Genomic DNA, 115343 nt, shown 5'->3' on the forward strand with positions numbered 1-115343 from the left:
CAAACAAAGAAGACAAAGAAAAACACGAAGGTAAAGCAAACAAAGAAGACAAAGAAAAACACGAAGGTAAAGCAAACAAAGAAGACAAAGAAAAACACGAAGGTAAAGCAAACAAAGAAGACAAAGAAAAACATGAAGAAAAAGCAAACAAGGAAGAGAAAGCAAAACACGAAGATAAGCACCAAAAAGGTGAAAAGCCTAAGCACGAAGTGGAAATAAATGAAGCAAATATCAATCATGAAGTAAAAAATGAAAATGAATAGATGACCATGCGTTCGTCGTTTCTGTAATTCAGAGTCGACGAATGTTTTAAAAGGAGGCGCTACCAATGCAGTCTAAAAAAATTGAAGAAGCTTTAAGCGCCCTAAAACGTAACAAAGTTGGTTTGTTTCTTAAGGGCGATCAATTTATTGAGGGAATCTTGTTGAATGTCAAAAACGATTACCTGATCTGTGAAATAACTAATAACGTCTACTATATCTCCCTACATCATATTCTTGCTTTTTCAAAAAATGCTAAGGATAATTTTATTTCCTCTGAAGCGGTACCCTATCTTAACAGTAACTATTTCACGAATACATTAATAGGAATGAAATACAACTGGGTTAAGATTAATAGTTTCAGTAATCAGGAACTAATAGGAGTCTTAAGCAAAATCTATAAAGATTATATCGTATTAGTAAATGATGAAAATCTAATTTATGTGCCACACTCGAGCATATCAAGTGTCTTTAGCAAGATTACTGAAAAACAGATTAGTTTATTTAATAGTAAGGAACATCTTTATGTTGAGCAATCATATATACCTCTTGTTAATAATAGTAGGGCACAGGAAGTGATTAAGATTGATAAACATAATAATAAGCGGGTTACAGAAAAACAAAATCTGCAAGAGGGAACATCTGTGAGGCCTATTTTAGGGATAGGCAATTTGGAAGAGAACTTAGAAGAAGCTGTGAACAATACGTTGATGAAACAACTAACAAAAATTGAAATTCTAAATAGTACCGACCAAGAGGAAAGTCCGACTGATTTTGTTCTGGAAGAGAACTTAGAAGAAGTTGTGAACAATACGTTGATGGAACAACTAACAAAAATTGAAATTCTAAATAGTACCGACCAAGAGGAAAGTCCGACTGATTTTGTTCTGGAAGAGAACTTAGAAGAAGCTGTGAACAATACGTTGATGGAACAGCTAACAGAAATTGAGATTCTAAATAGTATCCACCAAGAGGAAGGTCCGACTGATTTTGTTTTGGAAGAGAACTTAGAAGAAACTGTGACGCTAACGGAACAACTAACAAAAATTGAAATTTTGGAGAGAGCCGACCAAGAGGAAGATCCAAATGACTTTAATATAGAAGAAAAACAAGAAGAAGCAACTGATATTGCAAATATAGATCATAAAATTGTAAATGAAAATACAGTTAGAGCTAATGAAGAGGAAGATTCATTTGTTTATAAAAAAGTTAGGATGCCAAAGTTTAATGACTCGTTACAGCCTAATAGACAAGGTGTACAGCCTATAAGAGAACGATTTTTACGCGCAGCAAATCCCGATAATATTATAAACGAAAGTAAAACTCTTAATAGCGTAGAGCCTATAATGGAAACTAATTTAGAAGAAAATATAACCTCCAAAAAATCCCTGCCTTTTAGATTTATAAAAGCTGAGTCCCAAACTATACATTCCCCAGAAACTGCTGAAGAAAATGATGTATTAATACCAGAAGTAAAAGAAAACGAAAGAGAACAGGACCTGAACGACTTTAATAACTTATTTTATTTAAGGCGTAAAAGGAAAAAAAAAATAAAATTAAAAATGAAAAAAACTAATTTCTCCAATGAAAATCTTGAGCACGAAATAATAACTGTACCTGAAACCTCAATTATAAAGTTAAACCCAAAAGAAGAAAGAGCAATATTAGAAAAACAGTATTATTCTTTAATGAATCATGCAACCAATATGTATGAGCGTCTTCAAAATATAGAATCTGATGCTTTTGAAAAGTATGGGCAAGAAGAAAGCAACCAAAAAGTAATCTACGGAAAACAAACGGAAGACTTCATGTTGGAAAGACAGTATTATGCTTTAATGGAATTTTCGAAAAAGAGATACCAGCAAATAATCGAAGAAAGACTAGGAAATAGAGCCTGACAGGCAACGACAGGAATAAGTAGCGTTTAATAAACGAGGCTCTCCAAATGACTAATGGTGATGAAATATATGAGTTTATGTAACTTACCCTTAAATTTCTCTAAGCTTAAATGTATGATTTTGCTATTTAGATAATAACTAGAAAGGAGGGTTAACCTTGAATAATATTATTCAAAATCTTATAACAGAAGTTGTCGAAATAGAGGTTTCAGGGAAAAAAATGATGAATGGTACGCTCGTAGATTCAGGAAGTGATCTGGTTGTCCTTTTTAATGGGATAGATTTTGTATACATTTCTTTAGAACATATACAGCGTTTTGAAGTAAATAGTAATGAAGATGATATTATGGCTCCTACACACGCTCCCACTATCTCTACAGTTGAAGACGAAAAAGATCTTTCTTTTAGAGAGATTCTTACTCAAGCTAAAGGAAATTACGTTGAGCTGTATGTAACAGATGGACCGCCTATTCATGGATATATTTTAAGTTTGATGGACGATTATATTGAATTCTATTCCCCTGTTTATAAAATAGTATATGTTTCCCTCCGTCACTTAAAGGTGCTTATACCCTACGCTGAAAACGAAAGTCCCTACGGTAAAAACTTTCATAATAGCCTAGTGCAATCGAGTAGGCAGATATTAGCAAGCACATTTAAACAACAAATTGAAAAGTTCAAAGATAAAATTGTCGTGCTTAATGCTGGGGGGAATAAAAGTCATATAGGAAAATTAAACGAAATAGAGGAAAATTTAGTTGAAATTCATGGAGCAAAATTGCATTCGTATTATTTAAATCTAGATCATATTAAAACTTTACACCAAGTTTAAACATAATTAATGTACTTCTACTTAGAATTAAAATTTCACTTGCGAGCCTGCATAACTTCACAAATAGTTATAAATTGTAAGAATAAAACCGTCCTTTATGGCTGACGAGAAAGTATCGACAGCCTATTTTCTATTCTTGTGTATGGGGTAAAAGATAACAGACACTTTTGTGCTTTCTTTTAAATGCTGTATATGTCTTAATCAGCCCACGAGTTGCAACCTGCTCCTGCATGAACAAATTGACAAAAGTTCGTTTTTGAATAGTAAGTTGTCATTTATAAAAATGCTCAAATGTCTATTTTTTTAATAGGCGTTTTTTGTTAAAAAATATATAATTCCAAGCTATAGACAGACATCTTGCTCTTTCTAGAGTAAAGCGAATATACATATATGGAAACGGACAAACATTTATTTTTATTTCGAGAGGAAATGGTATATGCATGAGCTTTCAGATTGGAATCGCCAGTTTGGTGTTCCTAGCAACTATGATTGTCATATTTTGGAGACCAAAAGAGTTAAATGAGGCATGGCCAGCTTCAGTAGGTGCAGCAATTATTATACTTACAGGAATAGTGTCTCAGGCTGACGTTATAGATATTATTACTAAAATTGGAAGTGCCTCTTTAACCATTATCGCAACAATTGTCATGGCTATAATATTAGAAAGCTTTGGATTTTTTAATTGGGTAGCGGCTAGGCTGACAAGCTTGGCAAGGGGGTCTGGACTTCGGTTATATTGGTATATTCAATTATTATGTTTTTTGATGACATTATTATTTAATAATGATGGAAGTATATTAATTACAACTCCAATATTAATCCTACTCTTAAAAAATCTTCGTTTAAAACCTCGTCAGCAGCTTCCTTATTTGTTAAGTGGAGCTTTAATAGCAACTGCTTCCAGTGCGCCGATTGGAGTAAGTAATATTGTAAACTTAATTGCATTAAAGATAGTTGATATGTCACTTTGGGCACATACGGCAATGATGTTCGTTCCTTCAACATTGGGTTTGTTATTCATGTCTTTCTTAATGTATATTGTCTTAAGAAAAAAACTACCGAAAACTTTACCAAATTCCTCAATGGACATAGAAGAATTCTTTTTCACTAAAAATTTTCATCCGTTCAAAGCAAAGACTTCATTTGAAACAAAACAAAAACGTTCCAAATTTATGTTGAAAATATTAGTATTTGTATTTATTATTCGATGTCTACTTTTTGTTGCATCATATTTAACCATACCTATTGAGATTGTCGCAGTACTTGGATCTGCTGTACTATTGTTGTGGAGATGGTATCATTTAAGGACTAGTCCAGTTGATATACTTAAGAAGACTCCTTGGCATATACTTGTTTTTGCATTTTCAATGTATGTCATAATATACGGGTTGAATAATGTAGGATTGACATCACTATTAGTTCAATTATGTGAACCAATTGTAAATCAGGGATTGTTTCAAGCAAGTATTATCATGGGAGGATTAGTATCCGTTCTTTCTAATATATTCAATAATCATCCGGCGCTAATGATTGGAACCATTACTTTAACAGAAATGGAATTAGATCCAATTACTTTAAAGACTATTTATCTTTCGAATATTATTGGTAGCGATATGGGGGCATTATTATTACCTATCGGTACACTTGCCTCACTAATTTGGATGCATATTCTAAAAAGTAATAAGATAAAGGTCTCTTGGAAAGATTATTTAAGCGTAACATTGATAGTCGTTCCAATAACTACAATTGTAACTTTGATATTGTTATTTTTTTGGGTGCAAATAGTTTTTTCTTCTTGAGGTTGAGAAGAGTGTACGCTAAATAATAATGGGTAAGATGAGAATATACTTCTCTAACTTTACTTGAAGGGGTATGTGTCAAAGTGAAAGAATATAGCTTTTTATTCACTTTTAGTTTTCAAAATTATTATATCAATCATGCATTAAGTAAATTTATACTAAGGTAGCGGGAAAATACACAGCTAGTTTCCTGCTATACTATACATAAAAATGGAAGAGAACAATCCGAGTAAGCTGGGTTGATTACATAAATGAATAGAATCCATATCTAAAAATGTCTTGTAATCCCATCCAGGAGAATATGGAAATTAGGATAGCTAAAGATGTCATTAATATGGATTCCTTTATATGTTTGATAAGTCGGATGTTTTTTTAAAATTCAACTTATATTGTCAACATTTCTGCATTCATTTCTATAAGAATAGATAAATAGGATTTCGCTTAATGTCCAATTGATAGGGGAAGTTATTGTATGTATATGTTACTTTTGGGGTAAATGATACTGCATAACTACTATTAAATATGAACTCTAATGGAAGCAGAATATCAATTTTACTTAAAATAAAAGGCATATATGGGATTCCACACATGCCTATAAACTATTTTCTCCTAAACTGGTATTAACCAGTAACCTCTATTTAGTACTTCGGTCATTGATTCTCAAATCATATAAATTGAAGTAATAATATAATAACTCCTAATATAATTGACAGCCAGCCCAAGATTATTTGCTTATAATGATATAGTGCTACGAAACCTAATACAACGGCAGCAATTCCAAGCCAAATCGGATAGAAAAAGTAGCCGACTACCGCTAAGATAATACCTAAAAGACCAAGCCAAAATCCAAAATTATATTCCATTTATAATTCCCCCCTTCATTTCTATAAGAAATATGGTGCTTCTATTCTTATTAATTAGTATATGAAGGGAGGAGTTCAAAATTATAAGCAATATGCTGGGTTAAAATAATTATATGTTTAAAAAAGACGTTCAGAATTCAAAAAGACAAGCATGCTGTAAAAACAACATTCTTGCCTTTGGGTACATATTCAAGCTTTCTTGTAATTTATGGACATCTATTTTCGTTATTTACCGCCTAAAAGATCAAACAAGCCTCCAGTAATACTACCTTCTCCCTTAGAACCACCACCAGGAGTTTGTGGAGCAGCAGCAAATACTCGGCTAGCTAGACGGCTAAACGGAAGGGATTGAATCCAAACTGTTCCAGGGCCACGTAAAGTTGCGAAGAATAATCCTTCTCCTCCAAATAGAGCAGTTTTAACGCCTTTTACCATTTCTATGTTGTAATCGACTTCTGAAGTCATAGCAACTAGACATCCAGTGTCTACTCGTAATACCTCACCCGGTTGTAAAACTTTCTGGTGAATTGTACCACCTGCATGGACAAATGCTAGACCATCTCCTTCAAGCTTTTGCATGATGAATCCCTCTCCACCAAAGAAACCGGTACCTAATTTACGTTGAAACTCTACTCCTACAGATACTCCCTTAGCAGCAGCCAAAAAAGCATCCTTTTGACAAATGATTTTTCCACGATGCTCGCTTAAATCCATTGGAATAATCTTCCCTGGATATGGAGAGGCGAAGGAAACATGTTTTTTCCCATTACCTACATTTGTAAAGGTAGTCATGAATAAACTTTCGCCGGTTAACATACGTTTACCTGCACCCATTAATTTCCCCATCAGGCCACTTCCACTGTTGCCAGAGCCGTCGCCAAAGATGGTTTCCATAGAGATTCCGTCCTCCATCATCATTAAGCTTCCTGCTTCTGCAACGACTGTTTCCTGTGGATCTAGTTCAATTTCAACAAACTGCATATCGTCACCATACAATTTGTAATCTATTTCATGATTATTCATTATATATTTCCCTCCTCATAGTAATTAAATATGTATACGAACAATAAAATAAAAGGTTTCAGCTTTTCAATTTTTCAAATTTTTTAGTTTTTTTAAAGGGTTTTAATAGAAGTTAGAGAATGTAATATTTATGAAACCGTTTTCAATTTATAAGGAAAGAGGTAGGAAAATGAAATTATCAAACTTTATTAATGGGGAATGGCAAGAGGGAGAAGCAACATATACAGCTGTATTGAACCCTGCAAATGGTGAGCAGCTAGCGGAGGTAAGGATGTCTACAAAAGAAGATGTGGACAGAGCAGTCAAGGCAGCCGTCAATGCGCAAAAAAAGTGGGCACTAGTTCCGGCTCCAAAGCGAGCAGACTATCTATATGAAATTGGCAGACTAATGAAAGAAAGAAAGGAACATCTTGCCCAAGTGTTGACAAAAGAAATGGGGAAAATCATTGAGGAAGGTCGGGGAGAAGTTCAGGAAGGCATAGACATGGCCTTTTATATGGCGGGTGAGGGAAGAAGGTTATTCGGTGAAACAACACCTTCTGAGCTAGCAGATAAATTTGCAATGAGTGTTCGAGCACCGATTGGAGTAGTGGGGCTAATAACTCCATGGAATTTTCCGGTTGCGATTGCTACGTGGAAGTCATTTCCGGCAATAGTGGCAGGAAATGCATTTATTTGGAAACCAGCTACTGAAACCCCAATGATGGCCTATGAAATGGCTAAGATATTCCAAGAAGTTGGTTTGCCGCCTGGAGTGGCAAACGTCGTTTTTGGGTCTGGATCAGAAGTAGGGACAGCAATGATTGAACATGAGGATGTCAAGGTTATTTCCTTTACTGGATCTACAGACACTGGAAGTAAGGTGGCAGAACTCGGAGGGAAACACTTGAAAAAAGTGTCCTTAGAAATGGGCGGCAAAAACGCAGTAATTGTTATGGAGGACGCAGATTTAAATCTTGCAGTAGAAGGCATTTTGTGGAGCGCGTTCGGGACAGCAGGACAACGTTGTACAGCATGCAGTAGGGTGATTGTACACAAAGATGTGAAGAAGGAATTGGAGACAATGCTTCTTGAAAGAATGGAGAAGTTGACCATAGGAGACGGCATGGATGAATCCGTTAAAGTAGGCCCAGTTATTAACAAAAATGCCCTAGAGAAAATACACTCTTATGTCCAGATAGGAAAAGAGGAGGGTGCTAATTTAGTAGTAGGTGGAGAAATTTTAGACAATGGTGATTTAGCAAAAGGGAACTATTATGCACCAACTCTATTCTCTAATGTTAAGCCCGATATGAGAATTGCTCAGGAAGAAATTTTTGGTCCGGTTGTTTCTTTAATCGAGGTTGATTCCTTAGAGGAAGCGATCGAAGTAAACAATGGTGTGAAATTTGGTTTATCTAGTTCTATTTTTTCTCGAGATGTTAATAAAATATTTAGAGCGCAGCGTGACCTTGATACGGGTATTGTCTATGTCAATGCAGGAACAACAGGGGCAGAAATTCATCTGCCGTTTGGAGGGACAAAAGGAACTGGAAATGGACACCGAGATTCCGGAGTAGCAGCGTTAGATGTTTATACAGAGTGGAAAAGTATCTATATAGATTACAGCGGAAAGTTACAGAGAGCGCAAATAGACACAGAATAAGGAGGATAATGATATGAAGGTTGCTGTATTAGGTGCAGGTTTAATGGGTAAAGAGGCTGCAAGGGATTTAATTTTGAGTCCAAATGTAGATAAAATTTATTTATGTGATTTAGATGTGGGACAGGCAAATATGTTTAAAGAGAAGATGCAAAATTCTAAGATAGAAGTATTAAGGCTAGATGCAAACGACGATGTCAATTTGATGGAGGTTATGAAAAAGGCAGATGTCGTGATTAACGCATTATTTTATTCGTTCAATGAAAAAGTGGCACGAATCGCAGTAGAGGTTGGCGTTCACTCCATCGACCTCGGTGGTCATATTGGTGGAGCGACAGATGTGGTGCTTTCGTTGGATGAAAAGGCTCGTGAAAAAGGAATAACTTTAATACCGGATCTTGGAGTTGCTCCTGGAATGATTAATATACTTACTGGCTACGGTGCAAGTAAATTAGATGAGGTGACGGATATTTACCTATACGTGGGTGGAATTCCAGTTGAGCCTGAAGGGATATTTAAATACAATATTGTTTTCTCCCTAGAAGGAGTATTCGATCATTACACAGACCCATCGCATGTAATTAGAAATGGCCAACTAGAGGAAATTGCCTCTTTAACAGAAGTTGAGCCAATTCAGTTTGAAGGTTATGAGGAGCTAGAAGCATTCCATACAGCAGGGGGTACATCCACTCTGACTAAATCATTTCCAAATGTCCAAACACTGGAGTATAAGACAATCCGATACAAGGGACACGCTGAAAAGTTTAAGTTATTAGTAGATTTAGGTCTTACTGATAAGAACAAGACGGTAAACGCTGGTGGCAATATTATCAACGTTCGAGAAGTGCTAAAAGAAGTACTTACACCTTCTCTTCTCCTTGGAGACAAAGAGGATGCAGTACTACTAAGAGTTGTTGTAAAAGGGGAAAAAGACGGTGATGAGACAATCTATACGTATGAGATGGCAACCAAAAAGGACCCTCTATCCGGTGAAACTGCTATGGCTCGCGCAACAGCAAACACTATTTCGGTCGTAGCACAAATGATTGGGAATGGTGTTATTAAAAAACCAGGAGTCTCTACACCAGAGCTGATTGTACCAGGGGAGTTATATATTAGAGAAATGGCGGCAAGAGGAGTAGAAATAAAAGAATATGTGGCAAGAGGTGAGAAGATTGAACTTTGAATTCTCAGATGAGCAGGAGCTTCTTCGTAAGACCGTTCGACAATTTGTAGATAACGAAATCATCCCTCATATCGCAAAGTGGGAGGAGCAGGGTGCGTTTGATCCTAAAATATGGAGCCGTCTTTCTGAATTGGGATTGATGGGAGTTTGTATCCCTGAGAAATACGGCGGAAGTGGTATGGACTATAATTCTCTTGCTATTGTGTGTGAAGAATTAGAAAGAGGAGACACTGCTTTTAGAACAGCTGTATCCGTTCATACGGGCTTAAACTCGATGACCTTACTGCAATGGGGAACAGAGGAACAAAAGCAGAAGTATTTGGAGCCACAAGCTAAGGGAGAAAAAATAGGTGCTTTCGGTCTTACAGAGCCTGGAGCTGGCTCCGATGTAGCTGCAATGTCTACCGTAGCTGTTCGAGATGGTGATAATTATATTTTAAATGGGCAAAAAACTTGGATCTCCTTATGTGATGCGGCAGACCATTTTATCGTGTTTGCTTATACCGATAAATCTAAAAAGCATCATGGGATTAGTGCGTTCATCGTGGAACGTACAATGGAGGGTTTTTCTTCCAAGGCCATCAAAGGAAAATATGGCATTAAGTCAGGGAATACCGGGGAAATCTTCTTCGAAAACATGAAAGTGCCTAAAGAGAATCTTCTAGGAGAAGAAGGAGAAGGTTTTAAAATTGCAATGGCTTCTTTAGACAATGGTAGATTTACAGTTGCCGCTGGGGCTGCAGGTCTATCGCTCGCGTGTCTAGAAGCCTGTGTTAAATATGCTAAGGAACGAGAAACCTTTGGGAAAGAGATTGGCAAGCATCAGCTTGTGCAACAAATGATTGCCAAAATGGAAGCCGGTCTTCAAATGAGCCGTCTGCTTGTTTATCGGGTTGGAGAACTTAAGAACAAAGGGGTACGCAATACTAGAGAGACCTCCTTGGCAAAATGGCAGGCATGTGACTTTGCTAATAAGGCTGCTGACGATGCAGTTCAAATTCATGGAGCTTATGGATATTCCGATGAGTATCCGGTCGCTCGATACCTAAGAAACTCGAAGGCGCCTGTCATTTATGAAGGAACAAGAGAAATCCATACAATCATGCAGGCAGAATATGTGCTTGGCTATCGTGAAGATAAAAAGTTAAACAGAATGCTACCGAAATGGCCGTTTGAAGAATAAGAAAAGAGGATCCCGTTAAAAGGGATCCTCTTTAGCATATAAGGGGAATGTATAAATAATATTTTTAGAAAAAGAACAGACCTATGCTAATAATGACACCGCTTAATAATAATACAAATACACAATAACCCATGATATCTTTTGCCTTTAACCCGGCAATTGCCAAAGCTGGTAGAGCCCAGAATGGCTGAATCATGTTCGTCCAGGCATCACCCCAGGCAATAGCCATGGCAGTTTTTGCGTAGTCTAGGTCAAGTGCTGATGCAGCCTCCAACATAATTGGTGCTTGAACAGTCCATTGTCCTCCACCAGAAGGAATGAAGAAGTTAACTATTCCAGCAGCATAAAAAGTGAAGAGGTAAAATGTATGCTCGTTAGAAATGCTTATAAATGCTTCCGAAACAACTCCAGCTAGACCAGAAGCAACCATCATGCCCATGATGCCAGCGTAAAAAGGAAATTGAATAACGATATCTCCAACTGTACTTGCAGCATTTTTAACGGCTAATAAAAAGTTTTTTGGTGTGCCGTGACAGATGATGCCAAGCACAACGAAAATAAGATTAACAATATTTAAGTTTAAGTCAAAGCCTTTAGTAATAAAATGGTTTATCAAATAGACTAGTCCCAGTAGACCGATTAATCCGGTCAACAAATAGCTTCGTTCTAGTCTTGCGGCAGGAGTAGGTTTTTCAGTAGATTTTTCTATTACTACCTCTTCCTCTAGCAAAGAAGGGTCAATAGACAATGTATCTTCCTTGCTTGGCATCATCCATCTGTTTAAAAGAGGTACAGAAATAAATAATGCAATTACAATGATTAAATTATACCGTGTAAATAATGTCTCTGTAGTTGGTATTACGCCCATGATATCGGCAAATGGATGACCCTCGGTTGCAATAGAAAGTGGTATAGAACCAGCTAGACCACCATGCCAAATGATAAATCCTGAATATGCACTTGCAATTAATAGGCGATAGTCTACATTTTTAACCTGCTTGGCAATTTCCTTGGCAAAAAGTGCCCCAATTACTAAACCAAACCCCCAGTTAATCCAACAGCCAATTAAAGAAACTACTGAAACTAACAAAATTGCTGAGCCTGGTGACTTAGCAATTCTAGCTAAAGAGCTCAATATTTTCTTGAAAAGCGGACTACTTGCCAGTACATGACCAGCTAACAAAACAACAACCATTTGCATAGTGAAAGATAGTAATCCCCAAAAACCATCTCCCCAATATGTTGCCATTTCCAGTGGCGTAGAATCGGTTAAGATTATCCCTAACAAAAATACTAATAGAGTTAGCATTGCAACAAATATGTATGGATCAGGTAGATATCTGACCATTAAAGTGTTTGAAAATCGAGTAAGTGCCTTCAAAATTTTTCCCCCTTTGTTTTTTTACATCCCCCTCTTAATCTATGTTATATGAAAGTAAGAAAATTCTCTATAATTCTAATAACAATATTCGACAAAAAAACAATAAATTTGTATTGTAACTATTTATAAAAAATTCAGTCTAATAGTTAAAATAAATGTAAAAGAAAGGAAGCGCGAAATGAAAAAGTGGCTAATATCCTTCATAGCAATAGGGCTTTGTTTAACGGTTAGTACTGTCTGGATTTACTTTTCCAATCAAAAGGTATCAGCGCAAAGTTATGTATTATCCAACCAAATTTTTAAGGCGGACTTTTCGAAGGCTGTCAGTAAAGACGCCTTGGAAAAAGAGGCGGTGTACTTAACGGATAAGTCGGGAAATAAGGTTAAGGCAGCTTATAAGCTGACGAATAAAGGGAAGTCCATTGAAATAACTGGACTCCAAAAAGGTAAATACACTCTTTATGTGGATGAAAAGTATAGGCTAGGAAAAAGTGAATATACATTTGAGGTCCATGAAGCATTTCCTACAGTAAAGTCTCGAGAAGAGTTAGAGGCATATTTTAAGTTAGTGATGGGATCAAGAGAAAACGTAAAACAAGAAACAGCCGAAGACATGGCGATGGAAGCAGAAACGAAATCTACTGGAAGCGGGGGTTACTCCACGACGAACAATCAAGTTGAAGGAGTAGAAGAAGCAGATATCGTCCAGACGAATGGTTCTCATGTATTTGCTATAAGTGAAAATAACGTTGTTGTTAATAGTATTGATGATGGAAAGAATATGAAAATGGAAAATAAGATACGATTTACAGATTCATTCTATCCTAGTCAACTTTTATTGAAGGGGAAAACACTTCTAGTGATTGGGCAAAAGAATGTGTATCATACTTTGGACGCTAGAGATTCTCAATCACGAATAGATCCTGCTTGGGAAAGTATGACTAGTGTTTTTCTATACGATATCTCCAACCCTAAATCTCCAAAGCTAATGAGAGAAATAGCTTCGGAGGGTTATATGAATGGGGTACGTTTAAATGGAGATATTCTTTACCTTGTTTCAACAGTAATGCCAAGATATTGGATGATGAAGGAAAACAAAGACACGGAGTTAAGGCCATTCACGTATGACTCAAAGAATAGTCAAGAAGCTGTACCTTTAGATTATCAACAAATCTCAATCTTACCTGATTCTTTAGATGGGAATTATACCGTTATTACAGCATTAGATATTTCGAATCCTTTAGTGAATGAGGCTCAGACGAAGAGTTTTCTAGGAGGAAGTCAGCAATTATATATGTCCACAGAAAATCTTTATTTAACCTCAGTCATTTATAAGAATAGAGAGGCCGGAACAAGTAAAAAAATGATATGGAACCCTGGTGAAATGGATACCGAGGTATATAAATTTTCTCTACAGGACACCTCCGTTGAATTTGTTGATTCAGCTAAGCTCACAGGAACAATCCTTAACCAATTTTCCATGGATGAGCATAACGGTTATTTTAGAACAGTCACCACAACAGGTAATCCTTGGGACCAAAGTAATACTTCAGAAAATAATTTATTTATATTAGATAAATCCATGGGAATTGCAGGGTCTATTACAGGCTTAGCAAAAGAGGAAAGAATTTATTCGGCAAGATTTATGGGAGACAAAGCGTATATGGTAACATTCAGAGAAACAGATCCGTTGTTTGTGATTGATGTCGCTGATCCTAATAAGCCCAAAGTGCTAGGTGAATTAAAAATTCCTGGTTTCAGTAATTACCTACATCCATTAGGGGAAAACCATCTAATCGGCTTTGGCTACGAAACAACTTCTTTTGTACCAAATGGTAGCAAGGAGCCTATAATACAGACGGAAGGAATGAAGGTATCCCTTTTTGATGTTAGCGACTTTGCAAATCCAAAGGAAGTGGACACGGAGATAATTGGTGGCCAAGGGACATATTCACCTATTCAATATGATCATCATGCATTGTTCCAACATGTTGAGAAAAATCTCTATGGTTTCCCCGTGGCTATTTATGACAAACTAGAGGGGCAGGAATATAGTAGCTATAAGCAAGATGGTGCAATGATTTACGAAATAACACCGGAAGCAGGAATCATTTTAAAGGCAGAGCTGCTTACCAAAGAAAACCCAGCACAGTTATATGAAGATTGGGAATCCATGATTCAAAGAATTATTTATGCAAATGATTTCTTATATACGATTGCTTTGAAGGAAATGAAAAGCTATAACCTGAACACCTTTAAAGAAATTGGTTTACTTTCCTATTAAGCAGCAATTATAGTTAAAAGGCTGTGATACATCATCCACCATAGAAATTCAAAAGTCCCAAAAATGTAATAAATTTTTGGGGCTTTATTTTTTTCTATTACATTGAACGTCATAAACCAAGTATGTAAGGAACTACTTCCTCACTTCTTTCTATTATCTTGTAGGAACAAATATAGGCGCTCAGCTTTATAGATAAAAGCTCTTTTTCGAAATCTTCTCATTCACCTTTTTTTTGTTAGTAAATGTTATATTAGATTAAACGTTTCTAAAAAGGGAAATTGTAATGTTAGTAGAAGGAGGGTGAGGAGTGTTGAAAACCGATTATGAACTAGCGGTAGAGTGCTGTTTACTTGCTGGAAAATTGATGATGGAAAGTGGGGCAGAGACGTATCGAGCAGAGGATACAATGGATCGAATGGCATTGTCCCAACAATTGACTCAGTCCCAAAGCTTTGTGACCCCAACCGGAATTCTCTTCAGTGGCAAAAATAATCTTCCAACACGATTAGTAAGAGTAAATAATAGAACAACGGACTTAGAAAAAATTGCTCTTGTGAATGCAGTATCCCGCAAGCTAGCCTCCAATGAAATGAGTTTGGAAGAAGCATATATTGAATTAAAAAGAATTGACGAAGACCATAAGATGTATGCTTTTTGGATTCGGATTGCAGCAGCTGCAGTTGCTTCAGGTGCCTTTCTGTGGTTATTTGGCGCTCCTTTAATAGATGTACCTCATGCTATGTTTGCTGGTGGAATTGGCTATGCAGTAGCTAACTTGCTGGAAGAAAAAACGAGAGTGAAATTCTTCGCCGAATTTTTTGCAGCACTTATTATCAGTATGATTGCTATGCTTTCTATTCGTTATGGGTATGGTGTAGAAATAGACAAAATTATTATTGGCTCGGTAATGCCTCTTGTTCCAGGTTTGCTAATTACTAATGCTGTTCGTGACTTAATGGCAGGGCACTTTATGTCTGGTCTTTCAAAGGGAGCGGAAGCTTTTCTAACTGCCTTTGCAATTGGAGCGGGCGTAGCATTTATATTATCTTTATAAGGAGGAATGGATATGTCTTTTGCAGCACAGGGTATCATAAGCTTTATAGCTGCTGCGGCATTTGGAGTTATCTTTAATGCTCCAAGGAAGTCCCTCGTCTACTGTGGCTTAGTAGGAATGGTTGGTTGGCTAGTATTTTCTCTTGTGAGGTATCTCAATGATGATCCGATTATTGCTTCTTTCGCTGGAGCGTTCTCTATCGCATTCGTAGCTCACATAATGGCTAAGAAGTTTAAAATGCCTATGATTATATTTAGTGTAGCTGGTATTATTCCGCTTGTTCCAGGAGGGTCTGCTTATAATGCTATGAGAAATGTAGTGGAGGAAGATTACGGAGTAGCAGTAGAATATGCTGCACTTGCACTAATGATTTCCGGAGCGGTAGCAATGGGGTTAGTGTTCGCAGAAATTATAACGCAGATATGGTTAAAAAGCCTAAAAAGCATGAAAGTGAAAATCTAGTAAGCCGTGAGTATGGTATTCCTTACTCACGGTTTTTTCGATAGCAATATTAAATAATCTTTAAAAATTATATTTCGATAACTAGTGACCTTTTATTTGAGTTATAAAAAAGCCATTTTTCCAATGTTTATTCTCTAAAGAACATTTAACTTGTAACTGATTGGAGCGGCAGGCGACTCCAGTGGGATGATTGAGACAGATAAGCAATAACAAACGACGCGTTAGCGACGGTGTGTTTTTCGTTCACCCCACGGAAAGCGGAAATTTGAATTTTTATTTGCTATTCGTGGCAGTTATAGGCGCATGCGCATTTCTATCGGATTAGAAGGTGTTTTAGGAATGTAAATTGAATAGAGAAGGTAAGGTTATTAAGTGAAGGAGGAAGTTTATGAAGTGTAGAGTTATAGGAATGTGGGGTGGTTTTCCTAAAGAGAACGGACCTTGTTCGGGTTATTTAATTCAACAGGATGAATTTAATGTACTAATAGACTGTGGAAGTGGGGTATTAACTAATGTTCAAAAATATGTGGATTTAAATAATATAAATCACGTGCTTTTATCCCATTACCATTATGATCATTTTAGTGATATTGGTGCTTATTTGTTTTCGAGATTAGTTAATACAAAAATTGGTAAAACAGATGAGGCATTACATGTATATGGACCAGATGATGAGGAAATGAAACATAGAGTAGAGGAAATAGAGTACTGTGAGTTCTCCTCTATCGATAAAAATAGCGAGTTGCATATTGGTCCCTTTAGGTTTACTTTTATGAGAAATAGCCACCCAATTGAAACGTACAGTATTAAAATTGAAAGTGGACATAAAAAGATTGTATATACTTCGGACACTAGCTACACTAGCAAACTAATAGAGTTTGCAGCTGATGCTGACCTCTTAATCACAGAAAGTAGCTTATACGATGGCATGGACGGGAGTGCTTCAGGACATATGACATCGAGCGAAACGGGTAGGTTGGCTTATCAGTCAAAAGCTAAAAAGGTGATTTTAACCCATCTTCCACATTATGGAGAGTTAGAGGAGCTATTAGCTAGCGCTTTGAATGAAGGAAACCATGCGATTGAATTAGCACACCCAGGAATGCTTATTGAGCTATAGTGAAAAAAGGTACTTATGGTTAGGGAACTAAAAATATTCTAGGAAAAGAAAGAGGCCGTGATCAAGTCACGACCTCTTCTGTAAATTTAATAGCAGTATTAAACCTCGTTTAACATAATTAGCCTTTCAACTTCCTCTGCAGTAATAGGCTCGCTAATAAAATAGCCTTGCACCGCATCACAGCCCATTTCACTAAGCAGGTTAAACTGATCCTTGGTTTCAACACCTTCAGCGACAACTATAACATCTAGAGATTGTCCGAAGTGTATTAATCCTTGAATAAGCTGTTGTAACTTTTTTTGTTGCATAATTGAGCTCACGAAGGATTTATCAATTTTTAGTTTACCAATTGGCAGTAACTGCAAGTATCTTAAAGAGGCGTAACCAGTTCCAAAATCATCTAATGCAAAAGTAATTCCTTCTTGATTGAGTGTTTGCATCTGTTGGATAATTTTTTTCTCTGCCTCTGCTTCCAATGCAAACTTCTCAGTAAACTCTATTTGAATCAAGTCGGATGGACAATTATATTTTTTCAATACAGAGCGAACGGTTTTCACCATATTTTTATCTCTGAATTCTCTTATAGAGGAGTTGTAGCTAACTTTTATCCCTAACCCCTTTTGTTGCCATATTGCGGCCTGTTGGCATGCTTTTTCGAGCATAAAAGTGCCAATGTCATTAATAAGGCCCGTTTCTTCAGCGATTGGAATTAGCTCATCTGGATGAATAACTCCTAGAACCTCGTCCTTCCAACGAACTAAAGCTTCTACAGAAGTGACTTTTCCGGTAGCAACATTACGTTGAGGTAGGTACATAACATGAAAATCATTATGATTCAGTGCTTCTATTAATCTCTTTTCAATTTGGAGAGTTCTTGTAAGCTTATGATGGTCTGATTGAGAAAGAGAAGATATAATGCCCCCGCCTTCTAGTTTTACCTTTTGAAGAGTTGTATTAGTAGCCTTCAAGAGATGTAAATAGGTTTGTTGATCTTCAGGAAATTTAGTGATAGCTCCACTTACTGTAATTGGGATTGCCTTGTTTTCTAAATAAATAGGATTTTGTTTTAAGAAATGTATAAATCCTTCAATATACCAATCGCTTAGAGGAGTGATAATAGCAAAATCGTCTCTTCCCGCTCTGGCAATAATAGAATCTTCAAAGTAAATTTTAAGCCTTTTCGTTAGTTCAACCATTAACAATGACTCTGTTTCTACATCCAAAATCTCTTTTAGCGTATAGAAATGGTTGATACTAATAAAAACAAAGGAAAAGTTTTTCCGTTCCTCAATATGCTCGTTTACAACTTCTTCTAAACGATGTCTGCTCATTAGCCCTGTTTCAGCATCTACGTAAGCAATTTCCTCAAGTCGTGATTGTAATAATTTTTTTTCCGTAACTTCTTCTTCCAAAAGTAGATAGTACAGCGTATTATTTTCAATATCAGTTATAGGAATTGCTAGTAATTCAACCCAATAGTTAGTTCCGTCTTTTGTCATTTTTTCTACGGTGCCTTGGTAGGTATTTCCTCTTTGAATGCAATTCATTACTTCATCTGCCACTGCTATATGCTCTGGTGTATTAGGGAAAAGCTGCCAAAAGGATTTTCCTATGATTCTTTTTGGGGTCCAATTACTTTTCTTCAGGAACAGGTCATTGGCGTGCATGATCAGTCCTTCTTTATCCAAATATAGGACCATAAAACTTTGAGAAAGTGCTTTTTTCAGTAAGTCTAATTCAAATGATGCTGTTTGATCTGTATCGTTTATTCGATCGGAATCTAATTGGAATAAAGCATACGTAGCATTGTTAATAGAAAGGGATTTTGCTATAAGCGTTGTTTTTAATAACTGTTGGTCTTTTGTGTACAGGGTTACTGGATTAATACGAATTGGTTCTTCCTTCGTCATAATCTTTTCCCACTTAGCTGATAGATGACCGAGAGTATAATCGTTAAAAAAAGGTAATCTTACACCCTTTACTTCTTCGGAAGTATAACCAAAGTGCTTTTCAGCTTCATCGCTCCACCAAACGATTAGACCATCCTGGTCTGTTAAAAAGGTCGGATATGGTATATGATTCAACACAGCTTCACTTAAATCTAGTTCTTTTGCTTGCAGATACATCGTCAGGCCCCCATAAAAATTATCTATAAGTAATTATACAGAATTTAGAGAATATAGTCATTAGCCTAGAACAATATATTCATAAAAAAAAATAATATAGGTTATATTACCTGTGAAAATATTAAAACTTTAATGGTGGGTGATTACAATGGAACGAGGAAAAGGAATTTTTCTAATTATTTTAGGTTCTATTCTCTGGGGTGCAACAGGACCAATGATGGAATGGGTTCTACATAATAGTGAACTAACCGTGTCGTTCTTCCTAACAGTCCGATTGATTGTGGCTGGAATGAGTATATTAATCTTTTTAATGCTACAAAGAAAAAAAGTGTTTGCAATATGGAAAGAGCCTGTCTGGTTAAAGCAATTATTTATTTTTGCGATACTAGGGATGCTAGGAATTCAATACACTTTTATTGCAGCAATTGAGGCTAGTAATGCATCTATAGCCACCCTTCTACAATTCCTTGGTCCTATTTATATTATTATGTACGTTTCCTGGAAGGGGAAGGTCTTTCCTCCTAAGTATCAGGTGATAGGAATAATAGGAACGCTGGTTGGATTGTTTTTATTGCTAACTAACGCACAAATAGGTGGACTATTAATCAGCAACAAGGCACTGTTTTGGGGGTTATTGCTTGGTATTACCTTTTCAATATATACCGTCTATCCAGCTAGGCTGATGAAAGAATGGGGTGTTCTCGTTGTTGTTGGCTGGGGAATGCTAATTGGTGGGTTTGTCCTATCAACTGTCTCTCAAATTTGGAACACTAGTCAATGGAATGAATTGTTGGAATATCCGATTATTATATTCGTGGTACTGATTATTTTTATGGGGACTATTGCATTTGTTATGTTCCTCTCAAGCATGAAATACATAACAGCGGTGGAGACAAGTATTTTATCTAGTATAGAGCCTTTAACAGCGATGATTATATCAGTATTTTGGTTTAATCAAATCCTAGGCGGTTGGCAATACACAGGTGTAGTAGTAATGCTTTTATTTGTGACATGGCTTTCGGTAGCGGGTGATGTCAATTTGGATTTATTAAAAAAACTTAAAAAAAGAAGATGATAGAATGCTTTTATATCTCTTTATCGTCAAATAAACAGATTATTATTTTTTTTCTATTTATTAGTTATGGGATATGGCATAATAGATTTTACAGTAAATTAATTCGAGTGACGAAGAATTTAGGAGTGTTTTAGATGAAGACCATTTTTTCTTATTTAAAGCCATATAAGTGGCTTGTCGTTGCTGCGCTATTTTTTATGCTAGTTGAGCTTTCGGTAGAGCTCATTCAGCCGCTACTAATTGCAGTTATTATAGATGATGGTATCGTCGCGGGGGACCAATCATCTATCATATTTTGGGGAAGTATTATGTTGGTTCTCTCTATCGTGGCATTTTTTGCTGGTATTATTAATACTTTCATAGCTTCTCATGCAGTGCAGAGCTATGGCTACGATATACGTCAGGCCTTGTTCCGACAAGTACAGTCCTTTACGATGACAACTTTTCTAAAATTTCCAACGTCTAGTTTAATCACTAGACTCACAAGTGATGTTACGATTACTCAAAACCTTATATTTATGGGTCTCCGAATTATGCTTAGAGCTCCATTACTAGTAGTAGGAAGTATTATAATGTCCTTTTTCGTCCATCCAAAGCTAGCGCTATATTTAGTTATTGGTGCACCATTTCTATTGGTCTTTCTCTATTTAATGAGTCGAAAAGGATTAACATTGTTTTCCAAAGTACAAAAAAGCCTGGACAGTGTTACACGTAAGATTCAAGAAAACCTGCAGGCAGTTCGTTTGATAAAGGCCTATTTAAGAGGTGATTTCGAATCTAGTAGATTTGGAAAAGTCGCAGACATTCTAAAAGCAGACAATGTAAAAGCATTTCGAATTATGGAGTTAATACTTCCAGTTCTTTTGTTTGTTATGAATGTAAGCTTAATGGCAGTACTATGGTTTGGAGCAAAGGAAATTCAAACTGGTGGCGCGCAAATTGGTGAGCTGGTTGCAATCGTCAATTATGCAATGCGAATGACGGGTGCTTTTTCTATGTTTTCTTTCATTATAATATTCTTTTCACGTGCAAAAGCTTCATCTGAACGAATGGAAGAAGTGCTGTTAGTTGAAGATGGCATTGAAAATATTGATAGCCAAATAGTAGAAAAGCCTTCTAGTATTGGTAAATTAGAATTTCAAAATGTTTCCTTTACATACCCAGAAACGTTGAACCCTGTGTTACAAGATGTTTCCTTTATAGTAAAGCCTGGTTCTAAGCTTGCCATCATGGGTGCAACAGGTTCAGGTAAATCTACCTTGCTCAATTTAATCCCACGATTTTTTGATGCGACAGAAGGCAGGATATTGGTTAACGAAAAAGAAGTGCAGCAATGGTCTTTAAAAGAGCTTAGACAAGTGATTGGACTAGTACCTCAGCAATCGATTCTCTTTACAGGTAGTATTGAAGAAAATCTAGGCTGGGGAGACTCGATGGCTACAGAGGAGTTATTGAAAGAAGCGGCGAAGCAGGCGCAAATACATAATTCCATTGAGCAGTTTCCTGAACAATACGATACTAGGGTAGGCCAAAAAGGAGTTAATTTGTCTGGAGGACAAAAGCAAAGGCTTTCTATTGCTAGAGCATTAGTGCGTAAGCCAGAGATTTTACTATTTGATGATAGTACAAGTGCGTTAGATGTAGCTACGGAGAATGCCTTATGGGAAGCCTTAGAAGGAGAAAATGCTACAATGCTGGTAATAACACAAAAAATTAGAACTGCTAAGGGTGCAGATCAAATACTTCTTCTAGAGGAAGGGAAAGTATCGGCATATGGCACGCACGATGAGCTAATGAAAAATTCTCCTCTGTATAGAGAGATTGCAGAATCGCAACAGGAGGTGGACGAACAAGATGAACTTCATTCGTAAACCTTTTGGCTATGAGCCGGTTATAACAAAGGAAGATTTGAAAAAGAAGAACAAAAAGAAAATTGATAAGGCGTCGGATTGGAAGGGTGTGCTTAGTCGCATTTGGAAGCTAGTGGATGAACAGCGCTTTTTACTCATTGTTGTATTGATGTTAGTAGTAGTTAGTTCAGCACTATCCTTATTAGGACCATATTTAATAGGGGTAATTATTGATGAATATATTTCGGTAAATGTGTTTGAAGGTCTAGCAAGCTTAATTGGCATTTTAATAATTGTTTATGTATTTCTTTCTATCTCAATGTATTTACAAAGCTATTGGATGATTGGAATTTCCCAGCAAACAATCTATAGACTTCGTACAGTTTTGTTTAATAAGCTTCAAAAACTCCCGGTGTCTTTTTTCGATAAGCGTCAGCATGGGGAGCTTATGAGTAGAATGACTAACGATATTGAAAACGTTAGTCAGACGTTAAACTCCTCCTTTATACAAGTCTTCTCTAGCGTTTTAACTTTAGTTGGAACTACGGTCGTTATGCTAATGTTAAGTCCTCTACTAACGCTAGTGACATTAGTCATTGTTCCAGTAATGTTCTTTGCGATGAAATGGATTACCAAAAGAACATCGAAACTTTTCAAAGAACAGCAACAGGCAGTGGGGGAATTGAATGGGATGATTGAGGAAACCATTTCCGGACAGCGAATTGTCAAAGCATTCTCTCAGGAGCAGCGTATGCTAGAGGAATTTGCGGTTAAAAGTGAACGTCTAAAACGAACTGGATTTTGGGCGCTTACATATTCTGGATTTATACCTAAGGTTATGAACCTCTTGAACAATACAAGCTTTACATTGGTTGCAGCTGCGGGAGGAGTACTAGCTTACCATGGTTATGTGTCTATTGGAGAAATTGTTATTTTTACAGAATATGCGCGTCAATTTACTAGACCTCTAAACGATTTAGCTAACCAGTTTAATACTGTGCTCTCAGCTATTGCAGGAGCTGAACGTGTTTTTGCAATTATTGATGAACCAGAAGAAAAGGATACAGCAGTAGATAATAAGGATTATAAGCTCAAAGGTAATGTGGTTTTTGAAAACGTAACCTTTAAATACAATAAAGATGATGAAAAACCAACTATTGATAATGTGTCCTTCAAGGTAGAGGCAGGTCAGACTGCTGCTTTAGTAGGAGCTACGGGTGCTGGTAAAACAACTATTATGCAATTATTAGCTCGTTTTTATGAAGCGAATGATGGTAAGGTTTTAATTGATAATATTGCTATTGACGAAATGCCTAGACATACTTTGAGAAGCCAAACTGCTTTTGTTTTACAGGATCCATTCCTTTTTGAAATGAGTGTAAAAGAAAATATACAATACGGAAAGCTAAATGCGACAGATGAAGAAATTGTTCAGGCAGCTAAGGAAGCGAATGCTCATGAATTTATCACGAAGCTATCTAATGGATATGATACTATTTTATCGGCAGATGGCGGTGAGATAAGTCAGGGGCAAAAGCAGCTACTTTCTATTGCAAGAGCCTTAGTTGCAGATCCAGCAATCTTGTTGTTAGATGAAGCTACCTCGAGCATTGATACTGTAACAGAACTTAAAATACAAGAAGCACTGGAAAGATTGATGGAAGGTAGAACGAGTTTTGTAATAGCCCATCGTTTAAATACGGTAAGAAAAGCGGATTTAATATTTGTCATGGAAAATGGAAAGCTTATAGAATCAGGATCACAAGAGGAACTTATTAATACGCAAGGTCGTTTTTATAGTATGCTGATGAATTCAAAGATTTAGAAGGGAAGTATGTACTTGGACATATCAGTTATGACTGTGTCAATTCCAGTTGACGGTGAAACGTTAGAGGAAATCAAGATATTAGTGGATGAAGCTACTCATGTAGATTTAATCAATTATAGTCATTTGTTAAACGTCACAGAGTTAACGGACTATTTTTTGAAAGGTTTTTGCATTTTAGCTTATAATGACGATTCAGACCAACTAGTCGGTATTTTAACTGCCATAGATCGATTAGGGACAATAGATTATGAATGGAGTGCCGTGGTACTCCCGAGTGCAAGAAAAGCAGGAATAGCAAGCAAAATGTTCCGGGAGCTCAATAGAAACTTAGAGCTAAGGGGAGCTACAGCCGATATCGCCCTAGTTCCTAGTACTGCGACGATTGGTCAACATATGCTGACAAGTAATGGATACTCTCATGAGATTTCAGAAATTACCATGGTCGCGAATACTTCTCCTGAACAAACGAAAAGTGAATTTGAAATAACTCCTTTTGTAAATGAAGGAGATGAGCTTATAAATGTTCTGAAGAGTGCATTTGGTGACACTCAAGAAGAAGCAAAAGAAATGATATCCTTTAATTTGCAAACCCCAAATAGAAAGCTGATGCTTGCAAAGCAAGCTAATAAAGTATTAGGTACTGCTACAACGGTAGATAACCAAGAACAGCTATGGATTACAGGTTTAGCGGTGCATAATGATGCAAGAGGTAAGGGAGTAGCAAAGGCTCTGTTAAATTGGTGCAAGCATGAGGCATACATTTTAGGGAAACAACAAGTTTATTTGGACGTAGAAACCGATAATGATATAGCACTATCAGTTTATCAAAAACAAGGCTTTCAAACAGCAGCGCATACTCTTTTTTATAGAAGAAAAAATTAAAGGAAAGGGTGGTCCAAGGAACTGGATCACCCTTTTTGTACAATGAATTAATAACACTAATCGAGTTGAACACGGAAGATTAAGATAACATTTACAAAGTCTAAACATAACCACTATATTCTTTTCATACTATCACTATAAGATGAATGTATAAACATTCAATCGTAAAGGAGAGATCTTATTGGGGTTAAACGAACATCATGTAACAATGAAAAATTCAGACAAAAGGTTACATTCAATGCGGATTACCCACGTAAAACAAAAAATTCAAATCACTCTACAATGGATGATATTAAAAAAAACTCGTCCACCTAAGCGTAAATACATAAAGGTTCCACCGAGAATATAGAACCTGCCTCTTTATATAAGAGGTTTTTTTGAAGAGAAATTACATTTATCTCTCTTTAGCAAGTCGCATTTTTTAAACAAAGGTTAGGTTAGTCAGGACACGATAATAAAATCCATTTACATATTGTTCCATCAAAAGATATACTAACTATAACAAATATGAGGGAGGTATATTATGAAAATTTACGCACATAGAGGCTCATCTGGAACGCATCCTGAAAACACTATTGCGGCCTTTAAAGCAGCAGCAGCTTTACCTGTACATGGAGTAGAATTTGATGTTCATATGACAAAAGATGGAGAACTTGTAGTTATCCACGATGAGAAAATTAATCGAACTTCCAATGGACAAGGTTATGTGAAGGATATGACGCTAGCGCAATTAGAATCCTACGATTTTGGTGCATGGTTCTCATCAAAATTTAAAGGTGAAAAGATCCCCACTCTAAGAGAAGTTTTATATGTGTTTAAGGATACTCATCATCATATTAATATTGAATTGAAGTCTGACGTTTTTCCATACGAAGGAATGGAAGAGAAAGTAATCAATATGTTAAGAGATTATAGATTAGTAAATCGTGTCGTTGTTTCCTCCTTTAATCATGAAATGATACAAAGTTTTAAAGAGAAGGCTCCAGAGGTGGAGACAGCTATCTTATTCATGGAAGTGATGGTGGCCCCACATTTATATGCGGAGGCTGTAGGAGCGGATGCCTTGCACACTTTCTTTCCGACGGTATTTAGAAGAATGGGACAAGAAGCAGTAGCAAGTGGAAAAAAAGTACGTGTCTTCACTGTAAATGAAGAGGCTTATGTGGATATGTTAATGTCAGTAGGAATAGATGCCATTTTTACTGACTATCCAAAGAAAATGCTAGACTACTTAAATAATCGAAAATAATAAAAAAGATAGTGTGAAATCACACTATCTTTTTTATATAGACATTCTAAATAGATCAAGACCTAATGCTCATGACGTTTTTATTGAGCGGAGAAATTTATAAATAATATATTACCATTACGGACAAATCTGGTGTTGAAAGTTACAAAACAACCTTTGAGGTTACATTTACAATTTGATAGCCATAACCAAAGCGCAATTACTATTCTTAAAGCTCGAAGATATTCTAGTTTAGTGAACTAGAACAAAAATGAAATAATTATGTAGTAGCTTGTTTTGTTGCAAGCAATTTATTTCTTGTTGATTGGAGCGACAGGCGGCGACTCCAACGGGATGAGTGAGACAGATAAGACATCCCAAACGACGCGTAAGCATCGGGGATGGCTTATCGCTCACCCCGCGGAAAGCGTCCGACTAAAGCGGAAATCACTCACTTTGATTTAATATACATATGCTTTTTCTAAAAAAATCATTTATTTCCTTAATAACAAATACATAAAGTAAGGTGCGCCTATTAACGCGACTACAATTCCGGTAGGGATGCCACTAGGCTCGATAACATTTCTTCCAATAGTATCTGCTAACAGAAGCAACCAGCCACCTAAAAGAATACAAATAGGCAAAAACAGCTGATGACGTGGGCCTACAAGAGACTTTGCTATATGTGGAGCCATGAGTCCTATAAAAGCAATTCCTCCAGTTACACTAACTGCTGACGCAGCTAGAGCTACTGCTACTAAAAGAAAAATAATACGTTCTTTTTCAATAGAGACGCCTACTCCAATTGCAGCGGGCTCACTTAAACCTAAGAGATTTAGGCGATTAGCACGATACATAGTAAAAGGAACTAAAACAATGAGCCATGGAAGAAGAGCTAAAATGAATGGCCAATCAGCTCCCCATATATTACCTGCTAGCCATTTAGCTATAAAGTCGACCTTTTGCGTTTCCGCAGAGGAAATAATAACAATCATTAATCCCGAAAGAGCCATTGAAAAACCAACACCAATGAGAACTAAACGAACAGGCTGCAATCCAATTTCTCGATTATAGGAAAAAATATAAATGACAAATGCTGTTATTAAAGCTCCTAAAAATGCTACAAGAGGAAGCATATATATGAAGGAGCCAGGCTGTATAGGAAAGTAGAGAAAGAAAACAGCAATTGCAACACCAGCCCCAGAATTTATCCCAATTATTCCGGGATCAGCCAAATCGTTCCTAGTAACTCCCTGCAAAATTGCACCGGATAGAGCTAAAGCCATTCCGGCTAATAAGGTAATAATAATTCTAGGTAAGCGAACAGAAAAAAATACAAATTCCTCTTTAAAAGACCCATTCCCTAGAATAGTTGGCAACAACCGGTTAAAGGATAGGGAAGAGTAGCCGATTCCAGCGCTTAGAAAAGCCGTTAATAAGATTAAAGCAAGAAGACTAAAAAATAGTATTCGTTGTTTTTTTATTGTTTTTGGATGAATCATTGAAATACTTTACCCCCTTTTCGTACGATGATTAGAAAGAAGGGTAAGCCCATTATAGCAATGATTGCAGCAACAGGAGTCTCATAAGGCATATTTATGGTGCGCCCAATCGTATCGGCAAGAACCATAAGAATGGCTCCTACTATTGCTGACATAGGGATGATGAATCGATAATCCGTTCCAACAATAGCTCGAACTATATGTGGAACCATCAGCCCAACAAAAGCCATGTTCCCTACAAGTGCCACCGAAGATCCAGCAAGTAAAATAACCACTATGAAGAGTACCATTTTCACTAAAAGTATTCTTTGCCCAAGACCAACTGCTACCTCTTCATTTAAACTTAAAATTGTTAGCTGTCTGGAAAGAAGCAGTGAAACCAATATCCCTAAAATAATAAAAGGGGAGATTATTTGTAGCTGACTCCAAGATGTACCTATTAAGCCTCCTGAAGTCCACATAGACACATCCTTAGAGATTTTAAAATAGATACCTACTCCATCTGCAATTGCATACAGGAAAGCAGAAACTGCAGCCCCCGCAAGAACAATACGTAAAGGAGAAAAACCTCCTTTTCTTGCTGCCCCTATACTAAAAACCATGATGGCCCCCACAGCAGAGCCTATAAAGCAGGCGATTGTAATACCCAAGTAATTGGTTGCAGGAAGAAGGGCAATAGTTACCGCTAACGCAGCATTTGCTCCTGAGGTCAGACCTAACAAACCAGGATCTGCTAAAGGATTTCGTGTTATACCTTGCATAATAGCTCCTGAAATTGCCAGAGCAGCCCCTACTAAAACTGCTCCAACTTCTCTAGGAAGACGTATTTCTCGCAGTATATTAATAGAATCACTTTTGATAGTAGAGAAAACAGCATTCCATACATCCTGCACAGTTGTTTGAGCAGCTCCGAGCACCAAAGCTAAACAAAACACAACAATAAGCAACAGGCCCCCGATTAAAAATTTTAAACTGAAATGCGCAGAAGATTTCATATTATTATTCCTTTCCTAACATGAAGAAGGAGGAATTCCTAATATGAATCCCTCCAACATATTTATTTACTGTTCAAAAATTGTTCTTTAAAAAATTCTAGCTGATTATCTAATGAAATTGGATCGTTGAAATAAAATTCTTCTGCATTTGCCTCAAAGACACGTCCGTTTTTTACTGCAGGAATATTTTTATATACATCTGTTTCTTGGAAAGAGTTATCTTGAGTGGAAACCTTGCTGAAAATGATATAGTCTCCCGCATATTCAGGCAGAACTTCTAATGATAAGGCATAATATCCATCCTTTAAAGCCATTTCCTGCACTTTCTTAGGCATTGCTAGATTCATTTCCTGATAGAGAATTTCTGTCCCTCGTCCCCAGTTATCGCCGAAAACATAAATTTGTTTGTCAAAATTTTCAATGACAGAAACAGTTGCATCTTCCCCAATTTTTGCTTTTATTTCTTCGCCAGCTTTTTGTGCACGCTCTTTAAAATCATCAATCCATTCCTGAGCCTCTTTTTCCTTGTTTAATAACTTTCCTATTTCTAATTGCTGTTCCAGGTAGTCTACTTTTCCATATGTGAAAGTTACTGTAGGAGCAATCTCTTTTAATTTATCAAGATTTTGAGCAGTGGAAAGTCCAATGATTAAATCAGGATCTAATTCAATAATTTTTTCCAGATTTTCTTCTGAAATCTCTTCTACATCCGCAAAGTATTCATTAAATTGAGGATTTGATTTAGCCCAAGCGTCCACACCAACAATGTTTACTCCAAGTGAAGCTACATTTCCCGCATAGGTAGAGACTACTACCACACGTTTCGGATTTGCAGGAACTTCGATAGGGCCTTCCTCGGATTCATATGTAATAGTATCAGTTTCATTTTTATCATTATTGCTATTTGCGTCTGTATTACTAGACTCATCACTATTACAAGCAGCTAATGTTAATATAAGTAAAATTAAAAACGGCATTAATAGCTTTTTCATTTTTTATATTCTCCCTTAAGTAAGTTATAAGTGATGCACATAGGTTTATTTGTTCGGGGATCTTTACCTATTTCTGCATCAATTTGGAACACATTTCTTAACACATCTTTTGAAATAACTTCATTGCTATCTCCGGCTTTAACAATTTGTCCACCTTTTAGTGCAATTATATAATCAGCAAAACGAGCCGCCTGGTTTAAATCATGTAAAACCATTACAATTGTTCTCTTTTCTTGTTGATTTAATTTTTGTAAAAGCTCTAATACCTCTAATTGGTGTGCCATATCCAGATAAGTGGTTGGCTCATCTAAAAAGATGATTTCGGTTTCCTGTGCAAGAGCCATAGCAATCCATACTCTTTGGCGTTGTCCGCCTGAAAGTGAATCTACTGGTAGATATTTAAAATTGATCGTCCCAGTTACTTCCAAAGCCCAATCAATTACTTCATAATCTTTTTGGCTTAGGCGTCCAAATCCATTTTGATAGGGGAATCGACCATATGACACAAGCTCTCCAACTGTGAGTCCACTTGCACTCTCAGGAGTTTGCGGAAGGATCGCCATCTTTTTAGCTAGTACTTTAGTGTTTTCCCTTGAGACTGTTTTGCCATCTAGAACAATGGAGCCAGAGTGATGGGGAATAATCCGAGTGATAGCTTTTAGTAGGGTGGATTTTCCACAGCCATTAGGTCCGATAATCGTCGTAATTTTTTGATCGGGAATCTGTACAGAAAGATCCTTCACTATGAGTTTTTCGCCGTAACCTATAGACAAATCCTCTGTAAAAAGGCGAACCATTTCAAAACCTCCAAACTAACAGTTGATAAAATTAGTGATAACGATTATCATTATCATAAAGAAACTATATGGAATTTTTGGACAGAAGTCAACAATAACTTTTAGAGGAGACTAAAGCATATGCAGGATGTATTTGATGTAACAATCATTGGTGGTGGTCCAGCAGGATTATATTCAGCTTTTTATAGTGGATTACGAGAAATGAGGACAAAAATTATTGAATTTCAGCCTCAGTTGGGCGGAAAAATACATGTATACCCTGAAAAAATGATATGGGATGTAGGGGGACAGCCTCCTATATCAGGTGAACGTTTGATAGGTCAGCTGGTGGAGCAGGGGCTAACGTTTAATCCAGAGGTTGTATTAAATGAAAAGGTAGAATCCATCACCAAAAGCAATGAAAAGATTTTTTGCTTAACAACTGCATCCGGTCAAGTCCATTACTCTAAGACGATTATCCTCGCTATCGGAGGTGGGATTCTTAATCCACTTAAGTTGGATATAGAAGGGGCAGAACGTTTTGAAGTAAGTAATTTAAATTACACTATTAAATCTAAACGTCGCTTCAAGGATAAAACGGTTATTATCTCTGGCGGTGGAAACTCTGCGATTGATTGGGCAAACGAGCTGGAGCCAATTGCAAAAAAGGTTTATGTTACTTACAGAAAAGATGCATTAAACGGACATGAGGCGCAAATTACTCAATTGATGAACAGTACGGTCACCTGCTTATTTAATACGTCTATCTCTAAATTAATTGCGTCGAATAACCATGAAATTATCGAGCAAGTGGCGTTGACGAATAATGAAACAGGAGAAGTGAACTTCTTAGACATTGATGAGGTAATTATCAATCATGGCTATGAAAGAGACGCGGAACTTATTGAAAATAGTACAGTCAACATTGCGGTAAAGGATGAATATTACGTAGACGGTACAAGTACAAGCGAGACATCCGTAGCAGGCATTTATGCCGCTGGGGACATATTAGCTCATCCCGGGAAGCTCCATTTAATAGCGGGTACATTTCAGGACGCAGCTAACGCTGTAAACCGTGCAAAACGTTTTATTCAGCCAGATGCCCATAGTGCAGCAATGGTTTCCTCTCATAATGAGATTTTTAAAGAAAAAAATAAACAAATGCTTGAGCTACTTATTTAAAAAGTGAAGTTCTATTATTACTAGAGTGAACAGAAAGATAGCTTATCAACTAACAAAAGGATCGTAGCCTGCATTTCTTTAGAATCCTTTAATAATATTGTTCATTTCATGTAAAATTGTTGGCATGCTGAAATTGATTTAAATATATATGTTTTAGACAAGAGGGTGCAAAAGAATTAATTCTTTTGCACCCTCTTGTTTATATCTTACCATTTGGCCTTATGCTCTTCTATACATCCAAGCATCTGTAGAATCTGTAAAGTTGGGCCATCCTCCAATTGGATTTTTCCATTGTAGTAACCCATCATCTGGTTTACTTCTGATGAAACCAGTTTTGCATCTGTCTTAGCTACTCTATGGAAGAAGGGGGTAAAGGTTAAATCTACATCATTAGAAAACTTCGTTTTAATCGTCCATGGTACCATGAAGTCATTTGTTTGATAGTGAAAAATCAAATCCTCATGAATCTTCGTTAAGATTCCATCTACAATCACAGCATTTTCAGTCATACCTGTTCCGTCAGTCCATTTACCTCCAAGGTTTAAGCCAATTCGTTTTAAGCCTACACGTTGTGAAGCAAACCCCCAGTTCCATGTTGCTTGACGCGGCCAGACCCCTCTTCCATAGTCCAAGACTGCAAAGTTGTCATGCTCCTGAAGGTGATAGCAGGAATCTCCCATTTTTACAAAACCCTTGGTAGGTAAGAGGTGGTGCTTTGCGGTAAATTGAAATTGAGTTCTATTCCAAGGAATCACCACATTCAGGGAATCATCGTCTGGTGGATGGGTGATATGTATGTCAGCGTGTAACATTTCTCCATCAAAATTAGGAACAGTAACTGTCATATGGGTCTCATTTTGAATATACAAAAGTTGGATGGACATTTCCTCCGAATGAAGGTGAACGCTTTCTAATACCTGATCAGGCATTTTAACTTTATTGCCTAAGGGAATGGTTACGGTCTTTTCAACAAAGCGTTGTGTTTCGTAATTCAGGAAATAGACAAAGCAGACGGCTGCGTAGTCTAAGTGGCTAATAGTTGCTGAGAATAGAATTTCATCTCCAAACACACACCAGTAATTCCACTTTTTCTTCCGCATATAATGACCCTTTAAGTTACTTTCAATTATTGGCTTTCTAGCAAAACCTATTGCCTTGGGATTTAGATTCCCTTTATCATCGCATAGCAAAGTCGGCGAGGTGATTTCCTTTTCTGCATGTTGTCGCATAAGCCAACTTCCTTTCCTAAAATATAAATTGAATTCACAAAAAATTTCCAGTTACCTTCATACTAGCATATATTTTAGATGAATACATATAAACAGAATAGAAGGAGGTGGAAATTTTGGTAAAATATAATCGACAAGCAGCAGTTCAGTACGCGGAAACATGGTGGAATAGCTATAACCCTAATTTTCCTATTTTTGATGTGGACTGTACGAATTATATTTCTCAATGCTTGCTCGCTGGAGGCGCTCCTATGAGAGGGCAGCCTAATAGGCAGAAGGGTTGGTGGTTAGGAAACAATACATGGAGTCTAAGTTGGTCAACACCCCATTCTTTACGCTGGTACCTAGCTGGCTCTACTATTGGGCTACAAGCCAAACAAGTGAATTCAGCGCAAGAACTGATTCTTGGAGATCTAATATTTTATGATTTTGAGGGAGACGGCAGATGGGATCATTCAACAATCGTAACACGTATTCAAGATGGAGTACCCTACGTAAATGCGCACACTAATAATAGTAGAAACAGGTACTGGGACTATCATGACTCATATGCTTATACATCAAATACAAAATATATATTCTTCCATGTTAAGGACGATTTCTAAGGGGTTTTATAAGGAGGAGAAAAGGGAGGGCGAATAAAACGCCCTTTCTTTTTATTTGTTTATATGACTGATTAGCAACTAGTCGTGATTATTATGATTATTGAAATTGACGATTTCTTTCAACAAGTTCTACTTACGTGTAAAAAGTGTTCAAAACAGCGACTAAAGCAAAAGTACCTCAATGCTAAAGAATTAGTATTAGAGACAAGTAATCTTACAAATGTATTTTCAGACTTCAAAATTTTGAACAAATACCTTATTCCAACAATATAAAAGTTGATTTTGTAATTGATACTGATACAGATAGGATTTACTCACCCTCTTATTAAACTAACTGGACCTTTACTTCTAGAACTCCTTTTTCAACAGCCGGTTGAATATTATGTTAATATTAGTTTAAACAGATATAGAGGGGGGAATTTACATTTATGATAAAAATCGTCGGGCAAAAAGTTGAATTGAAAGAGGCTAACCAACAAGATATTGATGACTTATATTATTGGAAGTATGAAGATAAGAAACAAGAAGCGAAGAAATGGAATGGCCCTTACATACCTGAGACTAAAATAACAAAAGAAGAGTTTAAAATAAATTGGGATAAAGATTATGAAATTGCACCCAACACTCCTAATTCATTAATCATTTTTGTAGGAAATAAATTAATTGGAACGGTAGGCTCTTATTGGGTAGATAAAAACACTAATTGGTTAGAAACTGGAATAGTCATTTATGATAAGAATTACTGGAATGGTGGCTATGGAACCGAGGCTTATAAACTCTGGATAGATTTCTTATTCAGTTCTACTGATTTACATAGGTTAGGAATGTCAACGTGGTCAGGTAATGTAAGGATGATGAAGGTAGCAGAAAGAATTGGGATGAAAGAAGAAGCACGAATAAGAAACGCTAGAATGGTTGACGGGGAATATTTTGATGCAATTAAGATGGGAATGTTACGAGAAGAATGGGAAGAAAAACAGGGAATTGATAAATCTAAAGCATCCTTTTTAATGCACTAACGGGTGCTTAATTAAAAAATGGACATCAAAATGGAATGAGCTTGGAGATATATTCTCCAGCTCATTTTTTATGGCTTTTCAAAATCAAACCTTAGCTTTAATATGGCATGAAGATTTAAGGGGCGTACCATAATACTGCAATTGTATCCTCCCCTGCGTGTACTGCTAGTGAGGTACTTATTTCTCCTATAACTATGTCTAATTGTGGACAGTGAAGCAAAAGGGCTTCTTTTAAATCATTTGCTTGTTGTAGGGCATTGGCATGCATAATATAAATCGTCTTACTTCCTTCATTATTTGCTGAATCAACCACTTTATTGATTAAATACTGAATTGCCTTTTTATGTGATCTAACTTTATCGAGCTCTTGTAATTCGCCTTTATTGTTTATCTGTATTACAGGTTTTATTTTTAACAGAGTGCCTAAGTAAAACTGAGCGCTACTTAACCTTCCACCTTTATAAAGCTGCGTAAGATTCCCTATTAAAATATAATTTTTGAATTTATTAGCCTCTGTCTTTAAATAGGCTACTATTTCTTTGTAAGGAATTCCATCTTCATCAAGCTTCATTCCCTTTTCTACCAGACCGGTAATCCCTGCTGATAGAGAAAGAGAATCGATACAATCAACTTCTACTTGGGCAATTTGCGCTCCAGCTACAGACGAGGAAAGGGTACCACTTAAGCTTTGTGAAACATGAATGGCGATAATAGAGCTATATTCGGTGCTTAGTTTTGTATACAATTGAGCAAATTCTCCAGCTGAAGGCTGTGAGGTTTTTATGGAATCAGCCCCGTTTCTGATTCGCTCATACAACTGCTCTGACGTCAAATCGACACCATCGACAAATTGTTCCGTTCCAAAGTGAATGTTGATAGGTACAACATATACGTCTGGATGATTTCTTAATAAATTACTTATATAAGCACTGCTATCTACTACCCATGCGATTTTTTGTGAGGTCATTACTTACATCCTATCTATTTTAATTTTAATCATAATTAGGAAATCATACTCCTGTTAAATTCTTCAATATCAATTAATTTAAATTGGATTTGTTCCACCAACGTTCATGCCAGGAATCTACTACATCATGTCGGTGTTTTATTAGAATGATTATAATTATTAAGGAAAGAGGGGCCAAATCTTGATATTCCGGTATAACTAAACATAGAATACCGTATGCACTAAAGGCTAAAATCATGCTTAATGTTGCACTGCGGATAACGGAAAGTAAGAGTAGAAAAACGACTGCCAGCATTCCGAACAAAAAAGGGTTAAGAGCAAGTGACACCCCTATAAAGGTAGCAATTCCTTTTCCTCCTTTTCCTTTTAACCAAAGGGGGTAAAGGTGACCAATTATAACGAAGAAAGCCCCGGTAGCAATAGTAAGGGTAGAGAAATCTAAAACATAGCCTACATAAAGAACTAGAATCCCTTTTAATGCATCACCAACGAAGGTTAAACCAAAGGCTGCCTTCCCTAAAACTGCGCCAGCATTCCTAGCGCCGAGGTTGCCACTGCGTTCCGTCCTTAAATCTGTATTTTTCCACTTACCGACCCACCAGGCTGTAAGGAAATTACCAACAAAATAGCTGAAAATCCAGTAGAGTAGGAGCAATGTATCACCTCAAAAATGTTAGTAATGTATTAATACACAAAAGAAAAAATTCCCATTTGTTTTATTTTACACTAAGATTTAAAGTAACGTTACATAAAACTAGGTAACAACTGAAAGACTTTTAAACTCTGATATAAATTGGTATGATTGAATGGATGAAAAAGACTGACAATTAAGAGGGTGTAATAATGAATGAACAATCATTGACGGTAAAAGATGCAATTATTCAAAGAAGATCTATAAAATTATTTAATGGACAGCCTGTAGACAGAGAAGAGCTACTATCTATTATGGAGGATGCCCTATGGGCGCCTAATCACCAGCTAAGACAGCCATGGCGCTTTATCGTCGCATGTGGGTCAGAATTAAATGAATTACATGAGCTGTTAAAAGAATATGGGATACCGAAATGGCATGAGCTTTCAGATGATGCCTTAGAAAAACAAATGCAAAAGTATAAAAATCCAGGTGGTTATGTATTTGTTATTGTTCCGGAGGATGCACGCCAAAAGGAACGTTTAGAGGATTATGCTGCAGCTAGCATGCTTGTTCAAAATATCCAACTGTTAGCATGGGATCGAGGCATCGGATCATGCTGGAAAACACCAGGATTCCTAGATAATCCAAAATTTCGTGAATCTTTAGGAGTAAAGCCAGGAGAACGTATCATTAGCATGTTACAGGTCGGTTATTATGACGAGGCTCCTAAACCAAAACCACGAAAGAGTATAGAAGAAGTTATCACATTCTTTGGAAACGAGAACTAACTAATATTGAGGCGAGTAAGAATGGGGGGCCCCATTCTTACTCGCCTTGTTTTTATAGTAAGGGGGGGATTTACCGCCTTCGCTATGAAGAGAAACTGAATTCCTATTGACTATATATGAAACAGAATAGGTCCCATTTACATACCCTTTTTCCAAGGTTTCTGTAAATGTAACGAGATACTGATCATCACCTATTTTTCTAGCAGATGTTTTTCTAGATACGTTAAAACCTTCAATGTTACCGCTCCATTTATCCTTCCCTTTTGGAAAGTTACTAGAAATAGTGTCTTCTCCAGATGTTGCAAGTGCAATAGCCTCTTCACTAGTAAAAGGTGGACGAGATTCAGAAATTAGGGAGAAAAATAACCAGAGAACCACAGCAAGAGCAATCGGAGAAAGAAATCCAAAGGTAATATGGCGGCCGTCCAAATTTTTAGTATATAACCATCTATCAACTATGCTGTATATGAGGGCAGGAACAATACCTAAAAAAATAAGGTCTAATTTCTGGTAAAAGAATAGACCACCAAAAAGAGCATTAAACAAAATATATAACCAATTATACTTGGGCATTTTTTTCTTAAGATAAATTCTAGGAGGAGGGAGACAGGTGTGCCATATATAAGTATGATGAATCCGCTATAGAAAAATAAAATCAAAGCCCAAGCTATGAACTCTTCACCACGACTATACGGCGGAATAGAATCATTGCCAATCAAGTTATAAGAAGAAAAAATTAAACCAAAAATCATTGCAGTAATAACAGGTGTAATAACCTTCCTAGCAATTAGCTTTATGCCTTGTACTTGCATTTGAGTACTCTCCTTCTATATGGGATATTAATCCATTTAATAAATAATTATACATTAGGAGGATAATAAAAACACATGAATTCAAAAAGAATCCATGTGCTAAATTATATTATTATTATTATTATTATTATTATTATTATTATTATTATTATTATTATTATTATTATTATTTTTATTTTTTTAATTCTTCTTTTGATAGGCTAGACAGTTCATTATAGTAATCACCAATAACACGTAATCCTTTATCAAAATTCTCTAGATGGAAATGCTCATTAGGAGCATGGAAGTTTTCTGTAGATAATCCGAAGCCCATCAATACTACTGGTAGTTCAAGAATTTCATCGAAAGCTGCTACGATTGGAATTGATCCACCACCGCGAGTATAAGCAGTTGGTACAGCATATATTTTTTCGTAGCTGCGACCTGCTGCTTGAATAGCAGGATGGTCAAAAGGTGTGATGAAAGGTTTTCCTTTATCAAATTCAGTTACTTTCACTGTTACACCGGCTGGTTTATGCTTTTCAATATGTGCTTTCAGTTTTGTAACAATTTCTTCAGGATCCTGATCTGGTACTAAGCGACAAGTAATTTTTGCTCCTGCCTCGCTCGGTAATACAGTTTTAATACCTTCCCCAGAGAAACCACCAAATATCCCATTAATTTCGAGAGTTGGACGTGCCCAAACACGTTCTAGATGAGTATATCCTTTTTCACCAAATAACTCAGTGACGCCAACTTCTTGTTTCAGCTCATCCTCGTTGAAACCAAGAGCAGCGTATGCTTCACGTTCTTCTTCCATTAAAGGACGAACATTATCATAGAAGCCCTCTACTTCGATGGTACCTTCTTCGTCACGGAAAGACTCTAAAATGGAGACTAACGCATGGATGGAGTTTTGTACGCCGCCACCGTATAGTCCAGAATGTAGATCGCCTTTTGCACCTTTTACATCAATTTGAACACCACATAAACCACGTAAACCATAACAAACTGCAGGTTGCCCAGGTCCTTGCATACCTGTATCGGAAATAACGATTACATCTGCTGCAAGCTTATCTTTATTGCTTTCGATGTACTCTTCTAAATTAGGGCTGCCAACCTCTTCTTCGCCTTCTATTAGGAACTTCACATTGACAGGTAAGGATCCCTCAAGTTCAAGAAGTGCTTCGACAGCTTTAACATGCATAAATACTTGACCTTTATCGTCACTAGCACCACGTGCATATAGCTTGTTATCGCGTACCTCTGGATTAAATGGTTCAGATTCCCAAAGGTTCAAAGGGTCTACAGGCTGAACATCGTAATGTCCATAAATAAGCACAGTTGGCTTGTCCTCCGCATGTAACCAATCAGCATACACTACTGGATGCCCCTTTGTTTCATCAATCACAATATTTTCTAGACCAGCTTGCTTAAATGAATCTGATAGCCATTCTGCACCCTTTTGCATATCGGCTTTGTGCTCTGATAAGGATGAAATGCTTGGTATACTAAGAAATTTTTTCAATTCTTCTAAGTGTTTTTCTCTTTTTTCTGCAAAGTAATTGTCTAAGATTGTTAGTTGGCTCATGGATCCATCCTTCTTTCTAAAGATATAGTAAAAACAGTATAGCATAAGTTTTGTGACAACTAAATAACTCGGAGAATCTAGTGACGCTAAGGTTTTAGAAGAGATATATGATTATCATTAGAAGTACCAAATAGAGAAATATAAACATTTAGAAAAGAAAGACTATATTTAAAAGGTATTTTGTTTACGTTTAAAGAATAGTAATAAAATTACAATATCAGGGAGGAATACAATTGTTTGAAAATCAAACTATTTTTAATGGCAATGTAGTTGTTTGGTACTTTGTGAAGGATTTATCGGCTTCAGTGGATTGGTATACAAACATATTAGGTATCAAACCTTCTAACAACATTGATGTTGCATACTTTTTCCCTATAAATGAAAATACAAAACTAGCAATTAGTAATCGTTTCAAAGCAAGTGATTCAAATGTGTTGCCTAAAAGTGTTGCTTTGGATTTGCAAAGTGATCACGTTTTCGAGACGCACCATCTATTGAAGGAAAAGGGAGTTCAAGTCCAAGAGATTGAAAATCCTGTATTAAATTATCATGAGTTTTATTTTAAAGATTTAGATGACAATTTAATTAGGGTACACGGTTTTGCTTAAAGAGGGAGTATCCTTCTAGGTGCTATCTACAAGAAGATAATATTCACTCTAATTATAGAATCTACAAATAAATATATAGGGAGCGTGCCAGAATGAAGAAACATGTTGAAATTGGTTACCCGATTTATGAAGGAATGCCCGTTTATCCAGGTTTACCGGAAGTGAAATTAGAGCCGAGAGAACGTTTGGAAAAAGGAGATGACTGGAATGGTAGCGTATTGAGCATGTATCTTCACGCTGGGACGCATGTGGATGCCCCCTGGCATCATTTAAATAATGGCAAGGGAATAGACGCTATTCCAATTGAAGACTTCATTTACCAAAATCCGTTGTTAATCGATTGTCCAGTAGGTCCAAACGGCTTTATCACTATTGAAAAGCTAGAGGAATATGAAGAATTGAAGGAAGCTGATATTCTAATTTTTAATACTAGCCACTGGAAATATCGTGAAAATGATTTCGAAAAATATGCTAATAACTTCCCATCTGTTTCACCGGATGCAGCCGAATATATACGGACGAAATTGCCGAACTGTAAAGCTGTAGCCATTGATACCTTAAGCATTGAAAACTTAACAGAAGCGAAAGAAAATGGCTATTTTGTCCACCATGCTTTCTTAGATCATGAAAGATACGAGGAACCGACAATGCTTATCTATGAAGACATCAATCCTGAGCCCTTAATAGGCAAAAAGCTCATTTCTGCTTTTACAGCACCTTTACGTATCAAAAATCATGATGCATCTGTTGTTAATGTAGTGGTCCAAATTGAAGAATAAAAAAATGATGTGTACTACTTTATAAAAGTATAGAAGGGTATATGCAATTTCAACTCTTATAGTACAAAAACTCTTCAATATACAAGATTCGAATATCATAAAAAAGAACAGTGAAAGTAACCATTTAAAATTGAACGCCACAAACCTAATCTATATCTAACAAGGGACAAGATGATTTAAAGTTTTACACACGAAAATTTATCGTGTTAATTTTAGCGACAGAAGTATTACATGGGGATGGCTTATCCTTCACACGTTTTGTTATGTTTTTTCAGAAAGAATTTATGTGGAAGTCATTCTATGTATTACATGTTCACGATTTTCCTAATTAACTGGATTCGTTTATAAAGTTTCAAAAATGGAAATTCAAGAGTACTACACGTAAAACTATCTTTAAATACGAACAAATGCTATAATGAAAAAACTAACTATAGAGGTTACCCATTGTCGTTTAGGCAATGGGTAGCCTCTTTCGTGTTTTTAGGGAAGTTGCGGAGGGGAAACATTTTGGAGCTATACACAAACTTGCGCGCAGGTGAAAAAGGCGCATACTTATCTATAGTCACATATATTGTGTTAAGTGTATTTAAATTAACAGTTGGATATTTCGGAAATTCAGAGGCATTACGTGCGGATGGTCTTAATAATACTACAGATATTATTGCATCCGTGGCAGTACTGATCGGGCTACGTATTTCACAGCGACCACCAGATGATGACCACCGTTATGGCCATTTTCGTGCAGAAACAGTAGCCTCTTTAATAGCTTCGTTCATTATGATATATGTAGGGATCGAGGTACTGATCTCAGCTGTAGAAAATATGTTACATCCGACAAATGAAGATCCGGAAATAATAACAATCTTTGTGTCACTTATAAGTGCCGCAATTATGTTTGCTGTATATAAATACAACTACAAGCTAGCTGAAAAAGTAAAAAGTACTGCTGTAAAGGCTGCTGCTTACGACAATCGTTCGGATGCTTTTGTAAGTATTGGAACAGCAATTGGTATTGTAGCGGCAATTATTGGATTCCCTATAATTGATACAATTACAGCTTTTATCATTGGAGTTATTATAATCAAAACAGCAATAGATATTTTTAAAGAAGCTGTATATCTATTAACTGATGGATTTGATAGTAAATTCTTAGCCCAAGTCCGTGCAGAAGTGGAAAATATGGCGCAAGTTCGTGAAATTAATGAAATTCGCGGTCGTCAGCATGGAGGTATGATGTTAATTGATATTACTATTAGTGTCAATCCACATTTAAACGTTAGGCGCTCACATGATATCTCCGATAGAATTGAAAAACGGATAGAATCATTAAATAGTCAGGCGGTAACCTTTGTACATATTGAACCGTATGATCCAAAGGAAATCGTCATTTCTGAAGATGACTATCATTTTTAAATCAGGCTTTCTAAAAGGTGTATTTTTTCATAAGAGTATTTACTTCGTTTACGCTGCTAGCCTATAGTCCGCTAAAGGAGTAGAAAATTTGTTTATTAATGAACTAAAACACCTTGAAGTCTAGTGGGGAAGAGTTTACAAATAGGAAATTTTTCATCCCTTTTTCTCATTTATTTTGTGGAAACATAGGCTTGGACTTTTTTATTCCATAGCTTTTGAATCGCGTTTGTTTTGTGACAACTAAAATGACAGTATGCTATAGTTATAAGAAGAGATTTGAACGTGAATAAATAGGAGGATATAAAATTGTACATAGAATTTGTACTTTTAGCTGTGTCTATCGTGGTTTCCTTTTTTCTTTCAGGAAGCGAAACAGCATTAATGACAGTAAATAGGACCAAGGTCCAGCTGAAAGCTGAGCAGGGGGAGGTAGCAGCAGTAAAATTACTTGCCCAGCTGATGAAGCCGGACCGGATGATTATTACTATCCTCATTGGTAATACAGTAGCAAATACATCCATGACGTTACTAGCCATATTGATAGCGGATTATTATGATTTGCATATTGGTTGGTCTGTAGTAGTTGTAGCAGCATTTATTATATTATTTTGTGAGGTATTGCCTAAGACGATCGCTGCAACTTTTTCAGAAACGGTTGTCTACATGGTAGCTCCTTTTATAAGATTCTTAGTGGCAATACTTCGACCAGTGACCTTCTTGATTGCTGAGTTTACGAATATGCTAATCAGAATAGGATCAAATGGTGCAGTAAAAGAGACAATGATTACAAAGGAAGAGCTGCTATCAATGGTGGATCTAGCATCAAATGATGGCACCTTCGAGGTAGAGGAGTCAGAGAGAATAAGAGGGATTCTAGATTTCCCAAATAAGGATGTCTCAGATGTTCTCTGTACTCATAGAACAGACGTAGTAGGTATCCCAATCGAGGCAACCTATGAGGAAGTAAGGGATACAATTTTAGAGCATTCGTACACACGCTATCCTATATATGAAGATAGCTTAGATACAATTGTTGGGATGTTTTATTCTAAAAAACTAATAGAGTGGTCGATTGAGCCATCTCTTATTCTAGAAGATATAATTGATAAAGAGCCATTGTTTGTAGTACAAACGCTAAGTGTGGAAAAAGTGTTTAAGCTTATGCTCAATCATAAGAAGCATATGGCTATTGTATTAGATGAATATGGCGGTACTCTTGGTATTGTGACTCATGAAGATTTAATAGAAGAGATGATTGGTCAAGAGATTGAGGATGAAACGGATGATGATGAAGAAATTCTTCTATTTGAATCATCCGAAAGCCAAATTGTATGCTCTGGACGCTTTGAAATTGAAGAGCTAAATGAAATGCTTAAGCTTGCTATTGAAACAGAGAATGATACAATAGGCGGGCTCGTTTTAGAGCAGCTTGGTCATGTGCCAGAAGAAAATGAAAAATTCCGTTTTGAAAACCTTTATATAGAAATAAATGAAATGGAGCGCAATAGAATCGTCCGGGTAACAATTACTAAGGACACAGAAGATGCTTCAAATGAAACACAAGAGGATTAATTTCTCTTGTGTTTTTTTGTACCCCAAGATTTTGCACGCCGCGGAACGCACCCGCCTAAAGCGAAAATCAATCATCTATAGTTAGTACTTATCTTGAAACTTTCTAGTACGTTTTTATGGTTTCTTACACGTTTGTAATTTTTCTGAAAGAGAATCCGATGGAGGGTAAGGTTATGGTTTGGCATTATATAGTTATAAAGAAAAGCCAACCGGAGGATATTAAAATGCAAATTACAATTGAAAATATATACGAAGAATATAACCGTTACATATATTATTTATGTTTGAAACTAACAAAAAATCCTGTAGAGGCAGAAGACTTAATGCAAGAGGTATGGATGAAAGTTGTAAGGTACGAGTCTTATATGAAGGAAGTAGATCATATTAAAGCATGGCTGACTACTATTTGTATGAATACATTCCGCGATCGCTATCGTAAGCAAGTCAGACGTAGTAAATACGTAGCCAACCAACCAGAGCAATTAGATATTTCCTTGCTTGACCTCATCGCATCAGACGTTTTATCTGTAGAGGAGCAGCTGGAAAAAGAAGATGTTTGCGAAATTGTTCGTACAAAAATTTCTGAGCTAGATGCCATTTACCAAAAAACTGTAATGTACTTTTACGTTCATCAATTTTCACTGAATGAAATTGCTGAGGTCATGAAGGTTTCTATTGGAACAGTAAAATCACGATTATTCAGAGCAAAACAGCGCTTAAAGGAAATGATTATGAATGATGAAATGGCAAAAGAATCGTTAGCTTTTGCTTAATCTAAGGAAGCACTTACAAATAAGAGACGTGAAATCGTGTCATAGGTTTCACGTTTTATATTTTTTTAGTAAGGCTTTTTGAATTTCATCGATTATTATCTTAAGCGAACGAGCTTGGGGAAACAATTCCAAGCTCGTTTTTCCTGTTAATTTCTTTTTCATATCGCAGTTAGAAAATCTTAACAGAGGAAATGGCAAATACATAAGATGAATTTAAAGAAAAAGTACCAAAGAACTCAAAAAATCTGATCGTGATACATCTCACGATCAGATTTTTTATATCTATTAGGTCAAAATCTTACTCTTCAATAATTTCTTTTCCTGTAGAGAACCACTCTTCTACATTCCAAACTTTTGTAACTAAGCCCTCATAAAATTCAGGCTCATGGCTGACAAGGACAATCGTGCCCTTAAATTCTTTCATCGCACGTTTTAATTCTTCTTTTGCATGGATATCTAAATGGTTGGTCGGTTCGTCAAAGATTAGCCAGTTACTTTCTTCCATCATCAGCTTACATAAACGGACCTTCGCTTGCTCACCACCACTTAAACTGGAAAGGGGACGAGTAATGTGCTCACTTTTCAGGCCAGTGCGTGCTAAGGCTGCTCGAACCTGACTTTGCTCCATGCTTGGATACGTTTCCCACACAGACTCAATTGGTGTAATGTTACCAGCTTTTACTTCCTGTTCAAAGTAAGAAGGGAATAAGAAATCTCCGCGGATCACTTTACCACCAATAGGAGGGATTTTCCCAAGCATCGTTTTTAGTAAGGTAGATTTACCAATTCCGTTCATCCCGACAAGGGCAATTTTTTCTCCACGCTCAATCGTAAACGTTAAAGGTGGAAGAAGTGGCTTGTCGTAACCAATCTCTAAATGCTCCGCTTCAATTACATAACGCCCAGAGCTACGAGACTCCTTAAAGCCAAACTCTGGCTTTGCTGCTGTCTCCGGACGGTCAATGCGCTCAATACGATCCAATTGTTTTTGGCGAGATTTAGCTCGTCCCGTTGTTGAGTATCGTGCTTTGTTTTTTGCTATGAATTCCTCTTGTTTTTTTATGAAATCCTGTTGTTTTTCATAAGCATCAAGATGCTGTCTTTTATTTAGCTCCGCAAGCTCTAAAAATTTCTCATAGGAAGCAGTGTAGCGTGTAAGCTTCGAAAATTCTAAATGGAAAATGACATCTACAATTCCATTCATGAATTCTGTATCATGGGAGATCAATAGAAATGCATGTGGATAGTTTTTTAGATAGTTGGATAACCAGTTAACATGCTCTTCATCTAAATAGTTGGTAGGCTCATCTAGTAAAAGAACCTTTGGCTTTTCCAATAAAAGCTTGGCAAGTAAAACCTTTGTACGCTGACCCCCGGATAGTGCCTCAACTGGGCGATCTAATCCAATTGCATCTAAACCAAGTCCTCTAGCTACCTCTTCTATCTTCATATCTAATGAGTAGAAGTCACCAGCATCTAATGCGTCTTGAATTTCTGCCATCTGTTCAAGCAATACTTCTAATTCCTCAGGTGTGGCATCACCCATTTTTCCAATAATCTCATTCAGCTCTTCCTCTTTTTTATAAAGAGGTAAGAAGGCATCACGAAGTGTATCGAACATAGAACGACCTGGCTGTAAACGTGTATGCTGATCCAAGTATCCATAATGAGTACCAGGCAGCCATTCTACTCGACCTTCGTCATATATAATTTCTCCAGTTAAAATGCTCATCAACGTTGATTTTCCAACACCGTTTGCCCCTACAAGTCCTACATGCTCACCTTCAACTAAGCGAAAAGAAACCTCTTTAAATAGTGTGCGATCTCCGAATGTATGTCCTAAATTTACTACGTTTAACATATGATTTTTTCCTCCAAAAAGAAAGCTCGCAAACGAATAAAACAATAATCTTTTCTGTATCTCTGCTCAAAAATGCATCGCAAAGATATTTTTTTCTGTATATGCTCTACAGAAGTTACAGACAGGAATAGTTATGAAATCAACCCATCGAGGGACGGATTTTACATATTCTATTTCTCCCGTCTGCAAACAGAAAAAATATGTTTTACAGTTCAGCGAGCTGTTTGTTTAGTTCTGCAAGGTCTTCTTCCATTTTAGCTAGTCTACGTTCAGCATTTTCTACTTGAGTAGGATGTCCGTTAGATTCAAGCTTTTCCATGTCGCCTTGTAATCGAATATAGTCCATTTTCAACTCAGCAATTTGTGCTTGTAGCTGTTGTTTTGTCATGAATGTTCACCTTCAGCTTTTTGCTTCATTGTAGCATAAATATTAACTTAATGCGCAATTTCTTCTTCCTCTTTTTTTGAGACTATAACTTGCTCTATAAGTCCAACAACTTCTTCTAAATGGTTGCTAAAATCAAGCTGCTTTTGTTTGTACTTATAAGCATTTTTACGATTTTCATGAAGAATGATCTCCATCACAGCATTTTGCAGATAGGATTGTTTAATTTTTCTTCCTAGACCGAGGTTAGCGAAGCCATGTTTTTCTGTAGGGAACCCATAGTTAACCTCTTCTTCATGTGCGCATAGGATTATACAAGGAACATTAAATTGTGAAACCAAATAAGGGACATAGGATCCAGAGCTTATAACGATGTCGCTTAAGGGAATATAAATTTCTGGTTCATTGGTTTTTATAATGCCAATGGATTTTCGCGTAAGCGCGAAACGCTTTAGCTCAGTCACATCGTGCTTGTATTGGTCATTCACAAGAACGCTAATGCGTAATGGAATATGAAGCTGAACAAGATGTCTTAGTGTACGGTACGTTAAATTTTCAGGGTCTTCATGTGGAAAAGCTACCACTATATGCGGGGGAAGGTCCGGCATGTTATTATTTTTATAAACAATCTTGTGTACTGGTATATAGCCGATTGGACCATAAACGTAGTTTTCCTTTGAAATCTCTTTAGGAGTTTCATAGAGTGCTTGAAAGACGATGTCTGCAAGCATACCACCATCTCCATGATCATCAAAATGAATAAGGGAACGGTTATCCCTTTTTAATCTTTTAATAAGATCCTTCTCGGAATTGCCGCTATCATGAATAATGCAATCCGGTTGGAAGGAATTCATTTCTGCCACTAATTGAGCATTCGTTTTATACAAACAGGGCTTAATCTGCTGTTTTTCTAAGTAGTTAATCAGGCTTGTATTAGAAGCAGGCACAAAAACTTTATTTTCCTTCGCCTTCATTGCAGAAATCAGACTGTTTGCACGATCGGCAGGATATAATCCTCGATGAGGCAATGTGTTTAATAGGTAAGCTAGTTTCAAGTTTCATCATCTTCCTTTCCGACATATTCTTTCTATTGTATGGAAAAGGACAGGGGTATATGACAATACATTCAGGAAAGGTGCAGTCTTGCATTAAGAAGGGGGTATAAAAATGGCAAAGCGAACGGCTATAGTTGTGGGAGCGACTGGGTTTACGGGTCAGTTTTTAGTAAAGCAATTATGTGAGAGTGAAGAATATGCAGCAGTGTCTATTATTACAAGGAGAAAGCCGGAATACGATCATCTAAAGCTAGACGTAAAAATAAAGGATTTTAATCGACTAGAGGAAGAGGATTTAGAAATCGCGGATGATTTATTTTGCTGCTTAGGAACAACGATAAAAAAAGCAAAAACAAAAGAAAATTTTCAAAAAGTAGATTTAGAGTATCCTCTTCAAATTGCTTCCTTAGCGAAAAAAAGAGGGATACCTAATTTTTATGTCATCTCTGCAGTTGGTTCAAACAAAAAATCTCCTTTTTTCTACAGTCAGGTGAAGGGACGATTAGAGGAAGAGCTAATAGAGCTCAATATGCCGAGTCTCTCTATTTTTAAACCATCCTTGATAATTGGTGGGAGAGAGGAATTTAGACTGGGTGAACGTGTTTCCGAAGGGTTATTTAAAGTGCTAAATCCAGTGTTTGTTGGTCCCTTAAAAAAAATGAGAGCGATTCATGGGAGACAGCTAGCTTATGCGATGTATCACTATGCGCTTTATGGAAAGAAAAGCAAAGTAAATATATATCAAAATATAGATATTATAAATGCTAGACCAATAGAGACAACAGAAGATCAGCCTATATCTAGAGAAGAGCTATTTAACTGGGAGAAAAGAGAGGGTCTCTTTGTAGAAAAGGAAAAACAGGAGTAGGGGATATAGAGGTAAATATGTAATTGTCGTTCATGCAAAAAGTGCATATACTGCATTAATCTATGTTTATCCCGCTTTTAGACGGGTTAATACTGGGAATTGCCCAGAAGAAAAAAGGAAACAAGCTTTCTCAGTCAAAAGGATGAACTTCATCAAACAGAAATTTTCTACTAAAATGGGGCTATTTTTTTGATATAATAAAGAGCGAAAAAAGGAGGTTCTGTTAAGGTGAAAATTCTATTGGTAGACGGAACGATTATCGGGACGAAAACAGGTGTGTTATTAGAACAAGTGAAAGACTATATAGAAGAATTAAATAAAGACTACACTTTGGAAATCATTAAGCTTTCTAACTATGAGCATCAATTTGTAGACGGTCGACCATTTCAGCAATATAACGATGATATGAAGCTATTGGTCAGCAAATTCGATCAGGCAGACGGGTTTATTTTTGCTACGCCTATCTTTCAAGGGTCTATTCCAGGCGTATTAAAAAATACTTTCGACTTCTTGCATCCAAAATCGATGCGTTACAAGCCGGTTTCCATTGTTGCTAATGGTGGGACTTTCCAACATCATCTAGTAGTAGAAAACCAACTAAAGCCAATACTTGACTACTTTAAATGCTTAGTTACTCCAAACTACGTTTACACTCAAACAAGCCACTTTGATGAAAATAATAAAATTATTGATAAAGATGTCCATGTTCGTTTGAAAGAGCTTGCTCGCGTGTTTGTTTTATATGCTGACATGAGTCAAAACCTGACAAAAGAGGCAACGATTCGTATTAATTAATATGGCTCTCCGTATCATCCATGTGAGCTTTATGACTGGGCTCAAATTGATGACCTTGGATTAAATAAATGAATAAAAAATTATTGTAGCTTAATCAAAGCCCCCAGCTGGGCTAACTATTGAAAAAAATTCATTTTATGACCGGATAGCAGTGATTTATAACCGGATAAAAATATTTATGACCGGATAGCTCGAATTTACGACCGGATAGAAAAAATTATGACCGTTGGGTGAAATAAGCTCATAATTTCTTCTTAGGTGAAAGCGCAAACTCAGACTATAAACAAACTCAAAGAAATTTGAAGTTTGTTTATAGTCTTTTTATGTACTCGCAGTATCGAGTTTCTATTTGTAAAAAATTTTATTTTTCAATGAACTTTTTCTTTGTTCGAGTGTCTAATGTATATCAGTAAGCCAAAAAGGGGTGTCCATGTGGAAGAGTTAGAAATTGCAAAGAAAGCAATACAAAGAGATGAGCAGGCTTTTTTGCAATTAATGCAGGTACATAAAGCTGCTCTCTATCGTACGGCTTATGCTTTTCTGAAAAATGAGCACGAGGCGATAGAAGCAATGCAGGAAGTAACATTTAGAGCCTATCAAAAAATTCATACAGTAAATGAACCAAAATATATAAAAACTTGGCTAGTCAGAATCATGATCAATTACTGTCAAACTCAGTTAAAGAAAAATAGGCGCTTTATATCAGGGGAGGTACTTCAAGAACTGAGATATGACGAAAACAGCTCTTATTTAGAAATAGATGAAGCAATTTCATCCCTGTCGGAGAAGGAACAGCAACTCATTCATATGAAATACTATCAAGACTCTAAAATTAAGGAAATAGCAAAAATAGAGAATATTCCTGAAGGAACGGTAAAGTCTCGGCTCAATAAAGCTCTAAAGTCATTGAGAATTTTTTTATCGGAGAAAGGAGGTGCCGATCATGTTTGAGAGAGAGGAAGAAATGATAAACGAATCAAAGAAACGTTTAGAAGAAGTCTCGATTCCTGATGAATTGGTAAACAGTGCGATTCAAGAAGGCCTTCAAAAAGCAAAGGCAAAAAGGCGTAAACGCAGAAAAACAATTTGGACTCTTGGAGTGGCAGCTGTCCTCATGCTGGCTTTTACGACTTCCATACGTGTTTCTCCTGCTTTTGCAAGTGCAGTTGCATCCATACCGGGTTTGGAACGATTTGTGCATATACTTCAGCCGGAGTTCGATAAAGGCTTGGAAGCAATTATCGAAAATGAATACTATGAGCCAATTGCTATCAGTCAAACGAGGAATAATATTACCTTTACATTAGATGGAGTAATTATAGATGAGACAGGAGCAGAAATTTTCTATACACTCGAAGCACCAAGGTCTATAAAAAATATAGACTATGGAGATATAAAATTTTTGAATGGAGATAGAGAATTGGTGGGCTCCATAGCGTATAATTCTCCCAATCAGGAAGATGATAATCGAAAAACAGATAAGTTTAGTTTTACCTTTGTTGATATAGAAAAATTTAAAACGAAGGATTTTATTATTAAGTTTGAAGTCAAAGAGGGTAGAGAAGATTTAACGTCCTTCGAAATTCCATTTACGATTAAAAATGACCTAATGAACGGTAAAGTATTCGAGGTAAACGAAGAAGTAGTAATAGATGGTCAAAAAGTTTTCGTAGAAGAAGTAAAAATTTATCCACTTCGTGTAGCACTTACCATGCGCTTTGATGAGGGAAATGATATGGTGCTACTACAATTTGAAGATATCCGACTAGAGGATGAAAACGGAGAGATTTGGAGCTCTATTCGAAATGGTTCAGTTGGCTTTGGAGATATAGGAGATTTAGAGAAAACCTTCTTTTTACAAAGTAATTATTTTAAAGAGCCAAAGGAGCTATACTTAAAGTTTGATAAAGTGCAGGCACTACCGAAGAAGGAAAGCTACCTTTTAGTCGATTTTAGTAAAAAGGAAATTTTAGAACAACCCTCCTTTGAAAAAATAAAAGTTACGAAAATTCTTTCAGAAGGTTTGGAACTGGAATATAAACCTATTAAGGAAAACCATACTTATTCCTTATTTTCTCAAGGAGAGAATGCGAATGGAGAGTACGTAGATATACCATATCAGTCAAGCTGGCAGGATGAGGAATACCAATATGCCAGTATACAACTTGAAGGAAATATTATGAATCCAGTGAAGCTACCTTTTGATGCTTATCCAAATTATTTAAAGGGGTCAGCATCCATTCAGATAAAGTAGACAAAAGGCGAGAGTGCTGTTAAATCAGTATTCTCGTTTTTAGCATGGATACATACTTTAACAAAACTCCACAGCTTCTATTTACTAAATTCAAACAACCCTTTATAGTAGTATTATTTGAGTATTGGTAGTAGTGGAGGGCTTTTTGTGGTTTCAACTGTATTGGCAATTATTATTTTTATCATCACGCTCGCGCTTGTTATTTTACAGCCTAGAAATTTGTCGATTGGCTGGTCTGCCTGTGGAGGAGCATTAGCAGCCCTTTTAGTAGGAGTGGTCGATTTTCAGGACGTACTTGATGTAACAAGCATTGTCTGGAATGCAACTCTGGCCTTCATAGGGATTATTATTATTTCCTTAATCTTAGATGAGGTTGGTTTTTTTGAATGGTCTGCACTCCATGTAGCAAGAGCTGCAAAGGGAAATGGAGTACGCATGTTTATCTTTGTAACTGTATTAGGTGCTGTGGTCTCAGCATTATTTGCAAATGACGGAGCAGCCCTGATTTTAACACCAATCGTGTTGGCTATGGTACGTAACTTAAACTTCAATGAAAAAATGGTATTCCCATTTATCATGGCAAGTGGATTTATCGCAGATACTACCTCGCTTCCATTTATCATAAGCAATCTAGTAAACATTGTTTCCGCTGATTTTTTCGGTATTGGGTTTGTAGAATATGCTTCCCGAATGATCGTGCCCAACCTGTTTTCATTGGTAGCTAGTGTAGTCGTGCTTTATTTATTCTTCCGAAAAAGTATTCCAAGGAATTATGATACCGCTGACTTAAAGGAGCCGATGGATGCAGTTAGAGATTTGAGAATGTTCAAGCTCTCTTGGTATGTCTTAGCTATTTTGTTGATAGGTTACCTCTCTAGTGAGTTTATTGGGGTACCAGTTTCCTTTGTAGTAGGAATTATAGCGATATTCTTTTTGCTGATGGCAAGAAGAAGTCCTTCTATTGAAACAGGTAGAATTGTGAGGGGAGCACCATGGAACATCGTATTCTTTTCGATTGGAATGTATGTAGTTGTCTATGGACTACAAAATGTTGGCATGACTTCTATCTTGGCAGATGTAATCCAATCCGCTTCAGATAATGGTCTGTTTGTCGGAACTATTTCCATGGGCTTTATCGCAGCTATTCTTTCCTCGGTGATGAATAATCTTCCAACGGTCATGATTGATGCATTAGCCATTGCGGAAACGTCCACAACTGGCATTATGCGTGAGGCACTCATTTATGCGAACGTTATAGGATCGGATTTAGGACCGAAAATCACTCCAATCGGTTCACTTGCAACATTGATTTGGCTGCACGTCCTGTCTCGTAAAGGAGTAAAGGTTTCCTGGAGTACATACTTTAAAGTTGGAATAGTCCTTACCGTACCAACACTTTTTATAACATTAGTGGGCCTATATATTTGGCTACTGGTCATTTTATAAAAAAACGTCTGAGTTCGTTGCTCAGACGTTTTTATGTATGTACTTATGTTTAAAATGTTAAGAAATATTCCAAGATGAGTCGTTGTAGCATAATTAGCACCCGAAATTGACTAAAAAAGTTTACTCTATTGAACAAACTTCACTTTTAGACCGGATAGCGGAGGTTTATGACCGTATAAAAAAATTTATGACCGGATAGAGCAGATTTATGACCGTATAAAAAATTTTATGACCGGATAGCGCGGATTTCTGACCGGTAAGCAAAATAACTCCATTATTTATGAAGAAACTGTGATTGATGCCTCTTTTAACAATCAAAATCTGCTAAAAGAGGCATACTCTATTGAACAAACTTCAATTTATGACCGGATAAAAAAATTATGACCGGATAGAGCAGATTTCTGACCGCTAAGCAAAATGATGCCAATTTAATCAGCGATACCAGGTCAAATAAGTGTTTAAATTAAAACTAACTTAATAAGAGTCTCCTTATGCAGTGAATAGAAGAAAAAAAGCCGGATAAAATATAGAAATATTTATTATTCCACATCGCCTTGTTGATCAGGAAACCATTTGAGTAAGTTGGAGAAGTTATAGAGATACTCATTTAGCTCATCTGGAGATGTAGAAAATTGATTGCTATGCCACTCCACTAAAATACCCATAATTGCGTTAGTTTGATAGCTAACAAAATACTCCATTTGTTCTTCAGGAAGATAGTCGATGGAATTCATGGTAAGATCCTTCATCATCTTGCGTATAGCGTGAAAAAGCTTGTAATAGTATCTTATAGGATTGGTCTCATCAAAAATGATGTGATAAAACCCTTCGTATCTTTTCACGTGATGAAAAATAATAATCATGTCTGATTTCAAATTTTGGATATTAAAATTGGTTTGATGATAGGGTTCTTCATAAGATTTCCTCAAATCATCGATAATTTCCTCGAAGTAGCTTTCAAAAACTCCATGAACATTTTGATAGTGAAGGTAGAAGGTGCCTCTGTTTATTTTGGCGAGACGACAAAGCTCCGTAATATTAATGGACTCTAACGGTTTGTTTTTCAAAAGCTCTAGTAATGCGTTTCGCAGGCTTTCCTGTGTTTTTAAAATACGTAAATCAGTTTTCATTATTTTCCTCCAAATGTTAATAAACAATTTCTTAAAATTTGTTCTATAATATACAGTTTTGGATTTTGTGTTGTTTGTATGAAGCAATTATATAAAGTATAATTTTAAATGAACAGGTGTTCAATAGAGTATCCTAAAAAGGAGGCAATTATAATGAAATTACAAGACAAAGTAGCTATAGTTACTGGAGCAGCATCAGGTATGGGTAAAGCAATCGCTGAAGGCTATGCAGCAGAGGGCGCAAAAGTTGTCGTATCAGATATGAATTTAGATGGCGCGAAAGCAGTTGCAGAAGCAATCACTGCCAATGGTGGAACTGCATTTGCAATTGACACAAATGTAACAAAAGATGACGATCTTACTCGCTTATTTGATGAAACAGTTAAAACTTACGGAAAGTTAGATATTTTAGTAAATAACGCTGGAATCATGGACGGTATGGAGCCGGTAAATGAAATTTCAGACGCACGCTGGGATATGGTATTTGCAGTAAATACTACTGCAACTATGAAAACAATGCGTTTAGCAACTGACCTTTTCTTAAAACAAGGCAGCGGTGTAATCGTAAACAATATTTCTGCTGGTGGTCTGTATGGAGGGCGTGCAGGAGCTGCATATACAGCTTCTAAGCATGCAGTTGTAGGTTTAACAAAAAACACAGCGTTCATGTTTGCTGATAAAGGGATTCGTTGTAACGGAATCGCACCAGGTGCAGTAGTTACGAACATTTCATCTACTATGACTAACATAAGTCAATATGGAGTTGGAAAACAACAACTAGGTATGGGGTTAAATCCTCGTGCTGGACAGCCAGAGGAAATTGCAAAACTTGCTATTTTCTTAGGATCAGAAGACGCTAGCTTTATCAATGGTGTAGTTGTAGCAGCTGATGGCGGTTGGACTACTTATTAATAGCTACTAAAAATGTAAACCACTGAAGTTACTTTAACTTTGGTGGTTTTTTGGTGCCTTACAACTAGCGGTTACTTTTTTCTAGAAAAGGGAATGGAAAAAATAGAGTGAAACTTTTGATGGCATCTTCTCGTATAAAAGATGTAACTCAAAGTAGCGTTAAAAACTCTTTATGTATGCTAAGTGACTATTCATTTTGATATTTACAGCTTGCATACAACAAACGGAATTTCCTTGCATAGGCAAGAGTTATATCCAACAGTTAAAATATAAAACTAGAATAAGGGAGAGTGTGTAATGGAAATTTTAAGAAGATTCCGCGATATAATGTCAAGCAATATTAATGCATTATTAGATAAGGCTGAGGATCCAGAAAAAATGATTGACCAATACTTGCGCGACCTAAATAGAGATCTTGGGAAGGTAAAATCCGAAACAGCAACAATTATGGCTGCTGAAAAACGGGCGACACGTGAGCTAGAGGAGTGCCAAACGGACATTGTAAGCATGCAAAAGTATGCAGTTAAAGCATTAGAGGCTGGTAATGAAGAAGATGCAAGAAAATTCCTGAACAAAAAGGCTGAATATACAGCGAAGGAAACAGACTTAAAAACGGCAAAAGAGTTAGCTTCCGCTAATACAGTACAAATGAGACAAATGCACGACAAGCTTGTCGCTGATATCGGAGAACTGGAATCTAGAAGATCTATCCTTAAGGGAAAAGCGTCTGTTGCTAAGACACAGAAGAAGGTCAATGAATTTACCTCTTCTATGGGAGGAGCAAGTCGCTCAATGTCTGCCTTCGATAAGATGGAGGCTAAAATTAACCAGGAGCTGGATGAAGCAAATGCAATGGCCGAGCTAAATAAAGGGACAGGAGAAGATATAGAAGATCTTGCCTCTAAGTATGATACAGACAAGGATGTAGAAAATGAACTTTCTGCATTGAAAGCTCAATTAAACGTTGACGACGAGCTGGCAGCTTTAAAGGAACAGCTACTAACAAAAAAAGAATAGAAAAATCTACAAGGCTGTAGCAATTGCTACAGCCTGATTTAAAAATACAAAAAAGTAGAGGAAGGGAATAATGGTTATCCAATATAAATGTCCTAACTGTGGATCAGATATGGAGTTTGATAGTACCTCGGGTATGCTATCCTGTAACAGCTGTGGGAGAAAGGACAATATAGAGAGTTTCTCAGATGAGTTCATCACAACCACTTTTGAAGAGGATGAGGCTAAGCAATACAATTGTAATAACTGTGGTGCAGTCATAATTACTGATGCGGATACGACAGCGACTAACTGTAGCTTTTGTGGTGCAGCTGTGGTTTTGGGGGATAGATTGTCCGGTGACTTAGCTCCTGCTAAAGTTATTCCTTTCACCATAAACAAAGAGCAAGCGATGGAAGCCTTTCGGAAGTGGTGCAAAAACGGCCGTTTGACTCCCTCGGGGTTTATGACTGCCGATAGGGTAAAAGGAATTACTGGTATTTACGTACCCTTCTGGCTGTATGACTTGGATAGCAAGGCAAAGGTTGACGCTGTTGGCACACAGGTTAGAACCTATACAAGAGGGGATTATATCTATACGGAAACAAAGTTCTATGATGTCTACCGAGATATTGATTTAAGCTATGTAAAGGTGCCAGTTGATGCCTCAGAAAAGCTAGATGATGAGTTAATGGATAAACTTGAGCCATATGATTATAACAGCCTGAAGGATTTCAAAACACCTTATCTAGCTGGTTATATTGCCGAGAAATACAATTTTACAGATCAGGAATTGCTCACACGAGTAAAAACGAAGGTGCAGCCATACATAGACAGTTATATTAGCTCGACAATTGCTGGTTACTCCTCCGTTCAATACAAAAATAAACAAATTGATACAAACAAGAAGAAGGCGCATTACGTACTTTTACCAGTTTGGATGGTTTATTATGACTTTGGCAATAAGGAGCACATCTTTGCAATGAATGGACAGACAGGGAAAGTTGTAGGAAAGCCACCACTTAGCATGGGAAAGGTTGCTGGATGGTTTAGTGGTATTGCTGCAGCATCCTTTATCATTTTGAAGGGTATTTCCTTCGCAATTGGTGGTGTCCTATGGTGAAAAAACATTCGATTTTACTCCTTACACTATTCCTATTACTATTTCCCTTAGGACTAACTCAAGCAGCCGATACAAAGCAACGCGTTTTTGACGATGCAGGTATTTTATCTGCAAGTGAGATAGAAGCGCTTGAGGATTTGTCTTCAGAATACAGTGAGAAAAATGAGACAGACTTTGTATTTCTTACGACAAATGGTGCAGATGATAAAGGTATTGAGACTTACGTGGAAGATTTTGCAGATAGTACAGGAATTGGCTATGGAAAGCACAATGGAAGTGCAGCCTTAGTCGGTATAGATATGATTAATAGAGACGTTACGCTAAGGGGCTTCGATAAGGCAGAGGAATATCTTGATGACGAAAGAATGGACCTACTCAGAGATAAAATCAAGCCCGCTTTATCTGCTGGAAACTACTATGAAGCATTTCGTGAATTTATTATTACCTCGGATAAATATATGGAATATAGACCTGGTGTAAATCCTGAAAGTATCCTTTTCAAATGGTGGTTCCAGGTTGGTGCATCTCTAGCACTTGGAGGTATAATTGTTGGTATTATGGCATTTAACTCTGGTGGTAGGGTAACAGTGAATAGTCAGACCTATTTCGAAGCGAACAATTCAAGAGTAACTAGTAAACGTGATGTCTTCGTCAATCAAACGGTTTCCAAAATAAAGAAGCCAACTAACAACAATAGTGGTGGAGGAAGCAGTGGTGGCGGAGTAACAAGCGGTGGTAGATCATTTAGCGGAAGTAGCGGAAAATTCTAAGGCTTTCAATTTACTTAATCAGGAAGGGAATGAGATAATGTCTTTTTTTAGAAATCAATTTTCAGATGTAGTGGAATGGCGAGAATTTAGAGAAGATATGATTTTCTGGAAATGGAACAATGAAGAAATTAAGAAAGGAAGCAAGCTAATCATCCGACCGGGTCAGGATGCTGTGTTTTTTAATGGTGGACGCATCGAAGGGATCTTTGAGGATGAGGGCGAGTATGATATTGAATCTCAAATCGTACCTTTTCTTTCAACGCTAAAAGGATTTAGGTTCGGTTTTAACAGCGGGATGCGTGTTGAGGTGCTTTTCGTTAATACGAAGGAATTTACCGTAAAATGGGGAACTCAGAACCCTATTAATATCCCAACACCTCAGCTACCTGGTGGAATGCCAATTCGTGCGAATGGTACATTTAATTTTAAAGTTAATGACTATGTGGGACTAATCGATAAGGTTGCAGGCGTGCGCACAAGCTATCTTGTGGATGACGTAAAGATTCGTATTACTTCTGTTTTGGATCAGCTATTGATGAAATGGATAAGCCGCGAAGGTAAGGATATGTTCAACCTACAGGCAAATGCCTCAGATATAGCCGGGGGTATTAAGGATGATCTAGATATGCAAATCATGGATATGGGTATGAAAATCACTGGGTTCAATATTATGAGCTTCAATTATCCAAAGGAAATCCAAGATATGATCACAAAGAATGCATCCCATGGGATGATCGGAGATCTCTCCAAATACCAACAGGTTTCTGTTACGGATGCGATGGCTTCAGGAAAGCTTTCTGGATCAGGAGCAGCCTCGGATATGGCGGGAATGATGATGGGCATGAATATGGCAAATGAAATGATGAAAAACATGAACCAGAGTAATCCAAATCAAAGTCAAAGCCAGCCTTCTTCCCAAACTAACCAACCAAGCAGTAGTAATGCCGGCGGTGGTCAAATGCCGAACTTCTGTCCGAACTGTGGACAAAAAACAACTGGTGCAAACTTCTGCCCAAATTGTGGACAGAAGCTAGTATAAGTAAAAATTTAAACAAAGGATAATCAACCTGTATAGGCTGATTATCCTTTTATTTTGATGGAGTAAGGAAAGGGGAGAAAAGTGTGGAAAATGTAAAGGTTGTTTATATACTTCTTTTTGATGAAAGTGGTAAGCAGGTTTTAATGGTTAAAAACAAAGGGAGTCATGGCTCTTACTATACACTTCCCGGAGGAAGAGTAGAAAAAGGAGAAACTCTACAGGAAGCAGCGATTCGAGAAACTAAAGAAGAGACAGGCATAGATATCGAGATAGAGGGAATTATCTTTGTAAATGAAGCCTTTATTGAAAATGTAAAACAGCATTCTATTTTTATCACCTTTAAAGGGAAACGTATAGGTGGAGATTTGGTTCTTTCGCGTCCAGATGAAATAGAGGAGATTGTGTGGATGGATGTAGCTTCAGCTGAAAAGATTATACATATCCCTGCGAAACTAGAAGGATTATTTAGCCAACAGATTTTGGTTCCATATTTTAATAGAGGCGAAGTAGCTCATAAATACTAGTGTATCTGCAAAAGAAATGAACAGTAGGGGATAAATTAGGTTTCTTAAAATAGTTATTTAATTTAACTTCAAAATAAGACTATAAGATAGGAAGATTTATTACTTGGCTGATTGGATAGAGGTGGCGACTCCAGCGTGATGAGTGAGAGAGATAAGACATCACAAATGAGGCTCAAGCGACGGGGTTGATTAATCGTTCTCACCGCACGGAAAGTGACCGCGGAGAGTGGAAACAATTATACATTTTTTTAATAATTATTTGTCTAGCTTCAGCATGAGCTTCTCTTATTAAGAACAGTTAGACAACATCTTGGCGTGCTAACTGAATCTAACGGAAACCTATGATATATTAATCATAGGGATTTACGAAAGGATGTTATGAATGGCAAAACGCTTAGTATTAGCAGAAAAACCATCTGTTGCAAGAGATATTGCACGGGTACTTAAATGTGATAAAAAAGGAAATGGATATATAGAGGGCAAAGATTATGTAGTTACATGGGCACTAGGACACCTAGTAACATTAGCAGATCCAGAAAGCTATGATGTTAAATATAAAACGTGGAATTTAGAAGATTTACCGATGTTACCAGAAAACCTTAAACTGACTGTGATAAAACAATCAGGTAAACAATATAACGCTGTTAAATCGCAGCTAACGCGTGGCGATATCAATGAAATTATTATAGCTACTGACGCAGGTCGAGAAGGCGAATTAGTTGCTCGCTGGATTATTGCAAAAGCGAAAGTAAATAAGCCAATTAAACGCCTATGGATTTCTTCTGTAACTGATAAAGCGATTAAAGATGGCTTTGCAAACCTTAAGCCTGGCAAAGCGTATGAAAACCTCTATTCATCTGCTGTAGCTCGTTCTGAGGCAGATTGGTATATTGGTCTTAATGCCAGCCGTGCGCTATCTACAAAATTCAATGCACAGCTAAATTGTGGACGAGTTCAGACTCCAGTAGTGGCTATTATTGCAAAGCGTGAAGATGAAATAAAACATTTCAAGGCTCAGACTTACTATGGAATTGAAGCGCAAACAGTAGACAATTTAAAGCTTACTTGGCAAGATTCTAAAGGAAATGGTCGTAGCTTTGAAAAAGAAAAAATTGATGATATCGTGAAAAAGATTGGTAAAGGAAACGCTATAGTAACGGAAGTTGAGAAAAAGCATAAGAAATCGTTTGCTCCTGGTCTATATGATTTAACCGAGTTACAACGTGATGCAAATAAAATTTTTGGTTACTCTGCAAAAGAAACATTGAATATCATGCAAAAGCTGTATGAGCAACACAAAGTATTAACTTATCCTCGTACAGATTCACGCTTCATCTCATCTGATATTGTTAGCACCCTTCCGGAACGTTTAAAAGCTTGCGCCGTAGGAGAATATAGACCGTTAGCCAACAAAATCTTGAACAAGTCGATAAAAGCTTCTAAATCATTTGTAGATGACAGCAAGGTTTCAGATCACCATGCTATTATACCAACGGAAGGTTATGTAAATTTCTCTGCCTTTAATGATAAAGAACGCAAAATTTATGATTTAGTTGTTAAACGTTTCCTATCTGTTCTGTTCCCAGCATTTGAGTACGAACAATTAACGTTGCGTGCGAAAATCGGTGATGAGAACTTTGTTGCTAGAGGAAAAACAATTCTAACAAGTGGTTGGAAAGAGGTCTATCAAAATCACTTTGAAGATGAGTCAACGGATGATTTAAAAGAACAGATTTTACCAAGAATCGAAAAGGGTGATTCGTTAAACGTCAAGTTGATCGCTCAAACGTCTGGCCAAACAAAGCCACCTGCACGCTTTAATGAAGCAACTTTATTAACAGCAATGGAAAACCCTACGAAGTATATGGAAATGCAGAATAAACAGCTCGCAGACACGTTAAAGTCCACAGGCGGATTAGGTACAGTTGCAACACGTGCTGACATCATCGATAAGCTATTTAATTCATTTTTAATTGAGAAGCGTGGTAAAGATATTCACATTACTTCCAAAGGTAGACAATTGCTTGATTTAGTGCCTGAAGAATTAAAATCTCCTACACTAACAGGGGAATGGGAACAAAAGCTAGAGGCTATAGCTAACGGCAAACTAAAAAAAGAAATATTCATTGCTGAAATGAAGAAATATACGAAAGAAATCGTTTCTGATATAAAAAGCAGTAATAAGAAATATAAACACGATAACATATCCACTAAATCTTGCCCTGACTGTGGAAAACCGATGCTTGAAGTTAACGGCAAAAAAGGCAAAATGCTTGTCTGCCAAGATCGTGAATGTGGTCACCGTAAGAATGTGGCACGTGTGACGAACGCTCGCTGCCCGCAATGTAAGAAAAAGTTAGAGCTTCGTGGTGAAGGGGAAGGACAAATTTTCGTATGTAAATGTGGCTATCGTGAGAAATTATCTGCATTTGAGGCCCGCCGTAAAAAAGAAGGTGGCGGTAAAGTTGATAAAAAATCGGTACAGCAGTATTTGAAAAAGCAAAATAAAGAAGAAGAACCGATTAATAATGCTTTTGCGGATTTATTAAAAGGTATAAAATTTGATAAATAATTATAGAAGATGGGTTGTGTCATATTTTGACCAACCCATCTTTTATAATTATTAAATAAAGTTCTACAATTTCTATGGAATATATAGTATGAAATTACTTTAAATTCAAAATTTTAATACAAATAAAATGCCACATAGTGTACATTGTATTTAACAAGGAGGAAGGGGGGACTATTTGAAACATATATTAGAATCTATTTTGCGCTTTTTTTGCGTTGTCTTCGGTTTGATTCTTCTAAGTGCATTTGTAGGATTGTTTACAAAGGGTATTCAGTTAAACATTGGTATGTATTTGGATAACATCATTCAAATCATTCAGGGATTGACTAGTCCCCAAAATATAGTGTTTATTGGGCCAACGGGTTTTGAGTACTCCATTTTTATTGATTTTTGGGATAACTATTTCTATTCTATGATTTTATTTCTTACGGCATTATTAATATCTATAGTCATTGGGATTTTTATAACTTATTTGACTATACTATTACCCCAAAAAAGTAATCAATTTATCGTTAAAATAGTTTCACTATTAGAATCATTGCCGGACTTACTCATTATTATAATTATTCAGTTAGCAGTGCTGTTTTATTATAAACGGACAGGTACTTTACTTTTTTCTACTGCTGGAACTTCTCAAAATAAAACGTACTTTTTACCAATGATTTCTTTGTCATTAATCCCTGCTGTTATGGTTTTTAAAGTCATTCTTTATTTAGCAAATGAAGAGTTGGAGAAAACTTATATACTTTTAGCTAAAAGTAAAGGATTTAACAGTTCAAAATTATTCTTTTCGCATGTTCTAAGAAATATTGCTCCTAACATTATTATTCATAGCAAATCCATTATTTTAATACTGTTATCTTCTATGGTAGTTTTTGAAAAATTATTTAATATAAATGGGATATTTTCATTTATTATTGCATATCCCAACCCTGACATAATTGCCTTTACGCTAATTATGATTTATATACCAATTTACATTTTATATACACTTGTCACGAAAATTATCTATAAGCAAACTGGTCAAAGATTGGAATGGTGATATAAGTGAATATAATGAAAAGAGTTTTTAAAAATAAGCAGTTCCTTTTGGGTTTTAGTATAATTAGTGGATTATTATCAATAAGTATATTGTATTTTCTTATTTATCAAGATCGAATACCTACGGTAGGATTGTTGCTTGATAGTAGCGGGAAACCTATACGAGCACCTTATAGTGGTAAAGCATATCCACCTTTAGGGACTGATAATTTCGGAAGAAACATTGTAGTTGTAATGATCGTTGGGGCCAAATACACTATATTCGCAGGAATAGTTATTTCAATTATTAGAGTCGTTCCCTCCATATTCTTTGGGTTTATCATTCATTTTTATCTTCAAAAGATTAAGACTCCAATTAAATATCTTGCAGATACTATTAATTATTTTCCAATTACTTTGTTCGCATTTTTGATTTTAAATTGGGTTAGTTTTCAAGGGATATTGATGATGGAGGCAACCAACTCTTATTGGGATCTAGTAATGCTCTATATTTTAGTTGTATCCATTGTTTTTATTCCAACCAATTCCATACTAATAGCTAATGAAGTGCAATTAATAAACAAAATGGAATTTATTGAATGCTCTCGGACGTTAGGAGCAAGATCTTGGCGCATTATTACAAATCACATTAAACCGTTTTTAATGCCACAATTATATATAATCTTTATCAGGGAGTTTATACAATCGCTCATTCTCATGGCTCACTTAGGTGTTTTAAGTATATTTATTGGAGGAATAGCCTTCAAAGATGATTTGTTTGGATATTCTAAGCCAATTTCTCCAACTAGTGAATGGGCAGGTACGTTAGGGATGTGGTGGAGTTTTCTTTGGACATCTTACCCGTGGATTTCTTTAGTACCAATTGTTTTGTTAACAATATTAATCTTAGCGGCTAAATCTATATTAAATGGTTTGCAGACTGTTCTTTCATCAGAAGAACAGATTGTTAGTGTGGCTGATCACAAATCGGTTAAACAATTTGATAGCCTAGAACAATTTCAGTTGGTCAAGGAAAAGTCTACTTGATTGTTTTCAAGTGGGTAAAAAAGCTTTGAAACGTTGTACCTCAACGTTTCAAAGCTTTTTAATAACCAAATTCTAAAAGTGTGTTCCCTCTTCACTCATTCCTGTATTTCGCTAAACTGATGGCCTTTAGTTAAAATTCTCTATTTATATAAAAAAGCTTGAAAGGTATCCTTCTGGTCGATTGTGGCTAATAAGACATTACTTATGTCCACGTTATATGCTGTCTCGACTTTATTTATTAGCCACTCCTTACTATGATTTGTTTTGTTTAATTCATCGTAATTAATTTTCCCTTCTTTAATAAGGACAGAAGGAAGAGGGACGGCTTCAGGAACTATATTCATATCTGCTCGAGTAGGACTTTGGTGTTGAGGGTATAAAAAACTAGAAATAGAACCGTCTGGCTCCCATAAAGCACAAGAGACTTTTTGTACATCTTCTATCTTTTCTTTTCTTAATTCTGATAGAAGAAACTCAAGAGAGATTCTTGCCTTACGTAAATTTGCGTCAACAATCTTTCCGTTTTTTATAAGTGGAATGGGAGGGTGGTCTATAAAATGGCGAAACAGAGTCCACTTTAGGCTTAATGAGACACCGAGTGTATATAAAATAACTAAAGCAGACATGGTAATCATGGACCCCTTCATTCCTAAACCTTCATCAGACAAGGGGTGAGCGATAATATTACCGATAGATATTGCCATAGCAAAGTCGAGCAATCTTAACTGTGAAATAGAACGCTGGCCCATAACTTTTGTCGCAAAGAGTAAAAAGAAGAAAGCAACAACCGCTCTTAGAACCCATTGAATTGCTGTAAGTGATTCTTGGGAATGAAAGAAGTCCACATTTGATACATCCTTTATCGCTTTATGTTTGTTCTTATTGTCTCCTTTATAATTATGATTATGTGTTTGTCCTAAACAAGAAGAAAAAGTAGCCAAGTGGTAAAATATTCGATAGAGGAAAAGGAATAGCTTACTTCATATAATGCTTTATTAAATATGGAAAGATAGTAAAGTTTCGATTGAGAGTATGTCCTATTTATTTGATAGCTATAAGCTTAGTTGTACAATCGCTATATCATATTGGATAAAAATTATAATATTGGAAATAAAAAAAATCTATGTTACTATCAAAATATTGGTACAAAAAATTGTTTTACAAGATTGAATCATTAACGGAAGTAGGAAAATTAAATGGTCAGTAATGAAAAATTCTATAATTTTCTCAAAAGTAAAACATGGAATCTAACAGAAAAATGGTACGAGAATCTTAACAAAGATCTAAATGGAATTTATAGTACTAATAATCAAGAGGAAATACAATTGCTTAAAGAGCAGAACCATCTATTCCATGAGAAATTTGTAGATTTGTTTAACAATTCTAGTGAAGAAGGTCTAAAAAGTTTTGATGACTTTATCGAAGTAATAGTTAATGACAATGGTCATCAACGTACCCCCCTTACGGAAATAATAGGGGAATTTTTTCATCAACAATATCTTTATTTAGAATTATTAGAGGAATTTGTATCAAAATATGAGAACGAACTAAGTGACAAACAGATAATTGAATTTAGTACCGCTATTTTGTCTACAATCAATGATATTATTCTTAAATTTACTAAAGAGTTTATAGAGCAATCTCAAATAAGATTGAAATCCCAACAAGAGATGATTATTGAATTAAGTGCACCAGTTATTAAATTAACTGCTGACTCCGCATTGCTACCACTAATTGGGGAAGTAGATACAAATAGGGCTAAAGTAATTTTAGAACAATCACTTCAACAATGTTCGGATATGAAAATCAAACACTTATATATTGATTTGTTAGGCGTTCCGGTTGTGGATACTATGGTTGCACAACAATTATTTCAAATGATCAGTGCACTAAAGTTAATTGGAGTGAGTACCTCACTTTCAGGGGTTCGCCCTAGTATTGCACAAACAACCATACAATTAGGAATTGATTTTAAAGGTGTAGAGACACATTCTAGCATTGAACAGGCTATGAGGAAACATAGATAATTTAAGTCAAAGAACGTTCCTATTAGGAGCGTTTTTTATTTTATATAAAATGGAAGGGGAAATAATATTAGAAGTAGGAACTAATTTATAGAGTCAAAGTGTAACTGACAAAAAGGAAGTATAAATAGAAGACATTAACATACCTAAAAGTTCGAAGCGAATGTAAAAGTGGAGTGGATTAAGGAGTTATCAACAACTTTACCACAGTTGTGGATAATTAAGTGAAAATTAAAATAAATGATATGATTTTAGTGCATTAGAAATATATAGCTCATAGAAAATTTAAAAGTATCTTATATGAATGATTGTTGTTTGGTATATATGGTATGGGTGTATAAAATGTTCGACATTTCAGTTTGATATATTACTTTTTCCTATATGCCCTTAACGATACTTTTAAAGCTGAATAATTCCCTATAGCTGCATAACCATAAAACCAACCCATAAAAAGGCCCGCAACAATATGATGGCGATGGCTGATAAAGACAGAAATAATAAGTCCTAATATCAAGGCTATGAAAGGGACATTTTTGGATTGTACGCGAAAAAGAATTTTGATTATTTGAGTGATAATTATGATTACAGGTATAGCTATTACAGCATCCCAAAAATTTGTATGTATTAAAGGAAAATTCATATCACACCTCAATTTATTTCAGTTAGGTATAGATTTACCTAAAAAAAAGTGATTCATACTCTTTATAGTATAAAAAAGGTAAAAATATAAATGCCATACAATTGGATAAAGGCTAAACGGAGGCTTATGTATAAAACAGAAAGTAAAAAGTAAGAGACAATTTTTTATCTCTTACTACGCTCAATTTTATCTAACTTTCTTGTTAATTCATTAATTTGTTTTTGCATTTGTTCTATTTGAGCCGATTGATTTGACTGCTCAGAGGATTTTTGATTATTTGTATTTTCTAATCCTTTAAGTGCAATACCTGCTGCTAAAGCTGCTATTCCATCTCCTATTGTAGTAAGTGTAGCTCCGAAAAGTGCTAATTTAGCTACTAGAAGATCCGTTGAATCTGAACTTGAATCATTTTGTAAATCATTCTTATTATTCATTAACATGCTTCCTTGTCTATATTATAAGCAATTATGCTTTATCACATGTTATTCAAGCCATTCAAACAAGCAAGGGCGTTTTTATTTAGACCCTAAGAAAAAAGGTCCTAAATAGCATATTAAATATGTTCCCGCTAGTGGTCTACAACAGCATTTAAATTGCCTCTCTATATTCAATGTAGAGAAGGTGTGCCTCTGTAAAGAAAGTAATATCGTTGTTGTTCTCCACAAAATAACCAACCCTCTTATGTTGGCATATTCTAGACAAAAGATAGCCAAAGGATGTTAGACAAGATATGCATTCCAAAAACAACGAAAAATTCATTGAGCAGCCCAACTTAGGCCCAACATTGGAGTTCTTAGGTTCTGCTTTCGAAACACTAGGTCTACTTATTGGGACGATTGGAGAAGGAATATCCCTACAAGAAATGTTAGAGGAAGAACACTCCGAGAAGAAAATTATGAGTGATCAAAAAAGTCAACTCTCCCAAATAGAAAAAAAACTAGACTGCATCATTAAGGAGCTTAAATCATTATAGTTGTGATTTTTAAGAAAAATAAAAAGGACCTTTCAATCATAGGTCCTCATGACTGAGATGAGAGTGAGGAAATTTCTCAGTTGTTAATATTTAGCATATGTAAGAACAAATTATTGTACAGAGACAATTATTCTTAACACTAGAGCCTAAGACAGAATCTAATAAACAATTCATATAAACCTTATCTGTTTGTCCCCCCAAATGCACCCGATTTCCTTTGGGGGTTATTGTAATTCTGAGGAAGTTCATAAAATTGTTATTATTACAATGTTCCTGAGTATAAAAAACTTCACTTTAATTAATAGATACACTACAATGAGTAATATTTTGTTATCGAAGAAAACTTGATTCTTCAGGGGTTGAAGGAGGGTATAAATAAAACCTCCCCCAAAACCTCCCCCAATTAGATTATTTTTAATGCTTCTCCAAACACTTGGACAGCTTCTAATTCTAATTCTTTGAGATTGTGCCCATAAACATTATTAATCATTTCCGGAGTATTACCTAAACGTTCCGAAATAGTTTTTACCGGTATTCTTTCTTTCATTAAAATAGTAGCGTGTGTATGGCGTAAACCATGAGGAGTCACTTCTTTCAGATTATGCTTTTCAATTATTCGCTTCATAGCATTGTTAATCATAGTGCAGTTAATTTCTAAGCCACTTGTACCATTAATAAATACATAGGTGTTTTCATTGAAGGGAAGACCATATTTAATTCTAGTTTCTCTACACCATTTCTTATAAATATTCATTTGTTTGACAAGTACGGGATCCATCACTATAGAACGAAAGCTATTTTTAGTTTTTGGTGGCCGTACCCCATTATCGTCTCTGGTGCAATTGATAGAACAAATATCATCCTGTATGTCTCTCCATTTCAATCCGCAAGCTTCCCCCTTACGTACACCTGTATAGGCAAGAAACATCCCCATGGAATAATTCGTGATTGTCTCGACTTTTTTACAGATGTGTAAAAACTCAACAAGTTCTTGTGCTGTAAAGTAGTTGTTACCTACAGTTTCTTCATCAAAAGTGATATTAGTGAAACGATTACGGGGAATTATCTCTGCATCTACTGCAGCATTCACTGCAATTTTAAATAATTTGTGTAATTGTTTAACGCTTGTTGGTCTCATTGTTTTGAGTAACTTCTGAATAAATTTAATTTTGTAAGTGCTCTTATCTAATTCTGCTACTTTATAGTGACCTAGTAAAGGCTTCATATGTTTTTTGATATCTCTTTCTCTTTGTAATCGGGTTGTAATCCCCCATTCGTGATTGGAAGATTCATACCATATATCAAGCCATTCTGAAATTGTAACGTTAGCTTTGGCTACCTGTTTAACATCTCCATTGATTATCTTTGTCCGAACTTCTAGTAAACCTCTATATGCTTCATTTTCACTTTTAAAACCTTGTTTTTGTTTTTCTCTTCTATTGCCTAATGAATCATAATATCTGTGTCGATAAGCAAAACGCTTTTCATCCTTAGTATTGAAATAATAATAAAGCTCAGGATCTTTTTTTAATCTATGCATTTCTGTTTTTTTAGTCATATTTTTTCCCTTTCAAACGTTGACAGGCGTTAGATGGGGGAGACTTCAAATAATTGGCATCACTCCTTCCAATGGGAATGTACGTTCCGTTTGTGGTTAAATTTTTTTACCATCTAAACTTTTTAAAGTTAAAAGTTCTGAAGGGATACCATAAACTTGAATAGCTTCAACGACAGTAAAACTTGTATTGTTTTGTTCATATAAATATTCATCTAATAGCAATAATTCGACAGCAAAAGTGTTGGCCTCTATTTCTAAAATATCTGTGGAAAATAGAGTGTTCTGCCTTAAAAAAGAAGTGTTAACATCTGGATGTTGAATAGCATGTCCAAGCTCATGCGCACAAATGAAAAATAGTTTTTCTTTGGGGGCATCTTGATTAATATGTATGATAGGTACTCTAAAGTTTTTATTGTAATAACCCAATGCAGTACCTAAAGGTTCAAATACAATTAGAATTCCCATGAGCTGTGCAAGTTTAAAAGGATCATTGGTACCGTGTTTTTTTACTAACTGATTGACTACAGATTTAATCGGGGACACAAGCAGCACTCCTATTATTCTCTATATTTTTTAGGGGTGAATTTTTGTTTGGCTACACGTTTGGCTAGTCTTAATGAATTTTCTAAGCTTGATAATAATAATTCTCTATCTTCCAATTCTTCCTCGCTTAACTCATCAAGAGTCCTTCCATCGAATGCAGCATGCCCACTAGTCGACAAACCTTCTATCATTTTTTGAAGTTCATTTTGAATATCTTGTTCATCTTTTTCGGTTAGATGGTAGTATCGCTTTTTATTAGTACGCCCAAGTAAATAATCAATGCTGACATCAAAATAATCTCCTACTTTTTGTAACGTTTCACTTTTAGGAGAAACGTTATCCCATCTTCTTATTTGCCCATTTGAGATACCAATTTCTCTTTCGACTTCAGCGAAAGTGACTTTTCTCTCGTCGCAAAGCAATTTTATTCTTTTCACTAAACTCACGTATATCAACCTCTCGCAAGGCTTATTGAAACAAAGGATTAACTTTTTAGTCATTATTTATTGACAACTGACTTTTTAGTCATTATACTTTGTTCATAAGCTAATTTATTGGCTAAAACGACAATAAGAAACAGGACCTATCTATTAACATTTTTCGTTGGGGAACGTGGTTAATGTTGGTTTAAAGGCTTTTTAAAAGTCTTATTTAGCTATGGATTCATAATAGCAAATAAGTCATTTTGGGTCAAGTAAATTAGCAAATAATTTAGCTTATTTTTTTACAGTAATGAAAAGAGCTGTGATACCGAGCCAATGACGGTATATTTTATTCAGAATAATAGCTGAAGGGACGGTAGCAACGTCATTAGTATGTTGAAAAGGAGGTTAAGTTATGCCTGAAGATTTAGGAGCAAAAGTAAGAAGTGAAATCTTTAAAAGAAATATGACTCAGAATGAGTTAGCTAAATTAGTAGGAATTTCAAATGCATATCTATCTGATATTATTCGTGGACGCAAAGATGGCCCAAAAGCACAAGAGCACATAAAACACATTAGAAAAATTTTAAGCATTTAATGCGGAGGTGTGATTCATGACTATCGCAAATGTACAAATCGAAGTGAACCATGAAGAGATTAGAAATTACATCAATGAGAAGTTAGATGAAACTATGAGACAAACCTTGTTCACATGGGATATCAACGAAATGACAAAGAGAACTTGTATGAGTAAAACATTTCTTGAACAAGAGTTTCTCCATGATCCACGAATGAAATTATTAGAACGTAGAAAGGAAAAAGGTAAGCGTCTTTGGTTTTATGAACCCAGTTTAAAAGTAATGCAAGAGATTATGGATGAATGGTAATAAAAATAAAATACGTTGACAGGCGTAAAACAATGAGTTTTGGAGGGAATACATGACACCCACAGCACTTATGGTAGTAGCGATTATTGGTTTCATTAGCATAATCAGCTGGGGAGTATACACGTGGAGAGAAATGGGTTAGCAATCTAGCAATCTAGCATTATCACACCCAGCATTAAATATTCAAACCGAGCGGAGTACGCCAGGACAGGCAAGTTTAAGCCTCGAGCGACAGCAATAGCCTACGCCAAGACGTTTGAGCATTTACTGGTGGGTGTGAGAGAAAAGTGAGGTGAAAGTAGTTTATAGGAATGTCGTAATAGGAGCACAAAGCTAAGGAGGGGTGAAAATGCAACAACTAGATTTATTCAGAGAAATCATTGTGGACAACTTTGCAGGTGGTGGCGGAGCTTCCACAGGAATTGAGATGGCTACAGGATTGAGCGTGGACATAGCCATTAATCATGATCCAGATGCAATTGCAATGCACAAAGTAAATCATCCTGATACAGAACATTATTGTGAGTCAGTTTGGGACGTGGATCCAGTAAAAGCCGTTAAAGGTCGAAAAGTTGGACTTGCCTGGTTCTCACCAGATTGTAAGCATTTTTCAAAGGCAAAGGGAGGTAAGCCTGTCGAAAAGAAAATCAGAGGATTAGCATGGATTTCAGTTAAATGGGCGATTGCAGTGAAACCGAGAGTTATTATGCTTGAAAATGTTGAGGAGTTTAAAACTTGGGGGCCGTTGAATGAAAAAGGTTACCCAGATGAAAAACAAAAAGGAAAAACATTTCATTCGTTCATAAAAGCTTTGGAATCGCTTGGGTATCAGGTGGATTTCAAAGAGTTAAAAGCATGTGATTACGGTGCACCTACAATTCGAAAAAGGTTCTTTATGGTCGCACGTTGTGACGGTAAGCCAATTAAGTGGCCAGTGCCAACTCATGGAGATCCAAAGAGTTTGGAAGTCAAAAAAGGTAAGTTAAGACCTTGGAGAACAGCGGGTGAAATTATAGATTGGTCAATAGGTACACCTTCTATTTTTGATAGAAAGAAACCTCTTGCGGAAAATACTATGAGAAGAATCGCACGGGGGATAGAACGATTTGTTGTTAATAATCCTTCACCTTTTATTGTTCGGATTGGTCAAACAGGTTTTGGAGGGGATAGACTGCAATATCAATTAAATAAACCATTAACTACCATTACAACAAAAGCAGAGCATTGTTTAGTAACTCCAACGCTTCTAGTAAATACAACGGGTCATCCAGGAAGTAAACTTGACGAACCAATTAAGACAATAACTACTGGTGGACATCATGCATTAGTAACTCCTTTTTTAGCAACTTATTACACTGAAACAACTAAAAATGGAGTAAGAGGACAGACATTACAACAACCTATCGCAACAATTCCTACCGCAAATAGATTCGGACTTGTAAATGCGTTCCTTACAAAGTATTACGGGTCAGACATTGGTCAACAAATAGAAGAACCTTTACACACTATAACAACAAGAGATCGTTTTGGTTTAGTTACAATTCATGGTCAAGACTATAGGATTGTCGATATTGGAATGAGAATGTTGCAACCACATGAATTGTTCGCTGCACAAGGATTCCCTTCTGATTATGTAATCCACGAAGATTTTGAAGGTAAGACATACTCTAAATCAAAACAAGTAGCTCGATGTGGCAATGCAGTTCCTCCACCATTTGCAGATGCATTAGTTCGTGCAAATCTACCTGAAATGGTAAACGAGAATTCAAGATACAAAGTGGCTGTTTGTAATTAGGCAGCTATGCAGTTAGACCAAAGAATGAAACAGAAAGGAAGTTATGAATGGATCAATTAAAAGTAATTTCTTTAGATGGACAACTTGTAACAGATAGTCGTGATGTTGCTGAAATGATTGATAAGCGTCATACAGATCTAATGCGTTCAATCAGTGGATATGTAGTTATTTTAGAAAACGCAGAATTGCGTTCTCAGGATTTCTTTATTCCAAGCACTTACAAAACCGAAGGAAACAACAAAACATATGATTGTTTCTTACTTACACGCAAAGGGTGCGACATGGTAGCAAACAAAATGACTGGTGAAAAAGGCGTTCTATTTACTGCAGCATATGTTACTAGGTTTGAAGAAATGGAAAAAGCAAGTCTCTTGCCGAAACCTCTTTCAGAAAAAGAACAATTAAAAGCTTCAATGAGACTCTCTTTAGAAACATCAGAAGAAGTAGAGGTTTTGAAGGTCCAGGTAAATGAGTTGAAAAACAAGGTGGACAACCAGATAACTTTAGATCATGGAGAGCAACGTAGGTTGCAAAAATTGGTCGGAACTAAAGTTTTTGAACATGCAAAATCAGACAATCACCGAAAATTGTTATTTCCAGAACTTTATCGTGAAATCAAGGACCGCTTTGGAGTTGCTAGTTACAGAGATTTGAAGCGTCAAGACTTACAAACTGCAATTAGATATGTAGAGTGTTGGATTCCTAAAAAAACTAACTAAAAGGGAGATAGAAAAATGAAAAGTACAGGTATCGTTCGTAAAGTGGATGAATTAGGTCGTGTGGTTATTCCGAAGGAGCTACGTCGTACATTAGAAATCGCTGATAAAGATCCACTTGAAATTTATGTAGAGGAAGACCAAATCATTCTTAAGAAGTATCAGGCTAAAAACGCTTGTGCAGTGACTGGTGAAGTATCTAATAACAATATCAGTGTTCTAGACGGAAAGTTGGTTCTTAGTCAAGAAGGTTTAAATATACTACTTGGCCAGCTGAAAAAAGAAATTAAATCAGGAGGTGAATAAATTGGAAAACAAAATATTGTTGGAACGAATCATACCTTCTGACAGGGAAGTTCTATTCGCTTGCATAGGTACTGACCGTTCAACAGGAGACTCATTAGGTCCCTTGGTTGGATCTGAACTAAGTAAGAGAGGTTACACAGTGATTGGAACTGTTCATCACCCTTTGCATGCTTTGAATCTGGAAGAAACGATTGAAAATATTAAACAAAACTATCCAAATCATTTAGTAGTGGCAGTAGATGCTTGTTTAGGAAATGTAGACGATATTGGACAAGTCATTGTTCAACTTGGTCCGCTAATTCCAGGAAAAGCAGTAAAAAAAGATTTACCTCCAATGGGGGACATTGCTATAAAAGGAATCGTAAATATTGGAGGTTTCATGGAATACAATGTCTTACAAAGTACAAGATTGTCAGTTGTATTAGATATTGCAAATGAAATAATCACAACGTGTGATGAGGTTATGCAAAAGCGAATTAGTCATAAAAGGAAATCATTCATTTTGTTTTCATTTATCAACGAAGATTTATTTAAAAAATTAAGAAGGAGATTGAAATTTATATGAATCAACTATTAATCAAACTGTCTCAATGGTTTTCGGATGAGCATGAAATACTGGATCAACTAGCTCATGACGTAGCAACATCAGATGCTATCGAAGATATGGTGACAGCTAAACAAGCTTATAACCTCCAAGAAACAAAGGTAGATGCTATTCAAGAAGCCATTCGATTTGTTGAATTGGAATGTGAAGTTGTGGAAGTAAATGAAGACAAAAAATAAAACCCGTTGTTGGCGCAACGAGTTCGGGTCCTGCTATAAATATACAACTTCATTTTAGTACAGGACCTCCAAAAAAACAAGGAGGTAACAATATGAACAGCTACTTATGGGAAATCACATCATCCACAGGTCAAAAATGGCATATACCTTCTGAAGGGTTGAATGTCGAAGAAGGGATAGCGGAGTTCAGAAGACTCCATGGTTACTCTCACATCATATTTAAAGTGAAATATTACTCGAAAATAGGTGAAGTACATGCTTGAAAATCCAATCCTTAGCAGTGGTCACCCACAAACGGATACTTACGAGCCTGTTGTTATCAGTGATTGTACCAACGTCAAATGTAACGAGGAAATATACTCTCGTGAAGGTATCGAGCATAACGGAGAATTTTATTGCAGCACCCATTGTCTGGGAGAACATTTGATAAATGAGGGACAAGCTATTGATATGAGCAATCAATGACCTACCTTAAATACATTTAATAACACTATATTGCAAAGGAGCAATAAATATGAATGATTTAGCCACACAATTTCAAAACAATCAAAATAACGGGGTTCTAGCACAGGCAACGTCTTCACGTGAAATGGAGGAAGTTAAAGGTCAAATATTCATGGCCAAGCAATTCCCACGTAATACATTTCAGTCAGAACAACGTATTTTAGATTCTTGCAAACGACCGACACTTGCTCAAGTAGCAATGTATCAATATCCACGAGGTGGAACAAAGGTAACTGGTCCATCTATCAGATTAGCAGAAGTATTAGCCCAAAATTGGGGGAACTTATCCTTTGGGATTAAAGAACTCGAGCAACGTGAAGGCGAATCCGTAGCTATGGCTTATTGCTGGGACCAAGAAACGAATGTACGCCAAGAAAAGGTATTCGTAGTAAAACACGCAATCGGTACTAAAAAAGGTTTAAAACTCCTTACAGATCCACGTGATATTTATGAAAAAGTAGCAAATGATGGTGCACGTCGATTAAGAGCGTGCATCTTAGGAATTATCCCAGGCGATATAGTAGATCGTGCGATTGATGAATGCACAAAAACATTATCAGGACAAAACAATGGTCCATTGAAGGATCGAATTGCAAACGCACTTGCTAGATTCAAAAATTCATATGGTATCACTCAAGAAATGATTGAAACAAAGTTCGGTTATAACGCTAATTCATTTAGTGAATACGATTTAGTTGAATTAGTTAAGATCCATAACTCTTTAAAAGATGGTATGTCATCTGTAGAAGATTGGTTTGATAAAGATGAAGGAAAGAAAAAGTCGAGTGATCTGACAGAAGCATTTAAAAAGGATGACGTTAAGGGGGCTCCTGTAGATGCTAACTCAACAACATCGAAAGAAACTTCAGTTGAACAGCCAGAACTACCACAGCAATGAAGCGAATAAAGACTACTTTTCAGTTTCCCAATTCAAGAACATGATGGATTGCCAAGCTCGAACGGTAGCAAGTATAAATGGAGACTATCAAATGCCGTCCAGCACGGCTTTGATGGTTGGCTCCTATACTCATGCAGCTTTCGAGAGCGAAGAAGAGTTCCTTAAGTTTCAAGAAGAAAATCATGATTCAATTTATAAAAGCCGTGGTGGTAAATATGCCGAATATAATCAAGCGGATTTGATGATTCAAACTATAAAAGAAGATCCATTTGCAATGTTCGCGATGGATGGTGTGAAAGAAAAGATATTTACCGCTAACCTATTTGGCGTTGAGTGGAAAATAAAAGTGGATTCGATTAACTTCGACCGTAAAACGTTCACTGATTTAAAGACCACTCAGAGCCTTTCAAATCGCTACTGGTCAGATAAGTATCATAAGCATGTTTCGTTTGTTCAAGCCTTTGATTATGTTCTACAAATGGCTATTTATCGTGAGGTAATACAAAGGAACACAGGAGATTATTTCAATCCTTATATTGTTGCAGTAACAAAAGAAAGTCCTCCAGATAAAGCTGTGTTGCATTTTGATGATTCTCGTTTCGATTTTGAATTGGCTTACACAGAAACGATGATGGATAACTTTATTCGAGTTAAAAATGGGTTAGATAAGCCTATACGATGTGAGAAGTGTGCTTATTGCAGGCAGACAAAGAAATTGAATAATACATTTGAAATTGAATATTTACTAGACTGAGGTGAGCAAATTGGGAGGGTGGATTAAATTACACCGTAGACTCACAGAAAAACCAATATGGGAAGGGTCTACGCCCGAACAAAAAGTGATATTAATCACCCTTCTCACAATGGCGAACCATAAGGAAAAAGAATGGGAATGGAAGGGCCAAAGATATAAAGCGGAACCTGGACAATTTGTCACTTCTCTTCCATCAATCGTTGAAAAAGCAGGTAAGGGAATCACTATTCAGAAGGTGAGGACTGCTTTAAAGCGTTTTGAAAAATTCGAATTTCTAACAGACGAATCAACAAAGCAAAATAGGCTCATAACCATTGTGAATTGGGCGATGTATCAACAACAAGAAAACAAAGTAACAGACGAATTAACAGTCAATCAACAGACGACTAACAGTCAACTAACAGCTAACAAGAATGTAAGAAAGAAAGAAGGTAATAAAGAAGATGATAAAGGGCCTTCAAATCCATTCCAATTTTATGAAGATGAAGGTTTTGGAACCATTAGTTCATTCATTGCAGATCAACTAGGTGGATTGATTGATGACTTTGGTGAAGAAAAGGTAATTCAAGCAATGAAAGAAACTAGGTTAAATGGTTCTAACAGCTTGAACTATACCAGAAAGATATTAACCAACCCCAAACGTGTAAGAGGTGAAAACAATGCAACCGATAAGCCAAGTACTCCAGGAGATGATGAAGTCCAATCCCGAATTAGCGCAGCGAATGAAAGACGCAAAAGACTCGCTGGAATCAAATCCAATTGAGGTACTCACCAAGCCTTCTGAAAAATGTCCTTATCACAAATGTGATGGAACAGGATGGATATGGATTAAGGATTGGTCTCGTCAAAACAAAAAGGATGAGATTGACGAGGACGGAAATTTAAAACGTGCAGAATGGATGGAAAAGTGTGAGTGTCACGAACAACGATTAAAACAATCTGAGATTGATAAAAAACTGGATTTAGCTGGTATTCCTATGATTTTCAAAGATGCCACCGTGAATTCTTTTGATGTCAATTTGTATAAGGATAACGAAAGCATAGAGACTGCATCAATAGCTAAAAAAGCTGCTGGAAACTTCGTAGCTAATTATGAAACCTTAAAAAACAATGGTAAAGGGTTATATCTATTCAGTACTACAAAGGGATCTGGCAAAACAAGACTAGTCTCTAGTATTGCTAATGCCCTAATGAAAGTACATTCAGTTGATCTTGCTTTTATAAAGGCAAACGATCTTCTCACTCAGATAAAAAAGACATTTGGTGACAATACAACCTCAGAGAGTGAAATCATCAAAAGTTTAAGAGAAGTGGAAGTCCTAGTCATTGATGACTTAGCTGTTGAAAAAAAGAGTGAATTTGCTGAAAGGGTATTTTACGACATCACAGATTACCGATTGGAACATAAAAAGGTCACTCTATTCACATCCAACAAGACCATTGATAACTTAGATCAAATCTATAAAGAAGGCCGAGTAAAAAGCAGAGTGAAAAAAATGTGCCTTGAGATATATATGCCTGAAGAATCCATTAGGGATGAAGAAGCTGAGGCAGAAAATGAAGAGTTTGAACGGCTCTTATTTGAATAGGAGGACGGTGTAATGGCTAACTGGATACCAGGACAAGGGTTTTACTTAGTCCAACCCTCAGAGCCTTATAACAAAGAAAAATGTGATTGTGAAATGGAACTACTTGAAATTAAATTAAGAAAAGCTGAAAAGCGGATGGAGGCAGCTAAATGATTGGACAAACAATTAATCCTTCCTTGGAAACAAAAAGACAAATGCTTATAGATGATCTGCAACGTGAAGGTCTCCATGAAGGCCCTGAGGGAGAGCAATTGCAAGAAATGGATTATTACTCTCTTAGAAGTTTGCTAGCTAGAAGAATGGCGGTGGAGTCGTGAGAAAGCAACCCTTTATGCTAGGTGAAAAGGTTAAGTTTTCAAGGTCTTTGAAAAATACTGGTAACAGTGGTTTTCTTAGTGACATTGAATATTTAAACGACAAGGAAATAAAACGTTTTGAAGATGAAGTTGTGATAAATGTCGTTTTCAAAGAGCCTGTAAAACATAAAGAATTGACCGGAATAGTAGTAGGTAAAAGAAGAATTTCTACCAATACAGATTTTGAATTGTGCCAAGCGTATCACCCGTATGAAGAAGATAGACAATTCATTTCGATTAGTCACGTTTTTAAAATTGTTTATCTGGTAGCTTGCAACTTAAGAGGATTCAAAAGAGTATTACCTGAAGATCTGGAGGCAACTCAATGAGTTGGACAAGCGAAGTATATAAAAATACCGCATCTAAGCCAATGGATATTGTTTCAGAAAACGCTCGAATCATCAATGTTATTTCATCTGATGATCATTCACTAAAGGATCCAAACGAAGTTGCATTTGTTGTTTCCAGAACGCGTTCTTTTGAGGATTTTAAGAAAGTGGTTAGGCAGCATAAACGTTCAACCAGTCCTGATTTAACATTAACTCCATATAGCGAAAGCTTATTGGAATCTTGCTTCAGGGGGTGGAATAAATGACACCAGCTGAGAAAAGAAAGCAAAAGGAAGAACGAGCTAAGTTAAAAAGTTATCGTAACCGATTGATGGCACTAAAAGATATTGTTCCTAATATTAATGAGTTATGGCAAGACAATCAAAAAATAGTTCAGTTCTTCGAGGGTGGAGAAGTAGCAAAATATGAGGGAAAGGCAATCATAAAACCAACTAAACCAATTGATAAAGTTGGCAAAGACAAAGAAATTCAAACCAAACTCACTCCTGAGATATACAAAGAAAGAAAAGCTCAAGGAATAAATGACCGTGCGATCATGGCGGAGTTCGGTCTTTATGTAAATAAGTTCACGGCTTGGAAAAAAGAAAATGGTCTCATGGGGCAAAAATTAGAGGGAGGTAGAAGAGCTCACAAAGATTTTGTACCTAAAACGAAAGAGGGGGTATCTGAAGTGGTTGCAACAGAAGAAGAGGGTGTAATTGAGCAATTCAAAGCTAATGATGAGAGGCTTAAAGAGCAATTGGATCTAGCTCAAAAAGCAGAAAAACAGGCTATAGATGAGCTTCTTCAATACCAAGCTGAGTTCCGCAAGCTAGAGGTCGATTATCGTAACCAAAGTACGGAACTTGCTCGAGTAAATGAAATGCTGGAGAAGTTAAAATACACCGCTCAAATCAATGTGTGGTTGATGAAGCAACATATTGGTTTTGTAGAACAGGCTGACTTGATGGCAGGTGGTGTGGATCAATGAATCTAGCTAAGCTATTTGACACTCAGAAGGTACTTGATGCTCGGATTATGGAAAATCATCCAGAGTTAGTAGGGCAAAACAATTTAGATTGGAAAATCCTTGCCTTACAAGTTGAGCTTGGGGAATGCGCCAATGAATGGCGCGGGTTTAAGAAGTGGAGTAAAGATCAGGAACCAAGAGTTGAAGAAGATATTCCATGTTCTTTATGTGATGGAACTGGTGATTTAAATTATGAATGGATTCAAGAAGATGCTGAGGGAACCGGAAATCATGAATTTATTGAATGTATAGATTGTGATTGCACAGGAGTAATTGGTGTCAGAAATCCACTCCTAGAAGAATACGTGGATTGCTTGCATTTCATTTTATCAATAGGGTTGGAGTTAGAGTTTACAGACTTATGTATAAACCACAGTTCCGTTAAACGTCTTCCTGAACAAATTGACTCAATGATAAATTTCAGTACAGTATTTTCATTTGTAGACCAATTAAGAAGATCGAAATCGTTCCATTGGTATGATTCGTTATTTGAGAGATTCGTAGTTTTAGGATTTTCATTAGGCTTCACATGGGAGCAAATAGAACAAGCTTATTTCGAGAAAAACGAGATTAACCATAACCGCCAAGCGAACGGCTACTAGGATGTGATCCACATTGCTAATCACAACTATGTACAAGGCCGTGGACCGCCAAGTGATGACAGTTAGTGGACATTTAAATAAGCAAGAGATTAGTAGTTTTAAAGCGGATGGTTGGCGCCTTGAACAACCGCAAATCAATAAAACAGGTATTCCAGTACAAACACATAGGAGGAAACATTCATGAACAAAATCATCGACTTAAATACATTTGCAAGTGGTGCACTAGCTGAAAAGGTAAATATCGAGTTGCAGAAAGCACTTGATAATATTGCTGATCCAAACACGGATCACAAGAAAGCTAGAAAGGTAACGGTTAGCATCACGCTTAAGGCTAATGAGAAGCGTAACCTAGCTAATGTAGTGGTTGATACTAAATCTACTCTTGTGCCAGCTGTGGGAGTTGAAACTGAAATACTCATTGATTATGCTCCAGACGGTCAAGTAACTGGTGCAGAGCTAAAGAGTGGGATACCTGGGCAATCCTTTATTAGTAATGACGGAGAAATCTTAGATCACCTTGGACAACCTTTACCCGCAGAAGAACCGACCAATAAGAAAGTAGTTCAATTCAAATAAATTCTAGTAATCTATCAAACTAAAACTAAAAATCGAAAAGAGGAAATTACATGTTAAAAGAATTCGTATCATACCTATTGGAATTAAAACGCCCTGAAACAATTGAAGCTGCTGGAAAGGTTTATTCCACTAACCAACTTTACCGTTTGGATAAGGAACAGGAGGTTACTGCAATTAATGTCCGCAGCTTATCCGGTCTAGTAGATTATGTGAAATCGAACTTTGATCACGAGCGTACATTGATGATTCATGTAGAGTCTCCAACTAAAGTAAATGTTTTTGATGCTCTAAACGATATAAATGATCGTCGTACTTATGTTAGAGCTGGAGCATTGTTACCGAGTATCACATTTGAGCGTTTTATCGATCGTGAGGAATTCCAAATCATGCTGCAGGCTTGCTTTGTAGGAAATCCAGATAAAGAACAAGTACTCAAAGTAGTTAGTTCCATCATTGAAGAAAATTCAGTTCAGACACAAGATGATGGAGTTACACAACGAGTTACAGCTAAAACAGGAGTGGCAACCGTAGGAAATGTAAACGTTCCTAACCCAGTTACTTTAAAGCCATTCAGAACATTTGCAGAGGTACCGCAACCAGAGTCTGAATTTGTACTTCGCCTTAAAGATGGTGGTCGTGTTGGATTGTTCGAGGCTGATGGTGGTGCTTGGGAGCTTAATGCCATGGCAAACATTGCAGAGTATTTAAGTAATGAACTATCCGAAGAAATTGAAGCAAAAAAAGTTTATATCATCGACTAACTAGAGAGGGGCCAAGTGCCCCTTTAAATTTCAAAGGAGTGTAAGAATGAACATCTTATTCGAAATACCAGGCAACATTCAACCACAAGAACGCCCTAAATTCTCAACATTTGGTGGTCATGTCAGAGCAATAGATCCTATCAAATCAAGGGACTTTAAACAATTTGTAAAAATGGTTGCTGCAGAGCATGCACCAGCTGCACTTATAGAAACTGAAATTCGATTGTATGTAGATATATACAGACCTATCCCAAAATCGTTAAGCAAGAAAAAAAGAGCAGAAGCAATAGCTGGGCAACTAAGGCCAACTAAGAAACCTGATCTAGATAATTTGGTGAAGGGTATTAAGGATGGAATGAGTAAAGTAATTTGGCATGATGATGCTCAAATAGTAGAAATGAATGTTCGTAAGTTTTACTCGGAGAATCCGAGGGCGGTGGTGAAGGTGGAATGGTAATTGTGTAGTTATCAACACATTTACCACATTTGTGGATAATTTATTAAAAATTAAAATAATTTTATCGGATTTAAGACGTATTTGAAACAAACTATGTAATAAGAAAAAGAGCAATGATTAGTTAAAACTAGCCATTGCTCAAAGCATTTAACAATTGCAGATCATTAATACGTTTCCATCTAAGTCTTGAAAGTTAAAATAGGCAAAATCACCAATACGTTCTATTTCTCTAACAACAGTTATCCCTTCGCCTTTGATAAATTTGTATGCTTCATCTATATCTTTGACGAAGAAGTTAAATAAAACATGGTTTGAAGGATTTAATGTGAAACCTGGATCGAAAGTATGATCATCTAAAGTAAGACCAGTTTCACCTGAAACAGGGATATTGTAAACAGGCGATGATACATTATCCTTTTGAAAGGGTAAACCAAGTAGTTTGCTGTACCATTCGACGGATTTTTCTAAGTTACTAACATGGATAAAAACATTATTTACCTTACAAGCAATTGGAGAAGCAATCGAATTCATAAACATTCCACCTTTTCTTTTAATGCAATATATTATTCGATAGAAGAAGAAAAAATCCTTTAAAAATTTTAAGAAAAGTAAGACGCAGTTCGTAGATAAAGCGTCACAGTTGTACCAAATTGTACCGTTAGGGGTGAGTAAATGGATTGTTGTAAATATTGTGGTTCAACAGAAGGGATTTACACTAAAAACAGCTATAAAGGTTCGGGTATTATGCGCTTTAACTTTGATGGCAGTGAAGCCGATAACGGTAACATGTATGAGTGTTTGACTCAAGTACAAAGCAAATATGTGTATTGTTTGGACTGTGATAAAAGACTTTTCAAAACAGAAGAGATACAGCTTGGTTGATAAAAACTATGTTAGAAAAGAGATTAATTCAACTTGAATTAATCTCAGGAAAGGTTATTTACTTTTCTTTTTGCTTGAGAAGAATATAGCTGAAAAAAGTGCTAATGCGATAGCAATCCAGGCACCAAAGTTCATTACTTCACTTCCAATCAGGTAGTAGGTTGATATTTAATACGTTTCAAATAATTAGAAGTTTCAATATTTAAAATTTCAAGTTAATGAAAATATGTTATGGCATAGTTCGTGGAAAGTACGTCGCAATACAAAAAGGATCTTCATAAGAAGATCCTGAGACCAACTGGACATTAAAACGGAGGTTAAAACAGACACACATCCCAGCGGTTTTATAGTATATGTAATTTCTAGCTAGGTGTGCATACTAAGCAAAACAAAAGGGCCCCACTGGAATAAGGTCCTTTTGTTAACTAAGAAGTAAGGAAAGGGAATTTAAATAATATCTCTGATCTCTTATAGCATATGAGTAGGGAAGATTATGGTCAGGGCGTTTAATGGGGGTATTTGGAATTTCAGTTACTGGTATTCTGAGTATTTATACGTAACAACAGAAATAAATCCTTAACTGCGGTATTCCTTTATAAATAAATAATAAATAAATGTGATGTACAGAAGAGAGAGTGCAGCTATTATTAAAAATACTTTCATGAATTCTACCTCGTTTTGAAATAAAAAATAAATGAAACACTGGAATATAGTTCAGACTTTTATAAGGGCAATTTTAGAGCCTAGATTGGCATAATCAACAGGCTTCCTAGGACTGCTTTTCGGCTCTAGTTACATGGTAGACAAAGCTGAATTATTTTATACAGTTTTTTGGATGAAACAAAAAGTGAAGTAGAGAAAAATCTTTGAAGAAGATTTTTCGAACATATTCAGATACAGAAGTAGAACAACTAGCAACGATTGTTGAGTGTACTCATTGTGGCAATGAATGGCTAGAAGAAGATATGTACGAGAACGGAAAAAGAGTTTCGTTCGACAAAAAACGACATACTAAAAATGCGAAAGGTCTATAACAAAGATAACGCATCCCCTAAGATAAATCTATAATTGGAGCTATTATATTGAATGAACAATGGAATGACGGCAATTTATAGGCAGTATGAAAAAAAGACCTTCTCATGAAGGCCCTTAGAACAGCTGGGATAAAGAAATGGAGGGTATAATCAGCAAAAATCCCAGTTGTAATTATAGTTTATACAAATAGAAAGCGATTATGTATTTGATCTTTAGCCTAAATAAAAAGGACCCTCGATAATAGGTCCTTTCATTAACCGAGAGGCAAAGAAGGGATGACTACTTTACATCTCAGTTGTTCTTTAGCATATGAACACGGCGAAAATAAATGAAAGGTAGGTTTGCAAAATATTAGAGTCAATATGGGTAAAATAAACAGGCTTCTTAGGTCTGTTATTACCTTTGGTCACCTTCTAGACAAGGAAGAATGATTATATATAGTTTTCGTAGTTGAAATTAAATGTGAAGTAGCAAAAGCCCAAATAATTGTTGGCTATATACTTTACAATTACTAATTGTTCATGAAATACAAAAACCAAACCGCATGATTTTGTTCATCAGCTGAGGCACGTGTAAAAGTGTCTCTAACAACTGGATTATCGGTATTTCTAGCGATATCATGATAGAAATCAACGGTTTCCTGTTCATCTATGAATGCAGCGAGTATCCCGCTTCTATAATCGGCAGGACATTGTCTATTGATTTTAGGAGAAGGTTCCTTTCCGGTTAGAGAAATATACAGATACCAAAATGTTTCGTAATGTCTAATTTCATCATTTCTGATTTCAAGAATACGTTTTTTAATATCAGCATTTGACGCCTGGTCTGCTAATAACTCATAGCATGAAATTGCTGTGAACTCACCATCAATCGCTTTCAAAATATCACTTAATACTTCTGTATGCATAGAAGTCTGAATGGAATTTTGATTCACTCTTTTTTCACCTCCAGTGTCAATATATGATTAAACATAGTTTTATGGACCTTGTCTGAGAGAAATTATTTTAAATACTAATATTACAATATTTGTGGTTATTAAAAATTTTAAAAAACGGTGTCAATGAATGGAATTGAACCAAATACTTTGGACACAAATAACAAAAACTCTCAAGTCATCATATTCTAAGGAAAAGACAGTTAAAGGATGATTAACAACACATGCAATCCAAAAAGAATGAAAAATTCATTGAGCAACCGAACTTAGGGCTAACGTTAGGCTTTTTGGGATCCGTATTTGAAACGTTAGGTCTTCTTATTGGAACTATAGGAGAAGGAGTTATATTGCAGGAAATGGTAGAGGAAGAACAAACTGAAAAAAAAATTAGAAGTGAGCAAAAAAATCAGCTCTCACAAATTGAAAAAAAATTAGACTATGTCATTAAGGAACTTGAGGAATTAAAAAGATGATCCATACACTAAAGGGTCATCTTTTTCCTTTTAATCTAATTGTTTATTTAAATATTTTTGAAAATGCAACTGGCAAGTAATATTAATGAATCATTCTAAAGACCATTATCCTTTAAATTTATTGAAAGTGAACCATTCGTTTGTAATTGTGCAAAATAAACTTCTTTAATAGATTGTATACCATGTTTATTTAATTTTTTCATTATCCATTCTTCGTCTAAATTAAGTTCTTTTAAGTTTTTATATAAAAGTTTGCCATCTGATATGATTTCTGTTGGCATATAGGTTGGCAAGGAAACGTCAGCTTTGACATTTTGTTTTGTTGCGTTTTGTTCGGAAGGCTTTTTGAAAACACTAAGTTCTCCATTTGTTTCTAATACTGCAAATAAAACGTCATCTATGGAAAAAATCGATTGTTCTCTTAATAGCATCATAACGTCGTCCATATTTAACCGTGTAGATTTTAATGATTTCAAAGATATTTTTCCATCTTTAATAATAATAGTCGGCTCGTCATCCAATAATAAACGAATTTTAGGAGAAAGTTGAGAAAGATACGTCATTAGGATTGTAAGTGCAGCCCAGCAAATTAATGATATTAATCCCTCAACAAATGGAGTTTCTTTTTGAGCAGCTATTTCTGCAGCAATGGACCCGATAGTTATTCCTGTAATGTAATGAAAGAAAGTGAGCTGACTTATCTGCTTCTTCCCCATAACCCGTGCCAAAATAAGTAAAACTAAAAATGAAATTGTAGTTCTCCAGATCATGTCCCAAAAATTTATATCACCCATAGAAATTGATGCTCCTTATTTAAAAATATCTTCTTTTATTGTGGCTCGTTAGCATCAAACTATTCTTATCAAATATTTTGTAAAAAGTTGATTATGTTGAAAACAATAAAAGGACCTTCATATGAAGATCCTTAAAACTGTTTGATACGAATTAAACCAAGGATAGAAACTAAAACTACTAACATCACACCTGATTAATAGTTTATGCAGATTAATTAGTTTTTAAAATTTATTTTCTGTTAGCTTTTATTTTTTCAACTTCAGACATAATATTGTTAATCTGTTGTTGCATTTTTTCCCTTTTTGTTTTGCTTTGTTGCTTTTCTTCCATTATTACTTCCGCATCTGATTTAATTGATTCAGATATTTTAATTATTTCCTCACCCATATTGGCGAGCTCCTTCAATAATGATTCGAGAGTTCGATTGGGTTCGTTTGGATTAAATTTATTCAAATACTTTCCTCCTACAATGAATTATTACAATGAATAAATTGTTCTTCTTAATGGAGTTTCATTTTATTCATTGGTTTAGAAGTCTAAAGGAATCTGAAAACTTTTTAGCAAATGACAAAGGTGGTTCTACAGATTGGAAATGTACGTATAGGACGGTTGGATTTGTGAAAATCCAGTGATTATGAATAGCACTAACAATTAAATTGTTTCTTACTAGTGCTTTAAGAAATATGGGTAATTCTTCTTGAAGGACAACCACTTCGCCAAGATTGAGAGCATTTCCTTCTGCATCTAATGATTCAAAAGTAATACCAGCTGGGAGGGCACTTCTACTTGGTCTTCCTTGGATAGTTAACCCAAATGAACGATCGAGCTCTACCGAGCAAATGCCTTGCTTCATGCTTAATTTGCCATTTACAATCTGAGCGTATTTGCTACAAAGGCTATGGTAATTTTGCAATTTTACACACTCCTTTGTTTATATTTATGGGAAGAGTGTATAAAATGTTCAAGATTTTAGGTTGAATAATTACTTTTTTCTATATGCCATTAATGAAGCTTTTAAAGCTGAGTAATTACCTATAGCAGCATAGCCATAAAACCAGCCCATAAATAGGCCAGCAATAAGATGGTGACGATGACTGATGAAAACAGAAATAAGAAGTCCTAATAATAAGGCTACAAGAGGAACATATTTGGACTGTGTTCGAAAAATAATCTTGATTATTTGGGTGATAATTATAATTACGGGTATTGCTATTACAGCATCCCAAAAGTTTGTATGTATTATTGGAAAATTCATTTCACACCTCGTTTTCTTTTACTTTGATGTAGAATTACGCAATAAAATGCTACATACGACTATATTTCTCCATCAGTTCAATTCTGATACATGTAAATTTCAATTAACGAAAGCTAAATTGAAAAAATAATACAAGCAGTATCTATTTTTAATAATTTAGTCATCGTAATCTGATGCTAAAGCTGTTATTACAGTACCACCTGCCTGAATCCAAACACCTAATGCATTCATATATATACCTTCTTCTGTGTTTGTGTTAGCGAACACTTGAATTGTATTGCCTATCGCTTGAACAATGTTACCTATATTATCTATGGTTTGAATGAAAGATAAGTTCTCCTGAGTGTTTATAGAGACCCCTGTACCTAATATTTGAAGTAGATTACCCTGTGTTAATAAACGTTGACTTGATTGCTCATTAGAAGCTAAAATACCTGCCACAACTGTAACGTTTCCTATTGCTTGAAGTTGATCGCCTACTATATCTAATAATAATTCTTCATTATCAGCTACAAGAGCACTTCCGCTTGCTTGCAATACATTTCCAATTAAACGTAAATCTTTTAACGTAGATTTTGAAAGTAGTTTAGAAGGTGTATTCCCAATTGCAGCTACAATTGTTCCAATTGCTTCTATCCATCCACCTGTGATAGCAGTATTGTAAGATGATGAGTTAGTTGAATTATGAATTTGATAAGTGTTATTAGAAATTGGACTGTAATAATTTTCATTTTTCCACATTTTTTAACCTTCTTACATCAGTGAGCTTCTATTAATATATGTATATTTAAAAAATATAGTTAGGCTAAATATTTGATAACTAAATTTTTTAGAAAAGAATAATCTTTTAAAAAATGTAAAAAGTAATCAAATATTGGCGAACATTTTAAATGACCGAATTACGATCTCAAGTTATTCGTAACTTTCCAATAAAAAGTTGGAAATGTAAAAACTAAGGAAAGTGGGGATAATAAGTGAATCCAACTGAGGAAACACTGGATCTTCAAACATACAAAAATCTTTTTAAAAAGAATGCAGATGTAAATTTTCAATTGTATACTTATGGACAATTTAAAGTTCATTTTATCACTTGTGACTCTATGGTAAATGTTCAGCTGTTGAATGAAGTCATTGTCCCACGAGTTCAAGAGACATGTACTCAGGTAGAGCAAACATCGCTTGAGGAAACAATATTAGAGAAACTTCATATTCCTGAACTAAAAATACTAAACAAGAAGGAAGAAGTTATAACAAAGCTATTTAAAGGCTATTTAATTATATATTTTGAGGATGGAAAACTTACATTTTCAAGCAATATTTCAAAGAAGCCCAATAGAAGTCCAGAAGAGTCCAGAATGGAAGTAGTTATTAAGGGGCCAAGAGATAACTTTATTGAGGATATTGAGGTTAATATCGCTTTAATAAGAAAAAGATTGCCTACCAATTCTTTGAGCGTAGAAAAAATGGAGATAGGAAAAAGGTCTAAAACAACAGTGGCTATCCTTTATATGGAGGATATTGCTAGTAAGGATATTCTTCAGGATATTTTAGATCAGATAAATAAAATTGATATAGATATCGTCTTTGGTGGAGAGTTGTTTATGGAGAGAGTGAACAAGTCATCTCTTATTTTTCCGAAAAATGACTATACAGGAAGACCAGATTTTGCAATACAAGCGCTAGTAAGGGGAAGGTTTCTTATATTAGTAGATGGGGTTTCGTATGTTGTGATTACTCCAGTGAATTTATTTTTGCTTTTAAAGGCAGGCGAGGATATAGAATATCCTGTTGTGTATAGCTCTGCAGAAAGAGTATTAAGAATAGTTGGCATTATGATAGGCGTAGCATTACCTGCTTTTTGGCTAGCATTAACTACCTTCCATCAGGATCAATTACCTTTTCAGTTATTAGCAACAGTTGTCCAAAATAACACAGGACTTCCACTTCCGTCAGCGATAGAGATGCTAATAATGTTAATCATGTTTGAACTTTTTCGAGAAGCGGGTCTACGATTGCCGAGTGTCATAGGAGGAACTATTAGCGTAGTAGGAGGAATAATTATTGGAGACGCAGCAATTCGGGCGGGTTTAACAAGTCCAGCAATGATTTTTGTTATTGCTATATCCACTATCGCTACTTTTACATTAGTCAATCAATCTCTTGTTACTGCCGTTAGTGTTGTACGAATCATTATAATCCTCGTTACATCTGCACTAGGCTTATTTGGATTTTTTGTCACGTTATTTCTTTTGCTTCTTTACTTATCAAACATGAGAATTTTTGGCGTTTCTTATATGAATATTGGAACTGATCTTAGCTGGTCCACTATTAAAAAGTCTTTGTTTAGGCTAAGAGCTACTGAATATAAGAACCGTCCTCGTTCACTTGATCCACAAGATTCTACACGAACCGGAGGAACAGAAAAATGAAAAGAAGTAACCATTTAGGCAAAATTTTTGAGATATTATTCCTGAATACAAAAAGTTTTATGATTGTACAAAATCTTATATAAAGTAAAGGGTAAACAAAGGTTGGTGACTTATTAAATAGATTGGATTGTGATTATTAATGAAAAAGATGCTCACTTTATTTATATGCTTGTTTTTTATTGGAATAATGCTTGTACTTGAATCAGATATAAGGGCTTCTGCTGATAAAGATAGATATTATTATGAGAAAACCGGAGAAATAATGTGGGAGATTGAGACAAAAGAAAAAGTAGTTGCTCTAACATTTGACGATGGACCTCATCCAAAATACACAGTAGAAATACTAGATATTTTAGCGAAACATAATGCGAAGGCTACATTTTTTGTTGTAGGTGAAAATGCTGAAAAAAATCCAGAGTTAATTTTACGACAATATAATGAGGGGCATGAAATAGCCAATCACACCTTTACACATCCTTTAAAAACAACGTTGCCCAAATTAGAGATAGAGTTAAAACAAACAGAGGATTTGATTTATAGTATCACTGGAAATCATCCAAAGCTTTTCCGACCGGTAGAGGGGCAATATACTGATGAAATGATTCAAAATGTTGTAAAAAAAGGTTACCAAGTGGTTATGTGGTCTTGGCATCAAGATACAGAGGATTGGAAAAGTCCTGGTGTCCATCGTATAGAAAAAACAGTATTAAAGGGAGTAGAACCTGGGAATATAATTTTATTTCATGACGGTGGGGGAAATAGAAGTCAAACTGTAAAAGCTCTAGATAAAATTATCAATAAACTTCAAAAACAAGGCTACGAATTTGTGACAGTTTCAGATTTAATAAAGATGAAAAATCTTGATGAAAATTAGGCTTCTTTATTCTGAACCCAATAAATTACATTACTTAAACCTTCTAATATTTTTAGTAACCAGTAAATTTATGTAAACAAAATAACAAATAAAATAAAAAGGAAAAGACAGGTCAAAAATCCTGTCTTGTTCTATCGTCTATTGGGTGATATTGTTTTAGCAATAGTTTCCGGGATATCCACGGTGATTTATGAAAGTCGCACCAATGATTATTAACAATATAAACAATACAATAAGTAATGCGAATCCTGCACCAGCTGGCCTAACATGTTCGGGACCATATCCAGTTGAATAACTCAATTTTCTACACCTCCATTTACTAAGTTAATTCATTTTATGTACTTTAAATATCGTTGATTGGTTCATTTACTTAATTAATTATAATTTTAATAAATACACCTGAGTGATGAAGCAAAGGGAGGTGCAAGCATCTCTCAGGGAGTTTGTAGTGTCTACAGTTACAACATATTCAAGGAAATAAAATAGAGATTGGGCTAGCAATTTATTTAGAGAACAGTTATGAATTAGGTATAGGCTAACTTTATTTAATAAAAATCCGTTTTAGATTTCAGTCTTGATCTGTCATTAGATATTAAGGAGTGAAAGTATGGAAATTATAAAAAATTATGTTGATCTGTGTAGAAAAATAGAGATTATTGAAACACAACTATTCCAAGTAGATATCGATTTGGATTATTGGTTTGGAAAAGGAACGATGCCATTCACTGGTACAGGTGCTGATGACTTTGGTGTTATTGCTGCTATTGATAAGATTGAGGTCTATCATGAAAAGAAGCATAGGTTGCAGAAGATGCTTGAGTTCTATCGAGATATAAAGAAAGAAACAGAGGAAAAGGTTAATCAGCTAGAAGGATTACAATATCAGGTTGCTCGAATGAAGTATATGGAGAACAAATCGTATAAGCAAATAGCTGAAGAATTAAACATGAATTACAGCTATATTCGTCGAGTTGCTTCAAAAGGTAACAAAGAGGTAACAATTAACTTGCAAATTAACGAAATAAAATTATAATTGAAACAAAGAGACAACGCGCACACTTGAGGTGTTGTTGTAGTAATACTAACTTCATTTATATATTTATATAAGACTCCTGCTATCAGTAGGGGTCTTTTTTATGCCTAAAAATAAGGGAGGTAGTAGGTGATGTGATATGGTCAAATGGGATGAAATAAAACAAGAGTGGGAAACCACAAAAGTAACTTTAACTGCATTAGCTGAAAAATATGAAGTCAAACTAGGTACATTAAAGAGCCGAAAAAGTCGTGAAGCATGGGCAAGAGGTACACCTAAAAAAGTTGCAACTAAAAAGAAGAGGGTTGCAACCAATTCAAAAAAGGATGCAACTAATAGCGTAGATGATATACCATCGCTAGACCAACTTATTGAAGATATAAGCATGACTGAAAAACAAAGTCTTTTCTGTATTTATTACTTAAAATCATTCAATGCTACACAGGCAGCTATTAAGGCGGGATATGCAAAAGACAGTGCTCATGCAGAAGGTAGTAGGTTGTTAAGAAATGTTAAGGTGGCCGAAGAGATACGTAGAATTAAGGGCGAGATGAGACAAGGTATTTTCATCGATGCTATGGACGTATTAGATAAGTACATCAAAATAGCCTTTGCAGATATCACTGACTACACTACCTTCGGTAAAAGAGAAGTACCAGTTATAGGAATGATGGGACCTGTTTTAGATGAAGATGGCAATCAACTGATGAAAGAAATCAATTATGTAGATCTCAATGAATCCTCCATGGTTGATGGTACTATCATCACAGAGGTAAAGCAGGGTAAGGATGGTGTGTCTATAAAAATAGCAGATAAAATGAAAGCTCTAGATAAGCTATCCTTGTACTTTGATCTATTCCCTGACAAGTTCCAACGAGAAGTAGAAGAAGAAAAACTTAAAATCGCTCATCATAAAGTGTTTGGAGGCAATGAACCAGAACAATATGAAGATGATGGTTTCAACGAGGCTTTAAATGCTACGACTTTGGAGGTGTGGAGTGATGACGACGCCGACGAAGTCTAGGTACCTTTCTTTTTTTACAGAGAAAAGTACTTTTAAGAAGAAACCAGCTCCCTTTAAGTTTCAAACCTTCTCCAAAAAACAGAAACAAGTGTTGACCTGGTGGAGAGAGGGGTCTCCTCACAAGGATAAAGACGGTATCATTTGTGATGGTTCTGTCAGAGCGGGAAAAACTGTAGTTATGTCCCTTTCCTATGTTATGTGGGCCATGGATTCCTTCAAAGATGAGAACTTTGGGATGGCTGGTAAAACAATAGGCTCATTTAGGCGAAATGTAATTACTCCATTGAAAAGAATGCTTAAGTCTAGAGGATATAAGGTTAAAGATCACCGCGCTGACAACTTCCTAACGATTGAATATAAAGGTGTAACGAATTACTTTTACGTTTTCGGTGGGAAAGATGAAGGCTCCCAAGACCTTATTCAAGGAATCACGCTTGCAGGTATGTTTTTTGATGAGGTTGCCCTAATGCCTGAATCGTTTGTATCTCAAGCAACTGCTCGTTGTTCGGTGGAAGGGTCTAAGTTTTGGTTTAACTGCAACCCTGCTGGACCATACCATTGGTTTAAAGAGCAATGGATTGACCGACGAAAAGAAAAGAACATGCTGCAGCTACACTTTACGATGGATGATAATTTATCATTAGGTGAAAAAACAAAAGAACGATATAAAAGGATGTATACTGGTTTATTCTATCAACGTTTCATCCTTGGTCTATGGGTGATGGCTGAAGGTGTTATCTTCAGTATGTTCGATGAAAAGAAAAACAAAGTTAATACAGAAGAACGCAGATACACTAAATACTATGTGTCTTGTGACTACGGTACTCAAAATCCTATGGCATTTGGACTATGGGGATTATATCAAGATACCTGGTACAAAGTGAAAGAGTACCATCATGATGCAAGGAAAAAAAACGTTAAAAAACAGATGATGAATATGCAAACGACCTTGAAGAATTTGTAGATGGGCTCACGAGACAGATAATCGTGGATCCCTCAGCAAGTTCTTTTATTATTTTACTGAAGAAACGAGGTTGGAAAGTGAAGAAGGCCAAGAATGATGTATTAGAAGGTATTAGGAACATGGCTACTGCCCTTAGTACCGAGTTGATTAAGTATAACGACTGCTGCAAAGAAACATTAAGAGAAATTAATTCTTATGTTTGGGATGAAAAAGCCATTGCTCGTGGGGAAGATAAGCCTATAAAGCAGAATGACCATCAAATGGATGCCGATCGTTACTTTGTAAACACGATTTTATTTAATAGCCAAAGTGTGGCAGTACTGAAATGAGGTGAATAAATGTTGGTTGAAGATCTATACAAGAGGCCTTATTACGAATATCTGAACGACATTATCCGTCGTATGGTAGGTGAAGGGCTAACCATCAATGAAGTATTGGTTCAAGAACTTAAAGACTGGAAAAATTCAGAAAACTACAAGAGTATGCTAACTGGTGAAAAATACTATCTAGAGAAAATGGATATTAGAGAAAACAAGAGGCAAGAAATTGAATGGAAATCTAATATCAAGTTAGAACATGGCTTTGCTAAGAAGTTGGTTAACCAAAAGGTGGGCTACCTGTTATCTAAGGATCCAACAATCGCTACGGAAGACAAAACATATGCAGAACATTTAAAGCAGGTGTTCAATCGAAAGTTCTTAAAGACCTTGAAGAACATTGGGAAAGAAGCAATTAACAAAGGTAAGGCTTATCTATACGTTTACTTTGACGAAGAAGGAAACATTGCATTCAAGAAGCTGCGTTCTCAACAAGTCATTCCGTTTTGGAAAGACAGTGAGCATACGGCTATTCAATCATTTATATACTTTTATTCCGAGACCATCTATGAGAATAAAATAAAGAAGGTTATAGAGAAGGTAGAATATCATCATGAAAAAGGTATCGACTATTATATCTTTGATGGTGCTAAGCTAGTTCCAGATGACGTTGCTGGTCTTAGTGTTGGCCATAACTTCATGATAAATGGTGAACCTTTTTTGTGGGAACGAATACCGCTAATCCCGTTTAAATATAACGAGGAAGAGCAACCATTGATTGAAAGTATCAAGTCACTTATTGATAACTACAATATGCAGGCTTCAACGAATGCGGATATATTAGCGGATATAGCACAAGTGATTTGGAAGTTAAAAAATTATGGTGGCGAGGATCTTGGTGAGTTCTTAGGAGACTTAAATAGATATCGTGCAATTAATCTTGATGAAAATGGCGACGTGGATACCATTCAGTCAAAGCCTGAAACAGATGCAAATGAAAAAGAACTGGAACGAGGACGTAAAACCATCTATGAGTTCGGTAGAGGGGTAGACACAACCGATTCTAACTTAGGCAATGCCTCTGGTGTCGCATTACGTTACCGCTACTCTGATTTAGACATGGATTGTAACATTCTTGAAACCGAGTTCCAAGCTAGCCTCGAACAGGTTATCTGGTTTGTTAATAGGTATCTACAGGTAAAGAAATTAGGAGACTTCTCCAATGAGAAAGTAGACTTCATCTTTAACCGAGACATCATCATCAGTGAATCAGAAGTAATTACTGATTGCGCTAACTCAGTAGGAATCCTTGATGATAAGACCATCCGAGAAAACCATCCATGGTATACAGATGACGTGGAGAAACGCTTAGAAGTTCAGAGAAAGAAAGAAATGGATATCCATGATAACTACGACACTACCTTCCAGAAGAAGCAAGGTGATGTAAATGGCAAAGACGCGTGATTACTGGCGAGAACGTTTTGAACAACTAGAAGATGCTCAATACAACAAAGGGGCTAATTACTATAAGGACTTAGAAAAAGCCTATATTCAAACATACAACGCTATTGAGGCAGACATTTTAAAATGGTATAACCGATTTGCTGTTAACAATGAAATTTCACTTGATAAAGCTAAGATATTACTCAAGTCCGATGAACTTAAAGAGTTTCAATGGACAGTAGAGGAATACATTAAATACGGTGAAAAGAATGCTATTAATCAAGAATGGATGAAGGAACTAGAAAATGCTTCTGCTCGTGTCCATATAAGCCGTTTAGAGAGTTTACAATTACAACTAAGGCATCAAGTTGAAAAGCTCTACGGGGAACAGTTAGAAGGCTTTGAGCAACTGATGAAAGAGACCTATCAAGACCAGTATTATCATGTAGCGTTTGAGATACAAAAAGGATTTGAAGCCGGGTTTACCTTGCAAGCAATCGACGAGGTGCAACTAACAAAAATCATTAGTAAGCCATGGACTGCAGATGGTATGAATTTCAGTCGTCGTATATGGCGTGATCAGAACCAATTAATCCATTTGCTACAAACCAATCTTATGCAAAGTGTCGCAAGAGGAGAAGCTCCGGATAGATTAATCAGTGTAATTACTAAGAAAATGGGTACTTCCCGTTCTAACGCAGCTCGTTTAGTTCAAACGGAAGCTTCTTTCTTCAGTGCTGCAGCTCAAAAGGATGCTTTCAAGGAGTTAGATGTAGAGAAGTATGAAATCATAGCAACGCTTGATGGCAAGACAAGTGAAATATGCCGAAGCATGGATGGCAAAGTATTTAACCTGACTGATTTCGAGCCAGGAGTGACAGCAAATCCTTTCCATGCTAGGTGTAGAACAACCACAGCACCATTTTTTGAGGATGATTATAGTAAACGAATTGCAAGAGATTTGGAAGGTCAGACATATTATGTACCTAGTAGCATGAAATACGAAGAGTGGTACCAAAGTCAAATTGAGAAGCATGGCAATGAAAAAATTAACCAAGCTAAAAAGATGCAACAAAATTTGAATATAGACAAGGAGCAATTTAGAACATATCGAAAAACCCTTGGTCTAGATGTTCCAAAGAATTTTGAAGAATTTCAAAGCTTGAAGTATACTAATGAAACAGAATGGAATAAACTTGAAGATAGATATTATGTTAAATCAAGAATAGAAAGTGGAACTTTTGGTTCTTTAATAAATCCTGAAAAGCAATCACCTCATATAGAATCTACTCATAAAGAAGGGAAAAGCTACCTCTTTGATAATGTTGATGTTCAAGGACTATTTGACAAGTACTCAGGTACAGGGATTGTTGAAATAGATAATAACGGAAGACGAAATAATAAGGAGACAATTATCCAAGAAGAAATAATTGGAATAGCAGTTTCTAACGATGGTTCCTATAAAACTAATAGATTTAAAATACATCATTCAAAAAATCGGACCCATATAGTTCCGATAAAACCAAAGTAGGAGGAGAGAAGGAATGGATATATATTATGATTCGGGTCAGAGAATTAAGGTTACGTTTATTGATGATCAAGTCCTAATTGGAATTGTTGATCATTGGACTCCGCCCGGAGATAGTGATGATGGAATACAAGAATTATCTATAGTTCCAACTGAAGGTAAACTTAAGGGACGATTAGTTAATTTTAATGAAAATGAAATAAAATCAATAGAGCTTATTGAATAAAGCACCTAACCAAAGTATTAATGGTTGAGTGCTTTTTATTATGCCTTTAAAGGTGGTGAGAAGTGTTGGTAACGGTGCTAATACAATTATTACTCGTCGGTCTATTAGTTCTATTTTGTTTAACGTTTAAGAAGAAACCCAAACCACGTACAGCCTATTTAACAGATCCCGAACAATTCATAAGAGTCGAACCTGTCCTATCTGATCTACCTAAAAGTGCTGTAAAGAACACCCATTGGTTTACACATACATTCATGCGACCTCGCAGGAAAGGATAGGTGATCCAGTATCTCGGTTCGTTACTCCGTTATGTAACAATAATTCATAGAAAAGGAATGATATTAGTATGGGATTATCCAAAGAGGCATTAACAAATACCTTTGCCAAAGCAATTGAAACTGACTCACCTTTCGTTTTCGTTACGATTAATGCAGAAGGAACAGATGAGGTAATAGTAGTACCTAAACGCTCATTTGAAGCAAAAGAAGTATTCTACCACAAGGCTTATAACGATGAATTAGTACATGTAATGAATAGTAAAGTTCATATCAGAGGTTTAAGTTACGGTAATACGGAAGAGTTAAATAATATTATTTAGTCAAGTGAACTCCCGTCTTTTTGGTATTGAAGACGTTAAAGAACAAGACAAATCCGTGGACGACACCCACGTTAAAAAGCGTAATTTGAAGGAGGAAGATTGAAATGAATAAAGAAGAATTGATTGCATTAGGATTAACTGAAGAACAGGCAACAAAAGTAGTTGAAAGATTTGGTTCAATGATTCCTAAATCACGTTTTGATGACGTGAACACTGCCAAAAAACAGCTTGAAACAGATTTAGCTTCTAGAGATAAACAACTCGAAGAACTTAGCAAGATTGATGCTGCTGGATTGCAAAATAAGATTACTGAGTTGCAAAAAGAGAATGCTGACGCTAAAACGAAGTATGAAAATGAATTGAAAGAAACTCAACTATCCAGCGCAATTAAACTAGCTCTTGCTGGTAAGGTACATGATGCAGATATTGCTATTACACAGATTGACAAGGCCACAATTGAATTAGATGAAACAGGCAAGGTTACCAAAGGTTTAGATGAGCAGTTAAAAACACTGCAAGCATCCAAGCCTTTTTTGTTTGTCCCTGAGGGAACTCAAACAATCAATGGTGTAATTCCTGCAACACCACCTGGTGGACAAAACCAAAATCCAGTTAACGATTACGGTAAGCAGATTGCTGAAGAACGTAGCAAAGGCAATGAAGGATTAGTGGAAGCACAAAAATCTTACTTTGAATGAGGAGGAAAACATTAATGAGTAAATTTGTAGAAACAACATTCACAAACAAGAAAGAAATTCTGAAATTCCCGGACCATTACGTAAACGTAGCGGTAACTGTGTCTGATGCAGGGGTTACATCAGTAAATGGAAAGAAAGTAGTTCCAGCAGGCACTATTTTAGGTGGAGGCTTCTTAGCGGATGAATCCGTACTGGCAGTCAAAACAAATGCTGCAGGTGCCGAGGGAGTCTTATTTAACGATACGGACGTAACATATGGTCCTGCACCAGGTACAGCTTTAATACATGGATTTATTGATTTAGACAAGCTTCCGGAAGCTCCTGTAGCAGAAGCGGTAACAGCACTAAAACAAATTACATTTTTGAAATAAGAGAGGATGACTATTAATGCCAACAATTTTTGATTTAGTAAATGCAAAAAATATTGCAGCTTATTACCAGAACAACCCTTCCAATGGGATTCCATACTTAGGGGCAACGCTTTTCCCAGCGAAGAAACAACTTGGATTGGATTTAAGTTGGATTAAAGGATCTAATGGATTACCAGTAGCCTTAATGCCGTCTGAATTCGATGCGAAAGCTACTGTTCGTGACCGTATTGGATTTAATAAAATACAAACGGAGATGCCTTTCTTCCGTGAATCCATGAGAATCGGTGAAAAGGATCGTCAAGAATTAAATCGCCTTGCTGCATCTAATCTAGATGAAATGACTAAAACGTTAGTTGCGAATATCTATGATGATGTTACAACTTTAGTTAATGGTGCAAACGTTCAACCTGAACGCATGATAATGCAACTTTTAGCAACAGGTAAAATTGCTATTACTGCTAACCGTATCAACTATGATTATGATTACAAAATGAAGGCTGACCATAAGGAAGTACTAGCTGGAGGAGCGCAGTGGAGTGCTGCTGATTCAACTCCTATTCAAGATATCATGAGATGGCAGGATACAGTTGAGGATAATACAGGTACTCGACCTACTAAAGCTATCACTACTCGTAAAACATGGGGTTACCTAATGAAGCATAAGAGTATTCTTCTTGATATGAATCCACTAGGTGGACAAAACGTAATCATGACAGATGCTTTATTAAAACAATACCTTCAAACAAAGTTTGGACTTTCTGTTGCTGTTTACAATAAAAAATATCGAGATGAAAAAGGAGTTTTACACAACTTCTTCCCTGATGACTATTTCACTCTTATCCCAGAAGGACAGTTAGGAAATACGTTCTATGGTACAACTCCAGAAGAATCTGATTTAATGACTGGTCAATCTGTTGCGAATGTATCTATCGTTAACACTGGCGTAGCAATAACAACGATTAAAGAACCACATCCAGTAAATGTACAAACAATCGTATCTGAAATTGTGATGCCTTCATTCGAAACTTTAGATAATATCTTTGCAGCAAAAGTTAACTAAGAAGGGAGAATCCTATATGTCCGATTACAAAGTAACATTTACATGCAATGTGAAGCTTGGTGAAGACTTATACCGCGCTGGGGATGAGGCAACAATTTCAGAGGAACTATTTATATCAATCGAGTATTTAAAGGTGATTGACTCCAAATACGAACGTATTGAAAAAGCGCCTAAGACAATTGATGAAATGACAGTCACTGAATTGAAGAAGTATGCAAAGGATAACAACGTTGATCTTGGGGATGCCAAAAAGCAAAAAGAGATATTGGAAGCTATCCAAGCTGCTGAAAACAGTAATGACTCAGAGGATGGAGAAGATAGCGAAACTCCTTTAGGAGAATAGGGGGTAAGGGCATGGATGTATTTGACATTATCAAAGCCAAACTGCCAGCTGAATTACTTCCTGATGATACATCTTTAGCAATGGATGTTGCAGAGGTGGGGCAATCCATCCTCACCTACTGCAATCGTACGGATATTCCTAAAGAACTTGTATTTACGCATGCGAATATGGTCGTTGATTTGATAACAGGAAATGCGAGACGTAGTGATACGGATAGCCCGGGTACAGTTAAAGTCATCAAGGAAGGAGATGTGCAAGTGACATTTGAGGCAACTCGTTCAAGTTCTCGAGAGGCTCACATGGAAGCACTTCTCTTCGATTATGCTAGTCAATTAAATCGCTTTAGGAAACTGAGGTGGTAAATTGAATGCAGTAAGAAACGCAATAGAGAAATTATACAAAGGAATCTGTACAGTACAGATTTGGATGGAAGTAGAAAATCCTGTAACACACGTTTCCTCTTTCCAAGAAGTTCCTTTATTAACTAATCAAAAGTGTAGGTTGTCTTTTGAAAAACAAATGACAACAACAAACACTGTAGGACCAGCTGTAATTGCACAAACAACCAAATTGTTCATTGCACCAGAACTAGACATTCCTGCTGGGTCCAAAATAACTGTAACTCAAGAAGGAAGAACACTAGATTATGCAAAGAGTGGAGAACCAGCTATTTATTCCAACCATCAAGAAATATTGCTAGAACCTTTTAAGAGGTATGCCTAATGGCTAGATGGGGCAGGGTGGACTATCGACAACTGAAGCGACTACAAGAAAAGATGCAGAAGTTAGAGGCTGCAGGCTTAGCAACATTCTGTGAGGATGCAGCGAAAGAAATAGCCGCTAGATTGCTTTCAAAAGCAATTAAGCGTACTCCAGTTGGTGTATATGAGGATGGTAAAACTGGAGGTACGTTACGCAGAGGGTGGACTATTGATGCGAATGTAGTAAGACGCGGAAATGTATATGAAATAGAAGTCATTAATCCAGTAGAGTACGCACAGTACGTTGAATTTGGACACAGAACTAGGAATCATCAAGGCTGGGTTAAAGGTAGGTTCATGATGACCATTTCTGCTGACGAAGTACAACAACAGGCACCGAAGTTACTAGAAAAGAAACTCAATAAACTATTGAAGGAGGCTTTCGATGGAGATTAATGACATACAAGAAGCTATATCCATTAAGCTTCATCAAGCTTTCGGATCTGTTTATAAAAAATATATTGATGAAGTACCGCAGGGGTTTATAACTCCTGCTTTTTTGATTCAATTTTTGAACTTAGAACATATCCGACAAATCGGTAATCGATGGAAGGTAACTACTTTATTCAACGTACAGTACTTCCCTCAAAACGGTTCGTCTGAAGCTTCTAATATGACATTGAAGACACAACAAGCACTAAAACAAATAGCGCTGTTAAATGGCTCTCAAATGCTAGGCACTGGTTCTAATAGTGAATTGGTAGACGGCATAGCTCATAATTTTATCCACTTTAATTTTTTCCTAAAAGAATTAGAGGAGAAGACATTTATGGAATCGTTGAGCCATGGCGCTAAAGTGAAAGGGTGAACTGAATGGCTAAAAGAATAGCGAAAGAATCAACGGCTGTAAGTGCAGATGAAGTCGCATCTTTTAAATTTAACAAAAGACAACTTCTCAAAAGCCAAAAATACGCAGAGCGTACGGATCTGTTAAATGCGCTGTTAAAGGATGAGGAAGTTTATACATTCGCTCAGGTGGATGATTTAATCAAGCGATTTGATGAAGGAGGTACAGAATAATGGCATTAGGTGGAGGCCCATTCATTACACAAAATAAAGTATTACCCGGCACATACCACAACTTCATAAGCAAGGCTCGAGCATTTGTTAATTTAAGTGAACGAGGTTTTGTTGGTTTACCGATTCCTTTAGATTGGGGGCCAGACGGAGAAGTATTTGCAGTAACTCAGGAAGATTTACAAAAAGATTCTCGTAAAATTTTTGGATATGACTATACAGATTCAAAGTTAAAGGGTATTCGTGATGTATTTAAAAATGCCATCACGGTCTATTTCTATAAACTCGCAGTTAGTGCGACTGCAGCTGAGAATACTTTTGCTAAAGCAAAGTATAAGGGCGTTCGAGGGAATGACATCACGATTGTAATTCAAACAAATGTAGACGATCCTGCTAAATTCGATGTACACACATTACTTGAGAGTGTAGTAATAGATGAACAAATTGGTGTTACTTCTGCAGAGAACCTCATCGATAACGACTATGTATCTTTTAAGGCGAATGCTACATTAGCAGCGACAGCTGGAACACCTCTGGCAGGAGGTTCTAATGGTTCTGCAGTTACAGGTGGTGCACACCAAGAAGCATTAGATGCTTTAGAAGCCTATGGATTTAATACACTAGGCTGCTTATCAACAGAGAGTGCTGTTAAATCGCTATATGTTGAATACGCCAAGCGTTTACGTGATCAAGTTGGGGCTAAGTTCCAACTGGTTGGCCATAAGCTTGGTAATACAGATCATGAAGGTGTTATCGATGTTCCGAACAATGCGATTGGAACTGATGAAGAAGTATTCGGCGCAGTTTATTGGACTGCAGGTGCACAGGCTGGCGTAGCTGTGAATAAATCAAATACGAATAAAAAATATGATGGCGAGTTCACGCTTGATATGAGCGAAACAAAAACACAGTCACAATTGACTGCATTATTGAAAGGCGGTAAGTATGTTTTCCATCGTGTAGGCGATGAGATACGCGTATTGGAAGATGTAAATACCTTCACTTCCTTCACCGTCGATAAAAACGAGGATTTCAGTATGAACCAGGTTATCCGAGTGTTAGACCAGATTGCCATCGATACAGCCCATTTATTCAATACTCGTTATCTTGGACAAGTACCAAATGATGGAGACGGGCGTATTTCGCTTTGGGCTGACATTGGAGCTCATCGTACAGAAATGCAACGTATTCGAGCAATCCAAAACTATAACAAAGATGAGCTGAAGGTTGATCAAGGGAATTCAAAAAAATCGGTAGTAGTAAATGAAAATGTGATTGTTTCTGTAGCGATGTCACAACTTTATATCACTACTACAGTTGCATAAGGAGGGAAACCGATGAAAGCAAACATCATTTCGAAAAAGGCTACTGCAACAAATCTTTTGAATGATTTTTTAGAAAATGACAGCAAAGATAAATTTCCACTTCAATTAAATCTTCAATACTTCGCAGCTTCAGATACCATGCATGCGAAAGATGCTATACACGGAGCGCAAGGAAAAGCGTACATCACGATGGAGGGTGTACGTTATTTATTTGCCCAACTGATTAATTTAGAAGCACGTATGGATAAAACTAAGACTCAGGTACCTATTATGGGACGAGTTTCTAAAGGTAACAAATCAACAGGGGCAGAATACTCCGGTAGTGCTACATTCCATTTCAATACGTCTATATTTAGAAAGATATTAAAACGTTATAAGGACACCGGGGAAGATATTTACTTCGATATCCAAGTAACCAATGAAGATACTTCTTCTAGTGTTGGTCGCCAAACTACTATCTTAGTAGACTGTAACTTAGACGGCGGTTTAATAGCCTCCTTAGATGCGGATGCGGAATATCTTGAGGATAGCATCGACTTCACTTTCGAAGATTGGGATATGCCAGAGGAATTTTCTATCTTAGGTGCAATGCAATAAACATTAGAGCTCGCTTAGGCGGGCTTTTAAAATATGATTAGGAAATGAGGAAATATACATGAGTAACTTAACAGCGTTTTTAGCACAAAATGCAATCAAGGTAGAAATAGCAGTACATCCGGTATCCAAGCGTTTTATTGATCCAGATACAAGAAAAGTGATGAACTGGAAAGTCGGTGCAGTAACTTCTGATGAAGATGAGTCATTAAGAAAGCAACATACTAAACGTTTACCTGTTCCAGGTAAGAAGAATATGTTTCAACCAACCACTGATTATGATGCTTACCTTGCTTCATTAGCTGTGAAATGTACGTTGTTCCCTGACTTAAACAACAAAGAACTTCAAGATAGCTACAAAGTATTGGATGCAGAATCATTACTGAAGAAAATGTTATTACCAGGTGAGTACGCAGATTATCTAAAATTCATTCAAAATAAAAATGGTTTTGACGTAGGTATGGAAGAGGCTGTAGAAGAAGCAAAAAACTAATTGACGACGGTGACTATGATGCCAATGTAGCATATTATTGTTTGCATAAACTTCATAAGTGGCCGTCTGAATTCGATTCTCTCCCTAAATATGAAAAGGCTTTTGTCATTGCAGCTGTACAAATAAAAATGGAAAATGACAAGAAGAAAGAAGAGGAGGCCAAGAGAGAAAGTAATAGAAAAAAAGGAAGAAAAAAGAAATAGATTCTAGATATTATTACTCCTTAACGGTAATATTTATATATAAGGAGGTTATATATATCAATGCTTGTAATTCTTATTGTTGTAACAATTATTATTCTCTTGATTATGTTTTCATTTGCTCTTGTAAAGGTTGCTTTTACAAAATCATCAGTTTGTCCTCAGTGCGAGAGAAAATTTAAAGGTGCTACAAACGCTTTGAAATGTCCGCATTGTAAGCATAAGCTTTATAGAAATAAACAAGGTCAATATATGTTATCTCAGAATTAAGCACTCTCTTTGAGTGCTTTTTATTTTGGCACAAAAAGGGGTGATCAATATCGCAACAATTAGAACCGCCATACAAATTCAAGATAATATGTCTCAGGCCTTTCAATCGATGAATACTGCAATGAATGTGGTAATAAGTAGTTTCGAGTCACTGCAAGAAGCTTCTGGTAATGCAATCGATACTAATAGTATTCAATTAGCTAGGCAAGAATTATACAGAGCAGAAAGTGCATTTAATGACGTGGAACAAGAGATTAGACAAGCTGAACATGCCCAAGAGCAGTTTAATCAAGAAATAAGGGCAGGAACTGCTTCTGCCGATGGCTTGCTAGAGAAAATTTGGGGGTTAGTAGCTACTTACTTAGGATTACAGGCTGCAGGTGATGTACTTAATCTTTCCGATTCGCTAGTTCAAACAAGTGCTCGCTTAAACATGATTAATGATGGACTTCAGACAAATAAACAATTACAAGAAATGATATTTGAGTCCGCTGAGAGATCTAGGGCTTCCTATATGGATACAGCTCAAATTGTTGCAAGGGTAGGAATGAATTCCGGTGATGCATTTTCTAGTACGAGAGAGATGGTATTTTTTGCAGAACAATTAAATAAAAAATTCAAAATAGCTGGTGCAACAACGGAAGAAATGAGTTCTGCGATACTTCAGTTAACACAAGGACTCGGATCTGGTGTTTTAAGAGGAGAGGAATTAAATGCAGTATTTGAAAGTGCACCTAATATCATTCAAAGTATAGCAGATTATCTAGATGTCCCATTAGGTAGAATTAGAGAAATGGCTTCTGATGGAGCACTTACTGCAGATATTGTGAAAAACGCTATGTTTGCTGCAGCAGAAGAGACCAACGCTGCCTTTGAAAAAATACCAAAGACTTTTGCGGATATATGGACAAGCTTTAAGAATCGTGCTTTAGTAGCTTTTGAGCCAGTTTTGATGAAGCTTAATGAGATAGCAAATAACGAAAAATTCCAAGGCGCAATAAATTCTATAGTCGATTCATTGTACTTCCTGTCAGCAGTTACTTTAGTAACTTTAAATACTTTAAGTAGCATTGGAAGTTTCTTATATGATCAATGGTATTACCTAGGGCCGATAATATATGGTATTGGTGGAGCTATTTTGACTTTCACTACTTATCTAACATTAGCCAGACTTGCAATTCTTGCTGTCACTGCAGCTCAATGGGCTTGGAATGCTGCAATGGCCGCAAACCCAATTGGACTAATCATTATAGGCATTGTTGCAGCAATAATGATATTAATTGGTTTATTCTATGCAGCAATTGGTGCGATAAACCACTTTGCCGGTACTTCTATTAGCGCTACAGGTGCAGTTGCAGGTTATTTTATGTTAATGTTCGCTGTTATCCAAAATCAATTTGCACTTCTTTGGAATATCATAGCATCCGTTGTTGAATTTTTTGTGAATGTTTGGCAGCATCCAATTTACTCAGTAATGAAACTGTTTGCAAATCTAACAAATAGCTTCTTAGACAATGCGCTTGCAATGACGAGTGGCTGGGATGGATTTGCTACAGCATTTGTTAATGCGATTATATCTGCAGTTAATGGCGCTATAAAGGCATGGAACTGGTTCATTGATTTACTACCAAAAGATATTGCAAGCACATTGGGCTTAGGAAAAGGAAGTGAATTCAGCTATAGAACATCCATTACAAGTGATTTATCCGCAATGAAAAATGCAGTAAAAGCCATGGTGGGAGAACCTCCCGAAGGTTATTGGGAAGCACCGAAAATGGAATCAAAGAATTTAAGGGCTGCTTGGGATACTGGATATGATAAGGGATCTAATTTTAGTTTTGGAGAAGGGCGAAAAGACGTTTCATTTGAAAATCCTTTTGATGATATCCTCAATGGTATTCAAGGAGCTGTTAATCCATTAAATGAAGCAGGTAAAGATACAGCAGGAAACACAGCGAAAATGGCTAAGAAAATGGATGCCTCTGCAGAAGACTTAAAGTATTTAAGAGACATTGCCGAGCGTGATGTAATTAATCGATTCACAACAGCAGAAGTGAAAGTGAATATGAAGAACGATAACTATATCAATTCAGAGATGGATCTTGATGGTGTTATTGACCACTTTGGTGAGAAGTTAGAGGAAACATTAGAATCAGTAGCGGAAGGGGTGTAACAGGTGGCATATAGTTTCTTTATAGATGGAATACAACTCCCTGTTGCTCCTTCTTCGTTAGAAATGAAAATTAATAATCAAAACAAGACCATTACCTTGATCAATGAAGGGGAGGTCAATTTATTAAAGCATGCAGGGCTGACAGATATTAGTTTGGAAGTTCTATTGCCTAATGTAAAATATCCTTTCGCTGTCTATCCAGATGGATTTCAACCAGCAACCTTCTATCTTGAAAAGTTGGAAAAACTGAAGATATCCAAGAAACCGTTTCAATTCATCGTCACTCGATTAAAGCCGATTGGCGATTTACTATTTGATACGAATATCAAGGTATCTTTAGAAGACTACTCCATTGAAGAAGATGCAGAGAACGGTTTTGATATTACTGTTCCTATTACTCTCAAACAATATAGAGAATATGGAACAAAGGTGATTCAAGTTAAAAAAGCTAAATCAGCGAAGGCTAAGCCAGTGGCTACTGCAGTTAAAAAAAGAGCTACAACCAAGACACCACCTAAATCACACAAAGTGGTAAAGGGAGACACCCTTTGGGCAATATGTAAAAAGTACTTGGGTGATGGTTCCAAATATCCTGAGATAGCCAAGAAGAACAACATTAAAAATCCAAACCTAATATTCCCTGGGCAGGTGATTAAGTTTTGAGTATACAGTTAATCATCCAAAACGGGGATAGGTTGATGGAGCCAGCGGTAGAAGACGGTATCGTTTGGGAGACTTCTCGAAAAGGGTCTCCCGGTAAACTAACCTTTAGTGTTGTGAAGGACCAAGCGCTTCAATTTGAAGAAGGAAATGCTGTTCGTTTCAAAAAAGATGGGCAAAATGTCTTTTTTGGTTTTGTATTCATAAAGAAACGTTCTAAAAAAGAAGGTTTAATCAATGTTACTGCCTATGATCAGCTGCGCTATCTAAAAAACAAAGATACGTACGTATACACGAATAAAACGGCAAGTGAATTCATTAAAATGGTTGCAAATGATTTCCGAATGAACATTGGAACAATAGAAGATACAGGTTTTAAAATTGCTAGTCGGGTAGAGGATAACAAAACTTTGTTTGATATGTTTCAAAATGCCCTTGATTTAACTATGAACAGCACTAAAAAAATGTATATTCTTTATGATAACAACGGCAAACTTACCCTTAGAAATTTAGAAAAGATGAAACTCGATTTATTATTGGATGAAGAGACAGGAGAAAACTTTGACTATACATCTTCTATCGATTCAAACACTTACAATAAAATCAAGCTATCCTATGAAAATGAGAAAAAGGGTAAACGTGAAATTTATATAGCACAGGATAGTAAGAATATGAATAAATGGGGAGTTTTACAACACTTCGAAACCATTCAGGAAGGAACGAATGGAAAGGCAAAAGCTGATGCTTTACTTGCTTTATATAACCGCAAAACAAGAAGCCTAAAAATGGACAAAGCTTTCGGAAACAGTTACGTTCGCGGTGGGAACATGTTAGTTGTTCGACTAGACTTGGATGACATAAAGGTCATGAATTACATGATTGTGGAGAACGTCAAACATACGTTTAATGAAAATGAACATTTCATGGACTTACAATTGATTGGTGGCGAGTTCAATGCGTAGTATGGAAGACATTCTAAAAATGTTTAAGCGAGCTGCTAAAGAAGCGATTGAAGCTGCAGATCCGACTGCCATAGAATTTGGTACGGTTACAAGTGTTTCTCCATTGAAAATCTTAGTGGAACAGAAAAAAGAACTCACAAGTGCCCAATTAGTTTTGACCAGAAATGTACGTGATTATGAAGTTGAAATGACCATTGAACATGTCACAGAAGAGGCTGAATCACATACCCATGAATATAAAGGGAAAAAGAAATTTACCGTACACAATGCACTTAAATTGGGCGACGACGTTATGCTCGTCAAAATGCAAGGAGGGCAAAAATACATTGTCCTCGATAAGGAAGTGAGCTAATGATACCTCAGTCGAATAATGACCTACTCAGCGATTTTGAAGAAGCCATAGAACAACCCACTAAAAATTATAAATTACATGTAGACAAGAATCGTATTGCAGGATTTATCGATGAGATAGAGGCCTTAAAGCAAGCGATTTTTTTAATGCTCTCTATTGAAAGATACGATCACATTATTTACTCATGGAATTTTGGTGTAGAATTCAAAGACTTGTTTGGACAGCCTGTGGCATTCGTTCTTCCGGAAATCAAAAGACGAATCCCGGAATGTCTCCTTCAAGATGACCGGATTCTAGAGGTAGACAACTTTGTTTTTGAAACACAGAAAGGTAAGGTCCATGTAACCTATACGGTCTATAGCATCTACGGTGATTTCGAAAGCGAGAAGGAGGTGGTTTACTAATGCCAATAGATTTAGATATTACCTACGAGGATTTACTCGAACAAAAATTAGCTGGTGTCAATCCTGCTCTCGATAAGAGGGAAGGTACATCAATCATTTACAATGCAACGGCAGCCAACACTATTGAAATTATTCAAATGTTGGATACGTTAAAGAATCAGATAGACCTGGTATTTGCAGACACTGCTCCGAGGGAGTATTTAATAAGGCGTGGAGCTGAGCGCGGTAAGAAACCGTTAGAGGCTACTAGAGCCAAACTAAGAGGTATGTTCAATAAGAGTGTGAATATAGGGGAGCGCTTTTCTCTCGAAGACCTCAATTATGTGGTTACCCAGAAGATTGCTGATTTTGAATACGTGTTAGAGGCTGAAACAGTAGGAGAGATTGGTAACTTACACCTTGGAACGCTAATACCTATCAACTATATAGATGGCCTTACAACTGCAGAGTTAGTAGAAGTTTTGGTTCCAGGGGAAGATGAAGAAGATACGGAAGTTTTTCGTGAGCAATACTTCGATAGTTTTGATTCTACAGCCTTTGGGGGCAACCAGAAGGATTACAAAGACAAGGTGAGGCCTTTGCCGGGTGTCGGTGGTGTCAAAGTTTACAGAGCGTGGAATGGAGGGGGTACGGTCAAATTAGTCATTATTGATTCGCAATTTACAGTACCCACTCAAAGCTTAGTGGATGAAGTGCAAGAAAAGGTGGACCCGTTATCTGCTCAAGGGGAGGGGGTTGGATTAGCTCCCATGGATCATATAGTAACTGTTTTTCCGGTTGAAGGAATGGCTATAGATGTCGTACTAAATATTACTTATCAAACGGATTGGACGTGGCAGGATATCGAGGCAAGCGTTCATACGGTAATTGATAATTATTTCACGGAATTGGCGAAAGATTGGGCAGGAGCGAATAGCTATGAAGAGGATCATGCAGGACTAGTAGTTCGTATATCGCAGATTGAAACAAGGATACTAGGAGTTCCAGGAGTTGTGGATATCGCTAACACCCAACTTAATGGAGGTACTTCTAACATCGTTCTTTCTCCAGAGGCCATACCGAAACGAGGTGTAGTAAGTGGCTAAAGAAGTAGATATTCTAAGTTATTTGCCACCAGTTTTTCATGAGATGAAAGAATTGGTTGAAGTGGCTGCAATCGAAAATCCCATTCTCAGCAGTTTATGGGAAGAAATAGAAAAAAGTTTAAACGATCAATTCGTATCTACTGCAAGTGAAAGAGGTATAGCTCGTTATGAAAAGATGTTAAAGCTCAATGTACCTGCTATTGATTCACTGGAGACTAGGCGATTCCGCGTGCTTACTCGCTATCAAGAACAAGCTCCCTACAGCTATAAAGTATTAAAACAAATACTAGACAGTTTACTTGGGGTAGGGCAATACAAGTTAGAACGTGACGTAGCTGCTAAAACACTGAAGGTGAAAATCGAGTTAACGGTAAAAGGGATGTTTGATTCGGTAGTTGTCATGTTAGAGCGTATCACTCCACAAAACATGGTTCTAACTGTCGAATTACGCTACAACCAATATGCTCTACTTTCAAAATTTACTCACGCTCAATTATCGCAATTCACACACGAACAATTAAGAAATGAGGTGTTGACTTAATGCCAACCAATACGCCTAACTTTAATTTAGTTAAAGCAACGCAAGAAGAATTCTATAACGTGGATGTACCAAATAATAATATGGATATCATAGATAGGTTACTAAAAGAACTACAGGATGCTATTTCTGCTGGTGCTACAGAAAAAGAACTAACCGCCCTTAGAGAAGTCCTTGCGATGCACTTTGCTGATAATATAAAACATATAACCAATACTGAAAGAAATAACTGGAATGGAAAATATGTTAAACCAGTTCTTGGAATACCAAAAATAGATTTAGAAGCAAACGTTCAAACATCGTTAGACAGGGCAGATACTTCTATTCAAGAATCTATGCGAAATAAAGCAAATGGCTTTATTGGCCTTGGTCCAGATGGGTTACCCCCAGCTATTTTAGGGAGTAAATTTTTTTATGAAGCTTTTAGTTTGATAGGAATAACAATAGGACCCAACAGTTATTGGGAAAGAAGAATACCGCTATTAGGTAAGAATCAAGATTTTAAATTTATTTACAACAGATACTCCGGTTCTGATTTAATTTTTTTAACAGGAACTAAGGCGGGGGTAGCTAATAATTATTTAGAAGAAAATCGATCTACCGCTAACGGTTATACCCACAGGATTACAACTAATAATGCTTCTAACGTAAGTTTTGATTTTTATAATGGCGGTACTCTAAGAATGCAGAGTGTTTATTTAGATAAGGTTGCAAATGAATTTGTAATTAGAATAGTTAACCCTCATGCAACCGCTACATCTACAATACAAACTTATGGAGATTATAAGTTGGAGGTTTATTATGAATAGGTTCGTATATAATAAATCAACTTTGCAAATTGTTGGGAAATTGTATCCTCATATACCGTTAGACGTCGAACTAGAGTTAAACGTATTCCCTAATTATGGTGTAAATAAAACTGACTATGATGTAATTGAAACAGACATAGAAATGCCTATTTTAATAATACAGAATGGTGAAATACTAGGAATAGAAAGACCAGTACCAGAACCTGAACCACAACCGCCATCTGAAATAGAACTTTTGAAACAAGAAAATGCGGTTCTTCAATTAGCTATAGCAGAAACAATTGAAAAACAAGAAGTCGATAAAATTAATAATCAAATTGCACTAGCGGAAGTAATAGAAACATTAACTATAAAAGGAGTGTTGTAGAATGGTCACATTATACGCTGATTTGGTAGAGTTAGGTTTACGAGTATTAGAGAATCCTGGTGAGGGTGAAATTGCAGTGCCTGCTTTCTTACGAGAAGGTGTTAGAACGGAATTAGTGAAACGTGGAGTTATTAACCCAGTATAAGCTAGTGTTATTTATTGGTAGATATTAAATGTACCAGTATGCATTCCTCATTTTTCTTGTTAAACTAAATAAAGGTAATAAATTTTGACTTTTAGGGGACTTAGCATGGAAAAATGTTGTTTTAATTGTATTAATGATAATCTTTTAGGAATTTTTATTCACAAAAATGGAGTTTTTGGCAATTGTGATTTTTGTCGGTGCGAAGACGTAAAATGTATAAACATAAACCATGAAATTTTTGAAAAAATATTTTCCTTTATTAAAGAGATGTATATAGAACATCCTATAAGAAGGAGTAGACAACTTTATTATATTGTACAGAGTGATTGGGAATTGCTTGAGGATAGTCGTTATTCCGAAGATTTATTTAGAAGGCTTTGTGAAATAAATGGTTTAGATTCTGAATCGTATTATATAGTTAATCCTGATTATAGGTCTTTGATAAATATCTGGGATGACTATAAAGACACTATTAAACATAAGCATCGATTTATAAATGTTTTGCCAAAGGAAATAGAGGATTTATTTTCTACTTATATAAAAGAAAGGTATAAATTACTTCATAGGGATAATGTGATGTATAGGGCTAGGCTTGGCGGCAAGGATCAGTTTGGTACTCTTCCATTTAATGCAGCTGATATGGGGATACCACCTATTAATAAAGCTAGAGCTGGAAGAGCAAATCCTGATGGAATATCATATTTATATTTGGCTAGCAGTGAGGAAACAGCGATTGCAGAGGTAAGACCATGGAGTGGTTCAGTTGTATCTGTTGCTACTGTTTATTTAAAGGAAAGCCAAAATACAATTAACTTCTCTGTTTTTCATAATAAATCAATATTAGATTATTTAGATAAAAAAGATTATGAGGGTACTATAAATAGAATTCAATTTTTTAATCAATTAGGCATAGAATTATCCAGACCAGTTTCTCCTTTGGATTCTTATTTAGAATATATACCTACCCAATTTTTAACGGAATTTATTAAATATCAGGGTTTTGATGGAATGATTTTTGATAGTTCTTTAGGTGAAGGTCAAAACGTTGTTCTATTTAATGAAGGCGATGTAGATATAACACAAACAGAGCTATTTAGAGTAGAAAGTATAAGTTATAATTTTCGTGATTTAAACTGATTTTTTTAAAAGATTTGATTGATTTCTTATTAGGACCATATTGCGTCGTAAGATACGGCTTAATATTCAAAGAGAACGTCCATATGGGCGTTCTTTTTATTTTATAAAAAGGGGTGAGATGATGCCGGAAGGAGGCAACAACTCGATGTTCGAAACAGTTAAACAACAAGGGGAGGATATAGAAAAATTAAAGGAAGCTCACGGTGATCTAGCTAAAGGACAGATTGCGCTAATGGAGTGGAAAAAAGATATGGATAAATGGAGACATGAATCAGATACCAATTATCATGATCTTAAAACAACCATTCTTACAGAAAACAAGGAAACTAGATCCTTCTTCCAGTCTATTATGGACAAGCAGTGGGATTTGATTAAGTCAACCACAGGTATGCAGCATGAACTAAAAAAGGCAGATACAGATATTAAAAAAGTAGATTCAGAAATAAAAAGAGACAATTGGGCAAAAGCATGGGATTTCATGAAAACATTATTTGCTGCTGGAGGCATTGTCTACTTAATATTCGAAGCGTTTATTTTACAATAAGAGGAGGAATTCACATGAAATTAAACTTAAAGGTGCGTTTTAAGAATCCTGTATTTATTTTTCAACTAGTATTAACTGCATTTGCTCCAATACTTGCTTACACAGGTCTTAGCTGGGAAGGGTTGACTACTTGGCAGTCTGTGTGTGATTTAATTGTACAAGCATATAGTAATCCCTTTCTATGCGGTTTAGTTGCTATTGCTTTATACAACCAATTGACAGACCCAACGACACGAGGTCATTTAGATACTTCACAGGTGATGAAGTATGACAAACCTAAGGATGACGGCAAATGGTAAAAATACAAGACATTCGCCAACAAGTTGCTCCATCTAAGACTAGAAGAAACCTCAATCAAATAAAAAAAGTAGCACGTCATCATTCAGCAACAACGAGTGGTGACTATTTTGCTTTTTGGAATAATCGGTGGAAGGGGTTAGGATGGACTAAAGGTGGTTATCATGAAATCATATTACGTGATGGTACCGTTCAACTTTGCTATGATCCATACTATCCTACAAATGGTATTGGTAATCACAATACTGAAACTTATCATATCTGTGTGGTTGGAAACGGCAACTTTACCGAAGCACAAGAAAAAGCTTTTGAAGAACGATGCTTATTAGCTCTACAAAACTTTGGATTAAGTGTGGAAGATGTACTTGGTCATAACGAGTTTAGTGGTACTGCAACATCGTGCCCTGGGATTAATATGAACAATGTGAGAAAACGACTT

General features: G+C 36.2%; 132 protein-coding genes and 2 pseudogenes (1 of these 134 running past the window's edge). 103 read left to right on the forward strand and 31 right to left on the reverse strand.

Annotated features, from left to right (window positions below; genetic code table 11):
• The 4 genes and pseudogenes from ACQKNZ_RS01970 to ACQKNZ_RS01985 form a co-directional block, all read left to right on the forward strand.
• A pseudogene (locus ACQKNZ_RS01970) lies at positions 1-263 on the forward strand (hypothetical protein); the annotation flags it as partial.
• A gap of 65 nt (positions 264-328) precedes the next feature.
• Entirely contained in the window at positions 329-2158 is a 1830-nt protein-coding gene (locus ACQKNZ_RS01975; protein ID WP_427657772.1) for a hypothetical protein, read from the forward strand.
• 157 nt (positions 2159-2315) lie between these two features.
• Positions 2316-2990: a DUF2642 domain-containing protein gene (locus ACQKNZ_RS01980; RefSeq protein WP_427657774.1), complete on the forward strand. Its 675-nt coding sequence runs from the start codon at positions 2316-2318 to the stop codon at positions 2988-2990.
• A 440-nt stretch (positions 2991-3430) separates the two neighbouring features.
• A complete protein-coding gene (locus ACQKNZ_RS01985) occupies positions 3431-4789 on the forward strand; it encodes an arsenic transporter (protein WP_427657776.1) in 1359 nt (452 codons plus the stop codon).
• A 665-nt stretch (positions 4790-5454) separates the two neighbouring features.
• Here ACQKNZ_RS01985 and ACQKNZ_RS01990 read toward each other — a convergent pair.
• Both ACQKNZ_RS01990 and ACQKNZ_RS01995 read right to left on the reverse strand, forming a co-directional pair.
• Positions 5455-5652: a C4-dicarboxylate ABC transporter gene (locus ACQKNZ_RS01990; protein WP_144539968.1), complete on the reverse strand. Its 198-nt coding sequence runs from the start codon at positions 5650-5652 to the stop codon at positions 5455-5457.
• Between the two features lie 225 nt (positions 5653-5877).
• Positions 5878-6675: a TIGR00266 family protein gene (locus tag ACQKNZ_RS01995; RefSeq protein WP_144539966.1), complete on the reverse strand. Its 798-nt coding sequence runs from the start codon at positions 6673-6675 to the stop codon at positions 5878-5880.
• Between the two features lie 169 nt (positions 6676-6844).
• Between ACQKNZ_RS01995 and ACQKNZ_RS02000 the strand changes: the two genes are divergently transcribed.
• Genes ACQKNZ_RS02000 through ACQKNZ_RS02010 form a run of 3 tightly spaced genes read left to right on the forward strand, consistent with a single transcriptional unit; the run spans position 6845 to position 10686 of the window.
• Positions 6845-8320, forward strand: coding sequence for an aldehyde dehydrogenase family protein (locus ACQKNZ_RS02000; RefSeq protein ID WP_427657778.1), 1476 nt, complete (start codon positions 6845-6847; stop codon positions 8318-8320).
• Positions 8321-8333: 13 nt separating this feature from the next.
• A complete protein-coding gene (locus tag ACQKNZ_RS02005) occupies positions 8334-9503 on the forward strand; it encodes a saccharopine dehydrogenase C-terminal domain-containing protein (RefSeq protein WP_427657780.1) in 1170 nt (389 codons plus the stop codon).
• Positions 9493-10686 carry an acyl-CoA dehydrogenase family protein gene (locus tag ACQKNZ_RS02010; protein WP_191696959.1) on the forward strand — a complete coding sequence of 398 codons (1194 nt, stop codon included), beginning with the start codon at positions 9493-9495 and terminating at the stop codon, positions 10684-10686. Before ACQKNZ_RS02005 ends, ACQKNZ_RS02010 begins: the two co-directional genes overlap by 11 nt.
• A 64-nt stretch (positions 10687-10750) precedes the next feature.
• On the opposite strand, the gene ACQKNZ_RS02015 is transcribed toward ACQKNZ_RS02010, so the two are convergent.
• Positions 10751-12067: a short-chain fatty acid transporter gene (locus tag ACQKNZ_RS02015; RefSeq protein WP_144539958.1), complete on the reverse strand. Its 1317-nt coding sequence runs from the start codon at positions 12065-12067 to the stop codon at positions 10751-10753.
• A 178-nt stretch (positions 12068-12245) separates the two neighbouring features.
• Here ACQKNZ_RS02015 and ACQKNZ_RS02020 point away from each other — a divergent pair, with 178 nt between their 5' ends.
• The 4 genes from ACQKNZ_RS02020 to ACQKNZ_RS02035 all read left to right on the forward strand — a co-directional run bounded on the left by ACQKNZ_RS02020 (position 12246) and on the right by ACQKNZ_RS02035 (position 16987).
• Complete coding sequence (locus tag ACQKNZ_RS02020) at positions 12246-14351, forward strand: beta-propeller domain-containing protein (protein WP_427657783.1); 2106 nt, start codon at positions 12246-12248, stop codon at positions 14349-14351.
• A gap of 307 nt (positions 14352-14658) precedes the next feature.
• Positions 14659-15405 carry a threonine/serine exporter family protein gene (locus ACQKNZ_RS02025; protein ID WP_144539954.1) on the forward strand — a complete coding sequence of 249 codons (747 nt, stop codon included), beginning with the start codon at positions 14659-14661 and terminating at the stop codon, positions 15403-15405.
• A 12-nt stretch (positions 15406-15417) separates the two neighbouring features.
• Positions 15418-15867, forward strand: a complete 450-nt coding sequence (locus ACQKNZ_RS02030) for a threonine/serine exporter family protein (RefSeq protein ID WP_144539952.1) — start codon at positions 15418-15420, stop codon at positions 15865-15867.
• 388 nt (positions 15868-16255) lie between these two features.
• Entirely contained in the window at positions 16256-16987 is a 732-nt protein-coding gene (locus tag ACQKNZ_RS02035; RefSeq protein WP_427657785.1) for an MBL fold metallo-hydrolase, read from the forward strand.
• A 98-nt stretch (positions 16988-17085) separates the two neighbouring features.
• Here the strand turns inward: ACQKNZ_RS02035 and ACQKNZ_RS02040 are convergent, their stop codons facing one another.
• Entirely contained in the window at positions 17086-19113 is a 2028-nt protein-coding gene (locus ACQKNZ_RS02040; protein WP_427657787.1) for an EAL domain-containing protein, read from the reverse strand.
• Positions 19114-19261: 148 nt separating this feature from the next.
• Between ACQKNZ_RS02040 and ACQKNZ_RS02045 the strand changes: the two genes are divergently transcribed.
• The 5 genes from ACQKNZ_RS02045 to ACQKNZ_RS02065 all read left to right on the forward strand — a co-directional run bounded on the left by ACQKNZ_RS02045 (position 19262) and on the right by ACQKNZ_RS02065 (position 25997).
• Complete coding sequence (locus ACQKNZ_RS02045) at positions 19262-20188, forward strand: DMT family transporter (protein WP_427657789.1); 927 nt, start codon at positions 19262-19264, stop codon at positions 20186-20188.
• Positions 20189-20322: 134 nt separating this feature from the next.
• The gene (locus ACQKNZ_RS02050; protein WP_427657791.1) at positions 20323-22059 is read left to right on the forward strand and encodes an ABC transporter ATP-binding protein; all 1737 of its coding nucleotides are present in this window, start codon (positions 20323-20325) and stop codon (positions 22057-22059) included.
• The gene (locus ACQKNZ_RS02055) at positions 22043-23863 is read left to right on the forward strand and encodes an ABC transporter ATP-binding protein (RefSeq protein WP_427657793.1); all 1821 of its coding nucleotides are present in this window, start codon (positions 22043-22045) and stop codon (positions 23861-23863) included. Before ACQKNZ_RS02050 ends, ACQKNZ_RS02055 begins: the two co-directional genes overlap by 17 nt.
• Before the next feature lie 15 nt (positions 23864-23878).
• The gene (locus ACQKNZ_RS02060; protein ID WP_427657795.1) at positions 23879-24748 is read left to right on the forward strand and encodes a GNAT family N-acetyltransferase; all 870 of its coding nucleotides are present in this window, start codon (positions 23879-23881) and stop codon (positions 24746-24748) included.
• Positions 24749-25271: 523 nt separating this feature from the next.
• The gene (locus ACQKNZ_RS02065; RefSeq protein ID WP_427657797.1) at positions 25272-25997 is read left to right on the forward strand and encodes a glycerophosphodiester phosphodiesterase; all 726 of its coding nucleotides are present in this window, start codon (positions 25272-25274) and stop codon (positions 25995-25997) included.
• A 473-nt stretch (positions 25998-26470) separates the two neighbouring features.
• Here the strand turns inward: ACQKNZ_RS02065 and ACQKNZ_RS02070 are convergent, their stop codons facing one another.
• The 4 genes from ACQKNZ_RS02070 to ACQKNZ_RS02085 form a co-directional block, all read right to left on the reverse strand.
• Positions 26471-27478 (reverse strand): FecCD family ABC transporter permease, encoded by a 1008-nt coding sequence (locus tag ACQKNZ_RS02070; protein ID WP_144539936.1) that lies wholly within the window; start codon positions 27476-27478, stop codon positions 26471-26473.
• Positions 27475-28473 (reverse strand): FecCD family ABC transporter permease, encoded by a 999-nt coding sequence (locus ACQKNZ_RS02075; protein ID WP_154311596.1) that lies wholly within the window; start codon positions 28471-28473, stop codon positions 27475-27477. Before ACQKNZ_RS02075 ends, ACQKNZ_RS02070 begins: the two co-directional genes overlap by 4 nt.
• 62 nt (positions 28474-28535) lie before the next feature.
• A complete protein-coding gene (locus tag ACQKNZ_RS02080) occupies positions 28536-29465 on the reverse strand; it encodes an iron-hydroxamate ABC transporter substrate-binding protein (protein ID WP_154311595.1) in 930 nt (309 codons plus the stop codon).
• Positions 29462-30262, reverse strand: coding sequence for an ABC transporter ATP-binding protein (locus ACQKNZ_RS02085; RefSeq protein ID WP_427657800.1), 801 nt, complete (start codon positions 30260-30262; stop codon positions 29462-29464). The genes ACQKNZ_RS02080 and ACQKNZ_RS02085 overlap by 4 nt, the downstream gene beginning before the upstream one ends.
• A 120-nt stretch (positions 30263-30382) precedes the next feature.
• Here ACQKNZ_RS02085 and ACQKNZ_RS02090 point away from each other — a divergent pair, with 120 nt between their 5' ends.
• A complete protein-coding gene (locus tag ACQKNZ_RS02090; protein ID WP_144539928.1) occupies positions 30383-31423 on the forward strand; it encodes an NAD(P)/FAD-dependent oxidoreductase in 1041 nt (346 codons plus the stop codon).
• 206 nt (positions 31424-31629) lie between these two features.
• On the opposite strand, the gene ACQKNZ_RS02095 is transcribed toward ACQKNZ_RS02090, so the two are convergent.
• On the reverse strand, positions 31630-32652 hold the full coding sequence (locus ACQKNZ_RS02095; protein ID WP_427657802.1) for a DUF2804 domain-containing protein: 1023 nt from the start codon (positions 32650-32652) through the stop codon (positions 31630-31632).
• 113 nt (positions 32653-32765) lie between these two features.
• Between ACQKNZ_RS02095 and ACQKNZ_RS02100 the strand changes: the two genes are divergently transcribed.
• Entirely contained in the window at positions 32766-33257 is a 492-nt protein-coding gene (locus ACQKNZ_RS02100) for an amidase domain-containing protein (protein ID WP_144540060.1), read from the forward strand.
• Positions 33258-33685: 428 nt separating this feature from the next.
• Complete coding sequence (locus ACQKNZ_RS02105; protein WP_427657804.1) at positions 33686-34276, forward strand: GNAT family N-acetyltransferase; 591 nt, start codon at positions 33686-33688, stop codon at positions 34274-34276.
• Between the two features lie 115 nt (positions 34277-34391).
• Here ACQKNZ_RS02105 and ACQKNZ_RS02110 read toward each other — a convergent pair whose 3' ends face one another.
• Complete coding sequence (locus tag ACQKNZ_RS02110; RefSeq protein WP_427657806.1) at positions 34392-35243, reverse strand: DegV family protein; 852 nt, start codon at positions 35241-35243, stop codon at positions 34392-34394.
• 73 nt (positions 35244-35316) lie between these two features.
• On the reverse strand, positions 35317-35898 hold the full coding sequence (locus tag ACQKNZ_RS02115; protein ID WP_427657808.1) for a glycerol-3-phosphate acyltransferase: 582 nt from the start codon (positions 35896-35898) through the stop codon (positions 35317-35319).
• Positions 35899-36086: 188 nt separating this feature from the next.
• Between ACQKNZ_RS02115 and ACQKNZ_RS02120 the strand changes: the two genes are divergently transcribed.
• Positions 36087-36665: a nitroreductase family protein gene (locus tag ACQKNZ_RS02120; protein WP_427657810.1), complete on the forward strand. Its 579-nt coding sequence runs from the start codon at positions 36087-36089 to the stop codon at positions 36663-36665.
• On the opposite strand, the gene ACQKNZ_RS02125 is transcribed toward ACQKNZ_RS02120, so the two are convergent.
• The gene (locus ACQKNZ_RS02125; RefSeq protein WP_427657812.1) at positions 36666-37238 is read right to left on the reverse strand and encodes a hypothetical protein; all 573 of its coding nucleotides are present in this window, start codon (positions 37236-37238) and stop codon (positions 36666-36668) included.
• A 411-nt stretch (positions 37239-37649) separates the two neighbouring features.
• Positions 37650-39047: a dipeptidase gene (locus tag ACQKNZ_RS02130; RefSeq protein WP_151111453.1), complete on the reverse strand. Its 1398-nt coding sequence runs from the start codon at positions 39045-39047 to the stop codon at positions 37650-37652.
• A gap of 233 nt (positions 39048-39280) precedes the next feature.
• Here ACQKNZ_RS02130 and ACQKNZ_RS02135 point away from each other — a divergent pair, with 233 nt between their 5' ends.
• The 5 genes from ACQKNZ_RS02135 (at position 39281) to ACQKNZ_RS02155 (ending at position 44192) form a co-directional block, all read left to right on the forward strand.
• On the forward strand, positions 39281-39655 hold the full coding sequence (locus ACQKNZ_RS02135; protein ID WP_427657814.1) for a VOC family protein: 375 nt from the start codon (positions 39281-39283) through the stop codon (positions 39653-39655).
• A 92-nt stretch (positions 39656-39747) separates the two neighbouring features.
• Positions 39748-40434 carry a cyclase family protein gene (locus ACQKNZ_RS02140; RefSeq protein WP_154311584.1) on the forward strand — a complete coding sequence of 229 codons (687 nt, stop codon included), beginning with the start codon at positions 39748-39750 and terminating at the stop codon, positions 40432-40434.
• A 507-nt stretch (positions 40435-40941) separates the two neighbouring features.
• Entirely contained in the window at positions 40942-41847 is a 906-nt protein-coding gene (locus ACQKNZ_RS02145) for a cation diffusion facilitator family transporter (RefSeq protein ID WP_427657817.1), read from the forward strand.
• A gap of 306 nt (positions 41848-42153) precedes the next feature.
• Positions 42154-43419: a hemolysin family protein gene (locus tag ACQKNZ_RS02150; protein WP_427657819.1), complete on the forward strand. Its 1266-nt coding sequence runs from the start codon at positions 42154-42156 to the stop codon at positions 43417-43419.
• Between the two features lie 224 nt (positions 43420-43643).
• Positions 43644-44192 (forward strand): RNA polymerase sigma factor, encoded by a 549-nt coding sequence (locus ACQKNZ_RS02155; RefSeq protein WP_144540056.1) that lies wholly within the window; start codon positions 43644-43646, stop codon positions 44190-44192.
• 298 nt (positions 44193-44490) lie between these two features.
• On the opposite strand, the gene ACQKNZ_RS02160 is transcribed toward ACQKNZ_RS02155, so the two are convergent.
• From ACQKNZ_RS02160 to ACQKNZ_RS02170, 3 genes are all read right to left on the reverse strand, one after another.
• Positions 44491-46053: an ABC-F family ATP-binding cassette domain-containing protein gene (locus ACQKNZ_RS02160; protein ID WP_144539906.1), complete on the reverse strand. Its 1563-nt coding sequence runs from the start codon at positions 46051-46053 to the stop codon at positions 44491-44493.
• Positions 46054-46258: 205 nt separating this feature from the next.
• Positions 46259-46441, reverse strand: a complete 183-nt coding sequence (locus ACQKNZ_RS02165; RefSeq protein ID WP_144539904.1) for an SE1832 family protein — start codon at positions 46439-46441, stop codon at positions 46259-46261.
• Positions 46442-46488: 47 nt separating this feature from the next.
• On the reverse strand, positions 46489-47493 hold the full coding sequence (locus ACQKNZ_RS02170) for a hypothetical protein (protein WP_427657821.1): 1005 nt from the start codon (positions 47491-47493) through the stop codon (positions 46489-46491).
• Positions 47494-47605: 112 nt separating this feature from the next.
• On the opposite strand from ACQKNZ_RS02170, the gene ACQKNZ_RS02175 reads away from it, so the two are divergent.
• From ACQKNZ_RS02175 to ACQKNZ_RS02195, 5 genes are all read left to right on the forward strand, one after another.
• A complete protein-coding gene (locus tag ACQKNZ_RS02175; protein WP_427657823.1) occupies positions 47606-48361 on the forward strand; it encodes an NAD-dependent epimerase/dehydratase family protein in 756 nt (251 codons plus the stop codon).
• A gap of 228 nt (positions 48362-48589) precedes the next feature.
• The gene (locus ACQKNZ_RS02180; protein WP_144539898.1) at positions 48590-49156 is read left to right on the forward strand and encodes an NADPH-dependent FMN reductase; all 567 of its coding nucleotides are present in this window, start codon (positions 48590-48592) and stop codon (positions 49154-49156) included.
• A 432-nt stretch (positions 49157-49588) separates the two neighbouring features.
• Positions 49589-50107: a sigma-70 family RNA polymerase sigma factor gene (locus tag ACQKNZ_RS02185; RefSeq protein WP_427657825.1), complete on the forward strand. Its 519-nt coding sequence runs from the start codon at positions 49589-49591 to the stop codon at positions 50105-50107.
• Entirely contained in the window at positions 50100-51410 is a 1311-nt protein-coding gene (locus ACQKNZ_RS02190; protein WP_427657827.1) for a DUF4179 domain-containing protein, read from the forward strand. The genes ACQKNZ_RS02185 and ACQKNZ_RS02190 overlap by 8 nt, the downstream gene beginning before the upstream one ends.
• 147 nt (positions 51411-51557) lie before the next feature.
• Positions 51558-52856 carry an arsenic transporter gene (locus ACQKNZ_RS02195; protein WP_151111441.1) on the forward strand — a complete coding sequence of 433 codons (1299 nt, stop codon included), beginning with the start codon at positions 51558-51560 and terminating at the stop codon, positions 52854-52856.
• A 539-nt stretch (positions 52857-53395) separates the two neighbouring features.
• Here ACQKNZ_RS02195 and ACQKNZ_RS02200 read toward each other — a convergent pair.
• On the reverse strand, positions 53396-53986 hold the full coding sequence (locus tag ACQKNZ_RS02200; protein ID WP_144539890.1) for a TetR/AcrR family transcriptional regulator: 591 nt from the start codon (positions 53984-53986) through the stop codon (positions 53396-53398).
• 153 nt (positions 53987-54139) lie between these two features.
• Here ACQKNZ_RS02200 and ACQKNZ_RS02205 point away from each other — a divergent pair, with 153 nt between their 5' ends.
• The 9 genes from ACQKNZ_RS02205 to ACQKNZ_RS02245 all read left to right on the forward strand — a co-directional run bounded on the left by ACQKNZ_RS02205 (position 54140) and on the right by ACQKNZ_RS02245 (position 63986).
• Positions 54140-54898: an SDR family oxidoreductase gene (locus tag ACQKNZ_RS02205; RefSeq protein ID WP_144539888.1), complete on the forward strand. Its 759-nt coding sequence runs from the start codon at positions 54140-54142 to the stop codon at positions 54896-54898.
• 297 nt (positions 54899-55195) lie between these two features.
• On the forward strand, positions 55196-55915 hold the full coding sequence (locus ACQKNZ_RS02210) for a PspA/IM30 family protein (RefSeq protein WP_427657830.1): 720 nt from the start codon (positions 55196-55198) through the stop codon (positions 55913-55915).
• 70 nt (positions 55916-55985) lie between these two features.
• The gene (locus ACQKNZ_RS02215; RefSeq protein WP_151111435.1) at positions 55986-57014 is read left to right on the forward strand and encodes a TFIIB-type zinc ribbon-containing protein; all 1029 of its coding nucleotides are present in this window, start codon (positions 55986-55988) and stop codon (positions 57012-57014) included.
• Entirely contained in the window at positions 57008-57784 is a 777-nt protein-coding gene (locus ACQKNZ_RS02220) for a TPM domain-containing protein (RefSeq protein ID WP_427657832.1), read from the forward strand. The genes ACQKNZ_RS02215 and ACQKNZ_RS02220 overlap by 7 nt, the downstream gene beginning before the upstream one ends.
• Before the next feature lie 37 nt (positions 57785-57821).
• Entirely contained in the window at positions 57822-58823 is a 1002-nt protein-coding gene (locus ACQKNZ_RS02225; RefSeq protein ID WP_427658893.1) for an SPFH domain-containing protein, read from the forward strand.
• A gap of 83 nt (positions 58824-58906) precedes the next feature.
• Positions 58907-59347 carry an NUDIX hydrolase gene (locus tag ACQKNZ_RS02230; protein ID WP_427657834.1) on the forward strand — a complete coding sequence of 147 codons (441 nt, stop codon included), beginning with the start codon at positions 58907-58909 and terminating at the stop codon, positions 59345-59347.
• 382 nt (positions 59348-59729) lie between these two features.
• A complete protein-coding gene (locus tag ACQKNZ_RS02235; protein ID WP_154311566.1) occupies positions 59730-61919 on the forward strand; it encodes a DNA topoisomerase III in 2190 nt (729 codons plus the stop codon).
• A 175-nt stretch (positions 61920-62094) separates the two neighbouring features.
• Positions 62095-62961 carry an ABC transporter permease subunit gene (locus ACQKNZ_RS02240; RefSeq protein WP_427657837.1) on the forward strand — a complete coding sequence of 289 codons (867 nt, stop codon included), beginning with the start codon at positions 62095-62097 and terminating at the stop codon, positions 62959-62961.
• Between the two features lie 14 nt (positions 62962-62975).
• Entirely contained in the window at positions 62976-63986 is a 1011-nt protein-coding gene (locus tag ACQKNZ_RS02245) for a peptide ABC transporter permease (protein ID WP_427657839.1), read from the forward strand.
• 140 nt (positions 63987-64126) lie between these two features.
• Here the strand turns inward: ACQKNZ_RS02245 and ACQKNZ_RS02250 are convergent, their stop codons facing one another.
• Entirely contained in the window at positions 64127-64831 is a 705-nt protein-coding gene (locus ACQKNZ_RS02250; protein WP_427657841.1) for a DUF421 domain-containing protein, read from the reverse strand.
• Positions 64832-65182: 351 nt separating this feature from the next.
• Here ACQKNZ_RS02250 and ACQKNZ_RS02255 point away from each other — a divergent pair, with 351 nt between their 5' ends.
• Positions 65183-66013, forward strand: coding sequence for an STAS domain-containing protein (locus ACQKNZ_RS02255; RefSeq protein ID WP_427657843.1), 831 nt, complete (start codon positions 65183-65185; stop codon positions 66011-66013).
• 364 nt (positions 66014-66377) lie between these two features.
• Here the strand turns inward: ACQKNZ_RS02255 and ACQKNZ_RS02260 are convergent, their stop codons facing one another.
• Together ACQKNZ_RS02260 and ACQKNZ_RS02265 are read right to left on the reverse strand one after the other, a co-directional pair.
• Positions 66378-66650: a hypothetical protein gene (locus ACQKNZ_RS02260; protein WP_427657845.1), complete on the reverse strand. Its 273-nt coding sequence runs from the start codon at positions 66648-66650 to the stop codon at positions 66378-66380.
• 164 nt (positions 66651-66814) lie between these two features.
• Positions 66815-67084 carry a translation initiation factor 2 gene (locus tag ACQKNZ_RS02265; RefSeq protein ID WP_427657847.1) on the reverse strand — a complete coding sequence of 90 codons (270 nt, stop codon included), beginning with the start codon at positions 67082-67084 and terminating at the stop codon, positions 66815-66817.
• A 296-nt stretch (positions 67085-67380) separates the two neighbouring features.
• Here ACQKNZ_RS02265 and ACQKNZ_RS02270 point away from each other — a divergent pair, with 296 nt between their 5' ends.
• Positions 67381-67623: a hypothetical protein gene (locus tag ACQKNZ_RS02270; protein WP_144539868.1), complete on the forward strand. Its 243-nt coding sequence runs from the start codon at positions 67381-67383 to the stop codon at positions 67621-67623.
• Positions 67624-68026: 403 nt separating this feature from the next.
• Here the strand turns inward: ACQKNZ_RS02270 and ACQKNZ_RS02275 are convergent, their stop codons facing one another.
• From ACQKNZ_RS02275 to ACQKNZ_RS02285, 3 genes are all read right to left on the reverse strand, one after another.
• Positions 68027-69181 (reverse strand): tyrosine-type recombinase/integrase, encoded by a 1155-nt coding sequence (locus ACQKNZ_RS02275; RefSeq protein ID WP_427657849.1) that lies wholly within the window; start codon positions 69179-69181, stop codon positions 68027-68029.
• A gap of 96 nt (positions 69182-69277) precedes the next feature.
• Positions 69278-69724: an ImmA/IrrE family metallo-endopeptidase gene (locus ACQKNZ_RS02280; protein ID WP_427657851.1), complete on the reverse strand. Its 447-nt coding sequence runs from the start codon at positions 69722-69724 to the stop codon at positions 69278-69280.
• 14 nt (positions 69725-69738) lie between these two features.
• Positions 69739-70170 (reverse strand): helix-turn-helix domain-containing protein, encoded by a 432-nt coding sequence (locus ACQKNZ_RS02285; RefSeq protein ID WP_427657853.1) that lies wholly within the window; start codon positions 70168-70170, stop codon positions 69739-69741.
• 391 nt (positions 70171-70561) lie between these two features.
• On the opposite strand from ACQKNZ_RS02285, the gene ACQKNZ_RS02290 reads away from it, so the two are divergent.
• From ACQKNZ_RS02290 to ACQKNZ_RS02400, 23 genes are all read left to right on the forward strand, one after another.
• The gene (locus tag ACQKNZ_RS02290) at positions 70562-70744 is read left to right on the forward strand and encodes a helix-turn-helix transcriptional regulator (RefSeq protein WP_340862501.1); all 183 of its coding nucleotides are present in this window, start codon (positions 70562-70564) and stop codon (positions 70742-70744) included.
• A gap of 16 nt (positions 70745-70760) precedes the next feature.
• Positions 70761-71033 carry a hypothetical protein gene (locus tag ACQKNZ_RS02295; protein WP_427657855.1) on the forward strand — a complete coding sequence of 91 codons (273 nt, stop codon included), beginning with the start codon at positions 70761-70763 and terminating at the stop codon, positions 71031-71033.
• A 349-nt stretch (positions 71034-71382) separates the two neighbouring features.
• Positions 71383-72828, forward strand: coding sequence for a DNA cytosine methyltransferase (locus ACQKNZ_RS02300; RefSeq protein WP_427657857.1), 1446 nt, complete (start codon positions 71383-71385; stop codon positions 72826-72828).
• A 47-nt stretch (positions 72829-72875) separates the two neighbouring features.
• Positions 72876-73547: a Rha family transcriptional regulator gene (locus ACQKNZ_RS02305; RefSeq protein WP_427657859.1), complete on the forward strand. Its 672-nt coding sequence runs from the start codon at positions 72876-72878 to the stop codon at positions 73545-73547.
• A 15-nt stretch (positions 73548-73562) separates the two neighbouring features.
• Positions 73563-73850, forward strand: coding sequence for an AbrB/MazE/SpoVT family DNA-binding domain-containing protein (locus tag ACQKNZ_RS02310; protein WP_427657861.1), 288 nt, complete (start codon positions 73563-73565; stop codon positions 73848-73850).
• 1 nt (position 73851) lies between these two features.
• Positions 73852-74415, forward strand: coding sequence for a spore protease YyaC (gene yyaC, locus ACQKNZ_RS02315; protein WP_427657863.1), 564 nt, complete (start codon positions 73852-73854; stop codon positions 74413-74415).
• A complete protein-coding gene (locus ACQKNZ_RS02320; RefSeq protein ID WP_427657865.1) occupies positions 74412-74633 on the forward strand; it encodes a hypothetical protein in 222 nt (73 codons plus the stop codon). Before yyaC ends, ACQKNZ_RS02320 begins: the two co-directional genes overlap by 4 nt.
• A gap of 92 nt (positions 74634-74725) precedes the next feature.
• The gene (locus ACQKNZ_RS02325; protein ID WP_427657867.1) at positions 74726-74896 is read left to right on the forward strand and encodes a hypothetical protein; all 171 of its coding nucleotides are present in this window, start codon (positions 74726-74728) and stop codon (positions 74894-74896) included.
• Positions 74889-75098, forward strand: a complete 210-nt coding sequence (locus ACQKNZ_RS02330; protein WP_427657868.1) for a hypothetical protein — start codon at positions 74889-74891, stop codon at positions 75096-75098. The genes ACQKNZ_RS02325 and ACQKNZ_RS02330 overlap by 8 nt, the downstream gene beginning before the upstream one ends.
• Before the next feature lie 49 nt (positions 75099-75147).
• Complete coding sequence (locus ACQKNZ_RS02335) at positions 75148-76035, forward strand: hypothetical protein (protein ID WP_427657870.1); 888 nt, start codon at positions 75148-75150, stop codon at positions 76033-76035.
• Positions 75974-76789 carry a PD-(D/E)XK nuclease-like domain-containing protein gene (locus ACQKNZ_RS02340; RefSeq protein ID WP_427657872.1) on the forward strand — a complete coding sequence of 272 codons (816 nt, stop codon included), beginning with the start codon at positions 75974-75976 and terminating at the stop codon, positions 76787-76789. The genes ACQKNZ_RS02335 and ACQKNZ_RS02340 overlap by 62 nt, the downstream gene beginning before the upstream one ends.
• Positions 76790-76898: 109 nt before the next feature.
• Positions 76899-77552, forward strand: coding sequence for a DnaD domain protein (locus tag ACQKNZ_RS02345; protein ID WP_427657874.1), 654 nt, complete (start codon positions 76899-76901; stop codon positions 77550-77552).
• On the forward strand, positions 77512-78378 hold the full coding sequence (locus tag ACQKNZ_RS02350) for an ATP-binding protein (protein WP_427657876.1): 867 nt from the start codon (positions 77512-77514) through the stop codon (positions 78376-78378). The genes ACQKNZ_RS02345 and ACQKNZ_RS02350 overlap by 41 nt, the downstream gene beginning before the upstream one ends.
• A 12-nt stretch (positions 78379-78390) precedes the next feature.
• Positions 78391-78531 carry a hypothetical protein gene (locus tag ACQKNZ_RS02355; RefSeq protein WP_427657878.1) on the forward strand — a complete coding sequence of 47 codons (141 nt, stop codon included), beginning with the start codon at positions 78391-78393 and terminating at the stop codon, positions 78529-78531.
• Entirely contained in the window at positions 78528-78695 is a 168-nt protein-coding gene (locus tag ACQKNZ_RS02360) for a hypothetical protein (RefSeq protein ID WP_427657880.1), read from the forward strand. The genes ACQKNZ_RS02355 and ACQKNZ_RS02360 overlap by 4 nt, the downstream gene beginning before the upstream one ends.
• On the forward strand, positions 78692-79063 hold the full coding sequence (locus ACQKNZ_RS02365; RefSeq protein WP_427657882.1) for a hypothetical protein: 372 nt from the start codon (positions 78692-78694) through the stop codon (positions 79061-79063). Before ACQKNZ_RS02360 ends, ACQKNZ_RS02365 begins: the two co-directional genes overlap by 4 nt.
• Positions 79060-79329, forward strand: a complete 270-nt coding sequence (locus ACQKNZ_RS02370; protein WP_427657884.1) for a hypothetical protein — start codon at positions 79060-79062, stop codon at positions 79327-79329. The genes ACQKNZ_RS02365 and ACQKNZ_RS02370 overlap by 4 nt, the downstream gene beginning before the upstream one ends.
• Positions 79326-80054, forward strand: coding sequence for a hypothetical protein (locus ACQKNZ_RS02375; protein ID WP_427657885.1), 729 nt, complete (start codon positions 79326-79328; stop codon positions 80052-80054). The genes ACQKNZ_RS02370 and ACQKNZ_RS02375 overlap by 4 nt, the downstream gene beginning before the upstream one ends.
• A complete protein-coding gene (locus tag ACQKNZ_RS02380; RefSeq protein WP_427657887.1) occupies positions 80051-80695 on the forward strand; it encodes a dUTP diphosphatase in 645 nt (214 codons plus the stop codon). Before ACQKNZ_RS02375 ends, ACQKNZ_RS02380 begins: the two co-directional genes overlap by 4 nt.
• Positions 80696-80708: 13 nt before the next feature.
• A complete protein-coding gene (locus tag ACQKNZ_RS02385) occupies positions 80709-80879 on the forward strand; it encodes a hypothetical protein (protein ID WP_427657889.1) in 171 nt (56 codons plus the stop codon).
• Positions 80876-81271 carry a replication terminator protein gene (locus tag ACQKNZ_RS02390; RefSeq protein ID WP_427657891.1) on the forward strand — a complete coding sequence of 132 codons (396 nt, stop codon included), beginning with the start codon at positions 80876-80878 and terminating at the stop codon, positions 81269-81271. Before ACQKNZ_RS02385 ends, ACQKNZ_RS02390 begins: the two co-directional genes overlap by 4 nt.
• A 50-nt stretch (positions 81272-81321) precedes the next feature.
• Positions 81322-82032, forward strand: a complete 711-nt coding sequence (locus ACQKNZ_RS02395; protein WP_427657893.1) for a hypothetical protein — start codon at positions 81322-81324, stop codon at positions 82030-82032.
• Between the two features lie 46 nt (positions 82033-82078).
• The gene (locus tag ACQKNZ_RS02400; protein ID WP_427657895.1) at positions 82079-82489 is read left to right on the forward strand and encodes a RusA family crossover junction endodeoxyribonuclease; all 411 of its coding nucleotides are present in this window, start codon (positions 82079-82081) and stop codon (positions 82487-82489) included.
• Between the two features lie 147 nt (positions 82490-82636).
• Here ACQKNZ_RS02400 and ACQKNZ_RS02405 read toward each other — a convergent pair whose 3' ends face one another.
• A complete protein-coding gene (locus ACQKNZ_RS02405; protein ID WP_427657897.1) occupies positions 82637-83020 on the reverse strand; it encodes a VOC family protein in 384 nt (127 codons plus the stop codon).
• A 141-nt stretch (positions 83021-83161) separates the two neighbouring features.
• On the opposite strand from ACQKNZ_RS02405, the gene ACQKNZ_RS02410 reads away from it, so the two are divergent.
• Entirely contained in the window at positions 83162-83371 is a 210-nt protein-coding gene (locus ACQKNZ_RS02410) for a hypothetical protein (protein ID WP_427657899.1), read from the forward strand.
• Positions 83372-84237: 866 nt separating this feature from the next.
• Complete coding sequence (locus ACQKNZ_RS02415) at positions 84238-84405, forward strand: hypothetical protein (protein WP_427657901.1); 168 nt, start codon at positions 84238-84240, stop codon at positions 84403-84405.
• Positions 84406-84917: 512 nt separating this feature from the next.
• On the opposite strand, the gene ACQKNZ_RS02420 is transcribed toward ACQKNZ_RS02415, so the two are convergent.
• The gene (locus ACQKNZ_RS02420) at positions 84918-85340 is read right to left on the reverse strand and encodes a ferritin-like domain-containing protein (RefSeq protein ID WP_427657903.1); all 423 of its coding nucleotides are present in this window, start codon (positions 85338-85340) and stop codon (positions 84918-84920) included.
• Between the two features lie 224 nt (positions 85341-85564).
• On the opposite strand from ACQKNZ_RS02420, the gene ACQKNZ_RS02425 reads away from it, so the two are divergent.
• Positions 85565-85813: a hypothetical protein gene (locus tag ACQKNZ_RS02425; protein ID WP_427657905.1), complete on the forward strand. Its 249-nt coding sequence runs from the start codon at positions 85565-85567 to the stop codon at positions 85811-85813.
• Positions 85814-85908: 95 nt separating this feature from the next.
• Here the strand turns inward: ACQKNZ_RS02425 and ACQKNZ_RS02430 are convergent, their stop codons facing one another.
• The 5 genes from ACQKNZ_RS02430 to ACQKNZ_RS02450 all read right to left on the reverse strand — a co-directional run bounded on the left by ACQKNZ_RS02430 (position 85909) and on the right by ACQKNZ_RS02450 (position 88604).
• Positions 85909-86607, reverse strand: coding sequence for a YetF domain-containing protein (locus ACQKNZ_RS02430; protein WP_427657907.1), 699 nt, complete (start codon positions 86605-86607; stop codon positions 85909-85911).
• Between the two features lie 229 nt (positions 86608-86836).
• On the reverse strand, positions 86837-87061 hold the full coding sequence (locus tag ACQKNZ_RS02435) for a hypothetical protein (protein WP_427657909.1): 225 nt from the start codon (positions 87059-87061) through the stop codon (positions 86837-86839).
• A gap of 67 nt (positions 87062-87128) precedes the next feature.
• A complete protein-coding gene (locus ACQKNZ_RS02440; protein ID WP_427657911.1) occupies positions 87129-87521 on the reverse strand; it encodes a DUF1259 domain-containing protein in 393 nt (130 codons plus the stop codon).
• A gap of 69 nt (positions 87522-87590) precedes the next feature.
• Positions 87591-87863: a hypothetical protein gene (locus ACQKNZ_RS02445; protein WP_427657913.1), complete on the reverse strand. Its 273-nt coding sequence runs from the start codon at positions 87861-87863 to the stop codon at positions 87591-87593.
• A gap of 156 nt (positions 87864-88019) precedes the next feature.
• Complete coding sequence (locus ACQKNZ_RS02450; protein ID WP_427657915.1) at positions 88020-88604, reverse strand: DUF6944 family repetitive protein; 585 nt, start codon at positions 88602-88604, stop codon at positions 88020-88022.
• A 233-nt stretch (positions 88605-88837) separates the two neighbouring features.
• Between ACQKNZ_RS02450 and ACQKNZ_RS02455 the strand changes: the two genes are divergently transcribed.
• Complete coding sequence (locus tag ACQKNZ_RS02455; protein WP_427657917.1) at positions 88838-90292, forward strand: spore germination protein; 1455 nt, start codon at positions 88838-88840, stop codon at positions 90290-90292.
• Between the two features lie 139 nt (positions 90293-90431).
• Positions 90432-91166: a polysaccharide deacetylase family protein gene (locus tag ACQKNZ_RS02460; RefSeq protein WP_427657919.1), complete on the forward strand. Its 735-nt coding sequence runs from the start codon at positions 90432-90434 to the stop codon at positions 91164-91166.
• Positions 91167-91322: 156 nt separating this feature from the next.
• Here the strand turns inward: ACQKNZ_RS02460 and ACQKNZ_RS02465 are convergent, their stop codons facing one another.
• Positions 91323-91466: a YjcZ family sporulation protein gene (locus ACQKNZ_RS02465; protein ID WP_427657921.1), complete on the reverse strand. Its 144-nt coding sequence runs from the start codon at positions 91464-91466 to the stop codon at positions 91323-91325.
• 307 nt (positions 91467-91773) lie between these two features.
• On the opposite strand from ACQKNZ_RS02465, the gene ACQKNZ_RS02470 reads away from it, so the two are divergent.
• From ACQKNZ_RS02470 to ACQKNZ_RS02635, 34 genes and pseudogenes are all read left to right on the forward strand, one after another.
• Complete coding sequence (locus ACQKNZ_RS02470; protein WP_427657923.1) at positions 91774-92199, forward strand: hypothetical protein; 426 nt, start codon at positions 91774-91776, stop codon at positions 92197-92199.
• A 139-nt stretch (positions 92200-92338) separates the two neighbouring features.
• Complete coding sequence (locus tag ACQKNZ_RS02475) at positions 92339-93223, forward strand: terminase small subunit (RefSeq protein ID WP_427657925.1); 885 nt, start codon at positions 92339-92341, stop codon at positions 93221-93223.
• Positions 93201-94516: pseudogene (locus ACQKNZ_RS02480) on the forward strand (PBSX family phage terminase large subunit). Before ACQKNZ_RS02475 ends, ACQKNZ_RS02480 begins: the two are co-directional and overlap by 23 nt.
• 9 nt (positions 94517-94525) lie before the next feature.
• Positions 94526-95968 carry a phage portal protein gene (locus tag ACQKNZ_RS02485; RefSeq protein ID WP_427657927.1) on the forward strand — a complete coding sequence of 481 codons (1443 nt, stop codon included), beginning with the start codon at positions 94526-94528 and terminating at the stop codon, positions 95966-95968.
• The gene (locus ACQKNZ_RS02490; RefSeq protein ID WP_427657929.1) at positions 95952-97478 is read left to right on the forward strand and encodes a minor capsid protein; all 1527 of its coding nucleotides are present in this window, start codon (positions 95952-95954) and stop codon (positions 97476-97478) included. Before ACQKNZ_RS02485 ends, ACQKNZ_RS02490 begins: the two co-directional genes overlap by 17 nt.
• Positions 97479-97491: 13 nt before the next feature.
• Positions 97492-97701, forward strand: a complete 210-nt coding sequence (locus tag ACQKNZ_RS02495; RefSeq protein ID WP_427657931.1) for a hypothetical protein — start codon at positions 97492-97494, stop codon at positions 97699-97701.
• Positions 97702-98047: 346 nt separating this feature from the next.
• The gene (locus tag ACQKNZ_RS02500; protein ID WP_427657933.1) at positions 98048-98299 is read left to right on the forward strand and encodes a hypothetical protein; all 252 of its coding nucleotides are present in this window, start codon (positions 98048-98050) and stop codon (positions 98297-98299) included.
• 104 nt (positions 98300-98403) lie between these two features.
• Entirely contained in the window at positions 98404-98997 is a 594-nt protein-coding gene (locus ACQKNZ_RS02505) for a phage scaffolding protein (protein ID WP_427657935.1), read from the forward strand.
• A gap of 14 nt (positions 98998-99011) precedes the next feature.
• On the forward strand, positions 99012-99368 hold the full coding sequence (locus tag ACQKNZ_RS02510; RefSeq protein ID WP_427657937.1) for a hypothetical protein: 357 nt from the start codon (positions 99012-99014) through the stop codon (positions 99366-99368).
• A 16-nt stretch (positions 99369-99384) separates the two neighbouring features.
• Positions 99385-100428 carry a major capsid protein gene (locus ACQKNZ_RS02515; protein ID WP_427657939.1) on the forward strand — a complete coding sequence of 348 codons (1044 nt, stop codon included), beginning with the start codon at positions 99385-99387 and terminating at the stop codon, positions 100426-100428.
• A gap of 16 nt (positions 100429-100444) precedes the next feature.
• Positions 100445-100771, forward strand: coding sequence for a hypothetical protein (locus ACQKNZ_RS02520; RefSeq protein WP_427657941.1), 327 nt, complete (start codon positions 100445-100447; stop codon positions 100769-100771).
• Between the two features lie 11 nt (positions 100772-100782).
• Positions 100783-101133, forward strand: a complete 351-nt coding sequence (locus ACQKNZ_RS02525) for a hypothetical protein (protein WP_427657943.1) — start codon at positions 100783-100785, stop codon at positions 101131-101133.
• Position 101134: 1 nt separating this feature from the next.
• Positions 101135-101494: a hypothetical protein gene (locus ACQKNZ_RS02530; RefSeq protein WP_427657945.1), complete on the forward strand. Its 360-nt coding sequence runs from the start codon at positions 101135-101137 to the stop codon at positions 101492-101494.
• A complete protein-coding gene (locus ACQKNZ_RS02535; protein WP_340862544.1) occupies positions 101494-101928 on the forward strand; it encodes an HK97 gp10 family phage protein in 435 nt (144 codons plus the stop codon). The genes ACQKNZ_RS02530 and ACQKNZ_RS02535 overlap by 1 nt, the downstream gene beginning before the upstream one ends.
• Positions 101918-102340 (forward strand): phage tail terminator family protein, encoded by a 423-nt coding sequence (locus ACQKNZ_RS02540; RefSeq protein ID WP_427657947.1) that lies wholly within the window; start codon positions 101918-101920, stop codon positions 102338-102340. The genes ACQKNZ_RS02535 and ACQKNZ_RS02540 overlap by 11 nt, the downstream gene beginning before the upstream one ends.
• A 5-nt stretch (positions 102341-102345) precedes the next feature.
• The gene (locus tag ACQKNZ_RS02545) at positions 102346-102552 is read left to right on the forward strand and encodes a hypothetical protein (RefSeq protein ID WP_427657949.1); all 207 of its coding nucleotides are present in this window, start codon (positions 102346-102348) and stop codon (positions 102550-102552) included.
• Positions 102552-103874, forward strand: a complete 1323-nt coding sequence (locus ACQKNZ_RS02550) for a phage tail sheath family protein (RefSeq protein ID WP_427657951.1) — start codon at positions 102552-102554, stop codon at positions 103872-103874. The genes ACQKNZ_RS02545 and ACQKNZ_RS02550 overlap by 1 nt, the downstream gene beginning before the upstream one ends.
• A gap of 12 nt (positions 103875-103886) precedes the next feature.
• Complete coding sequence (locus tag ACQKNZ_RS02555) at positions 103887-104471, forward strand: phage tail tube protein (protein WP_427657953.1); 585 nt, start codon at positions 103887-103889, stop codon at positions 104469-104471.
• Between the two features lie 58 nt (positions 104472-104529).
• Positions 104530-104961, forward strand: a complete 432-nt coding sequence (locus ACQKNZ_RS02560; RefSeq protein WP_427657955.1) for a phage tail assembly chaperone — start codon at positions 104530-104532, stop codon at positions 104959-104961.
• 41 nt (positions 104962-105002) lie between these two features.
• Complete coding sequence (locus ACQKNZ_RS02565; RefSeq protein ID WP_427657957.1) at positions 105003-105164, forward strand: hypothetical protein; 162 nt, start codon at positions 105003-105005, stop codon at positions 105162-105164.
• Between the two features lie 292 nt (positions 105165-105456).
• The gene (locus tag ACQKNZ_RS02570) at positions 105457-107604 is read left to right on the forward strand and encodes a tape measure protein (protein WP_427657959.1); all 2148 of its coding nucleotides are present in this window, start codon (positions 105457-105459) and stop codon (positions 107602-107604) included.
• Between the two features lie 3 nt (positions 107605-107607).
• Entirely contained in the window at positions 107608-108267 is a 660-nt protein-coding gene (locus ACQKNZ_RS02575; RefSeq protein ID WP_427657961.1) for a LysM peptidoglycan-binding domain-containing protein, read from the forward strand.
• Positions 108264-109226, forward strand: coding sequence for an XkdQ/YqbQ family protein (locus ACQKNZ_RS02580; protein ID WP_427657963.1), 963 nt, complete (start codon positions 108264-108266; stop codon positions 109224-109226). Before ACQKNZ_RS02575 ends, ACQKNZ_RS02580 begins: the two co-directional genes overlap by 4 nt.
• The gene (locus ACQKNZ_RS02585; protein ID WP_427657965.1) at positions 109219-109578 is read left to right on the forward strand and encodes a DUF2577 domain-containing protein; all 360 of its coding nucleotides are present in this window, start codon (positions 109219-109221) and stop codon (positions 109576-109578) included. The genes ACQKNZ_RS02580 and ACQKNZ_RS02585 overlap by 8 nt, the downstream gene beginning before the upstream one ends.
• Positions 109578-109982: a DUF2634 domain-containing protein gene (locus tag ACQKNZ_RS02590; RefSeq protein ID WP_427657967.1), complete on the forward strand. Its 405-nt coding sequence runs from the start codon at positions 109578-109580 to the stop codon at positions 109980-109982. Before ACQKNZ_RS02585 ends, ACQKNZ_RS02590 begins: the two co-directional genes overlap by 1 nt.
• Positions 109982-111067, forward strand: a complete 1086-nt coding sequence (locus tag ACQKNZ_RS02595) for a baseplate J/gp47 family protein (protein WP_427657969.1) — start codon at positions 109982-109984, stop codon at positions 111065-111067. The genes ACQKNZ_RS02590 and ACQKNZ_RS02595 overlap by 1 nt, the downstream gene beginning before the upstream one ends.
• Positions 111060-111608 (forward strand): putative phage tail protein, encoded by a 549-nt coding sequence (locus ACQKNZ_RS02600; RefSeq protein ID WP_427657971.1) that lies wholly within the window; start codon positions 111060-111062, stop codon positions 111606-111608. Before ACQKNZ_RS02595 ends, ACQKNZ_RS02600 begins: the two co-directional genes overlap by 8 nt.
• A complete protein-coding gene (locus ACQKNZ_RS02605) occupies positions 111608-112414 on the forward strand; it encodes a hypothetical protein (RefSeq protein WP_427657973.1) in 807 nt (268 codons plus the stop codon). Before ACQKNZ_RS02600 ends, ACQKNZ_RS02605 begins: the two co-directional genes overlap by 1 nt.
• Positions 112407-112781 (forward strand): hypothetical protein, encoded by a 375-nt coding sequence (locus ACQKNZ_RS02610; protein ID WP_427657975.1) that lies wholly within the window; start codon positions 112407-112409, stop codon positions 112779-112781. Before ACQKNZ_RS02605 ends, ACQKNZ_RS02610 begins: the two co-directional genes overlap by 8 nt.
• A gap of 1 nt (position 112782) precedes the next feature.
• The gene (locus tag ACQKNZ_RS02615; protein ID WP_427657977.1) at positions 112783-112926 is read left to right on the forward strand and encodes a CD1375 family protein; all 144 of its coding nucleotides are present in this window, start codon (positions 112783-112785) and stop codon (positions 112924-112926) included.
• 105 nt (positions 112927-113031) lie between these two features.
• Positions 113032-114063 (forward strand): RES domain-containing protein, encoded by a 1032-nt coding sequence (locus ACQKNZ_RS02620; protein ID WP_427657979.1) that lies wholly within the window; start codon positions 113032-113034, stop codon positions 114061-114063.
• A 145-nt stretch (positions 114064-114208) separates the two neighbouring features.
• Positions 114209-114607, forward strand: a complete 399-nt coding sequence (locus ACQKNZ_RS02625; protein WP_427657981.1) for a hypothetical protein — start codon at positions 114209-114211, stop codon at positions 114605-114607.
• Positions 114608-114621: 14 nt separating this feature from the next.
• Positions 114622-114906 (forward strand): phage holin, encoded by a 285-nt coding sequence (locus ACQKNZ_RS02630; RefSeq protein WP_427657983.1) that lies wholly within the window; start codon positions 114622-114624, stop codon positions 114904-114906.
• Positions 114900-115343 carry the 5' portion of a peptidoglycan recognition protein family protein gene (locus tag ACQKNZ_RS02635; RefSeq protein ID WP_427657985.1) on the forward strand. The gene runs 321 nt beyond the window's last position, so the window shows 444 of its 765 coding nt (coding positions 1-444); it begins with the start codon at positions 114900-114902; the stop codon falls past the right edge of the window. The genes ACQKNZ_RS02630 and ACQKNZ_RS02635 overlap by 7 nt, the downstream gene beginning before the upstream one ends.

The organism is Psychrobacillus sp. NPDC093200, from assembly GCF_050280345.1.
GTDB classification, from domain to species: Bacteria; Bacillota; Bacilli; order Bacillales_A; family Planococcaceae; genus Psychrobacillus; species Psychrobacillus faecigallinarum.

Bases quoted from the DNA above. Each gene is read 5' to 3' on its own strand.
- ACQKNZ_RS01975 (WP_427657772.1), top strand. From the start codon at position 329: ATGCAGTCTAAAAAAATTGAAGAAGCTTTAAGCGCCCTAAAACGTAAC.
- ACQKNZ_RS01985 (WP_427657776.1), top strand. From the start codon at position 3,431: ATGAGCTTTCAGATTGGAATCGCCAGTTTGGTGTTCCTAGCAACTATG.
- ACQKNZ_RS01990 (WP_144539968.1), bottom strand. From the start codon at position 5,652: ATGGAATATAATTTTGGATTTTGGCTTGGTCTTTTAGGTATTATCTTA.
- ACQKNZ_RS01995 (WP_144539966.1), bottom strand. From the start codon at position 6,675: ATGAATAATCATGAAATAGATTACAAATTGTATGGTGACGATATGCAG.
- ACQKNZ_RS02000 (WP_427657778.1), top strand. From the start codon at position 6,845: ATGAAATTATCAAACTTTATTAATGGGGAATGGCAAGAGGGAGAAGCA.
- ACQKNZ_RS02005 (WP_427657780.1), top strand. From the start codon at position 8,334: ATGAAGGTTGCTGTATTAGGTGCAGGTTTAATGGGTAAAGAGGCTGCA.
- ACQKNZ_RS02020 (WP_427657783.1), top strand. From the start codon at position 12,246: ATGAAAAAGTGGCTAATATCCTTCATAGCAATAGGGCTTTGTTTAACG.
- ACQKNZ_RS02030 (WP_144539952.1), top strand. From the start codon at position 15,418: ATGTCTTTTGCAGCACAGGGTATCATAAGCTTTATAGCTGCTGCGGCA.
- ACQKNZ_RS02035 (WP_427657785.1), top strand. From the start codon at position 16,256: ATGAAGTGTAGAGTTATAGGAATGTGGGGTGGTTTTCCTAAAGAGAAC.
- ACQKNZ_RS02040 (WP_427657787.1), bottom strand. From the start codon at position 19,113: ATGTATCTGCAAGCAAAAGAACTAGATTTAAGTGAAGCTGTGTTGAAT.
- ACQKNZ_RS02045 (WP_427657789.1), top strand. From the start codon at position 19,262: ATGGAACGAGGAAAAGGAATTTTTCTAATTATTTTAGGTTCTATTCTC.
- ACQKNZ_RS02050 (WP_427657791.1), top strand. From the start codon at position 20,323: ATGAAGACCATTTTTTCTTATTTAAAGCCATATAAGTGGCTTGTCGTT.
- ACQKNZ_RS02055 (WP_427657793.1), top strand. From the start codon at position 22,043: ATGAACTTCATTCGTAAACCTTTTGGCTATGAGCCGGTTATAACAAAG.
- ACQKNZ_RS02065 (WP_427657797.1), top strand. From the start codon at position 25,272: ATGAAAATTTACGCACATAGAGGCTCATCTGGAACGCATCCTGAAAAC.
- ACQKNZ_RS02070 (WP_144539936.1), bottom strand. From the start codon at position 27,478: ATGATTCATCCAAAAACAATAAAAAAACAACGAATACTATTTTTTAGT.
- ACQKNZ_RS02075 (WP_154311596.1), bottom strand. From the start codon at position 28,473: ATGAAATCTTCTGCGCATTTCAGTTTAAAATTTTTAATCGGGGGCCTG.
- ACQKNZ_RS02080 (WP_154311595.1), bottom strand. From the start codon at position 29,465: ATGAAAAAGCTATTAATGCCGTTTTTAATTTTACTTATATTAACATTA.
- ACQKNZ_RS02085 (WP_427657800.1), bottom strand. From the start codon at position 30,262: ATGGTTCGCCTTTTTACAGAGGATTTGTCTATAGGTTACGGCGAAAAA.
- ACQKNZ_RS02090 (WP_144539928.1), top strand. From the start codon at position 30,383: ATGCAGGATGTATTTGATGTAACAATCATTGGTGGTGGTCCAGCAGGA.
- ACQKNZ_RS02095 (WP_427657802.1), bottom strand. From the start codon at position 32,652: ATGCGACAACATGCAGAAAAGGAAATCACCTCGCCGACTTTGCTATGC.
- ACQKNZ_RS02105 (WP_427657804.1), top strand. From the start codon at position 33,686: ATGATAAAAATCGTCGGGCAAAAAGTTGAATTGAAAGAGGCTAACCAA.
- ACQKNZ_RS02110 (WP_427657806.1), bottom strand. From the start codon at position 35,243: ATGACCTCACAAAAAATCGCATGGGTAGTAGATAGCAGTGCTTATATA.
- ACQKNZ_RS02120 (WP_427657810.1), top strand. From the start codon at position 36,087: ATGAATGAACAATCATTGACGGTAAAAGATGCAATTATTCAAAGAAGA.
- ACQKNZ_RS02125 (WP_427657812.1), bottom strand. From the start codon at position 37,238: ATGCCCAAGTATAATTGGTTATATATTTTGTTTAATGCTCTTTTTGGT.
- ACQKNZ_RS02130 (WP_151111453.1), bottom strand. From the start codon at position 39,047: ATGAGCCAACTAACAATCTTAGACAATTACTTTGCAGAAAAAAGAGAA.
- ACQKNZ_RS02140 (WP_154311584.1), top strand. From the start codon at position 39,748: ATGAAGAAACATGTTGAAATTGGTTACCCGATTTATGAAGGAATGCCC.
- ACQKNZ_RS02155 (WP_144540056.1), top strand. From the start codon at position 43,644: ATGCAAATTACAATTGAAAATATATACGAAGAATATAACCGTTACATA.
- ACQKNZ_RS02160 (WP_144539906.1), bottom strand. From the start codon at position 46,053: ATGTTAAACGTAGTAAATTTAGGACATACATTCGGAGATCGCACACTA.
- ACQKNZ_RS02165 (WP_144539904.1), bottom strand. From the start codon at position 46,441: ATGACAAAACAACAGCTACAAGCACAAATTGCTGAGTTGAAAATGGAC.
- ACQKNZ_RS02175 (WP_427657823.1), top strand. From the start codon at position 47,606: ATGGCAAAGCGAACGGCTATAGTTGTGGGAGCGACTGGGTTTACGGGT.
- ACQKNZ_RS02190 (WP_427657827.1), top strand. From the start codon at position 50,100: ATGTTTGAGAGAGAGGAAGAAATGATAAACGAATCAAAGAAACGTTTA.
- ACQKNZ_RS02200 (WP_144539890.1), bottom strand. From the start codon at position 53,986: ATGAAAACTGATTTACGTATTTTAAAAACACAGGAAAGCCTGCGAAAC.
- ACQKNZ_RS02205 (WP_144539888.1), top strand. From the start codon at position 54,140: ATGAAATTACAAGACAAAGTAGCTATAGTTACTGGAGCAGCATCAGGT.
- ACQKNZ_RS02210 (WP_427657830.1), top strand. From the start codon at position 55,196: ATGGAAATTTTAAGAAGATTCCGCGATATAATGTCAAGCAATATTAAT.
- ACQKNZ_RS02215 (WP_151111435.1), top strand. From the start codon at position 55,986: ATGGTTATCCAATATAAATGTCCTAACTGTGGATCAGATATGGAGTTT.
- ACQKNZ_RS02220 (WP_427657832.1), top strand. From the start codon at position 57,008: ATGGTGAAAAAACATTCGATTTTACTCCTTACACTATTCCTATTACTA.
- ACQKNZ_RS02225 (WP_427658893.1), top strand. From the start codon at position 57,822: ATGTCTTTTTTTAGAAATCAATTTTCAGATGTAGTGGAATGGCGAGAA.
- ACQKNZ_RS02235 (WP_154311566.1), top strand. From the start codon at position 59,730: ATGGCAAAACGCTTAGTATTAGCAGAAAAACCATCTGTTGCAAGAGAT.
- ACQKNZ_RS02245 (WP_427657839.1), top strand. From the start codon at position 62,976: ATGAAAAGAGTTTTTAAAAATAAGCAGTTCCTTTTGGGTTTTAGTATA.
- ACQKNZ_RS02255 (WP_427657843.1), top strand. From the start codon at position 65,183: ATGGTCAGTAATGAAAAATTCTATAATTTTCTCAAAAGTAAAACATGG.
- ACQKNZ_RS02260 (WP_427657845.1), bottom strand. From the start codon at position 66,650: ATGAATTTTCCTTTAATACATACAAATTTTTGGGATGCTGTAATAGCT.
- ACQKNZ_RS02265 (WP_427657847.1), bottom strand. From the start codon at position 67,084: ATGAATAATAAGAATGATTTACAAAATGATTCAAGTTCAGATTCAACG.
- ACQKNZ_RS02270 (WP_144539868.1), top strand. From the start codon at position 67,381: ATGCATTCCAAAAACAACGAAAAATTCATTGAGCAGCCCAACTTAGGC.
- ACQKNZ_RS02275 (WP_427657849.1), bottom strand. From the start codon at position 69,181: ATGACTAAAAAAACAGAAATGCATAGATTAAAAAAAGATCCTGAGCTT.
- ACQKNZ_RS02290 (WP_340862501.1), top strand. From the start codon at position 70,562: ATGCCTGAAGATTTAGGAGCAAAAGTAAGAAGTGAAATCTTTAAAAGA.
- ACQKNZ_RS02295 (WP_427657855.1), top strand. From the start codon at position 70,761: ATGACTATCGCAAATGTACAAATCGAAGTGAACCATGAAGAGATTAGA.
- ACQKNZ_RS02300 (WP_427657857.1), top strand. From the start codon at position 71,383: ATGCAACAACTAGATTTATTCAGAGAAATCATTGTGGACAACTTTGCA.
- ACQKNZ_RS02305 (WP_427657859.1), top strand. From the start codon at position 72,876: ATGGATCAATTAAAAGTAATTTCTTTAGATGGACAACTTGTAACAGAT.
- ACQKNZ_RS02310 (WP_427657861.1), top strand. From the start codon at position 73,563: ATGAAAAGTACAGGTATCGTTCGTAAAGTGGATGAATTAGGTCGTGTG.
- ACQKNZ_RS02320 (WP_427657865.1), top strand. From the start codon at position 74,412: ATGAATCAACTATTAATCAAACTGTCTCAATGGTTTTCGGATGAGCAT.
- ACQKNZ_RS02325 (WP_427657867.1), top strand. From the start codon at position 74,726: ATGAACAGCTACTTATGGGAAATCACATCATCCACAGGTCAAAAATGG.
- ACQKNZ_RS02330 (WP_427657868.1), top strand. From the start codon at position 74,889: ATGCTTGAAAATCCAATCCTTAGCAGTGGTCACCCACAAACGGATACT.
- ACQKNZ_RS02335 (WP_427657870.1), top strand. From the start codon at position 75,148: ATGAATGATTTAGCCACACAATTTCAAAACAATCAAAATAACGGGGTT.
- ACQKNZ_RS02340 (WP_427657872.1), top strand. From the start codon at position 75,974: ATGCTAACTCAACAACATCGAAAGAAACTTCAGTTGAACAGCCAGAAC.
- ACQKNZ_RS02345 (WP_427657874.1), top strand. From the start codon at position 76,899: ATGGCGAACCATAAGGAAAAAGAATGGGAATGGAAGGGCCAAAGATAT.
- ACQKNZ_RS02350 (WP_427657876.1), top strand. From the start codon at position 77,512: ATGAAAGACGCAAAAGACTCGCTGGAATCAAATCCAATTGAGGTACTC.
- ACQKNZ_RS02355 (WP_427657878.1), top strand. From the start codon at position 78,391: ATGGCTAACTGGATACCAGGACAAGGGTTTTACTTAGTCCAACCCTCA.
- ACQKNZ_RS02360 (WP_427657880.1), top strand. From the start codon at position 78,528: ATGATTGGACAAACAATTAATCCTTCCTTGGAAACAAAAAGACAAATG.
- ACQKNZ_RS02370 (WP_427657884.1), top strand. From the start codon at position 79,060: ATGAGTTGGACAAGCGAAGTATATAAAAATACCGCATCTAAGCCAATG.
- ACQKNZ_RS02375 (WP_427657885.1), top strand. From the start codon at position 79,326: ATGACACCAGCTGAGAAAAGAAAGCAAAAGGAAGAACGAGCTAAGTTA.
- ACQKNZ_RS02380 (WP_427657887.1), top strand. From the start codon at position 80,051: ATGAATCTAGCTAAGCTATTTGACACTCAGAAGGTACTTGATGCTCGG.
- ACQKNZ_RS02390 (WP_427657891.1), top strand. From the start codon at position 80,876: ATGAACAAAATCATCGACTTAAATACATTTGCAAGTGGTGCACTAGCT.
- ACQKNZ_RS02395 (WP_427657893.1), top strand. From the start codon at position 81,322: ATGTTAAAAGAATTCGTATCATACCTATTGGAATTAAAACGCCCTGAA.
- ACQKNZ_RS02400 (WP_427657895.1), top strand. From the start codon at position 82,079: ATGAACATCTTATTCGAAATACCAGGCAACATTCAACCACAAGAACGC.
- ACQKNZ_RS02405 (WP_427657897.1), bottom strand. From the start codon at position 83,020: ATGAATTCGATTGCTTCTCCAATTGCTTGTAAGGTAAATAATGTTTTT.
- ACQKNZ_RS02410 (WP_427657899.1), top strand. From the start codon at position 83,162: ATGGATTGTTGTAAATATTGTGGTTCAACAGAAGGGATTTACACTAAA.
- ACQKNZ_RS02425 (WP_427657905.1), top strand. From the start codon at position 85,565: ATGCAATCCAAAAAGAATGAAAAATTCATTGAGCAACCGAACTTAGGG.
- ACQKNZ_RS02430 (WP_427657907.1), bottom strand. From the start codon at position 86,607: ATGGGTGATATAAATTTTTGGGACATGATCTGGAGAACTACAATTTCA.
- ACQKNZ_RS02445 (WP_427657913.1), bottom strand. From the start codon at position 87,863: ATGAATTTTCCAATAATACATACAAACTTTTGGGATGCTGTAATAGCA.
- ACQKNZ_RS02450 (WP_427657915.1), bottom strand. From the start codon at position 88,604: ATGTGGAAAAATGAAAATTATTACAGTCCAATTTCTAATAACACTTAT.
- ACQKNZ_RS02460 (WP_427657919.1), top strand. From the start codon at position 90,432: ATGAAAAAGATGCTCACTTTATTTATATGCTTGTTTTTTATTGGAATA.
- ACQKNZ_RS02470 (WP_427657923.1), top strand. From the start codon at position 91,774: ATGGAAATTATAAAAAATTATGTTGATCTGTGTAGAAAAATAGAGATT.
- ACQKNZ_RS02475 (WP_427657925.1), top strand. From the start codon at position 92,339: ATGGTCAAATGGGATGAAATAAAACAAGAGTGGGAAACCACAAAAGTA.
- ACQKNZ_RS02485 (WP_427657927.1), top strand. From the start codon at position 94,526: ATGTTGGTTGAAGATCTATACAAGAGGCCTTATTACGAATATCTGAAC.
- ACQKNZ_RS02490 (WP_427657929.1), top strand. From the start codon at position 95,952: ATGGCAAAGACGCGTGATTACTGGCGAGAACGTTTTGAACAACTAGAA.
- ACQKNZ_RS02495 (WP_427657931.1), top strand. From the start codon at position 97,492: ATGGATATATATTATGATTCGGGTCAGAGAATTAAGGTTACGTTTATT.
- ACQKNZ_RS02500 (WP_427657933.1), top strand. From the start codon at position 98,048: ATGGGATTATCCAAAGAGGCATTAACAAATACCTTTGCCAAAGCAATT.
- ACQKNZ_RS02505 (WP_427657935.1), top strand. From the start codon at position 98,404: ATGAATAAAGAAGAATTGATTGCATTAGGATTAACTGAAGAACAGGCA.
- ACQKNZ_RS02510 (WP_427657937.1), top strand. From the start codon at position 99,012: ATGAGTAAATTTGTAGAAACAACATTCACAAACAAGAAAGAAATTCTG.
- ACQKNZ_RS02515 (WP_427657939.1), top strand. From the start codon at position 99,385: ATGCCAACAATTTTTGATTTAGTAAATGCAAAAAATATTGCAGCTTAT.
- ACQKNZ_RS02520 (WP_427657941.1), top strand. From the start codon at position 100,445: ATGTCCGATTACAAAGTAACATTTACATGCAATGTGAAGCTTGGTGAA.
- ACQKNZ_RS02525 (WP_427657943.1), top strand. From the start codon at position 100,783: ATGGATGTATTTGACATTATCAAAGCCAAACTGCCAGCTGAATTACTT.
- ACQKNZ_RS02535 (WP_340862544.1), top strand. From the start codon at position 101,494: ATGGCTAGATGGGGCAGGGTGGACTATCGACAACTGAAGCGACTACAA.
- ACQKNZ_RS02540 (WP_427657947.1), top strand. From the start codon at position 101,918: ATGGAGATTAATGACATACAAGAAGCTATATCCATTAAGCTTCATCAA.
- ACQKNZ_RS02545 (WP_427657949.1), top strand. From the start codon at position 102,346: ATGGCTAAAAGAATAGCGAAAGAATCAACGGCTGTAAGTGCAGATGAA.
- ACQKNZ_RS02550 (WP_427657951.1), top strand. From the start codon at position 102,552: ATGGCATTAGGTGGAGGCCCATTCATTACACAAAATAAAGTATTACCC.
- ACQKNZ_RS02555 (WP_427657953.1), top strand. From the start codon at position 103,887: ATGAAAGCAAACATCATTTCGAAAAAGGCTACTGCAACAAATCTTTTG.
- ACQKNZ_RS02560 (WP_427657955.1), top strand. From the start codon at position 104,530: ATGAGTAACTTAACAGCGTTTTTAGCACAAAATGCAATCAAGGTAGAA.
- ACQKNZ_RS02585 (WP_427657965.1), top strand. From the start codon at position 109,219: ATGCGTAGTATGGAAGACATTCTAAAAATGTTTAAGCGAGCTGCTAAA.
- ACQKNZ_RS02590 (WP_427657967.1), top strand. From the start codon at position 109,578: ATGATACCTCAGTCGAATAATGACCTACTCAGCGATTTTGAAGAAGCC.
- ACQKNZ_RS02595 (WP_427657969.1), top strand. From the start codon at position 109,982: ATGCCAATAGATTTAGATATTACCTACGAGGATTTACTCGAACAAAAA.
- ACQKNZ_RS02605 (WP_427657973.1), top strand. From the start codon at position 111,608: ATGCCAACCAATACGCCTAACTTTAATTTAGTTAAAGCAACGCAAGAA.
- ACQKNZ_RS02610 (WP_427657975.1), top strand. From the start codon at position 112,407: ATGAATAGGTTCGTATATAATAAATCAACTTTGCAAATTGTTGGGAAA.
- ACQKNZ_RS02615 (WP_427657977.1), top strand. From the start codon at position 112,783: ATGGTCACATTATACGCTGATTTGGTAGAGTTAGGTTTACGAGTATTA.
- ACQKNZ_RS02620 (WP_427657979.1), top strand. From the start codon at position 113,032: ATGGAAAAATGTTGTTTTAATTGTATTAATGATAATCTTTTAGGAATT.
- ACQKNZ_RS02625 (WP_427657981.1), top strand. From the start codon at position 114,209: ATGTTCGAAACAGTTAAACAACAAGGGGAGGATATAGAAAAATTAAAG.
- ACQKNZ_RS02630 (WP_427657983.1), top strand. From the start codon at position 114,622: ATGAAATTAAACTTAAAGGTGCGTTTTAAGAATCCTGTATTTATTTTT.